This window comes from Mesorhizobium sp. LSJC285A00 (assembly GCF_000503155.1).
Classification (GTDB): domain Bacteria; phylum Pseudomonadota; class Alphaproteobacteria; order Rhizobiales; family Rhizobiaceae; genus Mesorhizobium.
In genome coordinates this window covers 54,588-169,033 of record NZ_AYVK01000005.1, presented here as the reverse complement: position 1 = coordinate 169,033, position 114,446 = coordinate 54,588, and the positions used below count along the sequence as shown (strand labels likewise).

At 63.5% G+C, this 114,446-nt stretch carries 107 protein-coding genes and 2 pseudogenes (2 of these 109 cut by a window edge); 44 read left to right on the top strand and 65 right to left on the bottom strand.

Annotation, left to right across the window (positions count from 1 at the left end; genetic code table 11):
• Positions 1-1,096, top strand: the 3' portion of a protein-coding gene (locus X726_RS161260; RefSeq protein ID WP_023668561.1) for an LLM class flavin-dependent oxidoreductase. It extends 260 nt beyond the left edge of the window; only the last 1,096 of its 1,356 coding nucleotides appear in the window; its start codon lies beyond the left edge, outside the window; it ends in the stop codon at positions 1,094-1,096.
• Positions 1,097-1,157: 61 nt separating this feature from the next.
• Here X726_RS161260 and X726_RS161265 read toward each other — a convergent pair whose 3' ends face one another.
• From X726_RS161265 to X726_RS161340, 16 genes are all read right to left on the bottom strand, one after another.
• The gene (locus X726_RS161265; RefSeq protein WP_023668560.1) at positions 1,158-2,867 is read right to left on the bottom strand and encodes an APC family permease; all 1,710 of its coding nucleotides are present in this window, start codon (positions 2,865-2,867) and stop codon (positions 1,158-1,160) included.
• A 305-nt stretch (positions 2,868-3,172) separates the two neighbouring features.
• Positions 3,173-5,542, bottom strand: a complete 2,370-nt coding sequence (locus X726_RS161270; RefSeq protein ID WP_023668559.1) for an aminomethyltransferase family protein — start codon at positions 5,540-5,542, stop codon at positions 3,173-3,175.
• 349 nt (positions 5,543-5,891) lie between these two features.
• Complete coding sequence (locus X726_RS161275; RefSeq protein ID WP_023668558.1) at positions 5,892-6,524, bottom strand: sarcosine oxidase subunit gamma; 633 nt, start codon at positions 6,522-6,524, stop codon at positions 5,892-5,894.
• A complete protein-coding gene (locus X726_RS161280) occupies positions 6,502-9,495 on the bottom strand; it encodes a sarcosine oxidase subunit alpha (RefSeq protein ID WP_023668557.1) in 2,994 nt (997 codons plus the stop codon). The genes X726_RS161275 and X726_RS161280 overlap by 23 nt, the downstream gene beginning before the upstream one ends.
• Positions 9,496-9,911: 416 nt before the next feature.
• Positions 9,912-10,187, bottom strand: a complete 276-nt coding sequence (locus tag X726_RS161285) for a sarcosine oxidase subunit delta (protein ID WP_023668555.1) — start codon at positions 10,185-10,187, stop codon at positions 9,912-9,914.
• Positions 10,188-10,202: 15 nt separating this feature from the next.
• A complete protein-coding gene (locus tag X726_RS161290) occupies positions 10,203-11,456 on the bottom strand; it encodes a sarcosine oxidase subunit beta family protein (RefSeq protein ID WP_023668554.1) in 1,254 nt (417 codons plus the stop codon).
• 36 nt (positions 11,457-11,492) lie between these two features.
• Positions 11,493-12,800, bottom strand: a complete 1,308-nt coding sequence (glnT, locus tag X726_RS161295) for a type III glutamate--ammonia ligase (protein ID WP_023668553.1) — start codon at positions 12,798-12,800, stop codon at positions 11,493-11,495.
• Positions 12,801-12,830: 30 nt separating this feature from the next.
• Positions 12,831-14,159 (bottom strand): FMN-binding glutamate synthase family protein, encoded by a 1,329-nt coding sequence (locus X726_RS161300; RefSeq protein ID WP_023668552.1) that lies wholly within the window; start codon positions 14,157-14,159, stop codon positions 12,831-12,833.
• 6 nt (positions 14,160-14,165) lie between these two features.
• On the bottom strand, positions 14,166-14,894 hold the full coding sequence (locus X726_RS161305) for a GXGXG domain-containing protein (protein ID WP_023668551.1): 729 nt from the start codon (positions 14,892-14,894) through the stop codon (positions 14,166-14,168).
• Between the two features lie 4 nt (positions 14,895-14,898).
• Positions 14,899-15,795 (bottom strand): glutamine amidotransferase family protein, encoded by an 897-nt coding sequence (locus X726_RS161310; RefSeq protein ID WP_023668550.1) that lies wholly within the window; start codon positions 15,793-15,795, stop codon positions 14,899-14,901.
• Between the two features lie 84 nt (positions 15,796-15,879).
• Complete coding sequence (locus X726_RS161315; RefSeq protein WP_023668549.1) at positions 15,880-16,197, bottom strand: hypothetical protein; 318 nt, start codon at positions 16,195-16,197, stop codon at positions 15,880-15,882.
• The gene (locus X726_RS161320; protein WP_023704841.1) at positions 16,194-16,883 is read right to left on the bottom strand and encodes a hypothetical protein; all 690 of its coding nucleotides are present in this window, start codon (positions 16,881-16,883) and stop codon (positions 16,194-16,196) included. The genes X726_RS161315 and X726_RS161320 overlap by 4 nt, the downstream gene beginning before the upstream one ends.
• Before the next feature lie 42 nt (positions 16,884-16,925).
• Positions 16,926-18,320 carry an APC family permease gene (locus tag X726_RS161325; protein ID WP_023668547.1) on the bottom strand — a complete coding sequence of 465 codons (1,395 nt, stop codon included), beginning with the start codon at positions 18,318-18,320 and terminating at the stop codon, positions 16,926-16,928.
• 14 nt (positions 18,321-18,334) lie between these two features.
• Positions 18,335-18,496 (bottom strand): hypothetical protein, encoded by a 162-nt coding sequence (locus tag X726_RS1000000168570; RefSeq protein WP_023668546.1) that lies wholly within the window; start codon positions 18,494-18,496, stop codon positions 18,335-18,337.
• A 27-nt stretch (positions 18,497-18,523) separates the two neighbouring features.
• Positions 18,524-18,901: a hypothetical protein gene (locus X726_RS161335; RefSeq protein ID WP_023668545.1), complete on the bottom strand. Its 378-nt coding sequence runs from the start codon at positions 18,899-18,901 to the stop codon at positions 18,524-18,526.
• Positions 18,902-18,929: 28 nt separating this feature from the next.
• Positions 18,930-19,316: a hypothetical protein gene (locus X726_RS161340; protein ID WP_245261080.1), complete on the bottom strand. Its 387-nt coding sequence runs from the start codon at positions 19,314-19,316 to the stop codon at positions 18,930-18,932.
• Between the two features lie 184 nt (positions 19,317-19,500).
• Between X726_RS161340 and X726_RS161345 the strand changes: the two genes are divergently transcribed.
• The 4 genes from X726_RS161345 to X726_RS161360 are packed head-to-tail and all read left to right on the top strand — an operon-like array spanning position 19,501 to position 23,285.
• Positions 19,501-20,634, top strand: coding sequence for an aminomethyltransferase family protein (locus X726_RS161345; RefSeq protein WP_023668543.1), 1,134 nt, complete (start codon positions 19,501-19,503; stop codon positions 20,632-20,634).
• Positions 20,635-20,676: 42 nt separating this feature from the next.
• Positions 20,677-21,273, top strand: a complete 597-nt coding sequence (locus tag X726_RS161350) for a dimethylamine monooxygenase subunit DmmA family protein (RefSeq protein WP_023668542.1) — start codon at positions 20,677-20,679, stop codon at positions 21,271-21,273.
• Positions 21,270-22,235, top strand: a complete 966-nt coding sequence (locus X726_RS161355; RefSeq protein ID WP_023668541.1) for a PDR/VanB family oxidoreductase — start codon at positions 21,270-21,272, stop codon at positions 22,233-22,235. The genes X726_RS161350 and X726_RS161355 overlap by 4 nt, the downstream gene beginning before the upstream one ends.
• 9 nt (positions 22,236-22,244) lie before the next feature.
• Positions 22,245-23,285: a DUF3445 domain-containing protein gene (locus X726_RS161360; protein WP_023668540.1), complete on the top strand. Its 1,041-nt coding sequence runs from the start codon at positions 22,245-22,247 to the stop codon at positions 23,283-23,285.
• A 164-nt stretch (positions 23,286-23,449) separates the two neighbouring features.
• Here the strand turns inward: X726_RS161360 and X726_RS161365 are convergent, their stop codons facing one another.
• Positions 23,450-24,163: an XRE family transcriptional regulator gene (locus tag X726_RS161365; RefSeq protein ID WP_023668539.1), complete on the bottom strand. Its 714-nt coding sequence runs from the start codon at positions 24,161-24,163 to the stop codon at positions 23,450-23,452.
• A gap of 267 nt (positions 24,164-24,430) precedes the next feature.
• Here X726_RS161365 and X726_RS161370 point away from each other — a divergent pair, with 267 nt between their 5' ends.
• On the top strand, positions 24,431-25,789 hold the full coding sequence (locus X726_RS161370) for an NAD(P)/FAD-dependent oxidoreductase (protein WP_023668538.1): 1,359 nt from the start codon (positions 24,431-24,433) through the stop codon (positions 25,787-25,789).
• A 76-nt stretch (positions 25,790-25,865) separates the two neighbouring features.
• On the opposite strand, the gene X726_RS161375 is transcribed toward X726_RS161370, so the two are convergent.
• From X726_RS161375 to X726_RS161415, 10 genes are all read right to left on the bottom strand, one after another.
• Entirely contained in the window at positions 25,866-26,399 is a 534-nt protein-coding gene (locus X726_RS161375) for a hypothetical protein (RefSeq protein ID WP_023668537.1), read from the bottom strand.
• Between the two features lie 387 nt (positions 26,400-26,786).
• Entirely contained in the window at positions 26,787-27,590 is an 804-nt protein-coding gene (locus X726_RS1000000167945) for a hypothetical protein (RefSeq protein ID WP_023668536.1), read from the bottom strand.
• A 7-nt stretch (positions 27,591-27,597) separates the two neighbouring features.
• Entirely contained in the window at positions 27,598-29,577 is a 1,980-nt protein-coding gene (locus tag X726_RS161380) for an ABC transporter permease subunit (RefSeq protein ID WP_023668535.1), read from the bottom strand.
• A complete protein-coding gene (locus X726_RS161385; protein ID WP_023668534.1) occupies positions 29,574-30,653 on the bottom strand; it encodes a glycine betaine/L-proline ABC transporter ATP-binding protein in 1,080 nt (359 codons plus the stop codon). Before X726_RS161385 ends, X726_RS161380 begins: the two co-directional genes overlap by 4 nt.
• A gap of 70 nt (positions 30,654-30,723) precedes the next feature.
• On the bottom strand, positions 30,724-31,698 hold the full coding sequence (locus tag X726_RS161390; RefSeq protein ID WP_023709181.1) for an ABC transporter substrate-binding protein: 975 nt from the start codon (positions 31,696-31,698) through the stop codon (positions 30,724-30,726).
• Between the two features lie 423 nt (positions 31,699-32,121).
• Entirely contained in the window at positions 32,122-32,907 is a 786-nt protein-coding gene (locus X726_RS161395; RefSeq protein WP_023668532.1) for an SDR family oxidoreductase, read from the bottom strand.
• A 9-nt stretch (positions 32,908-32,916) separates the two neighbouring features.
• Positions 32,917-33,681: an SDR family oxidoreductase gene (locus X726_RS161400; protein ID WP_023668531.1), complete on the bottom strand. Its 765-nt coding sequence runs from the start codon at positions 33,679-33,681 to the stop codon at positions 32,917-32,919.
• Positions 33,682-33,787: 106 nt separating this feature from the next.
• On the bottom strand, positions 33,788-35,296 hold the full coding sequence (locus X726_RS161405) for a sugar ABC transporter ATP-binding protein (RefSeq protein ID WP_023668530.1): 1,509 nt from the start codon (positions 35,294-35,296) through the stop codon (positions 33,788-33,790).
• Between the two features lie 30 nt (positions 35,297-35,326).
• Positions 35,327-36,265 (bottom strand): sugar ABC transporter substrate-binding protein, encoded by a 939-nt coding sequence (locus X726_RS161410; RefSeq protein ID WP_023668529.1) that lies wholly within the window; start codon positions 36,263-36,265, stop codon positions 35,327-35,329.
• Between the two features lie 129 nt (positions 36,266-36,394).
• The gene (locus X726_RS161415; RefSeq protein WP_245272072.1) at positions 36,395-37,327 is read right to left on the bottom strand and encodes an ABC transporter permease; all 933 of its coding nucleotides are present in this window, start codon (positions 37,325-37,327) and stop codon (positions 36,395-36,397) included.
• A gap of 335 nt (positions 37,328-37,662) precedes the next feature.
• Here X726_RS161415 and X726_RS161420 point away from each other — a divergent pair, with 335 nt between their 5' ends.
• Positions 37,663-38,625 carry a sugar-binding transcriptional regulator gene (locus X726_RS161420; RefSeq protein ID WP_023668527.1) on the top strand — a complete coding sequence of 321 codons (963 nt, stop codon included), beginning with the start codon at positions 37,663-37,665 and terminating at the stop codon, positions 38,623-38,625.
• A 17-nt stretch (positions 38,626-38,642) separates the two neighbouring features.
• Here the strand turns inward: X726_RS161420 and X726_RS161425 are convergent, their stop codons facing one another.
• The 8 genes and pseudogenes from X726_RS161425 to X726_RS161455 form a co-directional block, all read right to left on the bottom strand.
• Positions 38,643-39,236: a hypothetical protein gene (locus tag X726_RS161425; protein WP_023668526.1), complete on the bottom strand. Its 594-nt coding sequence runs from the start codon at positions 39,234-39,236 to the stop codon at positions 38,643-38,645.
• A 97-nt stretch (positions 39,237-39,333) separates the two neighbouring features.
• On the bottom strand, positions 39,334-40,821 hold the full coding sequence (locus X726_RS161430) for an FGGY family carbohydrate kinase (RefSeq protein WP_023668525.1): 1,488 nt from the start codon (positions 40,819-40,821) through the stop codon (positions 39,334-39,336).
• Between the two features lie 20 nt (positions 40,822-40,841).
• A complete protein-coding gene (locus tag X726_RS161435; protein WP_023668524.1) occupies positions 40,842-42,164 on the bottom strand; it encodes a homoserine dehydrogenase in 1,323 nt (440 codons plus the stop codon).
• A gap of 161 nt (positions 42,165-42,325) precedes the next feature.
• The gene (locus tag X726_RS161440) at positions 42,326-43,429 is read right to left on the bottom strand and encodes a mandelate racemase/muconate lactonizing enzyme family protein (protein ID WP_023668523.1); all 1,104 of its coding nucleotides are present in this window, start codon (positions 43,427-43,429) and stop codon (positions 42,326-42,328) included.
• Positions 43,430-43,446: 17 nt separating this feature from the next.
• Positions 43,447-44,154, bottom strand: coding sequence for a GntR family transcriptional regulator (locus tag X726_RS161445; protein ID WP_023668522.1), 708 nt, complete (start codon positions 44,152-44,154; stop codon positions 43,447-43,449).
• 286 nt (positions 44,155-44,440) lie between these two features.
• A pseudogene (locus X726_RS0134640) lies at positions 44,441-45,562 on the bottom strand (efflux RND transporter periplasmic adaptor subunit); the annotation flags it as partial.
• 14 nt (positions 45,563-45,576) lie between these two features.
• Positions 45,577-48,765, bottom strand: coding sequence for a multidrug efflux RND transporter permease subunit (locus X726_RS161450; RefSeq protein WP_023668520.1), 3,189 nt, complete (start codon positions 48,763-48,765; stop codon positions 45,577-45,579).
• Positions 48,759-49,019, bottom strand: a complete 261-nt coding sequence (locus X726_RS161455) for a hypothetical protein (RefSeq protein ID WP_023668519.1) — start codon at positions 49,017-49,019, stop codon at positions 48,759-48,761. The genes X726_RS161450 and X726_RS161455 overlap by 7 nt, the downstream gene beginning before the upstream one ends.
• 242 nt (positions 49,020-49,261) lie before the next feature.
• On the opposite strand from X726_RS161455, the gene X726_RS161460 reads away from it, so the two are divergent.
• Entirely contained in the window at positions 49,262-49,843 is a 582-nt protein-coding gene (locus tag X726_RS161460) for a TetR/AcrR family transcriptional regulator (protein WP_023668517.1), read from the top strand.
• A gap of 336 nt (positions 49,844-50,179) precedes the next feature.
• Here the strand turns inward: X726_RS161460 and X726_RS161465 are convergent, their stop codons facing one another.
• The 7 genes from X726_RS161465 to X726_RS161495 all read right to left on the bottom strand — a co-directional run bounded on the left by X726_RS161465 (position 50,180) and on the right by X726_RS161495 (position 58,336).
• Positions 50,180-51,202, bottom strand: coding sequence for a LacI family DNA-binding transcriptional regulator (locus tag X726_RS161465; protein WP_023668516.1), 1,023 nt, complete (start codon positions 51,200-51,202; stop codon positions 50,180-50,182).
• 136 nt (positions 51,203-51,338) lie between these two features.
• Positions 51,339-52,133: an ATP-binding cassette domain-containing protein gene (locus X726_RS161470; RefSeq protein WP_023668515.1), complete on the bottom strand. Its 795-nt coding sequence runs from the start codon at positions 52,131-52,133 to the stop codon at positions 51,339-51,341.
• A 4-nt stretch (positions 52,134-52,137) separates the two neighbouring features.
• Positions 52,138-53,124 carry an ABC transporter permease gene (locus X726_RS161475; RefSeq protein ID WP_023668514.1) on the bottom strand — a complete coding sequence of 329 codons (987 nt, stop codon included), beginning with the start codon at positions 53,122-53,124 and terminating at the stop codon, positions 52,138-52,140.
• 117 nt (positions 53,125-53,241) lie between these two features.
• Positions 53,242-54,174: a substrate-binding domain-containing protein gene (locus X726_RS161480; protein ID WP_031214693.1), complete on the bottom strand. Its 933-nt coding sequence runs from the start codon at positions 54,172-54,174 to the stop codon at positions 53,242-53,244.
• A gap of 297 nt (positions 54,175-54,471) precedes the next feature.
• Positions 54,472-55,500: an ABC transporter permease gene (locus tag X726_RS161485; RefSeq protein ID WP_198037285.1), complete on the bottom strand. Its 1,029-nt coding sequence runs from the start codon at positions 55,498-55,500 to the stop codon at positions 54,472-54,474.
• Positions 55,497-57,041 (bottom strand): sugar ABC transporter ATP-binding protein, encoded by a 1,545-nt coding sequence (locus tag X726_RS161490; RefSeq protein WP_023668511.1) that lies wholly within the window; start codon positions 57,039-57,041, stop codon positions 55,497-55,499. The genes X726_RS161485 and X726_RS161490 overlap by 4 nt, the downstream gene beginning before the upstream one ends.
• A 137-nt stretch (positions 57,042-57,178) precedes the next feature.
• Entirely contained in the window at positions 57,179-58,336 is a 1,158-nt protein-coding gene (locus tag X726_RS161495; RefSeq protein WP_023668510.1) for a fumarylacetoacetate hydrolase family protein, read from the bottom strand.
• Between the two features lie 176 nt (positions 58,337-58,512).
• Here X726_RS161495 and X726_RS161500 point away from each other — a divergent pair, with 176 nt between their 5' ends.
• The 6 genes from X726_RS161500 to X726_RS161525 all read left to right on the top strand — a co-directional run bounded on the left by X726_RS161500 (position 58,513) and on the right by X726_RS161525 (position 64,675).
• Entirely contained in the window at positions 58,513-59,790 is a 1,278-nt protein-coding gene (locus X726_RS161500) for an FAD-binding oxidoreductase (protein ID WP_023668509.1), read from the top strand.
• Between the two features lie 96 nt (positions 59,791-59,886).
• Positions 59,887-60,768, top strand: a complete 882-nt coding sequence (locus X726_RS161505) for an ABC transporter permease (protein ID WP_023668508.1) — start codon at positions 59,887-59,889, stop codon at positions 60,766-60,768.
• Positions 60,765-61,589 (top strand): ABC transporter permease, encoded by an 825-nt coding sequence (locus X726_RS161510; RefSeq protein WP_023668507.1) that lies wholly within the window; start codon positions 60,765-60,767, stop codon positions 61,587-61,589. The genes X726_RS161505 and X726_RS161510 overlap by 4 nt, the downstream gene beginning before the upstream one ends.
• A 25-nt stretch (positions 61,590-61,614) precedes the next feature.
• Positions 61,615-62,721, top strand: a complete 1,107-nt coding sequence (locus X726_RS161515) for an ABC transporter substrate-binding protein (RefSeq protein WP_023668506.1) — start codon at positions 61,615-61,617, stop codon at positions 62,719-62,721.
• A 279-nt stretch (positions 62,722-63,000) separates the two neighbouring features.
• On the top strand, positions 63,001-63,600 hold the full coding sequence (locus X726_RS161520) for a cupin domain-containing protein (RefSeq protein ID WP_023668505.1): 600 nt from the start codon (positions 63,001-63,003) through the stop codon (positions 63,598-63,600).
• Positions 63,590-64,675 (top strand): ABC transporter ATP-binding protein, encoded by a 1,086-nt coding sequence (locus X726_RS161525; protein WP_023668504.1) that lies wholly within the window; start codon positions 63,590-63,592, stop codon positions 64,673-64,675. The genes X726_RS161520 and X726_RS161525 overlap by 11 nt, the downstream gene beginning before the upstream one ends.
• Positions 64,676-65,115: 440 nt before the next feature.
• Here X726_RS161525 and X726_RS161530 read toward each other — a convergent pair whose 3' ends face one another.
• Complete coding sequence (locus tag X726_RS161530; protein WP_023668503.1) at positions 65,116-65,820, bottom strand: SOS response-associated peptidase; 705 nt, start codon at positions 65,818-65,820, stop codon at positions 65,116-65,118.
• A 187-nt stretch (positions 65,821-66,007) separates the two neighbouring features.
• On the opposite strand from X726_RS161530, the gene X726_RS161535 reads away from it, so the two are divergent.
• Positions 66,008-66,361 carry a nuclear transport factor 2 family protein gene (locus tag X726_RS161535; RefSeq protein ID WP_023668502.1) on the top strand — a complete coding sequence of 118 codons (354 nt, stop codon included), beginning with the start codon at positions 66,008-66,010 and terminating at the stop codon, positions 66,359-66,361.
• 91 nt (positions 66,362-66,452) lie between these two features.
• Here the strand turns inward: X726_RS161535 and X726_RS161540 are convergent, their stop codons facing one another.
• Both X726_RS161540 and X726_RS161545 read right to left on the bottom strand, forming a co-directional pair.
• Complete coding sequence (locus X726_RS161540; protein WP_023668501.1) at positions 66,453-66,932, bottom strand: SRPBCC family protein; 480 nt, start codon at positions 66,930-66,932, stop codon at positions 66,453-66,455.
• Positions 66,929-67,285, bottom strand: a complete 357-nt coding sequence (locus tag X726_RS161545) for a metalloregulator ArsR/SmtB family transcription factor (RefSeq protein ID WP_023668500.1) — start codon at positions 67,283-67,285, stop codon at positions 66,929-66,931. Before X726_RS161545 ends, X726_RS161540 begins: the two co-directional genes overlap by 4 nt.
• A gap of 165 nt (positions 67,286-67,450) precedes the next feature.
• On the opposite strand from X726_RS161545, the gene X726_RS161550 reads away from it, so the two are divergent.
• Positions 67,451-67,798 (top strand): ArsC family reductase, encoded by a 348-nt coding sequence (locus X726_RS161550; RefSeq protein ID WP_023709906.1) that lies wholly within the window; start codon positions 67,451-67,453, stop codon positions 67,796-67,798.
• Between the two features lie 138 nt (positions 67,799-67,936).
• On the opposite strand, the gene X726_RS161555 is transcribed toward X726_RS161550, so the two are convergent.
• From X726_RS161555 to X726_RS161565, 3 genes are all read right to left on the bottom strand, one after another.
• A complete protein-coding gene (locus X726_RS161555) occupies positions 67,937-68,293 on the bottom strand; it encodes a DUF488 domain-containing protein (RefSeq protein ID WP_023668498.1) in 357 nt (118 codons plus the stop codon).
• Between the two features lie 9 nt (positions 68,294-68,302).
• Entirely contained in the window at positions 68,303-69,559 is a 1,257-nt protein-coding gene (locus X726_RS161560) for an aminopeptidase (protein WP_023668497.1), read from the bottom strand.
• 85 nt (positions 69,560-69,644) lie between these two features.
• On the bottom strand, positions 69,645-70,559 hold the full coding sequence (locus tag X726_RS161565; protein WP_023738453.1) for a LysR substrate-binding domain-containing protein: 915 nt from the start codon (positions 70,557-70,559) through the stop codon (positions 69,645-69,647).
• Positions 70,560-70,653: 94 nt separating this feature from the next.
• Between X726_RS161565 and X726_RS161570 the strand changes: the two genes are divergently transcribed.
• The 3 genes from X726_RS161570 to sbmA all read left to right on the top strand — a co-directional run bounded on the left by X726_RS161570 (position 70,654) and on the right by sbmA (position 73,480).
• The gene (locus X726_RS161570; RefSeq protein ID WP_023668495.1) at positions 70,654-70,869 is read left to right on the top strand and encodes a hypothetical protein; all 216 of its coding nucleotides are present in this window, start codon (positions 70,654-70,656) and stop codon (positions 70,867-70,869) included.
• 81 nt (positions 70,870-70,950) lie between these two features.
• Entirely contained in the window at positions 70,951-72,108 is a 1,158-nt protein-coding gene (locus tag X726_RS161575) for a YbfB/YjiJ family MFS transporter (protein WP_023738455.1), read from the top strand.
• A gap of 115 nt (positions 72,109-72,223) precedes the next feature.
• The gene (gene sbmA, locus X726_RS161580) at positions 72,224-73,480 is read left to right on the top strand and encodes a peptide antibiotic transporter SbmA (protein ID WP_023668493.1); all 1,257 of its coding nucleotides are present in this window, start codon (positions 72,224-72,226) and stop codon (positions 73,478-73,480) included.
• Between the two features lie 26 nt (positions 73,481-73,506).
• Here sbmA and X726_RS161585 read toward each other — a convergent pair whose 3' ends face one another.
• Positions 73,507-74,511 carry a polysaccharide deacetylase family protein gene (locus tag X726_RS161585; RefSeq protein WP_031214688.1) on the bottom strand — a complete coding sequence of 335 codons (1,005 nt, stop codon included), beginning with the start codon at positions 74,509-74,511 and terminating at the stop codon, positions 73,507-73,509.
• A 193-nt stretch (positions 74,512-74,704) separates the two neighbouring features.
• On the opposite strand from X726_RS161585, the gene X726_RS161590 reads away from it, so the two are divergent.
• A complete protein-coding gene (locus X726_RS161590) occupies positions 74,705-75,367 on the top strand; it encodes a tetratricopeptide repeat protein (protein WP_023668491.1) in 663 nt (220 codons plus the stop codon).
• A gap of 76 nt (positions 75,368-75,443) precedes the next feature.
• Positions 75,444-76,874 carry a ribosome biogenesis GTPase Der gene (der, locus tag X726_RS161595; RefSeq protein ID WP_023668490.1) on the top strand — a complete coding sequence of 477 codons (1,431 nt, stop codon included), beginning with the start codon at positions 75,444-75,446 and terminating at the stop codon, positions 76,872-76,874.
• Positions 76,875-77,107: 233 nt separating this feature from the next.
• Here der and X726_RS161600 read toward each other — a convergent pair whose 3' ends face one another.
• Positions 77,108-78,016: a LysR substrate-binding domain-containing protein gene (locus X726_RS161600; protein ID WP_023668489.1), complete on the bottom strand. Its 909-nt coding sequence runs from the start codon at positions 78,014-78,016 to the stop codon at positions 77,108-77,110.
• A 117-nt stretch (positions 78,017-78,133) separates the two neighbouring features.
• On the opposite strand from X726_RS161600, the gene X726_RS161605 reads away from it, so the two are divergent.
• The 7 genes from X726_RS161605 (at position 78,134) to X726_RS161635 (ending at position 83,716) form a co-directional block, all read left to right on the top strand.
• Positions 78,134-79,429, top strand: a complete 1,296-nt coding sequence (locus X726_RS161605) for an MFS transporter (RefSeq protein WP_033001748.1) — start codon at positions 78,134-78,136, stop codon at positions 79,427-79,429.
• Positions 79,430-79,565: 136 nt separating this feature from the next.
• The gene (locus tag X726_RS161610) at positions 79,566-80,750 is read left to right on the top strand and encodes a cell wall hydrolase (RefSeq protein ID WP_023668487.1); all 1,185 of its coding nucleotides are present in this window, start codon (positions 79,566-79,568) and stop codon (positions 80,748-80,750) included.
• A 265-nt stretch (positions 80,751-81,015) separates the two neighbouring features.
• Entirely contained in the window at positions 81,016-81,408 is a 393-nt protein-coding gene (locus X726_RS161615; protein ID WP_023668486.1) for an AtpZ/AtpI family protein, read from the top strand.
• 65 nt (positions 81,409-81,473) lie between these two features.
• On the top strand, positions 81,474-82,232 hold the full coding sequence (locus X726_RS161620; protein WP_023668485.1) for a F0F1 ATP synthase subunit A: 759 nt from the start codon (positions 81,474-81,476) through the stop codon (positions 82,230-82,232).
• Between the two features lie 66 nt (positions 82,233-82,298).
• A complete protein-coding gene (locus tag X726_RS161625; RefSeq protein ID WP_006206606.1) occupies positions 82,299-82,523 on the top strand; it encodes a F0F1 ATP synthase subunit C in 225 nt (74 codons plus the stop codon).
• Positions 82,524-82,614: 91 nt separating this feature from the next.
• Entirely contained in the window at positions 82,615-83,214 is a 600-nt protein-coding gene (locus X726_RS161630; protein ID WP_023668484.1) for a F0F1 ATP synthase subunit B, read from the top strand.
• Between the two features lie 10 nt (positions 83,215-83,224).
• Positions 83,225-83,716, top strand: a complete 492-nt coding sequence (locus X726_RS161635; RefSeq protein ID WP_023668483.1) for a F0F1 ATP synthase subunit B — start codon at positions 83,225-83,227, stop codon at positions 83,714-83,716.
• Positions 83,717-83,931: 215 nt separating this feature from the next.
• Here the strand turns inward: X726_RS161635 and X726_RS161640 are convergent, their stop codons facing one another.
• On the bottom strand, positions 83,932-84,630 hold the full coding sequence (locus X726_RS161640) for a ribonuclease HII (RefSeq protein ID WP_023668482.1): 699 nt from the start codon (positions 84,628-84,630) through the stop codon (positions 83,932-83,934).
• A 147-nt stretch (positions 84,631-84,777) separates the two neighbouring features.
• Positions 84,778-85,932 (bottom strand): PA0069 family radical SAM protein, encoded by a 1,155-nt coding sequence (locus tag X726_RS161645; protein ID WP_023684378.1) that lies wholly within the window; start codon positions 85,930-85,932, stop codon positions 84,778-84,780.
• 150 nt (positions 85,933-86,082) lie between these two features.
• On the opposite strand from X726_RS161645, the gene X726_RS161650 reads away from it, so the two are divergent.
• Both X726_RS161650 and X726_RS161655 read left to right on the top strand, forming a co-directional pair.
• Positions 86,083-86,586, top strand: coding sequence for a glycosyltransferase (locus X726_RS161650; RefSeq protein ID WP_023668480.1), 504 nt, complete (start codon positions 86,083-86,085; stop codon positions 86,584-86,586).
• Between the two features lie 252 nt (positions 86,587-86,838).
• Positions 86,839-87,813, top strand: a complete 975-nt coding sequence (locus X726_RS161655; protein WP_023668479.1) for a hypothetical protein — start codon at positions 86,839-86,841, stop codon at positions 87,811-87,813.
• Here X726_RS161655 and X726_RS161660 read toward each other — a convergent pair.
• The 7 genes from X726_RS161660 to X726_RS161690 form a co-directional block, all read right to left on the bottom strand.
• Complete coding sequence (locus X726_RS161660; protein WP_023668478.1) at positions 87,803-88,234, bottom strand: hypothetical protein; 432 nt, start codon at positions 88,232-88,234, stop codon at positions 87,803-87,805. The two genes, X726_RS161655 and X726_RS161660, sit on opposite strands and share 11 nt — an antisense overlap.
• A 124-nt stretch (positions 88,235-88,358) precedes the next feature.
• Positions 88,359-88,913 (bottom strand): molybdenum cofactor biosynthesis protein B, encoded by a 555-nt coding sequence (gene moaB, locus X726_RS161665; RefSeq protein WP_023668477.1) that lies wholly within the window; start codon positions 88,911-88,913, stop codon positions 88,359-88,361.
• The gene (locus X726_RS161670; protein ID WP_023668476.1) at positions 88,900-89,793 is read right to left on the bottom strand and encodes a 4-(cytidine 5'-diphospho)-2-C-methyl-D-erythritol kinase; all 894 of its coding nucleotides are present in this window, start codon (positions 89,791-89,793) and stop codon (positions 88,900-88,902) included. Before X726_RS161670 ends, moaB begins: the two co-directional genes overlap by 14 nt.
• Before the next feature lie 26 nt (positions 89,794-89,819).
• Complete coding sequence (locus X726_RS161675) at positions 89,820-90,005, bottom strand: membrane protein (RefSeq protein WP_023668475.1); 186 nt, start codon at positions 90,003-90,005, stop codon at positions 89,820-89,822.
• Positions 90,006-90,077: 72 nt separating this feature from the next.
• Positions 90,078-90,935 (bottom strand): S49 family peptidase, encoded by an 858-nt coding sequence (locus X726_RS161680; RefSeq protein WP_023668474.1) that lies wholly within the window; start codon positions 90,933-90,935, stop codon positions 90,078-90,080.
• A gap of 120 nt (positions 90,936-91,055) precedes the next feature.
• Positions 91,056-91,850, bottom strand: a complete 795-nt coding sequence (locus X726_RS161685) for a methyltransferase (RefSeq protein WP_023668473.1) — start codon at positions 91,848-91,850, stop codon at positions 91,056-91,058.
• Positions 91,850-92,074, bottom strand: a complete 225-nt coding sequence (locus tag X726_RS161690) for a DUF2007 domain-containing protein (RefSeq protein ID WP_023668472.1) — start codon at positions 92,072-92,074, stop codon at positions 91,850-91,852. The genes X726_RS161685 and X726_RS161690 overlap by 1 nt, the downstream gene beginning before the upstream one ends.
• 221 nt (positions 92,075-92,295) lie before the next feature.
• Between X726_RS161690 and X726_RS161695 the strand changes: the two genes are divergently transcribed.
• The 5 genes from X726_RS161695 (at position 92,296) to X726_RS161715 (ending at position 97,483) form a co-directional block, all read left to right on the top strand.
• Positions 92,296-93,312, top strand: a complete 1,017-nt coding sequence (locus tag X726_RS161695) for a polyprenyl synthetase family protein (protein WP_023668471.1) — start codon at positions 92,296-92,298, stop codon at positions 93,310-93,312.
• Positions 93,313-93,399: 87 nt separating this feature from the next.
• Complete coding sequence (locus X726_RS161700) at positions 93,400-94,068, top strand: GntR family transcriptional regulator (protein ID WP_023668470.1); 669 nt, start codon at positions 93,400-93,402, stop codon at positions 94,066-94,068.
• Between the two features lie 352 nt (positions 94,069-94,420).
• Positions 94,421-95,011 (top strand): biotin transporter BioY, encoded by a 591-nt coding sequence (locus tag X726_RS161705; protein ID WP_023668469.1) that lies wholly within the window; start codon positions 94,421-94,423, stop codon positions 95,009-95,011.
• Between the two features lie 112 nt (positions 95,012-95,123).
• Positions 95,124-95,585, top strand: a complete 462-nt coding sequence (locus X726_RS161710; RefSeq protein ID WP_023668468.1) for a DUF1284 domain-containing protein — start codon at positions 95,124-95,126, stop codon at positions 95,583-95,585.
• Positions 95,586-95,707: 122 nt separating this feature from the next.
• Positions 95,708-97,483 carry a tetratricopeptide repeat protein gene (locus tag X726_RS161715; RefSeq protein ID WP_023709651.1) on the top strand — a complete coding sequence of 592 codons (1,776 nt, stop codon included), beginning with the start codon at positions 95,708-95,710 and terminating at the stop codon, positions 97,481-97,483.
• Positions 97,484-97,692: 209 nt separating this feature from the next.
• Here the strand turns inward: X726_RS161715 and X726_RS161720 are convergent, their stop codons facing one another.
• Positions 97,693-98,154, bottom strand: a complete 462-nt coding sequence (locus X726_RS161720) for a GNAT family N-acetyltransferase (RefSeq protein ID WP_023687114.1) — start codon at positions 98,152-98,154, stop codon at positions 97,693-97,695.
• A gap of 176 nt (positions 98,155-98,330) precedes the next feature.
• On the opposite strand from X726_RS161720, the gene X726_RS161725 reads away from it, so the two are divergent.
• The 3 genes from X726_RS161725 to glyS all read left to right on the top strand — a co-directional run bounded on the left by X726_RS161725 (position 98,331) and on the right by glyS (position 102,914).
• Complete coding sequence (locus X726_RS161725; protein WP_031214684.1) at positions 98,331-99,275, top strand: glycine--tRNA ligase subunit alpha; 945 nt, start codon at positions 98,331-98,333, stop codon at positions 99,273-99,275.
• A 108-nt stretch (positions 99,276-99,383) separates the two neighbouring features.
• On the top strand, positions 99,384-100,139 hold the full coding sequence (locus tag X726_RS1000000171500) for a DUF559 domain-containing protein (protein WP_245272065.1): 756 nt from the start codon (positions 99,384-99,386) through the stop codon (positions 100,137-100,139).
• A gap of 306 nt (positions 100,140-100,445) precedes the next feature.
• A complete protein-coding gene (glyS, locus tag X726_RS161735) occupies positions 100,446-102,914 on the top strand; it encodes a glycine--tRNA ligase subunit beta (RefSeq protein WP_023668462.1) in 2,469 nt (822 codons plus the stop codon).
• 76 nt (positions 102,915-102,990) lie between these two features.
• Here the strand turns inward: glyS and X726_RS161740 are convergent, their stop codons facing one another.
• Both X726_RS161740 and X726_RS161745 read right to left on the bottom strand, forming a co-directional pair.
• Complete coding sequence (locus tag X726_RS161740) at positions 102,991-103,374, bottom strand: hypothetical protein (protein ID WP_081732299.1); 384 nt, start codon at positions 103,372-103,374, stop codon at positions 102,991-102,993.
• Positions 103,375-103,539: 165 nt separating this feature from the next.
• The gene (locus X726_RS161745) at positions 103,540-103,992 is read right to left on the bottom strand and encodes a hypothetical protein (protein ID WP_023668460.1); all 453 of its coding nucleotides are present in this window, start codon (positions 103,990-103,992) and stop codon (positions 103,540-103,542) included.
• A gap of 372 nt (positions 103,993-104,364) precedes the next feature.
• Here X726_RS161745 and X726_RS161750 point away from each other — a divergent pair, with 372 nt between their 5' ends.
• The 3 genes from X726_RS161750 (at position 104,365) to X726_RS161760 (ending at position 107,532) form a co-directional block, all read left to right on the top strand.
• A complete protein-coding gene (locus X726_RS161750) occupies positions 104,365-105,333 on the top strand; it encodes an L-threonylcarbamoyladenylate synthase (protein WP_023668459.1) in 969 nt (322 codons plus the stop codon).
• An 18-nt stretch (positions 105,334-105,351) separates the two neighbouring features.
• The gene (locus tag X726_RS161755) at positions 105,352-106,782 is read left to right on the top strand and encodes an FAD-binding oxidoreductase (RefSeq protein WP_023668458.1); all 1,431 of its coding nucleotides are present in this window, start codon (positions 105,352-105,354) and stop codon (positions 106,780-106,782) included.
• 183 nt (positions 106,783-106,965) lie between these two features.
• Positions 106,966-107,532 (top strand): DUF6101 family protein, encoded by a 567-nt coding sequence (locus X726_RS161760; protein ID WP_023668457.1) that lies wholly within the window; start codon positions 106,966-106,968, stop codon positions 107,530-107,532.
• A gap of 142 nt (positions 107,533-107,674) precedes the next feature.
• Here X726_RS161760 and ubiA read toward each other — a convergent pair whose 3' ends face one another.
• Positions 107,675-108,658, bottom strand: a complete 984-nt coding sequence (ubiA, locus tag X726_RS161765; RefSeq protein ID WP_023668456.1) for a 4-hydroxybenzoate octaprenyltransferase — start codon at positions 108,656-108,658, stop codon at positions 107,675-107,677.
• A 51-nt stretch (positions 108,659-108,709) separates the two neighbouring features.
• On the bottom strand, positions 108,710-109,621 hold the full coding sequence (locus X726_RS161770) for a LysR family transcriptional regulator (RefSeq protein ID WP_023668455.1): 912 nt from the start codon (positions 109,619-109,621) through the stop codon (positions 108,710-108,712).
• Positions 109,622-109,712: 91 nt separating this feature from the next.
• On the opposite strand from X726_RS161770, the gene X726_RS161775 reads away from it, so the two are divergent.
• Complete coding sequence (locus tag X726_RS161775) at positions 109,713-110,507, top strand: phytanoyl-CoA dioxygenase family protein (protein WP_023668454.1); 795 nt, start codon at positions 109,713-109,715, stop codon at positions 110,505-110,507.
• A gap of 133 nt (positions 110,508-110,640) precedes the next feature.
• Positions 110,641-111,924 (top strand): phosphoribosylamine--glycine ligase, encoded by a 1,284-nt coding sequence (gene purD / locus X726_RS161780; RefSeq protein ID WP_031214680.1) that lies wholly within the window; start codon positions 110,641-110,643, stop codon positions 111,922-111,924.
• 3 nt (positions 111,925-111,927) lie between these two features.
• Here purD and X726_RS161785 read toward each other — a convergent pair whose 3' ends face one another.
• Positions 111,928-113,037: a glycoside hydrolase family 25 protein gene (locus X726_RS161785; protein ID WP_245272070.1), complete on the bottom strand. Its 1,110-nt coding sequence runs from the start codon at positions 113,035-113,037 to the stop codon at positions 111,928-111,930.
• Positions 113,038-113,475: 438 nt separating this feature from the next.
• Between X726_RS161785 and X726_RS01000000166690 the strand changes: the two are divergent.
• A pseudogene (locus X726_RS01000000166690) lies at positions 113,476-114,446 on the top strand (acyl-CoA dehydrogenase family protein); it runs 872 nt beyond the window's last position.

Genomic DNA, 114,446 nt, shown 5'->3' with positions numbered 1-114,446 from the left:
GCTCGCCGCCGTCACCGACCATATCGGCCTTGTCGCCACCGCATCGACGACCTTCGACGCGCCCTACCACATTGCCCGCCGCTTCGCCTCGCTCGACCATATCAGCGGCGGCCGCGCCGGCTGGAACATCGTTACCACATCCAATCCCGACGCCGCGCTGAACTTCGGCCTCGACGAGCATGTCGAGCATGACGAGCGCTATCACAATGCGCGGGAGTTCTATGATGTGGTGACTGGCCTCTGGGACAGCTTTGCCGACGACGCCTTCATACGCGACGCCGAGAGCGGGCTCTATTTCGATCCCGCGAGGCTGCATGTGCTCGACCATAAGGGTGAGCATCTCTCGGTGCGCGGCCCGCTCAACATTGCGCGGCCGGTGCAGGGCTGGCCGGTCATCGTCCAGGCCGGCGCATCTGAGGCCGGGCGGCAGCTGGCAGCCGAAACGGCGGAGGTGATCTTCGCCGCCCATTCCGATCTGGCGGCTGGGCAGCGCTTCTTTGCCGATGTCAAAAGCCGGGCCGAGAAGCTCGGCCGTTCGCGCGACGACATCAAGATCCTGCCCGGCGCTTTCGTCATAGTCGGCGACAGTGTCGAGGAAGCGCAGGCCAAACGCGCCAAGCTCGACAGCCTGGTCTATTACGAGAGCGGCATTGCCTCACTGTCGATCGCGCTGGGGCACGACGCATCCGGCTTCGATCCCGACGCGCCCTTGCCCGAAATCCCAGAAACCAATGCCTCGAAGAGCGGCCGCGAGCGCGTCATCGAACTGGCGCGCCGGGAGAATTTGACCGTCCGCCAGCTGGCGCAGCGGCTCGGCGGCTATTCCGGCCTTGCCTTCGTAGGCACGCCGAAAACCATTGCCGATTCGATGGAGGAATGGCTGTTTGCCGAAGGGTCAGACGGCTTCAACGTCATGTTCCCCTATCTGCCTGCCGGGCTCGACGACTTCGCCGAGAAGGTGGTGCCCGAGCTGCAGCGGCGAAAGCTCTTCCGGCGCGAGTATGAGGGCACCACCTTGCGCGAGAATCTCGGCCTGAAGCGTCCGCCGAACCGGTTCTTCGAAGGCTCCGAAGCGGTCATCCGCAAGGCCGGCTGACGTCTGCCACAAAAAGAAACGGGCGCGCCGAAGCGCGCCCATTCTTTTCAAGCCATCACTTTCAGATGACGAAGTACCAGTTGGCGAGCAGCATCACCACCAGGCCGGCGACCAGCGTCAGGTAGGGCAGCATGCCTGCCTTTTTGACCGAGAGGTCTGCGCCCGCCATGCCGAGGTCGGCCAGCATGTGGTCGGGGAACTTGCCCTTGTCTTGGACGTAGTGCCGGTAGCAGAACACCGGGATGATCAAGGCGGCTGTGATCAGGCCGGCCCACAGCGCCATCGGGTTCCACACCTTGGCGCCGGCGCCCATGAAGATGGCGTTTACATAGGCGAAGATGGCGCCGAGGCCGAGCAGCCAGCTCGGCGCCTTCCACGGCCGGTTGATGTGGCCGTTGTCGATGCGGTGGATCCAGCCGGCATTGAGGTTGAGGAAGTTGAAGATGATGTAGCCGCAGTTCGACACGGCAAGGATGAAGAAGAAGCTCGTCGCGTCGGCCGAGGCGATGGCCAGCACGATCAGGTTGAAGACGAGATCGGTCCACATGGCGCGCGTCGGCGCGCCATGCTCGTTGACGTGGCTGAGATAGCGCGGCAGCCAGCCGTCGACAGAGCCCTGGTAGAGCGTGCGCGACGAGCCGGCCATTGCCGTCATGATGCACAGCACCAGCGCCAGGATCATCAGCATCACCAAGAGGCTGTGGATCAATGCGCCACCCCCGACCATGCCGGCCAGTGCATCGGCGACACCCGAGCCGTCGACGATCGGCGTCGCCAGCATGCCGTTGAGGCCCAGCACGCCCTGGAAGGTGAAGGGCACCAGGATGAACAGAAGCATGCAGAGCAGGCCGGAATAGAAAATCGCCTTGAACGTGTCGGTGCCCGGGTTCTTGAACTCCGATGTGTAGCAGACGGCGGTCTCAAAACCATAGGTCGACCATGCGGCGATGAACATGCCGCCCAGCACCAGCGTCCAGCCGGCAATGTTCCACGAGCCGGGCTCCGGCGCGTAAGCCGCCGCCAGCGGCACCAGCGGCGAAAAGTTCGCCCAGTTGATCTGGCCGGTGACGATCGGCACGACACCGACGATCAGCATCGGGATGATGACCAGGAGGCCGATATACTTCTGCACATTGGCGGTGCCGAGAATGCCGCGATGCTGGATCGAGAAGATGATCAGCATCAGCACCGCGCCGATGAAGAAAGTGGCATTGAGGGTGAAGGAGACAGGACCCAGCGTGTGGCTGAACAGCGTCCAGTTGCGGATCGCCGGCGTGGCCGCCGCGGTCACCGCGGCGATGGCGTCGGCAGGCACCGTTCCGGCATGCGCCGCGATATAGGCGACGACGTCCGGCGACGCCTCGGTGAACAGCGGCACCGGCGCCAGCGCGTTGAGAATATAGGCGGCGGCGATCGAGCAGCCCAGCGACAGCACCGGCGACCAGGCGAACCAGTTGCACCACACCGACAGCGGCGCGATGAACTTGGAATAACGCAGCCAGGCGGTGGCGCCGTAGATCGAGGCGCCGCCCGACTTGTTCGGGAACAGGCCGGCGATCTCGGCATAGGTGAAGGATTGCAGGAAGCCCATGATCATGGAAGCGATCCAGATCCCGAAGGCCAGCGTTCCCGTCGTTCCGGCAATGCCGCCGATCGAAAACAGGACAAGGGCAGGAACGCCGCTCGCCACCCAGAAGGCGCCGCGCCAGTCGATGTTGCGGAGCAGCTTGCCTTCAGCGGGCTGCTCCAGGGCAGTGGTAATCGTGCTCATCTGTCTGAATTCCCCATTTTGTGTTCCCGGCCGGTGATGCCTCGGCTTCGCGAAGCTTGTTCCCCGGTACATGACCGCACAACTCCAGTGTTTCCACTCAGTCGTATTTTTTTCTTAACAGTGAAGATTGATCCGGCGCGCTTTCACGTCAAGTGATTTGTGGCGTCGTGCACATCACGGTTGCGAAAAGCTCGCTTTGTCCTTCTCCCTTGTGGGGTGAGAAGCGGTCCGCGGTAGCGGACGGAAAGCCAATTGCTTTCGAGCTTCGAACGCCCTGAGCCTGCGAAGGGCCGGGGGTGCAACCCTCAGGATCGCGGCCTGGTCTTTTGCGGATCGTAGTGAGCGAAGGCCACCACCCGCGCCGGCAGCCGCTTGGCATGACCGTCGAGCTTGCCGATCTCCACCTCTGTGCCGATTGCCGCGTGGGTGACGTCAAGCCTCGCCAGAGCGATGTTTTTGTTCAGCACCGGCGAGCGCATGCCCGAGGTGACGACACCGATCTGGGCGCGGCCGATATGGACGCAATCCCCATGGCCGACCGCGACATTGCTGTCGATGTCGAGGCCGACGAGCTTGTGCTGCGGATGTTCCTTGCGCCTTATCAGAGCCTCGCGGCCGATGAAATCGTCGGTCTTGGCCTTCAACGGTACGGTGAAGCCAATGCCCGCCTCGAACGGGTCGGTCTGGTCGGAGAATTCGTAACCGGCGAAGATCAGCCCGGCTTCGATGCGCACCATGTCGAGTGCCTGCAGGCCCATCGGCTTCAGCCCGTGCGGCTGGCCGGCCTCCCAGATGGCATCGAACACTTTTTCGGCGTCGCGTGGGTGGCACCAGATTTCGTAGCCGAGCTCGCCGGTATAACCGGTGCGCGACACCACGACCGGAATGCCATTGCCGCCGCCGATGCGCGCGACAGCGAAGCGGAACCATTCGAGTTCGTCGATCGACGGTTGCAGCGGCGAGGTCCAGACCACCTCTCGCAAAATGTCACGGCTCTTCGGCCCTTGGACAGCGACATTGTGCATCTGGTCGGTGGACGAGCGCACCAGCACGTTGAGGCCAAGCTTCTTTGCCGTCTCGCGCAGCCATTCGCCGGACAGGTCATCGCCGCCGACCCAGCGGAAATTGTCCTTGCCGAGCCGCAGCAGCGTGCCGTCGTCGATCATGCCGCCATGCTCGTAGCACATGGCGGAATAGACGACCTGGCCGACGCCGAGCTTCTTGACGTCGCGGGTCAGCGTGTATTGCAGCAGCGCTTCGGAATCGGGACCGGTGACCTCGAACTTGCGCAGCGGCGACAGGTCCATGATCACCGCGTCCTGCCGGCAGGCCCAGTACTCGGCGATCGGCCCCTCTTTGGCGAAAGAATTGGCCAGCCAATAACCCCGGTATTCCACGAAGTTGCGGGTGTGCTTGGCGAAGCTTGAATGGAAGGCGGTCTCGCGGGTCATTTTCGGTTCCGAATCGGGCGTCATGCGTCTGGCGATCGCTCGCGAGAATTTGTGCTGGCCGGAATAGGTTCGCACATGGATGTCGGTCGGGTTCCAGCCATTGGCCGGTGTCGTGTCGTCGGGACAGGCGGAGGAGACGCAGACAATGTCGGTGAGCGCCCTGAGCAGCACATAGTCACCTGCCCGCGACCACGGCTCGTCCGACACCATCACGCCATGGGCGTCGATCTCCGTGTTGAAGAAGAAGTTGATCGCCATCCAGCCGGCGCGGGGCGTCACGCCCTTGTCGGCCAGCGCGCGATTGAAGTTCTCCGAGCAGTTGGTGTGGCCGGGATAGCCGATGTCATCGTAATATTTGGCGGCACACGCCAGCGCGAATGCGTCGTGTCGCCCGCATGTGTCCTGGATAACCTCGACCAGCGGCTCCATGTCCTGGTCGTAATATTTCGAATGCAGGCCCGGCATCGGGTAGCTCGACCCCATCAGCGTGCGCGTGGTCGTTACGTCGAGCGGATGGTCCAGCCCCTTGTCCAGCTTGCGCGCCGAGAAGCACTGGAAATCGGTGCACTGGCGGCCGTCAACATCGATGATCTGCAGGTAGTCGCCCGCCTTGACGAAATAGGATTCGGCTGTCGCCGAATGGACGCGCAGATCGAGCACCGGATCGGCAAGCGGATCGGCCAGCTGCGACTTTGTCTTCAGGCGCACGGTGGCGCAGCGCACCATGACGGTGAGCGGCGTTGCCGTATCATGGCCGTCGACGAGCATCGGCCCGCCGGGTGCGGCAATCAGCATCGCGCCGTCGCGCCTGACCGTGAATGCCTGCTCGGTGCCAGCAGGGGTTGCGCCGCCGAACACACGCACCGCCTTGGGCTCGTCGAGCTGCACCTGGCGGCGCTCAAGGCCACGACGGACGGAAGCCAGGCTGTCATCGCCCTCGGCCAGAAGCGCCTTGATCCCGGCGGCATTGCTGTTGGACTTTTCGCCGAGGATGGAAGGATCGGTGGCGCCGGTCCTGTCCCAGGCCAGCAACTCGCAAGCCTGCCCGCCCTCGACATTGCGCACGGTGAACGTATCGCCGGCCTCGACCTCGATCAGCACCGCGCCATTCCCCAGGATAGTATGGCGCTCCATGCCCGGCGGCAGCGCGATCTGGCCGGGCCTCAGGATGAGGCTCGGCCGCGGCGGCCCGGCTGTCACTGAAGGGTAGGGCGACTGGCTCATCTCAGCCTTGCGGTTACAGAAACAAGTTTGCCTGTGTGTAAAATTATTTTAGCAGCAAGAATAGCAGCGCGGTTGGGTTTAGCAAGGTGGAGGTGGCGTTCTCGACGCGGTCGCTGCAGGTTAGACCCTTCCAATCAAACCCATCTTCCGAACGCCAGCGCCGCCCCTCATCTGGCTGCCGCCATCTTCTCCCCGTAAACGGGCGAAGCTGTCGTCGCCGGCTTCGCCAATCGCCAACGTTGCAGGATGAGCGCCGAGGCTGCGGCCAGCTTCTTTCTCCCCGTCACAATACGGGGAGAAATGCCCGGCAGGGCGATGAGGGGCGGCGCCAACACCTGAAACTATCGAGCTAAAGCTCCTCGGAATGCCCGATAGCCACACCATACTCCGCAGCCGAATCCAACATCGTGTGCCACAGACTTTCGGCAAACGTCGCAAACACCAGGAGGTTGAACACCGCCTGCCCATCCGCCTTGTCACCAACACGCCAGAGCGTGACGCTGGTGTGATCCATCGAGGTCGCGGCAGCAGCGCCAACCGGAAACGCATCGGGATGCAAATCAATCGACGACAGTTTCGCCAGCATGGCGCGCGCCTTGGGGCCGCAGATGCTGATCAGCACGCGTGCATGCGATTGGTCGGATAGCGAAGCGGAAGATGCAAAGGTCTGAGCGAGCACCTCAGTCCTGCCACCCTTCGACAGGACAAAAAACTGATCCGGTCCCGACCAGATCAGCGTCGCATCCGCGGTGCCAACCGCCTTCGGCGTTTCCGGAGCCGCGACGCCGAAACGAGCGTTCGCGGCCTCGGCCAAATCACCCGCCTTGCCGCGCCGTGCCATCACCTGGACGAGGTCGAAATTGCGGATCTCGGTCAGCGACACACCGGCATCGCCTTGCACGCCGTAAGCGCCAGGAGCGAGCGCGCGCTCGAGCGGGCTACGAACATCCCAGGAAAAATCAGCCACGCTGGCGCCCTCCATCGGGATCGTAGAAGACGGGATTGCAGAGTTCGACATCATAGTCTTCACCGCGCAGCGGATCATGCGCGTGGACGATCTCGCCGATGCGTTCGCGGCCGCGCTCGACAAGACCGAGACCGATCCACTGGTCGAGCGTCGGCGAGAAGCAGACCGAGGTGACGTAGCCCTGGTCGTTATCAGGCCCGGGCGTCTGGCCCTTCGGGATGATGTGCGCGCCGGAGCGCAGGCGGCGCGCCTTGTCGACCGGCTTGATGCCGACCACGACCTGCCGGTCCGGCGCCACCAGCGCCTCGCGGCCGGCCATGACGCGGCCGATGAAATCCTTCTTGGTCGACATCATCTTGCCGAGACCGAGATCGGCGGCGGTCGTCGTGCCGCTCAGTTCCGGTCCGGCGACATGGCCCTTTTCAACGCGCATGACGCCGAGGGCTTCTGTGCCATACGGCGTCACGCCGAACGGTTTTCCCGCCAGTATCAAATTGCGTGCCATCGCTTCACCGTAACGCGCCGGCACCGAAATCTCGAACGCCATCTCGCCGGAGAAGGAGATGCGGAACAGCCGCGCCTTGATGCCGCCGCGCAAAGCGACTTCGCGCACGCCCATGAATGGAAAACCTTCGTTCGAAAGGTCCTCGGCAGGGTCGACGATTTCCTTCAACAGGTCTCGCGTCCTTGGCCCGGCAATCGAGAATTGCGCCCACTGGTCGGAGACTGAGGTCAGTTGCACGTCGAGTTCGGGGAATAGCACCTGCCGGCAGAATTCGAGATGCTGCATCACCAGCCCGGCCTTCGCCGTGGTCGTGGTGAGGAAATAATGGTCATCGGCGAGCCGGGACGTCGTGCCGTCATCATAGACGAGGCCATCCTCGCGCAGCATCAGCCCGTAGCGGGCTTTTCCCACGGCAAGGTTTGAGAAGGTGTTGATGTAGACGCGGTCGAGGAAGGCGCCGGCATCGGGGCCGTGTACATCGATCTTGCCCAGCGTCGAGACATCGCAGAAGCCGACGCCCAAGCGCACCGCCTTGACCTCGCGGGTCACGGATTCCAGCCAGTCCTTCTCGCCCGCGCGGGGGTACCACTGCGCCCGCTTCCACAGGCCGGTGTCGACAAAGATCGCGCCTTGTTCGGCCGCCCAGTGATGCGACGGCGTCAGCCGCGTCGCATGGAAATTTTCGTCGCGATGGTGGCCGGCAAAAGCGCCGATGGCGACCGGCACGTAGGGCGGGCGATAGATGGTCGTGCCCGTCTCGGGAATGGATTTGCCCGTCACCGCCGCCATGATGGCGAGGCCGGCGACGTTGGATGTCTTGCCCTGGTCGGTCGCCATGCCGAGCGTGGTGTAGCGCTTCAGATGCTCGACCGATTCAAAACCCTCGCGCTGCGCCAGCTCGATGTCGGATGCCGTGACATCGTGCTGCTGGTCGACAAAGGCTTTGCCCTTGCCGGCGACGTGCCAGAGAGGCGTCAGCGAGAAGGACTCGTCGCCGGCAACAGCTGCAGAGCCCGGATTGCCATTGCGTCCCGCGTCCCGCGCCGCTGCGGCGCCGGCCTCGAAACCTGCGCGCAGGCAGGCGCCTAGCCCGAAGTCGCCGTTAGCCGCACCTGCGGCGACCATACCGGGCGGCGCGCCGTCCGGCACGAAGGCGGCGATGTCGTCTCGCCATTTCGGCCGGCCGCGATGGTAAGAGGTGAGCCCGACCGCCGGATTCCAGCCGCCGGAAACGGCAAGCCCGTCGGCCTCGACCTCGGCGCGCGCGCCGCCGGTCAGCGACACCGCTATTTTTCTTACGCCGTCCTTGCCGCCGTCGACGCCGCTGACCGAACCATGCAGCACGGTGAAGCCGTTCCTGGAAGCGAGAGAACGATGGGCAGGCGAGACGTCAGGCCGCGCGTCGATCACCGCCGCGATCTGCAGCCCGGCGCCGAGTGCCGTCTCGACCGTGCGCCAGCCATCCTCATTGTTGGTGAACAGCGCGATCCGCTTTGCCGGCGTCGCCGCATAACGTGTGACGTAGGTGCGGATGGCGGACGCCATCATCACGCCGGGCGTGTCATTGCCGGCAAAGACGATGGGACGCTCAATCGCGCCGGCGGCGACGACGCAGCGCTTGGCCACGATGCGCCACAGGCGCTGGCGCACCTGATGCTCGGGCGGCACCGGCAGATGATCGTTGACCCGCTCGATCGCGCCATAGGTACCGCCGTCATAGACGCCGAACAGGGTCGTGCGGGTCATGATGCGGACATCCGGCATCGAGCTGAGCTCGGCCAGTGTGCGCGACAGCCACTCCGCGGCCGGCAGACCGTCGATCGTGCCGCCATCCGACAACAGACGGCCGCCGGGCGCAAAATCTTCTTCGCACAGGATGACGCGCGCACCGCTGCGGCCTGCAGCGAGTGCGGCGGCGAGACCGGCCGGACCGGAGCCGGCGATCACCACATCGCAATGCGCCCAGGCCTTATCGTAGTGATCCGGATCGGGGGTGACCGCCGCGCGACCCAGACCCGCGGCGCGTCGGATCGCCGGCTCGTAGACCATTTCCCAGAATTTTGCCGGCCACATGAAGGTTTTGTAGTAGAAGCCGGCGACGAAGATCGGTGCGAACAGCTGGTTCACCGACATCACATCGTGGCGCAGCGACGGCCAGCGGTTCTGGCTGACCGCTTCGAGGCCTTCATAGAGTTCGGCCGTCGTAGCCTTGGTGTTGGCCTCGCGCCGTGCGCCGGTGCGCAGTTCGACCAGCGCGTTGGGTTCTTCCGAGCCCGCAGTCAGAATGCCGCGCGGACGATGGTATTTGAACGAGCGGCCGACCAGCTTGACGCCATTGGCGACCAGGGCCGACGCCAGCGTGTCGCCCTGGAAGCCGGAAAATGTCGTGCCGTCGAAGCGGAAGGTGAGGGGGGTGGAACGGTCGACGAGACCGCCGGATGAGAGACGATGAGAGGTCACGATGTCCAGCCTCTGATCCATATGGTGTCATGGCGAAGGATGGCGCCGCCCCTTACCCTCCCCCTTGTGGGGAGGGTCGCTGCGCAGCAGCGGGGTGGGGGTCGGTGCCGCACCNCATGCCGGGACGGCGGATCCTGTGGCGGCCTGGCTGGAAGCCGGCGGCGAGCGCGTGGCGCGCATTCGCGAGCGGCTGCAGGCGCTGACCGAAGGCGGGGATATCACCGTGTCCAGGCTGTCGGTGGCTTCGGGGCTGATGAGCGATCTGACGGGGATGTGAGGCTCGGGACTTACCCTCCCCCTTGTGGGGAGGGTCGCTGCGAAGCAGCGGGGTGGGGGTGCGGCACCGACCCCCACCCGGACCTGCGGTCCGACCTCCCCACAAGGGGGAGGTAGGGGGCTGGCGCTTTTCGCGACGGCTGTGGTCTCGACAGAATAGCTCATGTCTCCACCTGGCTCGCACCAGCCCCCGCCGCCGGTTCCACCGCCGAGATCTCGTGCGTCAGCGTGTTGCGGGTGACCTTCAGCCAGGCCCGGCAGCCACCGCCGTGATACCAGTTCTCTGCCATCACGCCGGCGATGTTGTCGCGCAGATAGACATAGTCGTAGACGGCATCTTCGCCGGCATCCGCCGCCGGCCGTACAGGCTTGGCATCGCCGAGATAGCTGAACTCGCCGAGTTCGCGTTGGCCGCAGAAAGGACAGGTGATACGCATCTTGTTCCGGCCGCCTCAATGCAGGTTCGGTTGGGCGCCTTGGCCCTTTTCGTCGATCATGGCGCCGCGCTGGAAGCGGTCGAGCCGAAACAGCGCCGCCTCCTTGTGCGTTTCGTCACGCGCCAGAAGATGGGCAAAGACGAAGCCGGAACCGGGCGTCGCCTTGAAGCCGCCATAACACCAGCCGGCGTTGAGGTAGAGCCCGTCGACCGGTGTCTTGTCGATGATCGGCGAGCCATCCATCGACATGTCCATGATGCCGCCCCACTGGCGCAGAAGCCGCACGCGGCCGATCATCGGGATCAGCGCCATGCCGCCTTCGCAGACATCTTCCATGACAGGCAAATTGCCGCGCTGGGCGTAGGAATTGTAGCCATCGATGTCGCCGCCGAAGACCAGCCCGCCCTTGTCCGACTGGCTGACATAGAAATGCCCGGCGCCGAAGGTCATGACGCCGGGGATGAGCGGCTTGATCGCCTCCGAGACGAAAGCTTGCAGCACATGGCTTTCGATCGGCAGGCGCATGCCCGCCATCGCTGCGACACGCGACGATGACCCGGCGACTGCCATGCCGACCTTGCCGGCGCCGATCTTGCCGCGCGACGTCTCGACGCCAGTCACCTTGCCGTTGCCGTCCCGGACAAAGCCGGTGACCTCGCAGTTCTGGATGATGTCGACGCCGAGTTCGCTCGCCGCATGGGCATAGCCCCAGACCACCGCGTCATGCCGCGCGGTGCCGCCGCGGCGCTGCAGGAGGCCGCCCTGCACGGGAAAGCGCGCATGGTCGAAATTCAGGAACGGCAGCATCTTCTTCAGCGCCGCCTGGTCGAGCAGTTCGGCATCGATGCCATTGATGCGCATGGTGTTGCCGCGCCGCGCATAAGCGTCGCGCTGCGCATCGGAATGATAGAGGTTGAGGACGCCGCGCTGGCTGACCATGGCGTTATAGTTGAGGTCCTGCTCCATCCGCTCCCAAAGCTTCATCGAAAGCTCGTAGAAGCCGGTATTGCCGGGCAGGCCGTAATTGGAACGGATGATGGTGGTGTTGCGGCCGGCATTGCCGGAGCCGATCCAGCCCTTTTCCAGCACGGCGACGTTTCTGATGCCGAACTCGCTGGCGAGGAACCAGGCGGTGGCGAGCCCATGGCCGCCGCCGCCGATGATCACAACATCGTAGTGGTCCTTGGGCGCCGCATCGCGCCAGGTGCGCTGCCAGTTCTTGTGGCCGGAAAGGGCAGCACGGGCGAGCGAGAAGATCGAATATTTCATCAGGTCATTCCGAGGTCGCTCGCACCGCTAGGACGATTATATGTCCAGCGTGTGGTCGCGCTCCCATTGCGTGAAGTGCGAAGCATAGGAATTCCATTCCTGGTGCTTCAGCTTTAGATAAGCCGACGAGAATTCCTCACCCAGCGCCGCCTTGAGCGATTTGTCCTTGTCGTATTCGCGAAGCGCGTCGAGCAGGTTGAGCGGCAGCTTCGGCGCGCCCTTCACAGTGTGACCGTTCTGGTACATGTCGATGTCGTAGCGCTTGCCGGGATCGGCCTTGGAGCGGATGCCGTCGAGACCGGCGGCAATGATGACGGCCTGCAGCAGATAAGGGTTTGCGGCGCCGTCCGGCAACCGCAGCTCGAAGCGGCCGGGGCCGGGCACGCGCACCATGTGAGTGCGGTTGTTTCCGGTCCAGGTCACCGTGTTCGGCGCCCAGGTGGCGCCCGAAATGGTGCGCGGCGCGTTGATGCGTTTGTAGGAGTTCACCGTCGGGTTGGTGATGGCGGCCAGCGCCGAGGCATGTTTCATGATGCCGCCGAGGAAATTCTTGCCCTTGGCCGACAGGCCGAGTTCCATCGCGTTATCGGCAAAGACGTTGACCTTGCCGGCCTTGTCCCAGACCGAAATATGGGCGTGGCAGCCATTGCCGGTCAGGCCTTGGAAAGGCTTTGGCATGAAGGTCGCGCGCAGGCCGTGTTTCTCGGCCACCGACTTGACCATGAACTTGAAGAAGGAGTGCTTGTCGGCGGTGGCGAGCACATCGTCGAAGGCCCAGTTCATCTCGAACTGGCCGTTGGCGTCCTCATGGTCGTTCTGGTAGGGGCTCCAGCCCAGCGCCAACATGTGGTCGCAAATCTCGGCGATGACATCGTAGCGGCGCATCACCGCTTGCTGGTCGTAGCAGGGTTTTGAAGCCGTGTCGTATTTGTCGGAGATGACGCTGCCGTCCGGCGAGATCAGGAAGAACTCTGCCTCGACGCCAGTCTTGACATGCATGCCGTCAGTGGCGGCTTCCGCGATCAGCCGGCGCAGCGTGTTGCGCGGCGCCTGCTCGACTTCCTTGTCGTCCATGATGCAGTTGGCGGCGACCCAAGCGACATCGGGCTTCCACGGCAGCTGGATCACCGAATCCGGATCCGGCACCGCCAGCATATCAGGATGCGCCGGCGTCAGGTCGAGCCAAGTGGCGAAACCGGCGAAGCCGGCGCCGTCCTTCTGCATGTCGGCGATCGCCTGCGCCGGCACCAGCTTGGCGCGCTGGCCGCCGAACAGGTCGGTGTAGGAAATCATGAAATATTTGACGCCGTTCTCTTTGGCGAATGCGGCGAGATCGTTCCCCATTATAGTTCCTCGCTTATTTTGATGTGTTTTTTAGAAGCCGTTTTTCCCCGGTATCCAGTTGGTGCCGGCCAGCGGCACGCCGGCCATGGCGGCGGCTTCGATGGTGAGGGCTACGAGATCCTCGGGCTCGAGATTGTGCAGGCTGTTCTTGCCGCAGGCACGCGCAATGGTCTGCGCCTCCAGCGTCATCACCTTGAGGTAGTTCGCGAGACGCCGTCCCGCGGCGACCGGATCGACCCGCTTCATCAGTTCGGGGTCCTGCGTGGTGATGCCCGCGGGGTCGCGGCCCTCGTGCCAGTCGTCATAGGCCCCGGCGGTGGTGCCGAGCGCATTGTACTCCGCTTCCCAGCGCGGATCATTGTCGCCGAGTGCGACCAGCGCTGCCGTGCCGATCGACACCGCGTCCACGCCGAGCGCCAGCGCCTTGGCGACGTCGGCGCCATTGCGGATGCCGCCGGACACGATCAGCTGCACCTTGCGGTGCATGCCGAGATCCTGCAGCGCCTGCACCGCCGGCCTGATACAGGCAAGCGTCGGCTGGCCGACATTTTCGATGAACACTTCCTGCGTCGCCGCCGTGCCGCCCTGCATGCCGTCGACGACGACGACATCGGCGCCGGCCTTCACCGCAAGTGCAGTGTCGTAATAGGGGCGGGCGCCACCGACCTTGACGTAGATCGGCTTTTCCCAGTCGGTGATCTCGCGTAGTTCGAGGATCTTGATCTCGAGATCGTCCGGCCCGGTCCAGTCGGGATGGCGCGAGGCCGAACGCTGGTCGATGCCTTTCGGCAGCGTGCGCATTTCGGCAACGCGATCGGAGATTTTCTGGCCAAGCAGCATGCCGCCACCGCCCGGCTTGGCGCCCTGGCCGACGACCACTTCGATGGCGTCGGCGCGGCGCAAATCCCTGGGGTTCATGCCGTAGCGCGACGGCAGGTACTGGTAGACCAGTTGCTTGGAATGGCCGCGCTCTTCCTCGGTCATGCCGCCGTCGCCGGTGGTGGTCGACGTGCCTGAGAGTGTGGCGCCACGGCCGAGCGCTTCCTTGGCCGGGCCGGACAGCGACCCGAAGCTCATGCCGGCAACGGTGATCGGGATTTTCAGCTCGATCGGCTTCTTGGCATAGCGCGAGCCCAGCACGACCGACGTGTCGCACCGCTCGCGATAGCCTTCCAGCGGATAGCGCGAGATCGAGGCGCCGAGGAACAAAAGGTCGTCGAAATGCGGCAGCTTGCGCTTGGCCCCGGCGCCCCTGATGTCATAGATGCCGGTCGCCGCGGCGCGGCGGATTTCGGAAAGCGTGTAGTCGTCGAAGGTCGCGGATTTGCGCGGCGTCGTCGGCGGGTTCTTGTAGGTCATGCTGCCTCAATACGCGTCGGCGTTGTCGATATTGAAATTGTAGAGCGTGCGCGCCGAGCCGTAGCGCTTGAATTCCGACGGCTTGACGCCGGTGACGCCGGCGCGGTCGAGCAGTCCCTGCAGCAGTTCGATATGCTCGGGCCGCATCTCCTTGGCGATGCAGTCGGCGCCCAGGCTTTCGACCTTGCCGCGCACGAACAGCCGCGCTTCGTAGATGGAATCGCCAAGTGCGTCGCCGGCATCGCCCAGCACCACCAGATTGCCGGACTGCGCCATGAAGGCCGACATGTGGCCGATATTGCCGTGCACGACGATGTCGATGCCCTTCATCGAGATGCCGCAGCGCGACGAGGCGTTGCCCTCGATGACGAGCAGCCCGCCCTTGCCGGTGGCGCCGGCATACTGGCTGGCGTCGCCCTTGATGACGATCGAGCCCGACATCATGTTTTCGCCGACGCCAGGTCCGGCCGAGCCGTGCACGGTGATGGCAGCGCCGTCATTCATCCCGGCGCAGTAGTAGCCGACGCTGCCGCGCACATCGATGCTGACAGGCTGGTCGACGCCGACCGCAACCGAATGGCTGCCCTTCGGGTGCAGCACTTCCCACGCCGTTTCGTTGGAGCCGGGCGTCAGATTGTGAAGCGCCTGGTTGAGCTCGCGCAGCGACGACACATCAAGATCGAAGACCCGGGACGCCTGGTCTTGCGCCGCCTTCGAAAGTTTGGTTGCCGGCATGGGCTCAATGCTCCCAGAAATAGACGGTTGCGGGTTCCGGCTCCCAGACCCTCGCATTGTCTATGCCGGGCAGCTTGGTCAGCGCCCGATATTCCGAGCCAAAGGCGACATACTGGTCGGTCTCGGCCATGACGGCGGGCTTGCAGGCGATCGGATCGCGCACCACGCCGAAACCGTTCTTGGTGCCGACGACGAAGGTGAAGAAGCCGTCGAGGTCGGACAGCGTGCCTTCCAGCGCCTCGCCGAGGTTCTTGCCATGCGCCATCTGCGAGGAGAGATAGGCGGCGGCGACCTCGGTGTCGTTCTCGGTCTCGAATTTCATGCCCTCCCGCACCAGCTCACGCCGCACATTGTTGTGGTTGGACAGCGAGCCATTGTGCACCAGGCACTGGTCGGCGCCGGTCGAGAACGGATGCGCGCCCATAGTGGTGACGGCCGATTCCGTCGCCATGCGGGTATGGCCGATGCCATGCGTGCCGGTCATCGAGCGGACGTCGAAGCGGTCGACGACCGCTTCCGGCAGACCGACTTCCTTGTAGATTTCCACCGCTTCGCCGGCGCCCATGATGCGCACGTCGGGGCGGATTGACTGCAGCGCTTCGCGCGCGGCATCGACCTTGTCGGGCGCGGTTCTCAACACTGCATGGGTGGACTTCACCGCTATGCTCACCGGCGCGCCGATGGCCTTCGCGAGTTCGGCGTCGAGGCCGCGGAAATCGCGCTCGGGCTTCGCGGACTGGATGGTGATCTTGGCTTCATTCCTGGAAGGCGCGCCATAGATGGCAATGCCGGCGCTGTCGGGGCCGCGATCGCTGAGCGATATCAGCATCTGCGACAGCATCGAGCCGAGCTGCGGCTCAAGCGACTTGTCTTTCAGAAAAAGTCCGACGATTCCACACATGTCAGCCTCCCGACGTTACCACTAGACGATGATGTATCGAATGCGTCGTGCGAATTCAATCGTATGAAAAAAATATTCCTGTAGTTACGTATCCGGCTCGATGCGGCCTTGTGAACTATCGCCGCCGTCGCGGGCGCTGTGAATCCATGTGGCGGTGCGGATGCGGGCTATTCTGTAGGCATCGAGGATCGACAGCGCATAGATCAGGAAGCCGCCGGCGTGGCGGCCGACGAAGCTGGCATCGGCCGGCGCGATCTTGGCCGTCACCCAGGCGAGGATCACCATGAAGAACAGGAACTGCAGGCCGCGCACGGGCACGCCCAGAATGACGTGGCCGCTGGCCGGTAAGACGATGGCAGCGCCGAGCACCAGATACGGGTTTGTCGGTGCGGGTGCGCTCATGCGACCTGCCTTTCCTGTCGGTTGATGGCATCGCGCAGCACTGAGGCCGAGGTCAGCAGTCTCTCGACCAGCGTTGGATCCAGCCTTGCGCCGCCGAATGCGGCCTGCCGGAACACGCCGTAGCGCGCCCGCTCGGCCTCGGCCAGCAGCCAGACGATGCGCACGCCGTTCGGGGTGATCAAGAGTTCCTTGGCGCGGCCTTCGGCAAAGATGTCGAGATGGCTGGCGATCAGGTTCTGCGGAAAGCGCGCCGCCCTGAGGTCGGTTCGCAGCACGGCTTCAGCCGGAAATCCCGGAGCCTTCGGCAGCGTATGCTGAAGATGATCGAAATTGGAGAAGGTCGTCGGCGAGCCCGGCCGCATCATCATGTCGAAGGTCGCCGGCACCGCAACCGGCTCTGTGATCGTGACACTCAACCATCGCGCCGGCAGCTTTCGCGTTGCCAGCGTGTCGACGATGGTGCGCAGCTGCACGCGCTGTCCGTTCCATGTGCCGGCCCAGGTGACAACGCCGGCTGTGCCATCGGAGACATCAACGGCATCTGTGATGACGGTCCGGATGCTGGCTGCCTCGGCTGCAAGATCAGCCTTGGCCTTTTTGCGGCTGGCGCGCGTATGCCAGGCGAGGTGCAGGACGAGAGCCACGGCGACCGCCCCGGCCAGCAATGCTGTCGTCACGTCAGACACCTCGTCACGCCATGCCCGCCCAGACCGGCAGGCCCTCTCCTGTCAATAGCCCTGCGGCTTCGGCCAGGGCATGGTGAACTGGTCGCCGCGGCGCACATAGCGGTAACGGTAGAAGTGGAACCACAGCGAGATCAGGAAGTAGAAGGCGACCATGGCGATCAGCTGCGTGCCGTAGCCGAGGAAGATCGCAAAGAAGGTCACCACGCAGAGGCAAAACAGCACGATCGCCGGGATCGGGTGGAACGGGTGCGTATAGCCGCGGCGGATCGTGCCCAGCGGCCACTTTTTGCGGAACATCATGATGTTTATGCTCATGAAGGTGTATTGCAGCACGCCCGACAGGATTGAGAAGGTGATCGCCTGGTTGAGGTCGGCGATGAAGGCGAAGGCGAGCGCGATCGGCAACAGGAACAGGATCGAGCGATAGGGCGTGCGGTATTTCGGGTGCACGGCCGAGAACCATGTCGGCAGATAGCGGTCGCGTCCAAGCGAGAACCACGCGCGGGCCGCATCGTTGATACAGCCATTGGCCGACGCCAGTGCCGCGAGCAGCGTGGCGACGAACAACAGGTTTTCCAGCAGCGGGCTGCCGGTCAGCTTGCCGGCGTCCCACAAGGGATAATAGGTGATACCGAGGTACTCCCAGGGCATCAGCGAGGCGCAGACATACCAGGTCATGGCGGCGGCGATCAAAAGCGTGATCATGCCGGCCATGGTGCCGTAAGGCAGCGAACGCGCCGGCGAGCGCACTTCCTCGGCGGCCTGCGTGGTGCCTTCGATGCCGAGATAGTACCAGATGCCGAACTGGAAGGCCGCGATGACGCCGATCCAGCCATAGGGCAGCGCATTGCCGGGGGTGACCAGTTCGTTGAGCTTCAGCACAGCACCCTGCGTCCAGGGGCTGACCGAGAAGAACAGGATAACGATCGAGACATAGGCTATCGCCGTGATGACGAAGTTGACGTTGAGCGTCATCAGCACGCCGCGATAGTTCAGCCATGCCAGCACGACGATGGTGGCGGCAATGAAGGAGTTGTGGGTGAGCCCTTCGACGCCGGCCTTGGCGACGATGGTGTCGCCGAGCAGGATGGCGTCCGAAACCTCCAGCATGGTGTAGGCAAAGACCAGGAACAGCGCGACGTTGAAGGCCATCAGCGGCCCGACAATGTGCTTGGCCTGCGCGTATTGGCCGCCGGCGGCGGCAACCGTCGATGTCACCTCGGAGTCGATCATGGCGACCGAAGTGTACAAGAGCCCGACCACCCAGCAGACGATCAGCGCCGCCAGTGCGCCGCCCTTGTCGGCCGAGAAATTCCAGCCGGTGAATTCGCCGACCAGCACGATGCCGACGCCAAGCGCCCAGACATGGGCCGGGCCGAGCACGCGTAGCAGTGAAACCCTGTCGCCGTGTATTGCCGGTTCAAGCGTGATCGTCATTGTTCAATCCCCACTCAGATCCGGTGTTTTTCGGAAGCGGCTTCAAGCTCGCCTTCGCGCGAGGAAGTCAGCACCTCCTCGGAATAGGTCGTGTCGATCTTGAACCAGTCGTAGAGCATCCACAGCGCAAGCACGACCGAGATGCCCCACGATGCGTAAGAGAGTGCGACCCACATGAGCGTGCTTCCCCAAAATCTCTGGCGTTACTTGTCGTCGAACTTTTCGTTGATGACGTCGCGATATTCGCGGTCGGAGGCGCGGAACAGGAAGACGAAATAGCCGATCAGCACCGCCGCCATGATGATCAGCGTCGGCCAGTCGATGATGTAGTGGAAGCGGTTCTGGATGATGTCGTGCGCGGTCTCCGGCGTATAGCCGAGCTTTTCCCAGATCGAGGCCATGGTCGGGTTCTGTCCCAACGCTTCCCAGGTTTTGGCATCGAGCGCGTCGATGGATTTCGCCGCACCCGCCAGGCCGAGTTTCAATGGCAGCCACAGCGCCACGAAAATGGCGACCACGACGACCACGATATCGAAAATCTGCCCGGCCTTGCCTTGTTCCGGCGGCGTGTAGCGCGACATGACTTCTACCCCTCAGGACGTTCTGTTTTCAGGACTTGCGGTTGCGGGCCGCGTCGGCGTTCTTGATGTCGAGACCGTAGATGAAGTCCTTGTCTTCCTTGTAGTGATTGACCATCGCCAGGATGGCGGCCGTATTGAAGATCAGCACGGCGGCGGCAGCGATAGCGACGACGATCTTGATCCCGGTGTCCGGGATGTAGGGCCATGTCATGACAAGCACGAAGAGGATCGTCGCCCAAAGGCAGATGATCAGGAGCGCGGATCCGCGCAGGTCGGAACGGTACAGCGCTTCGATGCGCTGCTGCAGGTCTGACATCGGTTTCCCCTTTTCCAGCGCCCGACCCCGAATTGGCCGCCCGCTGCCCTCTTTCAACAGAGTGAAATTTTTTTCATAAATTCGGGCCGAATCCAGCAATTGTCAAGCCGATTTTACGTTGGGTTAACCGTTTGTCCCCAGCCGCGAATTTTGCCTGACAATGAAATTATTTGCTTCCGGGTATTGCGGCATCAGGACGTTTGCGATCAATATTCGACCAAATGCTCCCGCCTCGCGCAGGGAGCCGGGAACACAATAGAATTTTCGAACGGAGGATTTGCGGATGACGGCATCCTGGAGATTTTCGACCCTGGCGGATCGCCATCGCGCGTTAGGCTCGAAGCTCGAAGACTGGAGCGGCATGGGCACCGCCTGGACCTACGACAAGGACGCCGACGAGGAATACACCGCCATCCGCACCAGGGCCGGGCTGATGGATGTGTCGGGCCTGAAGAAGGTTCACATCACCGGGCCGCACGCCTCACACCTCATCGACCTGGCAACGACGCGCGACGTGGAGAAGATCTATCCCGGCAAGTCGGCCTATGCCTGCATGCTGAACGAGGCCGGAAAATTCACCGACGACTGCATCCTCTACCGCACCGGGCCGAACGCCTGGATGGTGGTGCACGGCTCCGGCACCGGCCATGAGGAATTGCAGCGCGCTTCCGTCGGCCGCGACGTATCGCTGCGCTTCGACGACAATCTGCACGACCTGTCGCTGCAGGGACCGACCGCGGTCGACTATCTCTCAAAGCATGTGCCGGGCATTCGCGACCTCAACTATTTCCATCATATGCAGACGCAGCTGTTCGGCTTTCCCGTCATGATCTCGCGCACCGGCTATACCGGCGAGCGCGGCTACGAGATATTCTGCCGCGGCCAGGACGCCGGCACGATCTGGGACAGGATCCTCGACGAGGGCAAGAGCGCCGGCATCATTCCGTGCCGCTTCACCACGCTCGATATGCTGCGCGTCGAAAGTTATTTGCTGTTTTATCCCTATGACAACTCGCAGAAATATCCGTTCGAGAACGAAGGCCCCGGCGACACGCTGTGGGAGCTCGGCCTCGACTTCACCGTCAGCCCCGGCAAGACCGGCTTTCGCGGCGCCGAAGAGCATTACCGCCTCAAGGGCAAGGAGCGCTTCAAGATCTACGGCGTGCTGCTCGACGGCAAGCAACCCGCGGATGAGGGCGCGCCGGTCTATCGCGACGGCAAAAAGGTGGGCGTGGTCACCTGCGCCATGTATTCGCCGCTGGTCGAGAAATCGATGGGCATCGCCCGCCTCGACGTCGACTGCGCGGTCAAGGACACCAAGCTCGAGATCCGCAACAAGAGCGGTTCGATCAGGGCGACGGCGCAGCCTCTGCCCTTCGACGATCCCAAAAAGACCAAGCGCACGGCGAAAGGCTGAGGCACAATCGACAGCGAGGGGTTTCGAGGTACGAAGTAGAGAATGGCAGCCAAAACGATCATCAGCCGGCCCATTTACGGAACCCTGTCCCCGCAGCCCGGCAAGCATCATCTTTTCGTGGCGGATGCGGAAGGCGCGCTGGCGATCGTCGATATGGCAAGGACGGCGCCCCCCGGCTTCTTCGACGGCGCCGAAATCGTCTTCATTCCCGGGGCCGACGGCAAGCACGTTGCCGCTCTTGAGGCACTGAAGTCCGCGCAATTTCATGTCGCGCCAACCTTCGCCAGCCTGCTGCCCCGGCTGAAGCAGACGCTTGCCAACGCGCATATGGGCCTGCGCCTCTATCTCGCCGGCACCGAAGGGCTGATCGGCCAGGCCATGCAGGTGGCGCTCGAAGCCGGCATCGATCATACCTCCATGCAGACCGAGCATCGCGGCTCATTGGCGCGGCGCATGCAGTGCGTGCATTGCAAAGGCATCACCGAAAATGTGACGACGCAGCCGGCCACCTGCGCGCATTGCGGCCTGCTGCTTCTGGTGCGCGATCATTATTCGCGACGGCTGGCAGCATTCCAGGGCGTCTGCATAAATGCCGAGGATCGCTCGGAGATTCCTCCCATCGAGGAGGTCTTCCCATGAGCGCCGGCACCACCAAGCTCGATGTCGTCGTCAGCGACGTCGTCCCGGTCAACGAACTGGTGACGCGCTTCCATTTCCGCCGCCGTGACGGTGAGCTTTTGCCGACCTTTTCCGGCGGCGCCCATGTCGTGGTCGAGATGCGCGATGGCGACCGCACAAGGCTGAATCCCTATTCGCTGATGGGATCGCCGCTCGACACCCGCGAATACACCATCTCGGTGCGCCGCGACGATGTCGGCCGCGGCGGCTCGTTGTTCATGCACCGGAGCGTCAAGCCCGGCCTGGAGATGGTGGTCAGCTACCCCGTCAATCTGTTCTCGCTCGACCTCAGGGCAAAGAAACATCTGATGCTTGCCGGCGGCATCGGTATCACGCCGTTCATGGCGCAGACCGCGCAGCTCGCCGGGTCCGGCGGCAATTTCGAGCTGCACTACACCTGCCGCACCGCCTCGCTCGGCACCTATGCCGATGTGCTGCAGGAGCGCTATGGCCGTCGCGTCCAGCTCTATCACGACGACCGCGACGAGCGCATCGAACTCGACCGTCTCTTGTCCTCGCAGCCGCTCGGCACCCATCTCTATGTCTGCGGCCCGGCCGGCATGATCAACTGGGTGCGCGAGCGCGCCACGGCTCTCGGCTGGCCGGCGGAGACCGTGCATTACGAGCATTTCGCGGCACCCCAGCCCGGCCTGCCGTTCGACGTCACACTTGCCGTCAGCGCCAAGTCCATCCGCGTCGGCGAGCAGCAGAGCCTGCTCGAAGCCATCGAGGCCGCCGGCGTCGATCCGCCCTATCTCTGCCGCGGCGGTGTCTGCGGCCAGTGCGAGACCAACGTCATCTCGTATGACGGCAAGTTCATCCACAACGACCACTGGCTGAGCGAGGAAGACCACCGTTCCGGCTGCAAGATCATGCCGTGCGTGTCGCGCTTCGAAGGCAAGTCGCTGGTCCTGGAAAGATAGGAGGCGAGCTTGGGCATCACCTTTCGCAAGGAAACGTTTCGGGACGATTTCACCTTCAGGAACAGCCCGGAACACATCAGGCGGTTTCCGTTCCCGTTCCACGAAGACGCCTACATGTATGCGGTCAACATCGAGCCGCATGTGGTTGGCCCCAAGGGCAGCGTTCTGGAAAACCTGATCGACGTCGACGAGCACTATGTCGCCGAGATGCAGGACCGTGCACTGGTGCTGGCCGAGGATCCGCTGCGCTGCCAGTCGCTGCCGCATATGACGCTGGCCGGCTGGGACCTGCTCGAACTTTTGATGGAGCAACAGGCACTTGGCTATCCCGAGCATTTCACCCTGACCCGCGACGGCGATCGCTGGCGCTGGATCAACCGGCCGCTCGGCATCGACGACACCTTCACCTTCGGCGACACCTCGACACTGCCTTACGGGCCGATGGAGTACATCACCCGCCAGAGCCAGGGTGATTTCTGCATTCTCGATCAGCGCGACGGCAATCTTTGGATGGACGCCGGCATGGTCACCACTCAGGCCGACTGGTCGCTCGATTTCGACATCGGCATGAATTTCTTCGAATGGCACGCGCCGGTGCCGCTGGCGCATGAGAAGGGGATTTTCGTCAGGGCGCTGAAGTTCCTCACCAACATCCAGCAGGGCAAGCCGGCGCGGCGTCTCAACTGGACGATGACCATCAACCCGCGCCTCGACACCAGCCCGGAGAATTACCACAAATGGGGCCCGGACCGCGCGACGGTGACGCCCGAAAATGTCGGCGACAAGGTGCATCTGCGCGTCGAACTGCAAAGCTTCTGGCGCCTGCCGCGCTCGAACGGCATCGTCTTCCCGATCCGCTGCTATCTCATCAAGATGGACGAACTGGTGACACAGCCGAAATGGGCAAGACGACTGCACCGGGTGATCCGGGATTTGCCGGAAGAGCTGGCCACCTACAAGGGCCTGACGCGGTATCGGCCGACATTGGTGGAATGGCTGTCGAAGCTGGATGATGGCAGTGCGACGTCACCGGGGTTCGGGCCGGACTAAAGGCCCCCTCATCCGGCCGCTGCGCGGCCACCTTCTCCCCGAGCGGAGAAGAGATCGCCAGCGCTGACGCCAGACTCCTCTCCCCTCGGGGAGAGGTCGGATTGCCCCGAATTGCTCTTGCAATTCGGCCTTGGCAATCCGGGTAAGGGGCTGCGGCGGTCCGATTACCCAGCGCTATTCTGCGGATAGCAAATGATCGACAAATACCGCATCGGCAGTTTTGTCAGTTGCTCCGGCCCGTGCGGCGCGTCGGCGTCGAAGAACAGGCTGTCGCCCGGCTTCATCGGATAGAGGTTGCTGCCGTGCCGGTACACCACCTCGCCCTCCAGCATATAGAGGAATTCCATGCCCTCATGCTGGAAGGTCGGGAACACATCCGAATCCTCGGTCAGCGTAATCAGATAGGGCTCGACGACGACGCCGCTGGTGTTGGAGCCGATATGGCCGAGCAGATTGTATTGATGGCCGGCGCGGGTGCCGCGGCGTTCGACATCTAGCCCTTCGCCGGCCTTGACGAAGACGGCGCTGCGCTCTTCCTCGAATCGGCGGAAGAAGGCGGTGACGGGAACGCCGAGCGCCCTCGACAGCGCCTGCAGTGTGGTCAGCGACGGCGAGGTGATGCCGTTCTCGATCTTCGACAGCATGCCCAGCGAAATATCGGTGGCGACGGCGAGATCGGCAACGGTGATGCCGAGCTTCTTGCGGAAGGCGCGCACCTCGCGCCCGATCGCCACCTCCAGCACTTTTTCGCGCGTGTCGCGAATGGCGTGCGGATTCTGCGTCAGCGGCGCGCGGATGGTTTTTCCGTCCACGGAGGCCTTTGCCGGTGGCTTTGCCCTTGTCGAAGCAGTCTTGGAGTCGGAACCTGTCTTCGCCATCTCGCCCCCGAATCCCCATGATTATTTCACTCCAGGTGAACATATTCGGTGCCGATACAGAAACGCAACCGCGCAGCAAGCCCGTTAAGTCGAATGGTGTCCGAACAGGATTTACGCCGTCATCCGTTTTTCCGGAAATCCGCTGGGGCGAAACGCGGTTTCTCCACAAGGCCTGTTGACAGCATCCAAGAGGCAATTACTGTCCTGTGAGTGAAATTTGTTTCGTAAGAGCAATTCCAAAAATCGAATGACACCGGGAGGCCTGCCATGAAAACGCGCGTTGCCGTCATTGGAGCGGGGCCATCCGGTCTGGCCCAGCTCAGGGCCTTCAAGTCGGCTGCCGACAAGGGCGCCGAGATCCCCGAAATCGTCTGCTTCGAAAAGCAGTCGGACTGGGGCGGGCTGTGGAACTACACCTGGCGCACCGGCCTCGACGAGCACGGCGATCCCGTCCACGGCTCGATGTACCGCTACCTCTGGTCGAACGGGCCAAAGGAATGCCTTGAATTCGCCGACTACACATTCGAGGAGCATTTCGGCCGTCCGATCGGCTCCTACCCGCCGCGCGCCGTTTTGTGGGACTACATCAAGGGCCGCGTCGAGAAATCAGGCCTGCGCAAATGGGTGCGCTTCAACAGTCCGGTGCGCATGGTGACCTTCTCGGACGAGACGAGAAAATTCACCGTCACCGCGCATGACCGCACGAACGACGTCACCTACTCCGAGGAGTTCGACAATGTCGTCGTTGCCTCAGGGCATTTCTCGGTTCCCAACGTTCCCTATTTCGAAGGCTTTTCGACGTTCAACGGCCGTATCCTGCACAGCCATGATTTCCGCGATGCCATGGAGTTCAAGGGCAAGGACATACTGATCATCGGCCGCTCCTATTCTGCCGAGGACATCGGCTCGCAGTGCTACAAATACGGCGCCAGATCGATCACTTCCAGCTACCGCTCTAAACCGATGGGGTTCAAATGGCCGGAGAACTGGAAGGAAGTACCGCTGCTGCAGAAGGTCGTCGGCAAGACGGCGCACTTCAAGGATGGCACCACCAAGGACGTCGACGCCATCATCCTGTGCACCGGCTACCTGCATTCCTTCCCGTTCCTCACGGAAGAGCTGAAGCTGAAGACCGCCAACCGCATGTGGCCGGACGGGCTCTATGAGGGCGTCGTGTGGGAGAAGAACCCGAAACTGTCCTATATCGGCATGCAGGACCAGTTCTACACTTTCAACATGTTCGACGCCCAGGCCTGGTTCGCCCGTGACGTCATCATGGGCCGCATCAAGCTGCCGTCGGTACAGGCGATGGCCGAGCACGGCGCCAAGTGGCGGGCACGCGAAGAGACGCTGGAAGACGCCGAGCAGATGATCTGGTTCCAGGGCGACTACACCAAGGAATTGATGGACCAGACCGACTATCCCGGCTTCGACGTCGAGGCGGTCAACCAGACCTTCATGGAATGGGAGCACCACAAGGCGGAAGACATTATGAGCTTTCGCGACCACGCCTATCGCTCGCTGATGACCGGCACCATGGCGCCATTGCACCATACGCCCTGGCTGCAGGCGCTGGACGACTCGATGGAAAGCTATCTCCAGGTGAAGGGCGTGGCGGCGGAATAGGCCGTATCAACCGCAAGGCTGGCTGGGACTGCACCGTGAGACTGCGCGCCACTTAGAATGGATTGCGTCGCTCAGTTCAAGCTATGGTTTTTGGCGCCTTCGGATCTTGATCGACGTCGGGCGCACCAACTTCGCCTGCCCTCTCAAGCAGAGCATTATATTTGGACATCAGTAAGCCCGGATGCTTTTGGTCTTTGAGACGCTTCAGCGCCACGTGAGGATTAATTACTACAGCATGAGAGAATTCGCCTGCCATGCCCTCGGCGGTGCGAATAAATCCGAGTTCGCTTAGAAGCCGAATGCGTTCCTGCCAGGTGCGGCGCGCACGCTGGCCGGTAAATCCGGAGCCATAGGCAAGCTTGGTCTGTTCCGAAAGACTGACATACATTTCAGGATACGTTCGGCACCACAGATCGAGATACGTCGACGAAGCCGGGGTGCCTTTTGTCAGATCGTCGATAATCGACATGATCAGGGGCATGGTTCGAGGGATAGTTACGAAACCGTCGTACTTCTTATGAAACCAAAGCTCATCTTCGATCAGGTCGCTCCAAAGGCGAGCGCGAAGCGCGAGTGCCTTGTCTATGTATTTTTTTGGTCGTTTAGACATGATAGTCTCCGTTAGAAGGTGGGCCGGGTATGGACCCCGGCCCGAGAGCTGTTGCTTGGACTCTAGAGTGGTGGAAATCCCTAGAGGGTGCGCCTGTGCAACAGATCAAATGAAATATAGGAGGAATATATAACAAAATCAAATACTTAGATATGCAGACCTGAATGCGAGAAATCTGAAGTTCGAAACACTCAAGTTTCGAGTTGTAAGCTATTTTTCCATATCTAGCTAGATATGGCATAAGCGATTTTTTTTTCCCTTTAAAAACAATGACATTTTGCCAATGATCCCGTGCTCTACGTGCTCGTTGTGCCCTACTTGCTCATCGTGCTCGCTGTGCTCGATGTGTGCCGCAACTGGAAGCTCCAGCACAGTGTCGAGCCAGACCTAAGTCTCCAGCGGATAGTCGGCAGGTGCATCGGTCTCGGTGACCTTGACGGAGAGAACGTCGCAGTCGTTGGCCCAGTCGGGGCCATCGCCGCGCATGGCCATCATGTCGGCCATCAGCAGGAACTGCATGGTTCTGAGCGCCCAGTCGGTGGGCTCTTGCGGCCAGGCGAAGATGCCGGCGGCGCCGCCGCCGAACTTCACGTCATGGCAGACGAAACCGACCTCGACCTTCCAGGATCGCAGCGTCACGCCTGGCGGCGGGTAGGGCGGGTCGGGCAGCTCGAAGTAATTGGCGACCATGAGCTTCGTCGGCTCCGCCGGCTCGATCCCCTTGGCCTTGAAGGCGGCAATGGCGTCGTCGCCAAAGCGCTCGAGGAGGCCGTCTCGCGTCAGCCTGTAGGTCGAGCGAAAGAAGCCGCCCGCCCAGACGGATTCGTTGTTGCCGTTGGAGATCAGCAGCGAGGCGCGGAAGCGGCGCAGCCTTGGCGCGAGAACTTGCCAGTTGCATTCGGCCGGCATCGACGGCGTCGCAATGAAATCGTCGAGTAGATCGCTGCCGCGTACTCCGGCGTTCAGAACCGAACAGTCTTCGCCATAGAGGTGCCAGAGCTGGCGAAGCTCAGCAGTGGCGATGCCGGGCTTGCGCAACTCCTCCACCGAGGCGCGAACCCGCGCAATGGCGTAGGACGTCGCCGCCTCCAGCGTCTCAAACCCCGAAACTACGTGCTCCCCGTCCGGCTCGCCGGTCTTGGCCATGTCGAAGACGAGTACGGCAAAAGGCGGTTCGCCGGGATTGGACATTCAACAATTATCCTAGTCTTGCCCGCGCCTTCGCCGTCCAGGCATTGAACAGCCGGTCTGCGACGATGCCGATGAAAGCGATGGCGAGACCCGCGACAATGCCGCGTCCGGAATCGGCCTTGGACAGCGCGATGAAGACTTCCTGGCCGAGGTCGCGTGTGCCGACCATGGCGCAGATGATGATCATCGCCAGCGCCATCAGGATCGTCTGGTTGACGCCGAGCATGATTTCGGGAAGCGCCAAAGGAAGTTGCACGCGAAAGAAAGTCTGGCGCGGTGTGCAGCCCGACACCTTCGCCACCTCGATCAGCGCTGGCGGCACTTGCCGGATGCCGTGATTGGTGTAGCGGATCGCCGGCACCACGGCGAAGGCGACCGTTGCGATCATGGCGGTGACGTCGCCGACCCGGAACAGCATCACCACGGGAATGATGAAGCAGAAGGACGGCAGCACCTGCAGCGTGTCGATGATGGGCGTGACGATCTTTTCGAAGCGGTCGCTGCGGGCGGCCGCGAGACCGATCGGAATGCCGATCAGGCAGGCGATGAAGGCCGAGATGCCGCAGAGATAGACCGTGCCCATGGTCTTTTCCCAAAGGCCGGTGACGGCGCAGAATGCGGTCAGCGCCGCGACGAGGGCGGCGAGACGCAGGCCACCGAGCTGGTAGCCGGCGAGGCCGAGCAGGGCCACCGCGCCGAGCCACGGAAAGCCTTCGCAGAAGGCGCGCAGCGGGTTCAGTACATTGAGGATGAGCGCCACGCGAAACGCTTCGATCACGTCGAAGAAGTTGATCGTCACCCAGCTCACCGCCGCCTTCCACAATGGCGCAGTGGTGAAGGTGATCGCCTTCGGCACCGCCGCGAAGGCCGGTACGAACAGGCCGAGCAGCGTCGTCACGACCAGGATGGCGATGGCCAGCGACAGATTGGGATAGCGCCGCCAAACGCTCTGGTTCACCTGCCGTTGAACGTGGCCTTTTGCCTGCTTATGCGCGATCGCCTGGCTCAGCCGGTCGAGCGCGATTGCGAGCGCCACAATGGCGAGCCCGGCTTCCATCGCTTCGCCGACCTTCAGCGCACGCAGCGCCAGCAGCACATCGTAGCCGAGGCCGCCGGCGCCGATCATCGAGGCGATGATCACCATGTTCAGCGTCAGCATGATCACCTGGTTGACGCCGATCATCAGTGTCGGCCGCGCCGACGGCAGCAGCACGCGCCACAATTTCTGCCGCGCCGTGCAGCCGGCCATCTCTGAGAAATCGTCGATCTCGGAGGGCACCCGCGACAGACCCAGCATCGTTGCTCGCACCATGGGCGGCGTGGCGAAGATGGCGGTGGCGATCATCGCCGAGACCGGGCTGTTGCCGAACAGGAGCAGCATCGGGATGAGATAGGCGAAGGTCGGGATGGTCTGCATCAAATCGAGGGCAGGTGAGATGATCAGCCGCTCGGCCCATGGCTTGCGCCACGCCCAGATGCCGGCGAACAGGCCGGTGACGATGCAGAACGGCACCGCGATGGAAATCAGCGCCAGCGTCAGCATGGCGCTGGTCCATTGGCCGAACAGCGCGGTGTAGAGGAAGCAGCCGCCGACCAGCATGCCAAGCCTTCTACCGCCCGCGGCGTGCCCGGCGATGAAGGCGGCGGCGCAGACGCCGACCCAGGACAGGCGCGGCAGGACATAGGCATCGGCGCCGTGGCCGATCTTGAGATTCTTGGCCAGCAGGTCGAGCGCGAAATCGAGCGGGACGCCGAGCACCGCGGTGATCGAGCGGGTCAGCCAGGACAAGTTCGACTTGATCCAGCGCATCAGCGCGCTGACCCAGTCGGCGACCGGGATAACCGCCTCGGCCGGATAGTCGACGGCCCAGGGCAGTCTGTCCTGCAGCAGAAACACCACCAGCACGGCGGCCAGCGCGAGAGCCCAGACCAGCAGCCAGCGCTGAACCGGCGGCGTCGTTTGGCTGGCGCTTGCCGTGACCGTCATGCGCCAGCTCTTTGCTTGTCGATGCCGGCCAGCAGTCCGATCACGGCTTGCGGCGTCACCTCGCCGATCGACTTGCCGCTGCCGTTGACCACCGCGAACGGCTTGCCCGAAGCGACGATGCTGGCCGAGAAGCTGGCGATCCTGGCGTCGGGCGAAACCGTGCCGCCATGCTCGGAGCCATCCAGGGCACGCATCAGGCTGCGCGCCGAAATCACCTTGGCGCGGTCGACATCCCGGGTGAATTCGGCGACATAGTCGGTCGCCGGATTGACCACCAGTTGCTCCGGTGTGCCGATCTGGATGACCTCGCCGTCCTTCATGATGGCGATGCGGTCGGCCAGCCTGATCGCCTCGTCGAAATCATGGGTGATGAAAACGATGGTCTTGTGCAGCATGGTCTGCAGCCGCATCAGCTCGTCCTGCATCTCGCGGCGGATCAATGGGTCAAGCGCCGAGAACGGCTCGTCGAGGAACCAGATCTCCGGCTTGGTCGCGAGGCTGCGGGCAATGCCGACGCGCTGCTGCTGGCCGCCGGAGAGTTCGCGCGGATAGAAATGCTCGCGGCCGCGTAAGCCCACGAGATCGATCACCTCCCGCGCTCTCGCTTCGCGCGTCGGCCGGTCTTGGCCCTGGATACTCAGCGGGAAGGCAATGTTCTCCAGCACGTTCAGATGCGGCAGCAGCGCGAAATTCTGGAACACCATGCCCATGCGATGGCGCCGCAGTTCGATCAGCGCCGAATCGGAAATCTTGAGCAGATCGTTGCCTTCGAATTCGACCTTGCCGTGGGTCGGCTCGACCAGCCGCGACATGCAGCGCACCAGCGTCGACTTGCCGGAGCCGGACAGCCCCATAATGATGAAAATCTCGCCCTGGCGGATTTCGAGATCGACGGCGCGCACCGCGCCGACCAGTCCGGCCGCGGCGATGTCGGCCATGCTGGCCTTGCCGTCACGCTCGCGGATGAAGCTGGCCGCGTTCGATCCGAACAGTTTCCAGACATTACGGCAGGCAAGCTTTATCGGCCGCACATCCTCCGGCGTGCCAGTTGCCTGCGGTTCAGTCGCTTCCGTCATCCAATGGTCCTTCTGGAAAATGGAGATAAGACCCGGCCGCTAGGGCCGGGTCTGGCTTCCAGTCAGGCGATCACTGCGCCCAGGCTTTCCAGTCTGCTTCGTGGGCGGCGATCCAGGCGGCGGCGACATCTTCGGGCGTCTTGCCGCCGAGGTCGATCTCGCCGCTCATCTTGTTGAGCTCATCGGTGTCGATCGTGTACGCCTTGGCCACCTTGTAGGCGACCGGCCATTTGTCCTTCATGCCGGACCAGGAGTATTTCCAGATTTCGCCATGCGGTTTGCCGCAATCATATTTGGCATCCGGGTTGGTGCCCCATTTCGGGTCGGTGTAGCACTCGGGCGTATACTCCGGGAATTCGACCCACTCGCCCTTGTACTTGGCCGGCGCCCAATGCGGCGAATAGATCCACAGCATGATCGGCGCCTTGCGCTGATAGGCCGAGTCCAACTCGGCGAACATCGCCGCGTCGGTGCCGGCATGGATGACGGTGAAGGGCAGCTTCAGCGCCTCGACGCGCTCGTCGTCAAAGCCTTCCCAGGTTACCGGGCCGCCGAGATAGCGGCCCTTCGGCGCCGTCTCCGCTGTCGAGAACGCCTCGGCGCATTTCGGGTCCTTCAGCGCTTCCCAATTGGGCAGGCCGGGGCATTTCTCCTTCATATATTCGGGAAACCACCATTCCTCCTTGGCCTTCGGCCCGAGCTTGCCGAGCCGCTCGGTCTGGCCGGTGGCGTCTGAAGCCTTCATCGCTTCGCCGGCCGTCGTGTCCCAGAACTCCAGGCCGACATCGAGGTCGCCATTGGTGAGGCCGGTGGTCAGGCTGGAGAGGTAGTCGGCTGTCGGATATTCGACGGTATAGCCGAGCTTTTCGAGGATACCGCCAAGGATCTTGGCGTTGAGGTTGACGCTGGTCCAGTCGAACAGCGCGATCTTGATCGGGTCGTTGGATTCAGGTGCTGCTGCGTGGACCGGTGATGTAAGCGCACTTGCGGCGGCAAGCGCCAAGGCTCCCATTGATAGGTTCGAAATCACACTGCGAAATGACATGCTTGTTCTCCTGTCAAACCATGTGGAAATTTCTTGATCGTTCCCTTCTTGCGTCTTTTCTTGATTGTGTTGGAAAGGCGGGTCGTTACGCAAGCTCGTTCGCACCAAGCCAGTGCCGCGGCCGCAACTTGCGCAGGCGAAATGGTTGCTCGACTTGGTGTTTATGTGATGCCGGGCGGGCCCGCGTCATGGCATCGGATGGATTGCTGCGTGAGCAATCGTCAACGGATCGATCGCCGCTCCAGCGGCGCTCTCAGACGTGCGAGCCATCAAGGTCCCATGGTCTCGGCCGGCAAGCCCCATCCCCGCCAGGCCGTTTCATGGGATGAAATTATATATACCAACGTTCATGCGGCGCAACGGCTGATGCCCTGTGCACTGCGGAATTTCAGACTGGCGATTGCCAACCGCCAGAGCTGACGTTCACGACATGATCAGGCCGCCATCGACATTGATGGTTTGGCCGGTGATGTAGGTGGCGTCGTCGCTGGCGAGAAAGCTGACCAGGCCGGACACGTCCTCGCCGCTGCCGGCGCGTCCCATCGGGATGTTCTTCACCCATTCGGCCATCAGCTCGCCGGGCTTGTAGTCACCCATCAGCTTGCCCCACGCTGCGTCATTATAGGCCCACATGTCGGTGTCGATGATGCCGGGGCAGATGGCGTTGACGGTGATCTTTTCCTTGGCCACTTCCTTGGCCAGGCTCTGGGTAATGCCGACGACGCCGAACTTCGACGCCGCATAGTGCGGCGTGTAGATGAAACCCTGCCGCGCCTGGCCCGATGCCGTGTTGATCAGCCGGCCGCCGTCGCCATGCTTGCGAATGCGCGCGATCGCTTCCTGGCAGCACAGGAACACGCCCTTGGTGTTGACGGCCATCACCTTGTCCCACTCGGCCTCGGTCATCGCCTCGATCCGGGCGATGGTGATGACGCCGGCATTCTGCACCGAAATGTCGACACGGCCGAATTCCTTCTCGGCGAGGTCGTAAAGCGCGGTGACCTCATACTTCCTGGTAACGTCCATGCGCATCGACGCGACCTTGGCGCCTGCCGCTTTCAGGCCGGCGGCGACGTCCTCGACGCGGGTATCGATGGCGCTGACCACGACCGCGGCACCTTCCTCGGCGAAGCGCTTCGCCATCGCCGCGCCGATGCCACCGCTCGCGCCGGTGATGACCGCAGTCTTGCCTTCAAAACGCTTCTGCATCTTTTCTCCTTACCAGCAGACAAAACCGCCATCGACGATCAGGTCGATGCCGGTGACGTAACTCGCGGCGCGGCTGGCCAGGAACACGGTCGGGCCGACCATCTCTTCCGGCGTCGCCATGCGCCCCATGGGCGTGTCGCGTTCGAAGATCTTGATCTGTTCGGCGACCTCCGGCCGCTTGTTCATCGGCGTCAGCGTGTAGCCTGGGCTCACCACATTGACGCGCAGGCCGCGATCGGCCCATTCCATGGCGAGGCTTTTCGACATGTGGATGACCGCCGCCTTCGACGAATTGTAATGCGCCTGGGTCAGGCCGCGATTGACGATCGAACCCGACATGGAGGCGATGTTGATGATCGAGCCCTTGCGCCGCGTCAGCATGGCGCGCGCTTCGGCCTGGCAGGACAGGAACACGCCGCTGACATTCACGTCGTAGATTTTCTGCCATTTCTCCAGCGACAGCGTCTCGGCGGCCTCGGCTCCTGCAATGCCGGCATTGTTGACGGCGATGGTCAGCGCGCCGAGCTCCTTTTCCGTGCGCTCGACTGCGGTCGCCAGGTCGGCCTCCGACGTCACCGTCCCGGTCAGCACCACCGCCTTGCGGCCAAGCACGGCGATCCTGTGCGCGGTCTCATCCAGCCCGCCTTTCGAGGCATGGCCGAAACAGGCTATGTCGGCGCCGGCTTCGGCGAGCCCGATGGCAATGGCCTGGCCAATGCCGCTGCCGGCGCCTGTTACCACCGCTACGTCGCCGCTGAGATCGAATAGTTTCATGTTGTTCCCCCTCCTGAAATGAAGGGGCGCTAGTCTTTGCTGGCGCCCCGCGCGGTCCGGTCCTTGGGAGGATACCACCTGCTGCGCTTTGTTCCGACTCCTGTCCTCAGCTCGTGGCGAGTTCCATCACCGCGACATTGCTGGCCTCGCTGCGGCCGAGAATGCCGCGCTGGCGGCCGCGGCTCAGCACCAGCACGCGGTGCGACAGCCCCAGCACCTCCTCGAGGTCGGAGCTCACCACCACCACCGCCATGCCGGAACGGGCGAGGTCGGCGATGACGTCGTAGATCGCAGCGCGCGCACCGACATCGATACCGCGCGTCGGCTCATCGAGGATGAACACCTTCGGCGGGCGTGACACCCATTTGGCGATGATCACCTTCTGCTGGTTGCCGCCGGAAAGCTTGCTGACCGCCTGGCCAGGTTTGCCCTTGACCCCGAGCCTTGCGATGCCGGCTTCGGCGAATTTCTGCACCGCTTTCGGAAACACCCAGCCCTTCGGCGCGACATGGTCGAAATTGCCGAACGCCAAATTCTCGCCGATGGTCTGGTCGAGCACGACGCCTTGCGCCTTGCGGTCTTCCGGCACCAGCACGACGCCGGCCTTGATCGCTGCCGCCGGCCCGCTGAGATGCACCGATTTGCCGGCAACGCGCACCGAGCCCGACGAGATCGGATCGGCGCCGGCGATCGCCCGCACCAGTTCGGTGCGGCCGGCGCCGATCAACCCGGCAATGCCGAGGATCTCGCCTGCTTTGACCGAGAAGGAAACGTTGTTGAAGCTCTTCTCCGGCGAGGACAGGTTGTCGACCTCGAGCAGCGTCTCCTCGCGCGGCGGCGTCAAGTGTGGGAACATCCGCTCGACCGAGCGGCCGACCATCTGCTCCACTACTGTGCGCACGGGAATATCGGCGCGTTCGTGGCGGGCGACGATGCGTCCGTCGCGCATCACAACCACGCGGTCGGCAATCTGCGCGATCTCGTCGAGACGATGGCTGATGTAGATGAAGGACATGCCCTCCGCCTTGAGCTTGCGGATCTGCTGGAACAAAAGCTCCGTTTCCTCGCCGCCAAGCGCTGCGGTCGGTTCGTCGAAGATCAGCAATTCGGCATTGAGCGTCAACGCCTTGGCGATCTCGACCTGTTGCTGGGCGGCGATGCGCAGCGTGCCCACCTTGCGCTCGGGCGAGACGTCGAGGCCAAGCCGCTTCAACTGCGCCGAGGCCTTGGCGTTCATCGCTGCGCGGTCGATGCGGCCGCCGCGCATCGGCAGGCGCCCGACATAGACGTTCTCCGCCACCGACAGATCCGGCAGCAGCTTCAGTTCCTGATGGATCATGCCCACACCGGCATCGATGGCGGCGGCGGGCGAGGCGGGGGAATAGGGCTTCCCCCGCCAGATGATGGTGCCCGCGTCGGGCCGGGTCGAGCCGGCGATGATATTGGACACCGTCGACTTGCCGGCGCCGTTTTCGCCGAGCAGCGCCACAACCTCGCCCGGCCGCACCTCGAAGCTCGCATCGGCCAGGACCTGGACCGGTCCGTAGCTCTTGCAGAGGCCGTTGACGAAAAGCCCGTTGTGCGGGCTTTCGCTGTGGCGAGGATCAGGAGACATCGTGGCGCTCTCTCTAAGCGGTGCCGCAGGTTACGGGTGCTTGGCGATGAACTGCTCGACATTGTCCTTGGTGGTCAGCGTCGCATCCTGCAGCTGCTCGGCCGGAACGCTTTCGCCGGCCACCAGCTTGATCGCCGCATCAACGGCGAGCCGGCCCATGCCTTGCGTCTGCTGCGTCGCGGTGACGTCGAACACGCCGTCCTTCAGCGCCTTGAGTGCGGCCACGTCGCCATCGAAGCCGGCAACCCAGACCTTGTGGCCGGGATTGGCGACCTTGACCGCCTGTGCCGCGCCCAGCGCCAGCGCATCGGCCTGGCCGATGACGATGGAGACATCGGGATGCGACTGCAGCAGGTCCTGCGTCAGCTTGAAGCCTTCGTCCTGGTGCCAGCCTTCGCTCCACAATTCGCCGACCACCTTGATATCGGGATAGGCCTTGAGCGCTTCGCCGCAGCCCTTCGAGCGATCGACTTCCGGCGTGGTGCCCTTCTGGCCGTGGATGATGATCAGTTCGCCTTTGCCGCCGGCCTGCTTGGCGATGTAGTCGCACACCGCCTGCGCCGAGGCGACACTGTTGGTGGCGATGAAGGTGTCGCCGGGCGCGCCGTCGGCGTTGCGGTCGACATTGACGACCGGGATGCCGGCAGCCTTGGCGGTCTTGGTCGGCACGGTGGCGGCTGTGGCGCCGGCCGGAATGTAGATCAGCGCGTCGATGTTCTGCGTGATCAGATCCTGGACCTGGCTGACCTGGGTCGCTGAATCGCCCTTGGCGTCGACGGTGACGATCTCGATGCCCTTCTCCTTGCCGTAGGCTTCGACCGACTGCTTGATCTGGTTGAAGAAGTCGGCCTGCAAATTGGCCACGGCGAGGCCGAGTTTCTTGGCCTCCTTGGCCGAGGCCATGTCGGTCAGCCCGAGCATAGGAATGATGGCGGCAGCGGCGAGCAGCAGTGAACGTTTGGTCAGCATGTTTTTCCTCCGTTGATAGTCAAACTGTCCCGCCAGCGCATCGCGCCCCTTGGAACATCCCAGTTTCGGATCGACCGATCCGTCTATCGCCCGGACGCTCCGGGCGAATTCTCAATTGTGCCCCGTTCTCTATCGCGCCCTGCGCCGCCAGGTATCGCTGGCGACCGCCAGCGCGATCACCGCGCCGATCACCACCTGCTGGATGAAGGGCGAGACGCCGAGCAGATTGAGCCCGTTGCGCAGCACGCCGATGATGAGCACGCCGACCGCGGTGCCGCCGATCGAGCCGACGCCGCCCGACAGGCTGGCGCCGCCGATCACCACCGCCGCGATGGTGTCGAGCTCATAGCCGAGGCCGGAACTCGGCTGCACCGAATCCAGCCGCGCGGCAAGCACAATGCCGGCAAGACCCGCAAGCACGCCGCAGATGGCGTAGACCCAGTTGGTCAGCGACTTCACCGGAATGCCGGAGAGCCGCGCCACCTCGGCGCTGCCGCCGATGGCGTAAAGGCTGCGGCCGGTGGCGCGGTAGTTGAGGAAGATGGCGAAGACGATCGCCAGCACCATCATCACCCCGACTGTGACCGACAGGAAGCCGAAATGGCGGATGATCGACAGGCTGGTGAACCAGTCGGGAAAGCCGACGATCTGCGAACCGTCGGTGATCATGTTGGCAAGGCCGCGCGCCACCGACATCATCGCCAGCGTCGCGATGAACGGCGGCAGCCGGGTGACGGTCACCAGCAGGCCGGACACCAGTCCGCAAAGGCCGGCGACGACCAGTGCTGCAACGACGCCGGCGGCAAGGCCGAGATTGAGATAGTCGGGGTGGGCGACGAAGCCCATCACCATGGCGGCCAGCGCCAGCACCGAGCCGACCGAGAGATCGATGCCGCCGATCAGGATCACCAGCGTCATGCCGATTGCCATGATGCCGAGCACGGTGATCTGGTCGAGTACGTTGAGGATGTTGCGCATGGTGAGGAACGTGTCGGTGGTCAACGTCAACGCCAGGCAAAGCAGCAGCAGCCCGATCAGCGGCCCCATGGTTCCGGCAAACAGCGCCGAAAGCTTCGCGGCCGTCGCACCTTGAGTGCCGGGCGCGGCTTTCAACTCGCCAGCCTTCGACTCGCTTGCATCATTACTCACGGCCACTTCGTCTCCTCCGTCAGCGAAACGGCGATGGCCTGCCGTCCGCTCTTGTTCACCAGGCACCTCCCTGTGAACAATTTATCTTTGATATGCAATTTTGTTCAGCTAAACTGTTCATTAGAAAATTGTCAAGAGCCGTTGCGCCATTCGGCGGTGGTTTGCGCCACCGGGCGGTTTGTCCTAGGGAAGGCCAGGGGGTGGCGCTTGCGGAAAGATTTCCGAAATTTGCCGCGGGAGGGCAAAAGATGGCGACCGTCGAAAACGAGAAGGCCTCGCGCTTCCCCGATGCCGAGCTCAAGGCCCGGGCCGCCTGGCATTACTATGTCGAAGGTCTGACGCAAGAGCGCATTTCCGAGATCCTCGGCGTCGGCCGCATCAAGGTGCACCGCATTCTCTCCGCTGCGCGAGAGGAGGGCATCGTGCAGTTCCGCATTCGCGACAGTGTCGTCGAATGCGTGCAGCTCGAGGAGAGCCTGAAGCAGCGTTTCGGGCTCAGCCAGGCGGTCGTGGTGCCATCAGCCGCTGATCGCAGCAACGCGCCGCTGATGATCGGCCACGCGGCTGCCGCCTATCTCGCCGACAATGTGAATGCCGGCGACGTCATTGCGCTGGGCTGGGGCCGCACGCTGAAATTCGCCATCAACGAATTGCCGAGGCGGCCGATCGCCAGGACGACGGTCGTCTCGATGCTCGGCGGCCTCACCCACGCGCAGCCGCTCAACCCGACCGAAAGCGCCTGGGAGTTCGCCGAAAAGATCGGCGCTGAATGTTTCCTGCTGCCGGTGCCGGTCTATGCCGACAAGCCGGAACAGCGCGATGCCTTCATGAGCCAGCGCAGCGTCCAGGATGTCGTCTTCCGCGCGCGCCGCGCCAACATCGCCGTGCTCAGCGTCGGCTCGTTTTCCAAGGACAGCCCGATCGCCAATTACGGCTTCATCAAGCCGAGCGAACTTGAGGAACTGCAGGCCGCCGGCGCGGTCGGAGACCTCTTGTGCCATTTCATCGACGCCGAGGGCCACCCGGTCGACCATGAGGTCAACCGCCGCGTCTGCGCCTATCCGCTGCAGGATTTGTCCGATATTCCGAGCATCATACTGGTTTCAGGTGGTCAGGAGAAGGTCGCTGTGATGCGCGCGGCGCTGGCCAACACCAGGATTTCGGTGCTGATCACCGATGAGGATGCGGCCAAAGGCCTGCTCAATCGTTGAGCGCTGTCCGGCGTCGGTCAGAATTCGCAGGGCTCCGGACGACTGTCGTCCGACCAGTCGGCCAGTGCGATCGGCACGAATTTTCCCGCGACCGGTTTGCCGTCGTCCAGGTCCTTTGAGGCAACGCCTCTGCCGGTGAGAAAATTGATGTCGCAACCGCCCAGCGTCGTCTCGACCGAGCCGTCGGCTTTCTGAACATTCCAGTCCCAGTCGCGACTGTAGCCGGCGACAAGGAATTTACCGCCGCGCCAGACGATGGTCAGCGTTGTATCCCATGATTTGTTGGCGCCGCAGCCGAAGCACGAGGTGACGACAAGCGATCCCTTGCCCTTGCTTTCGAGCCCGAGAATACGGTCCTGCGTCAGCGCCTTTTTGACAAAGTCAGGCTTGCGCGAAGGATCGAGCTTTCCTTCGCCGGCAGCCAGATAGATCGAGAGATCCGCCAGCCCGGTGTCGGAATCCGCCGCGATCGCGGCCCGATCCATCCTGCCGTCATTGTCCATGTCGAGCGTGACCTCGAAGGGCGGCTCGTCCTGCGCACGCGCCGTCATCGGAGCTGCCGCAAGCGCGACAATCCAGGGCAGGGCGGCAAGGTGAAATACTGCTTTCATGAGCCCGATGAGTCTAGCATTGGCCGGGCAGGACGCAAAATCGGCAAGCTGGGCAGGTTGGGCATGGGAGCCTCACGCAGGCAAGCTGCGCTTGAACTCAGATCGCACCGAGCCGCGCGTGGATGTCGCGTGTCGCGTGATAGAGGTCGCGGTAGATCGCCTTGCGCGCCCGGTAAGCCGGCACCAGCGTCATATCCGGATCGACACGCCTGGCCGGCGCCGCCGCCATTGCCTTGGCGGCGTCTTCCGCCGAGGCGAACCAGCCGATCGCCGAAGCAGCCAGCATGGCCGCGCCAAGGGCCGCCGCCTCGTTGACCGGCGACACGAACAGCGGCCGCTCCAGCACGCTGGCCATGATCTTCATCAGCAGCGCCGAATTGGTGCCGCCGCCGGCGGAAATCATCTCTCCCGACTTGCCGCCGCTTTCGGCCTCCATCGCCTCGCTGGCGATGGCCTGCTCCAAAGCGATGCCTTCCAGCGTGGCGCGGAAGAGATGCCTGGGCTCATGGTCGAGCGACAGGCCAACAACGGCGCCGCGCGCCGCGCCATCCCAATAGGGGCTCATGACGCCGGCCCAATAGGGCATGACCAAAAGACCGTCGCCGCCGGCCGCAACATCGACCGCACCCTTCTCCAGTTCTGCCGCGGAAGACGCGCCGGTGGTGCGCACGATCCAGTCGACCAGTTGCATGCCCGAGCGCAGCACGGTTTCCAGCATGAAGCCGGAGCCGGTCGGCGAGACCAGCGTGCGAAACGCATCCGAAGTGGTGACCGTGCCGGAATAGCAGCCGCTGACGACGCCGGAGCCGAGCGAGAGATAGCTCCTGCCGGCACCATAGACGCCCATGCCGAGACCCATGGCCTGGCCATCGCCGGCGCCGGCGACAATTGGCGTGCCCGCTTTGAGGCCAGTCAGCTGGGCAATGCTTTCGGCAAGGCCGCCGCAGATTTCGCCTGGGCCGATCAGCGCCGGCAACTGCCGTGGCTGCAACCCTGCAGCCGAGACAAGCTCAGGGTGCCATTCGCCTGTCGTGACATCGAGCAAGCCGAGCGGGTCGGCACTTGCCGTGCTGGTTACCAGCCGTGCGGTCAGCCGGTGAACGAAGAAGCCATGAACATCGACCAGGGCGGCGGCGTTGGCCAGCACCTGCGGCTGGTGTTCCGCCAGCCAGGCGATGGCATAGAGCGCCGGCGTCGGATCCGGCGGCTTGCCGCTCCAGTCGCGGATCGTCTCGCGGCCAAGCTCGGCCGACAGCTTGGCGACTTGAGGCCGGGCGCGCTCGTCAAGCCACAGGATCGCCGGGATGAGCGGCGTGCCGGCCTGATCGATCAGGGTGAAGGTCTCGCGCTGATGGGCTATGGCAATTGCCGCCACGCGCGCGGCGCCGACCTTGTCGGCAACCTGCTTCAGCGCACTGATAAGGGCTGCCCACCAATGTTCGGCATCCTGCTCGAAATGGCCGGGCTTAGGATTGGCCAGCGGATAGGCCTCGCGCGCCTGGAACAGCTCCGCGCCGTCGCCGGTGAAGGCGATCGCCTTCACCGCCGTCGTCGAGGCATCGATCCCGATAACGACATCGTCCATCACAGGGAGATCCCGAAGGTTCAGGCGGCGTTGGTCACAAACTGTCCATCCGACTGGTCTAGACGGCGGCGGATCTGCGTTATCACCATCGAATCGTCGGGTACACAATTTTCATAGGTAAGGAAGTCGCCGGTCTTGACCGGCTTGACCACCTTGGCGCGTTCGGCAATCCCGAGCGGCAGCGCGCCCTTGGCGCGGGCGTCCTCCCAGGTCATGGCGAAGCCGCGATAGTCGTTCTCGCCGATCATGCCGAGCGATTGGCCCGCGCCGAGATCGCTCTTGGCCACCGCCACCGCTTCGGCGACCGGATGGTCGAGGGGCTCCATGTCGGCGCGTTTGTAGACAACGGCGCGCGCCGCCGACAGTGGCACTTCAAGGCTTGTCAGGTGATAGGGACGGTAGATCGTGAAATAGGGGCCCTTGCCGACCTTGAGGTCGACCATGCGCTCCAGCACGCGCGGATGCCTCGTTTCGATGATGCAGAACACGCCGGGCGCCACGCCCTTGCCGATAGAATAGTCCACCACGCCCTTGCGGTGCAGCACGCCGCCATCCTCGCGCGGGCAAAGCACGCTGGCCAGTTCCTCCAGCGTCGCCGTCGGGCCGTGCATGCCCGGCACGTCGGGCACCAGCCCGGTGGCGTTGGCGATAGCCACCATCTCGATCGCCGTCTTGGAACCGTCGACGAACTCGACCAGCATGCGCGCATTCATGTTGCGCTCGGCCGCTTCCTTCTCGTAGTCGGCGGGCATGGCGTCGATCTTGAGCGGGTTGTTTTTGCCCTTGCCGGCGGCGATGATGTTGAAGCCGAGGCTCTTGGCGAAGCCGATGATCTCCAGCGTGCAGGCGGGTTCGTCGCCGGCCGCACCGGTGTAGACCACGCCGGCCTTGCGCGCTTCCTCCTTGAGGAAGCGGCCGATCGTAATGTCCGCCTCGACATTGAGCATAACGATGTGCTTGCCGTTCTTCATCACTTCGAGCGCAAACAGCGTGCCGATGTTGGGATTGCCTGTCGCGTCGATGATGACATCAATGCGGCCGGCCGCGGCCAGCGCATGCAGATCTTCGGTGACAGCGATCTTGCCGGCCTCGATGGCGCGGTCGATGGCAGAGGCGTTCGCAGCCTGGACGATGTCGGAGCGGTCATGGCCGGCGAGCAGTGCGGCATCGATCGCCGCTTGCGGCCGCACCTCGGAAATGGCACCGATCCGCATGCCCGGCATCAGCGCCACCTGGACGACGATGTCGGTGCCCATCTGCCCGGCGCCGGCGAGTCCGATGGTGATGGGCCCTTGGGCTTCAGCGCGCTGCAGAAGTTCCGCTGCAAATTGCGGATGGGCCATATCGCTTCCTCCAGTCACGACGCGCCGCAGCGTCAAATCATCATTTTGAACATTCCTATTTCCATCTGAAAAATATTTCAACCCACAAATCGGAGAATGGCTGCAGGACCAAATCTCCCACGGAGGATTCGTGGGGTGACAGCTTCATGCTGCGCTTGATCTCAGCCGATCTCTAGGAAAGGCTTGCCGAGCAGGTCGGGCACGACATCGATGCCGAGGCCGGGCCCGTCGGGAATGCCCATGTGGCTGCCGGTGACCGGTGGGGCGTTGGAGGCCGTGCGCACCGTCACCCACTCATGGAAGGCGATGGCGTGCAGCCGGCGTTCTTCCGGCGTCGACAGCGACAGATGCGCCATCGCCGCCGTGTCGATCTCGGCGCCGCCCGTATCCTCGACGGTGATCATGAAACCGAGATCGACGGCGACGTCGCGGATTTGCCTTGTCCTGGTTACGCCGCCAAGCCGCGAGATCTTCAGCGTCAGCCCGTCGGCGGCGCCCAGGCGATGGATTTCCAGCATCGCCTCGAGCGAGATGACGCTCTCGTCCAGCACCATCGGCTTGTCGAGCATGCGGCGCACCGACATGTTCTCCTCGATCGTCGTGCAGGGCTGCTCGAACGTGTAGTCGATCCCGCGCGTTGCATCGGCGAACTGCCGCGCCTGGTAGGGTGTCCAGCCGGCATTGGCGTCGCAGAAAATCACCGTGCCTTTCGGCACGGCCGAAGCGACTGCGCTCACCCGCTCGATGTCTTCATGCACATTGCCGCCGACCTTGACCTGCAGCCGGCGGCAGCCCTGGGCGATGATCTTTTTGGCCAGTGCCGCCATCTGGTCGAGCGTGCCGTGGGTGACGACGCGGTAGGTCTCCGCCATGTCGCTCTCGCGGCCGCCAAGCATGGTCACCAGCGGCACGTCGGCGGCGCGGGCGGCCAGATCCCAGCAGGCCATGTCGAGCGCCGACTTGATGTAGGGATGGCCTTTGAACACCGTATCCATCAGCCGGCCGATGCCGGCGAGGCCACGCGGGTCCTGGCCGATCAGGTGCGGCGCGATCTCGACCACGCCCGCGCGCGTTCCCGCCGGAAACGCGGCCGAATAGAAATTGCCGAGCGGCGCCATCTCGCCCCAGCCGGTTACGCCGCTGTCGGAGGTGATGGCGACGATCACCGCATCGAAGCAGTCTGCAACCCGCCCCTTGGACATGCGGTAGGGCCCGTCCACGAAGGGCTGCACGACGCGATAGGCCTTGATGGTTTTGATCTGCACTTGTCTGTCCGTTGTCTCTAGGCGTTGAGGAGGGTCAGCCCTTCGATGTTCCGCTGATCGAGGCCACGCGCATAGGCAAGCAGCTCTTCGAAATCGAGGTCGATATGCTCGCGCGCATGGCGCTGGGCAGCGCGCATGTCGGCGCCCTTCAAGAGCCGCACATAGGGTTCGTGGAGATCTTCGGCCGGCACCGGCTCGTTGCGGGCCCGCTGGTGCAGGGCAAAGTACATCTGCAGCCGGCTGGTCAGCCGCTGCCATGTTTCCAGCAGCACCGAATTGTCGGCCCATTCATAGATCAGCCCGTGCAATTGCAGTGCGGTCTCGATCTGGCGGGTGGTGTCGCGCGCGCGCGTTGCCTGCTTCACCGCTTCGTGGCGGCGGTCGAGTTCATCGAAGAAGCGCTGGTCGCGCAGCTTCCATGTCCGCTCGATGGCGAATTCATCGAGCACCTTGTTCAGCGAGTAGGCGTCGTCAATGTCCTTGGCGGTGACATCGATGACGAAGGTGCCGGCATAGGGAATGCTGGTCAGGATGCCTTCCTGCACCAACTCGCGCATAGCTTCGCGCAAAGGCGCGCGGCTGACCCGCATCTGCTCAGCGATCCTCAGCTCGCTCAGCTTTTGGCCGGGTTCCAGCTGGCCGATCAGGATCGCCCGCCGCAACAGCGCAACGATCTCGGCTCGGCGTGTCGTATCCGCGATCGGATTGAAGTCCAGCTTGGCCATTCCGTCACTCCAGTGAGAGCCGGAAACAGACAAGCAGATTGTCGACAATCCTACAATATGTCTATTCCGGATTCTTGTGCCTTGCGGTTACTCCAAAAACGGCGTGCGGCGCTCCATAAAAAAACGGCGCCCTCGGCGTGGAAGCCGAAGGCGCCGCAGGACCGGGGCTGATGGGGGTTATCAGCTGGCCGGTTTCTCCTGGGGCAACGGCGAGATCGGCATTCCTGGTCCGATCTTCTGCAGATTGCCCGTTATCACCTGGTCGCCTTCGGCAACGCCGCTGAGNGATCGGCATTCCTGGTCCGATCTTCTGCAGATTGCCCGTTATCACCTGGTCGCCTTCGGCAACGCCGCTGAGGACCGCCACAAGGTCGCCGCTGGTCGCGCCAAGCGAGACGATGCGCTGGTCGACCGTGTTGCCCTTGCCGACGACATAGACATATTTGCCGAGCTGGCTCGAACCCAGCGCCACCTGCGGCACCATCAGCGCGTCGGGCAGCTGCTTGATGTGCAGCCGCACGCGGACATACTGGCCCGGCAGCAGCGAGAACTTCGCATTGCCGATGGTGGCGCGCGCCGTAATCGTGCCGGTCGAGTGGTCGACCGTGTTGTCGATGAAGGTGAGTTCGCCCTTCTGGCTGGCTTCGGTCTCGCCGGGGAGCAGCACCTCGACCTCGATCGGGCCGGCGGCGCGGGCCTGTTCGATTTCGGCCAGGTCCGTCTCGCTCGGATTGAAGGTGACGTAGATCGGGTCGAGCTGCACCAGCGTGTTCAGCACCGTGCCGGCGACGCTGACCAGCGTGCCGACCGAAGCCTGGTTGCGGCCGACGCGGCCGGCAAACGGAGCGTGGATTTCGGCGTAGCTCAAATTGAGCTCGGCCGTGCGCACCGCCGCCTGGTTGACGGCAAGCGACGCTTCGGCCTGGCGCAAGGTGCTCGTACGCTGGTCGAACCCATCCTTGGCCAGATAGCCGCTCTTGGCGAGTTCGGAGCCGCGGCCGAGATTGGAGCGCGCATAGTCGAGGCTCGCCTGGTCGCGCTGCACTTCGGCCTTGGCCTGGTCGAGAGCCGCCTTGAAGTCGTCAGGCGAGATCTTGTAGAGCAGATCACCCTGGCGCACATCCGCGCCGTCCTTAGCCGTCTGCTCCTGCAGATAGCCGGGCACGCGGGCCTGCAAGGTGACGCTGCGGATCGCCTCGATGCGGGCGGCGTAGTCAAGGTAGATCGGGATCGTCTTCTTGACCACGCTCGTCACCGGCACCGGCATGACGAATGCCGCAGGTGCTGCCGTCGCTGCCGCCGTGCCGGCATTGAGGCTGAGATTGCCCATGTCGAGGAAGTGGACGCTTGCCACCGAGATCGCTCCCAGGGCGACGGCCGTTCCCAAAGCTATTTTCCATTTACGCATTTTGGTCTCCAATTCTATTCGGCTGCTTCGGCCAGGCGCATCGGCGCTGGTTCGGCAGTCGGTTCATTATTGTCCTGGTCATGAGCAGCGTTGGGTTCGCTGCGCACGCGGCGTTCGCGCAGCTGTTCGATGACCGCGTAGAAGACTGGCACGAACACCAGCGACAGGATGGTCGCCGCGACCATGCCGCCAAACACGGTGGTGCCGATCGACTGCCGGCTTGCCGCACCCGCACCCGTCGCAAACATCAGCGGCAGCACGCCGAGGATGAAGGCGAAGGCCGTCATCAGGATCGGCCGCAGCCTCAGCCGCGCAGCTTCCATTGCCGCGTCGACAATGCTCAGTCCCTCCTCGCGCCGCCGCCTTGCAAACTCGACGATCAGGATCGCGTTCTTGGCGGCGAGGCCGATCAGCATGACGAAGCCGATCTGCGAGTAGACGTCGATCTGCATGCCGCGCAAGAACAGGGCTGCGAAGGCGCCGAACAGGGCCAGTGGCACCGCCAGCAGCACCATGAACGGCATCGCCCAGCTCTCATACTGCATCGCCAGGATCAGGAAGACGAAGACGATGGCGAGGCCGAAGACGACCGACGCGATCGATCCTGCCTTGAGCTCCTGGAAGGTGATGCCGGTCCATTCGAAACCGAAATCCCTGGGCAAAGCGGTGGCGGCGGCCCGTTCCATCGCGGCAACCGCCTGGCCCGACGAGAAGCCGGGGGCTGCGCCGCCATTGATCGTGGCCGAGGCGTTGTTGTTGTAGTGCGGCACGGTTTCCGGGCCGACGAACGGCACCAGTTTGCCCAGTGTGCTCAGCGGCACCATGCCGCCGGAGGCGTTGCGCACATAGAGCCGCGAAAGGTCGCCTGCGTCGGCACGTGCATCCTTGTCGGCCTGGATGGTCACCCGGAAGGTGCGGCCGAACAGGTTGAAGTCGTTGACGTAGAGCGAGCCGAGATAGATCTGCAGCGTGTTGAAGACGTCGGGCAGGTTGAGGCCGAGCAGTTTGGCCTTGCTGCGGTCGAGGTCGTAGTTGAACTGCGGCGTCGAGGTCGAGAACGGCGAGAACAGCTGCTGCGGGTTGATTTCCGGCTGCTTGCGCGCCTCGGCGATCACGGCTTGCGTCGCGTCGTTGAGGGCTGAACTGCCGCGCCCGGTGAGATCCTCGACGACGAATTCGAAGCCGCCCGTGGTGCCGATACCCGGGATCGAAGGCGGATCGAAGGACAGCGCGAAGGCTTCCGGAATCTGCATCAGCTTGCCGCGCACATCGGAGACGAGCTTGGACGCGCTCTGGTCGGGGCCGCGCTCCTCCCACGGCTTCAGGATGGCGAACTCGACAGCCGAGTTCGACTGCGCCGCACTGGTCAGGAAGTTCAGGCCGCTGATCGAGCCGACAATCTCGACGCCGGGTGTTGCCTGCAATATGTCGCGCGCTTTCTGCGCCACCGCATCGGTGCGTTCCAGCGAGGCGCCGTCAGGCAGCTGGATGACGACGAAGAAGTAACCCTGGTCCTCGACCGGAAGGAAGGTCGAGGGCAACTTCTGCCAGACGAAGTAGGTGGCCACCAGGCCGGCCGCGAACAGACCGAGCATGATCCAGCGCAGCCGGATGAGGATACGCACGCCGTGCGCATACGCATGCGACAGTCTGTCGAAGCCCGTGTTGAACCAGCGGAACGGGGCGAACTGCGTCTCGCCGCGATGGCGCAGGAAGGCGGCGCTCAGCGCCGGGCTGAGCGTCAGCGAGTTGAAGGCGGATATGCCGACCGAAATCGCCACCGTCAGCGCGAACTGATTGTAGAGCTTGCCGGAGACGCCGGGAATGAAGGCAACGGGCACGAAGACGGCCATCAGCACCGCGGTGGTGGCGATGATCGGTCCGGTGACCTCGGCCATCGCGGCCTTGGTCGCCGCCAGCGGTTTGAGGCCCGCCTCCAATTGTCGCTCGACATTTTCGACCACCACGATGGCGTCGTCGACGACGAGGCCGATGGCCAGCACCATGCCGAGCAGGGAGAGCATGTTGAGTGAGAAGCCCATCATTTCCATGACGACCATCGTCGCCACCAGCGACACCGGAATGGCGATGGTCGGGATGATCGTCGTGCGCCAGCTCTGCAGGAAGATGAACACCACGGCCACGACCAGCACCAGCGCTTCGCCAAGCGTGATCAGCACGTCATGCATCGATGCCGACACGAAGCGCGTGGTGTCGTAGTGCATGGCGTAGCTGACGCCCTTGGGGAAACGGGCCGACAGTTCCTGCATCTTGTCCTTGACGTGCTGCTGCAGATCGAGCGCGTTGGAACCCGGCATCTGGTAGACGGCCAGCACCACCGTCGGGTCCTTGCCGAAGAAGGCCGACGACGAATATTGCAGTGCGCCGAGCTCGATGCGGGCGACGTCGCGCAGTCGCACCAGCGACCCGGTGCCGGTGTTGGCGCGCACGACGATGTCGCCGAACTCCTTGGGGTCGCTCAGGCGGCCGACGGCGTTGACCTGCATCTCGAAGGCGGTGCCGGCGGGCGCCGGTGACTGGCCGATCTTGCCGGCCGCCACCTGGACGTTCTGCTCCGAGATGGCGTTCTGGACGTCGACAGCGGTGATGCCGAGATTGGCCAGCTTGTCCGGATCGAGCCAGACGCGCATCGAGTAGCGGCGCTCGCCGAATATCTGGACGTCGCCGACGCCAGGCAGCCGCTTCAGCGGATCGACGACCTGCAGATAGGCGAGGTTGCTCAGCGCCACCGGATCGACCGAACTGTCGGGCGAGGTCAGGTTGACGATGAGGACGAAATTCGGGTTCTGCTTCTTGATCGTCACGCCGCCCTGGTTGACGATCGCCGGCAGCGAGGAGGCCGCTTGCGAGACGCGGTTCTGAACGTCGACGGCAGCGGTGCTCAAGGAATAGCCGACATCGAAGGTGATGGTGATGGTCGAGGAGCCGTCATTGGAGCTCGACGACGACATGTAAGTCATGCCTTCGACGCCGTTGATCTGCTGTTCCAGCGGCGTCGTCACCGTATCGGCGACCACTTGCGCGCTGGCGCCCGGATAATGCGCGCTGACCACGACCTGCGGCGGCGTGATGTCGGGAAACTGCGAAACCGGCAAAAGGAAATAACAAATCGTCCCGGCGAGCACCATGATGATGGCGATGGCCGAGGCGAAGATCGGACGATGGATGAAATAATTTACCACGACACGCAAACCTCTTTAGAAGAACCGGCCTCTTTAAAAGAATGGGCAGACCGGGACAGCCGCCTGCTGCGCACCGAACCCGGGTCCTGCAAAAAATACGAAGACGGCGCCGCGCCGCTGAGGCCCTGCTCATCGGCAACGGTCCTCAGCATCGCTTCGAAGGCGCGCGGGTTGACGCGGTCCGCTTTCATCACCAGCCGGATCATCGGATCCCGGATGGCTTCATCGATGGTCAAATCCTTGCGCTGCGACATTGGAGCGTCTCCATTCCAGCGGCCCGCATCGGATGATCGCGAACCGGTTTTCATCTCTTCACCGGCCGGAGCCGCATGACCTGCAATTTTCACCCTTTGTGATCTGGCAGGACCAGTTCACGGCCTTGTTATTGACGGAAGGCTACATAGGTGTTACCAGTAAGTAACATTCGGATAGTTACAGACCGGTAACACCCTAGTCAAGAGGTGAACCGAATTTTTAGGGAGACAAGGAGACTGCGATGGCAGACGGCATTACGGATCGCGTGCGTCCCCGGGATCGAATCCTGGAGACGGCGCAGGACATGTTTCACAAACATGGCATCAAGGGCGTCGGCGTAGACGCCATCACGGAAGCCGCCGGCACCAACAAGATGACGCTCTACCGTCATTTTGAGTCGAAGGACGAACTGATCGTCCAGTGCCTGCGCGCGTCGGCGGCTAAAGGCGCCGCGATGTGGGACCAATTCGAGGCTGAACATCCCGGCGACAAGCTCGCCCAGTTGCATGCCTGGATTCGCATGGCCGCTGCTTGCCTGGCGGCTGACGGTCGCGGCTGCGACATGGCCAATGCCGCCGCCGAATTGACCGAGCCGGACCATCCCGCCAGGAGCGTGATCAAGGAGCTCAAGAGCGCTCAGCGCGATCGCCTCGTTGCGCTGTGCCGGGATGCGGGCATCGGTCAGGCCGAGCTTCTGGCCGATACGCTGTCGCTGCTGTTCGAAGGGGCGCGCGTCAGCGTGCAGACCATGGGCTGCCAGGGCCCCAGCACGCAGTTCGTGCGCATGGCTGAAGGCCTGATCAGCTCTTTCAGGGCGCGCTGAATTCCAGCTTTCGGAGTTGAGGAGTCCCCATCATCCGGCGGGGCTTTTGGCTATTCTCCGAACTTGCCCGTCAACTCTAATTTAGATTCATTTGAGAACGAAAAAAGCCCGCTGCCGGGAGGAGGTGGCAGCGGGCTCGATTTCGAACGAGATGCGGGAGGAGGTGCACCGCGCTCAGCGTCGGCATCGCATCTGGGAGGAGTAGATGGCCGACACCCAGATGAGTACGGGTTGCCCAATGATTCGGCAACAATGAAAGTTGCATGGCTGCTGTGCAGATTTGCGGCATCTACCCCGACTTGTCGTACAAATCGGAGAAATCGCCACGGCGCGACTTCACTGCACCGGCACGTTTTCCTTGAAGATCAGCCGTGGCTCGATGAACTTCTTCGTCAGGTATGGCGCGGCGGATGCGATCGAGCCAAGCAGGCGGATCACAGATTGCTCCGCGATCAGCCGCGCATTCTGGTCGATGACGACATCGGCGAGGTCGTCGACGAGATAGCCGCGCGTTTCCTTGGTCAGGTCGTGGCAGATGAAGACCGGCTTCTTCTTTGGCTTGGCCTCGAGCAGCGCTCTCGCCACACCTGAGCGCCCGGCGCCGACGCAATAGATGCCGAGCAGTTCCGGCTCGTTGTGCAGCGCCTGCATCGTTGCGGTGTAGCTGCCCTCCGGTTCGTCATTGATCTCGACCGCACTCGAAACCGTGAGATTGGGGAATTCCTCTGTCAGCACCGACCGAAAGCCCATTTCTCGCTCCTCGTGCCCGCGATAGGAACGCGAGCCGACGACCATCGCCAGATGACCCTGGCGGCCATTGAGGAAGCGCCCCATCAACAGCGCCGCCGTGCGTCCGGCAACCCGGTTGTCGATGCCGACATAGGCCGAACGCGGGGCGGCTGGAACGTCGGAGACCAGCGTGACAAGGCGGATGCCTGCCTCGACCACATCGCGCAATATGTTGCGCGTTCGCGGATGATCGACGGCAATGACGCCGACACCATTGGCCTTCAGCGACAGATTTTCAACCGCCGCCTGCAGCGCTGCCGGCGAGATGCCGCCGAGATTGTGGATCCGGCACGAGGCGACCAGCGGCAGGCGCCCCGCATAGTCCTCGATGTGCCCGGCGAGGTCGATCATGAAACCGTTGGCGCCGATCGGCAGGAAGAATTCAAGATGCGCCGGCCGCGACGGCAGCGTCACCTGATCGACCACCGGCAAATAGCCGAGCTGCTTGGCCGCCTCCATCACCCGTTGGCGGTTGGCGGCGCTCGCGCCGGCCCGGTTGTTCAGAACCCGGTCGACGGTCGCGGTCGACAGGCCGCAGCTCCTGGCTATGTCGGCAACGGTGGCTTTCATGGCTGTAGTCATAGAGCATGATCCCGAAAAGTGGGAACCGGTTTTCTCGGACAAACGGGAACCGTTTTGTCAAAGGGTCATGCTCTACAACGAGTTAGAGCGGATGCGTTTCCGTGCCAGACGGCGCGAAGACGGTTCAGCCGTGCGATGGCCCGCCTTCGATGATGGCGTCGCGGATCTCCTTGTCGGACATCCCGGTGATGATGCGTTCGACCTCGGCCACGCTGGTCTTCTTCGGGTCGATGTCGTCGGCCACCACCTTGCCCCGGCGCATGACGACGATGCGGTCAACCACCTGGAAGACATGGTGGATGTTGTGGGCGATGAAGATGCAGGAATGCCCGGAATCGCGCGCGTTGCGCACGAAGCTCAGCACGCCTTGCGTCTCGGCGACGCCCAGATTGTTGGTCGGCTCGTCGAGGATGATCAGGTCGCTGTCGAAGTGCATGGCGCGCGCGATGGCGACGGCCTGCCGCTCGCCGCCGGACAGGGAGCCGATCGGCGTCGTCGGCGGGATGTTCTTGGAGATGCCGACCTGTTTCAACAGGTCGCGGGCGACATTGTTCATCGCCTCCTGGTCCATGCGGTTCAAAAAGCGCGGCGGTTTGATCGGCTCGCGGCCGAGGAACAGGTTGCGCGCGATCGACAGCTGCGTCACCAGTGCCGAATCCTGGTAGATCGTCTCGATGCCGTGCGCGATGGCGTCGCTGGTGCTGCGCAGATTGACCTTCTTGCCGCGGATGAAAATGTCGCCGCTGGTCAGCGGCACCGCCCCCGACAACACCTTGATCAGCGTCGATTTGCCGGCGCCATTGTCGCCGAGCAGGCCGACGATCTCCCTTTCGTTGACATGAAAATTGGCGTCTTCGAGCGCCTGCACGCGCCCGTAGGACTTTTTGATGTTGGACATGCGGATGAGCGGTTCAGCCATGGTTCTAGGTCCCTGCCTGATGCCGGCGTTCCAGCCATGAGTGCAGCGCCATCATGCCGAGGATGATGGCGCCGATGAAGATGTTGTAGGCCAGCCCGGGCACCCCGATCAGCACGATGCCGTTGCGCATGACGCGCAGGATGAGGATGCCGAGCACCGTGCCGATGATGGTGCCGCGCCCACCGGTCAGCGCCGTGCCGCCGATCACCACCATGGCGATGACTTCGAGCTCGTAGCCGGTGCCGCTGTTGGGGTTGGCGGCCGACGTGCGCAGCGACGAGATGACGCCGGCAAGCGAAGCCATCACCGACGACAGCACGAACAGGCCGATCTTGACGCCGCTGACGTTGACGCCGCGCGCCCTTGCGGCGCCTGGATTGCCGCCGGCTGCCTGGATCCAGTTGCCGGTCCGGCTTTGCGTCAGCACGTAGCCCAGTGCGATGGCCGCCGCGATGAACCAGAAGAGCGACATGTAGATGCGGAACGGGCCGATGAAGAAATCACCGACCAGCGCTTCGGCCAGCCAGCTGCCCTCGGCGCTCCACGTCCGCTGCGGAAAGCCGTCGGTGACGAACAGCGCGGTGCCGCGCACCACCAGCAGCATGCCGAGCGTCACCAGGAAGGATGGGATTTTCAGCTGCGTGACGAACCAGCCATTGACCAGGCCGATGAAGGCCGCGATCAGCAGCGCGGCGAGGAAGCCGACCTCCAGCGAGGTCAGGCCGCTGTTGAACAGCGTCCACATCAGCACCGGCGAAAAGCCGAACAGCGAGCCGACCGACAGATCGAATTCACCCGACGTCATCAACAGCGTCATCGCCAGCGCGATCAGCCCGAGCTCGACGGTGAAGGCCAGCGTGTTGGAGATGTTCTGCGGCGACAGGAAATCGTGGTTGATGCTCCAGAACACCGCGATTTCGACGATGAGCAGAACGAAGGGCCCGAATTCCGGCCTCGCGATCAGGCGTTGGATGAGCGAACGGTTTTCCACTGATAACCCGCGACAGGAAGGGAAAGGCTGAACCTCGCACGTCGTGCGAAGGGTTCGGCGAAAAAGGAAAAAGACAGTCGCGACCGCGGCTGCGGCCGCGACTGTTGAAGGTCTGGGTTATTTACCGGACAGGATGTCGTCGTAGACCTGCGCGGTGTCCTTTTCATAGAGCGCGCCGGTGATGACGTTGAAGCCCGGGGGAATGCCTGACGCCGCCATGTTGGCCAGCGACAGAGCGACATAGCTGGTCGCCTGCGGGTCCTGCCACTGGCCGGCATTGACGTAGCCGGTCAGCACTTCCTGGGTGGTGTCGAGCGAGTTGCCCCAGCCGACGACCGGGATTTCGCCCGGCTTGATGCCGGCCTGGTCGAACACCCGCTTGATCGAGCCGGTGACCAGATCGCCGAGGCCAATGATTGCCTTGACCTTGGCCTTGTTGGCGGTGAGATAGTCGACCATGCGGTTGATGGCTTCGGCCTGGTCGAGGGTCGCTTCGGTGATCTCATAGGTGATCCCCAGCGGTTCGAAGACGCTCTTGATGCCTTCCTCTTCCTGGACGCCGTAGGTGGCGCCGGGGATTTCGACCGGCATCCAGACGAAGTCGCCCTTCTTCACCAGGCCCTTGTCGACCAGATATTGCGCCCAGTGCTTGCCGAAGGTGACGTTGTCGCCGCCGACATAGGCGTCGAACCTTGCCTTGGGATCGGGCGTGTTGAAGTTGATGATCGGGATCTTGGCCGTGTTGGCTTCCTTGGCGATTTCGATCAGGCTGCCCGGATCGGGGCTGGTGGTGACGATGCCGTCGGCCTTGGCCGAGATCGCGGCGCGCACGGCCTCCTGCTGCGAGGCAACGTCGCCATTGTGGAACGAGGTGTTGACGGTGTTGCCGGTGTCCTTCGCCCATTGCTTGGCGCCGGCCAGGAAGTAGGTCCAGACCGGGTCGGCCGGGCCGCCATGCGAAATCCAGTAGAACGTCTTGGCCTGTGCCGCCGCCGGAACGGCCAGCGCCACAATCAAGCCAAGCACGAGTAATCGTAGCCTCGTCAGCATTTGCTTTCCTCCCATGTTGAAAAACGACCTCCACGTCCGGCGATGATCCGGGCCATGCCCTTGATCCTCTCCTCCTGCCAGCGCCGACCCGGATGCGCAGAGCATCTTCTTTTGCGGCCGATGGCAAGCCTCTATCCGCCCAATGGATGGTGGCGCGATGCAACGCGCCATCAGCGATCCCATCAGATCGCATCAGTTAGAGGGCAATTCCAGGAAAAGTGTGAAACGGTTTTCCGCCCGGAATTGCGTCAAACCAAGAGATAGAGATATTCCCCGGCAAGCAGGCGGGGCTTAAACTCAGGCGCGCGGAATTTCCTGAAAGCGCTCGGCCTGGCGGTTGCGCAGCACCTTGGCCAGCCGGTCGAGCGCGAGCGCCAGCACCATCACCGCGCCGATCACGAACGGGCTCCATGCGGCGTCGACGCCGAACAGGGTCACGCCGCTCAAGATGACCTGGACGATCAGCATGCCGATCACCGCACCGAAGACGGTGCCGCGCCCGCCGGAAAGCGAGGTGCCGCCGATGATCGCCGCGGCAATCGCCATCAGCACGAAACCGCCGCCTTGGTCGACGTCGGTAACGGGAGAGCCAAGCCACAGCGCGCCCGCCAGCCCCGAGACGATGCCCATCAGCACCAGCGTCTGCAGCCGCACAGCACCTGTCGGGATGCCGGCATAGAGCGCCGCCTGCGGATTGCTGCCGACGGCCTGGATCCGGTAGCCGAAGCGGCTGCGGTGAAGCACGAGGTGCATCACCACCGCCATTGCGACGAAGACAAAGACAGCCGTCGGCACAAGGCCGAACAGCTTGCCGTGAACGATCTCAAAGAAGTCGCCGCCTGGGCTGGCCGGAGCTGTCGCTTGCATCTTGACGGCCACCGCCGCCAGGCCCCGGAACATTGCAAAGGTGCCCAGCGTAACGACGATGGCCGGCAGTCGCAGCGCCACCACCAGCAGGCCGTTGATGAGGCCGAGCCCGGCGCCGAGCAGCACGCCGGCAAGGGCGGCAAGCCACGGGTCGATGCCGGCGGCCAGAAGGAATGCGGTGAGAAGGGCCGCGAGATGGAATATCCAGCCGACGGAAAGGTCGATCTCGCGGAGTGCGAGCACGAACACCATGCCGATCGCCAGCATGCCGGGATACGCAGCGGTTTCCAGCAACGACAGCACATTGGCCTCATCGAGGAAATCCGGCCGGGCAAAGCCTGTAATCGCCACAAGGACAACGAGCCCGATGAGCGGCCTGAGTTCGACGGGCAGGCGAAGGCTGCGCCTCGGGTGGGCAGCCGAACCGGCAAGCTGTAGCATGGGATCCAATCGTGTCATGCCATGGCTCCCACGAGTTTCTTTTTCGGCCGCTCCGCCTCCGGCATCTCGCCGGTGGTGGTCAGTTGCAGCACTGTCCTTCGCTTCATCTCGGCGCCGGACAGCTCGCCGGCGACCCGGCCGCGGTGGAAGACAAGGACGCGGTTGCTGAGGTTGGTCAGTTCGGACGGCTCGACCGAACGCAGCAAAACGATACAGCCATTGACCGCCATCTGCCGGATCAGCGCATAGATCTTGCGCTTGGCAGCCGCCTCGATACCGCCAGCCGGATTGTCTAGGAGCAGCACTTGCGGCGCCGTCTCCAGCCATTTGGCGATTACAATCTTCTGCTGATCGCCGGCCAGCAGCGAATTCACCGGCGCGTCCGGCAGGCCCTTGATGCGCAGCGCATCGATCTGCCTTGCGGCGGCGGCGATCGCGGCCTTGGGCGAGTAGCGGCGAGACCCCCAGTTGCGGGCGCCGGTAGCGATGTTGCCTATGTTGAAGGCCAGCGACCGGTCGGCCATCAGGCCGTTGCACAGGCGGTTGGCCGGCACCAGGCCGATGCCGCGCCGCGCCGCTTCGGTCGGATTTCCAGGCAAGCCGTAGCCGTCGGGGAGCCGCACCCTGCCGCTTTGCGCCTTGCGCAGGCCAAACAGCATCTCGAACAGGTGTTCAACGCCTGACCCCTCAAGCCCGGCCAAGCCGAGGATCTCGCCGGAGCGGGCGGTGAAGCTGACGCCGGAAATCCGGCCGCCGCTCAGACCCTCCACCGTGATCCGCGGCCTTATCGTGCTGGCATTGGCCGGCAGTGCAGGCGGGAACAGGCTGCCGCGCTGCTGGCCGATCATGGCGTCGATCACATCGGCTTCGCTCAACGCCGAGCGCCCACTTGTCAGCACGTCACGGCCGTTGCGCATCACGGTGACCTGGTCTGCGATCGCAAACACATCCTCCAGCCGGTGCGAGACATAGAGCACGCTCGTGCCCTTGGCCTTGAGGTCACTTAGTACGGTGAACAGGTGCTCGGTCTGGCGCCGGTCGAGCGCAGAATTCGGTTCATCGAGGATCAGCAGCCTCGGGCCTTCCAGAATTGCGCGGCCGAGTTCGACATATTGCCGTTCGCCCATGCCGAGTTGTCCCACAGGAGCGTGGACATCGACGTCGAGCTTGAGTTGCCGAAGCAAGGTGCGGCTGCGTGCCTCCATCTCGCGCCTGGAGACGAAGCCATTGCGCAACGGCTCGCGATTGACGAACAGATTGGCCAGCACCGAGCGGTCGGCAAACAGGCCGAGCCCCTGGTGGACGACGCCGAAGCTGTGCTTGCGTGCAGCGATCGGGCTGTCGACGGTGACGATCTGGTCGCCGACGCGGATGGTGCCGCTGTTGGGCCGGAGCACGCCGGCAAGCACCTTCACCAGCGTCGACTTTCCGGCGCCGCTTTCACCGACGACAGCATGGATGGTCCCCTGTCCGACAGACAGGTTCATATCCCTGAGCGCGACAACGCCGCCATAACGCATGGCGAGATTGCGCACCGATATCATCGGCAAACCGAGCATGCGATTCGGCCCCCACAGACCGCGCCCCGATCCTGGAGCGAATTTCCGATACAGTCACCCGGATTCCGCTAACAAACGGCTTACAGGGACCGGATACGAACGTTTATCGGCTATCCGTTCGTCCCGCTGCTCCGAAATCAGATCAGGTCGGCCTTGGCGAGGTCCCGCATGAGATGGCTGGCGCCGTAGGTCCAGTGCGGGCAATCGGGCGACAGAAGCACGCGGTTCACCAGCGCCCCGAATTTCTCCGACGAGATGGTGACGATGTCGCCGATCTTGTGGGTGAATCCCTTGCCCTTCTCGCCGCGATCCTTCGACGGCACGAACATGGTGCCGAGATAAAGCGCCAAGCCGTCGGGATACTGGTGGTGCGGCCCCATGGCGGCCGCGACCAGCTCTTCGGGCGAACGGCTGATCTCGGCCATCGAGCTCGCGCCCTCCAGCGAAAACCCGTCCTCGCCCTCGACCTTCAGCCGCACAGTGGCGCGCTTGACATCGTCGATGGAAAAGCTTGCGTCGAACAACCGGATGAAGGGCCCAAGCGAGGCCGAGGCATTGTTGTCCTTGGCCTTGCCGAGCAGCAGCGCCGAGCGTCCCTCGACGTCGCGCAGATTGACGTCGTTGCCGATGGTCGCGCCGACGATCTTGCCGGTGCTGGCGGCGATCATGGCGATCTCCGGCTCGGGGTTGTTCCAGGTGGAGACAGGATGCAGCCCGACATCGGCGCCGAAGCCGACGGACGCCATCGGCTGGCATTTGGTGAAGATCTCGGCGTCGGGGCCGATGCCGACTTCCAGATATTGCGACCAGGCGCCGCGCTGGATGAGCTTGGCCTTGATCTCCATCGCCTCAGGCGAGCCGGGCTTCAGCTTCGACAGATCGTGGCCGATCAGCCCGGCAATGTCGGCGCGGATGGCGTCGGCCTTTTCCGCCGAGCCGCGCGCCTGCTCCTCGATGACGCGTTCGAGCAGGCTGACCACGAAGGTCACGCCCGACGCCTTCACCGCCTGCAGGTCGACAGGCGAGAGCAGATAGGGTTTTGCCGGATCGCGGGTGGCCTGAAAACTGTTGGCGGCGATCGCGTCGAGCGAGCCGATCGGTTCGCCCTTGGCAGAGCGCACGTGTCCGGCCGGATCGGCCATCTCGCAGATGTCGCGCACTGTGGGTGCGGTGGTCGAGGTGACGTCGAAAACGATGCCGTCGCGCACGGTGACCACCAGCGGATGCGAGGCATCGCTTGCCCTGGCTCGGCCGATGAAGAGCCCGTCGGCGGGAAGCTGCGTTGGGTTCGTCATGGCTTACGGTCCTTTGATGATCGAGATGGCAGCTGGGCCGCTGCACTTTCACCGGATTCACGCCAAAGGTCTATCCCGTGGCGCAGGCAATTGTCGGTTCTGACATGAGGCCCGCCCTTTCAAAAAAATGAAACTGGCACTAGAATTTTCATTTTCCGCATACTCCAGGTGAAGCCTTGCCCGCACCGTTTTCCGTTCCGATCTGGCAGAAGCCGCAGACCGCATCCGCCTTCCAGTTGCTCGTCACTGCGCCGGTCGACGTTGCCATCGTCGGCGGCGGCTTCATGGGCCTGTCGACCGCCTTGCACGCAGCCCGGCTCGGTCTCGGTGTACAGGTGCTGGAGGCTGGCGAGATCGGCCAGGGCGCCTCGGGCCTCAATGGCGGCCAGGTCATTCCCGGCCTGAAATATGATCCCGAATGGCTGCTCGAGCATTTCGGCCCCGAGCGTGGCCAAGCGCTGGTCGATTTCGCCGCCTCGGCGGCGGATACGGTGTTCGATCTCATCCGCGACGAAAAGCTGGCGGTGCCGCTCACCCGCAAGGGCTGGATCCAGGCCGCGCATACCGAAACCGCATTGAAAGCGGCGGCGAACAGGGATGGTCAATGGCGGGCGCGTGGCGCCGATGTCCGGCTTCTGAATGAAAGCGAGATCGCCGATATGACCGGCGCGCAAGGCTATCTCGGCGGCTGGCTCGACCGCCGCGCCGGCATCATCGATCCGCTCGCCTATACAGTGGAACTGGCGCGCATCGCCGCCGCCGCCGGCGCCAGCATTGCCGAGCGGCAGAAGGTGGTGAAACTCCGCAAGGAGGCCGGCCTTTGGCGTGTCTCAACCGAAAGCGGCGCCGAGGTGCGGGCGAAAGCGGTTGTCCTGGCGACGAACGCCTATACCGATGGACTGCTTCCGGGCCTCGCGGAAACGATCGTGCCGCTGCATTCCTTCCAGGTCGCGACCGCGCCGCTGTCATCCAACCTTGCGGCGACGATCCTGCCGGAAGGGCAGGCGGTGTCCGACTCCAGGCGCATTCTCGTCTACTACCGCAAAACAGCCGACGGCCATCTGGTGCTTGGCGGCCGCGGCCGCATGGCGCGGCCGAGGAGCGCGGCCGACTGGGCGCATCTGCAGCACGCGCTGGTGCGGCTCTATCCGGCGCTCTCCGATGTCGTCATCGAGAAGCGCTGGTTCGGCCGCGTGGCGATGACACCGGATCACCTGCCGCACATCCATGAGCCGGAAAAGGGCCTGCTCGCCGTGGTTGGTTGCCAGGGCAGGGGCGTCGGCCTGATGACCGCGCTGGGAAAACGCATGGCGGGCTACCTCGCGGGCGGCGATGTCAATCAATTGCCGTTCCCGCTGTCGCCGGTCCGGCCGATCCCGTTCCACGCCTTCCGCCAGGTCGGCGTCGCCGCGACCATCGCCTGGTACCGGATGCTCGACGCCTTCGAGCGCTGATTGGGTGCCGGTCGCCTAGGCCTCGTGGATTCAGCTTGACAGTTTCACAAATATGAAAAAAGCTAAGCCGATTTCATATTTCCGTTGAGCAGTCCGATGTCGAGCATCGTTGCAACAGAAGCGCCGGCAGGGTCGTCCCGAGGCTTCCGCTTCGCCATGTTGCTGCCGGGCGGGCTGGTCACCTTGTTCCTGATCCTGTTTGCCCTTGGCCTTGTGCTCTTCCTCTCACTTCGCGGCAATGACGGTTCGCTGCTCGGCGCCGGCTTCACGGCAGGCAACTTCATCACCGTGGTCTCCGATCCGCTCTACTGGACGGTGACGCTGCGCTCGCTGGTGATCGCCGGCCTGGTGACGCTGGCGACCGTCGTCACCGCCTATCCCGTCGCCTACTATCTCGCCTTCCATGCCGGCCGCCGCCGCAGCCTGCTTTTGTTTCTGGTGACCCTGCCGTTCTGGACCAGCTATCTCCTGCGCGTCTTCGCCTGGAAGATCGTGCTCGCCTACAACGGCGTCTTGAACTCGGCGCTGATCGAAAGCGGCATCTGGTCGGAGCCGACGCTGGCCTTCCTCAACACGCCGGCGGCGGTGGTCGTCACGCTGGCGCATGCCTATGCGCCCTTCGCCATCCTGCCGATCTATGTGGCGCTGGACACCATCCCGAAATCACTGCTCGAAGCCGCCTCCGATCTCGGCGCCAGACCGTTCACGGCGTTTCGCCGCGTCGTCTTGCCCAATTCGATGCCGGGCGTTCTGGCGGCCGCCCTCGTCGTCTTTGTGCCGACGGTCGGCGACTATGTCACCCCGGCCATGGTCGGCGGTCCCGCCAGCACCATGATCGGCACATTGATCCAGTCGCAGTTCGGCAAGGCCAATGACTGGCCGTTCGGGGCGGCACTTTCAGTCTGCGTGATGCTGGTCATCCTCTGCGTGGTGCTGGTCGCACGCGGCGCCGACCGCAGATTCGGCAGCCGCACATGAGCGCCGCGCGGAGAGATGATGGCCGCGGCTGGCTCGGCGTCTATGTGCTTGCCTATCTCGTCTTCCTCTATCTGCCGGTGCTGTTGATCCCGCTGTTTTCCTTCAACAACTCCATCCAGGCCGCGTTTCCGCTGCAGGGCTTCACGCTCGAATGGTATGCCACGCTCTATGGCAATCCGGCGCTGTCCGGCGCGCTTTTGAACAGTCTCGTCATTGGCGTCGTGGCCGCCGCCGGCGCCACGCTCTGCGGCATCACCGTCTCCTATATGGACCTCTACGGTCGTTCGCCGCTCGCCGCCACCATCAGCGCCATCTCCAGGCTGCCGATCCTGATCCCCGGCGTCATCGTCGGCATATCGTTGCTGATCCTCGTCAATCTCATCGGCCTCGGCCCGTCGCGCATCGCCATCGTTCTCGGCCACATACTGGTGGCGCTGCCGACCACCGTGGTGATCATGCGCAGCCGGTTTGCCGCAATTCCGAAAACCATTCGCGAGGCCGCACTCGATCTCGGCGCTTCCGACTGGACGACCTTCCGGCGGGTGATGTTGCCGCTCTCGCTGCCGGCCATCGTCTCGGCCTTCATGCTGGCCTTTCTGATTTCCTTCGACGAGTTCATCGTCGTCTTCTTCCTCGCCGGCACCGAGCCGACGCTGCCGCTCTACATCTGGAGCCAACTGCGTTTTCCTCGCTCGCTGCCGACCGTGATGGCGCTGGGGACAGCTATCCTTGCTGTGTCAGTCATCATCGCCGGCATCGCCGAAATCCTGCGCCATCGCGGGCTGAGCACAGCCCGTNCGGCGCCCACCAGTCCAGCCTGAACCATAACAAAAGAGGAGAACCGAAATGGCATTCGACCCGAAATCAATTACTGGGCTGAAATCGATCACTGGCCCGAAATCGATCACTGCAAAGACAGCCCGCACCGGGCTTGCCGCGCTTGCAATCGTCCTGTCGTCGACTGTCGCCTTCGCCGCCGACAAGCTGCAATATTTCACTTGGTCCGGCTATGAACTGCCAGACTTCAACAAGAGCTTCCTGACGGCCCATCCCGATGGCGTCGAGGCCTCGATCTTCGGCGACGACGACGATGCCTTCACCAAGGTCAAGGCCGGCTTCCGCCCCGATATCGCCCATCCCTGCTACGACAAGGTGGCGCGCTGGAACAAGGAAGGCCTGCTGCAGCCGATCGATACCAAGCGCATCAAGAACTGGGATTCGATCTTCCCGGTGTTCAAGAACCTGCCCGACATCCAGGCCGGCGACGGCAAGGTCTGGATGGTGCCGTGGGATTGGGGCAACACCTCGATCCTCTACCGCACCGATCTGGTGAAGAACCCGGAAGCGAGCTGGAACCTTCTGTGGGACAAGCAATATGCCGGCCGCATGGCGACCATCGATGCCGTGCATGACACGCCGATCGTTGCAGCACTTCTGGCCGGCGTAAACCCCTTCGATATGACGCCGGAGCAGATGGACAAGGTGGCGGAAAAATTGCGCGAGCAGCGTCCGCTGCTCTCCAACTACACCACCGACATGACCTCGGTCGAACAGGCGCTGGCCAGCGGCCAGCTGGTCGCCGCCATGACCTGGAACGCGTCGGCAACCTCGCTGAAGAAGCAGGGCGTGCCGGTCGAGTTCATGAAGCCGAAGGAGGGCATGCTGACCTGGGCCTGCGGCTTCGTCATGCTCAAGGACGCCAAAAACGTCGACCTCGCCTATGACTTCATCAACAGCCGGCTCGACGCCGACTCGGGTAAGTACCTGATCCAGGCCTACGGCTATGGCAGCTCGCTGAGCACCGCCTTCGCCGGCGTGGCGAAGGACGAACTGGACAAGCTGCAATTGCCGGCGGACCCGGAGGTGATGCTGAAGACCACCATCTTCACCGGCCCGATGAAGCAGAACGACGATGTGGCGAAGATGTTCGAGAAAGTGAAGGCGGGCGGGTGAGGGATCCATCGCCGACGGTTGCGCTGCCCCTCACCTGCCTGCCGGCATCCTCTCCCCGTATAGTGACGGGGAGAGGGGCGCTGTCACCAGCGATTTCGCAAATCGCAAACGTTGCAGAAATGGCGCCGAGTTTGCGACCAGCCGCTTTCTCCCCGTCACTATACGGGGAGAAATGTCCGGCAGGACAATGAGGGCAGCGCCGACGGCAGGTAATTGTGACTAATCTCCTGAAGCCGCGGGTCTTGCCGCCGCGCCAAAGACTGCAACAAGGACCAACTGATGGACATGCTTGAAGCGAAACCAAAGGCCGACGCCGACATTCGCGTCGGCCGGCGCGTGCGGGCGCTGCGGCTGGAGCGCAATTTGTCGTTGGCCGAGCTGGCAGCAAAAGCCGGCGTCTCCATTGGTGCGCTGAGCCAGATCGAGCGCGGCCTGTCTTCGCTGCGCGTCAAGGTGATCTGGCCGCTTGCGGCCGCGCTCGACATCGAGCCTTTGGCGCTGATCACCGACGGCAACGAAGCCGCCAACGATCTCTATTGCGTGCGCGCCGACAAAAGGCGGCAGCTCCCGGTCAAGTCGGAAGGCATCGCCAAGGCGCTGCTGTCGCCGCCGGGCGCGGCGCTGACCGGCCTCTTGGTGACCGTGGAAGCCGATGGCGGCACGGCGGAAGCCTATGCGCATATCGGTCACGAGTTCGGCTATGTCCTGTCGGGCGAGGTCGAACTGGTGGTGGACTCGACAAAATACGTGCTGAAGAGCGGCGACTCCTTTGCCTTCAAGAGCACGCTTCTGCACGCCTTCCGCAATCCCGGCACCGAGCCTTGCCAGATCCTCTGGGTCAACACCACCAAGCCGTCCGAGGTTCGCGATGGCGCCTGATGCGCTGGTACGCCTGGACACGGTCTCGAAGGTTTTCCCCGGCGGCATTGTCGGGCTCGACGCCGTCGATCTCGACATTATCAGCGGCGAGTTCATCACCCTGCTCGGGCCCTCGGGCTGCGGCAAGACCACCAGCCTGCGCGTCATTGCCGGTTTCGAGAGCCCGTCGAGCGGCAAGGTGCTGCTCGATGGTCGCGACATCACCGCGCTCAGGCCGTTCGACCGTCCCGTCAACACCGTGTTCCAGGATTATGCGCTGTTCCCGCATATGAAGGTCGCCGAGAATGTCGGCTTCGGCCTGTCGCTGCGCAAACTGTCCGGCGCCGAGCAGGCAAAGCGCGTCCGCGAAGCCCTCGACATGGTCGGCCTCGCCGACAAGCTCGGCGCCCGCGTTTCCGAACTGTCGGGTGGCCAGCGCCAGCGCGTCGCGCTCGCCCGCGCCATAGTCTGCGAGCCGCGCGTTCTGTTGCTCGATGAACCGCTGTCGGCGCTCGATGCGCATCTGCGCGAACAGATGCAGGTCGAACTGAAGCGGCTGCAGTCGCGGCTCGGCACCACCTTCGTCATGGTCACCCACGACCAGACCGAAGCGCTGTCGATCTCCGACCGCATCGTCGTCATGAACAAGGGCCGCATCGAGCAGATCGCGCCGCCGGCTACGCTTTACGACCGGCCGGCGACGAAATTCGTCGCAAGCTTCATCGGCACCATGAACCTCTTGCAATCGCGCTTCATCGGCCGCGACGGCGACCGCCTGCGCTTCGCCGCTGGCGGGCTTTCGCTGGAAGCAACATCTGAAACCGGCGACACACCCGGCGAAGGCACTGAGCGCACCATCGGCGTTCGCCCCGAGGACTTGCTGGCCACCACCGATGCCGCCGCCGGCACCGCGCCGGCGCGCGTCAACTCCATCGTCTTCCACGGCCGCACGCTGCGGCTGCATGCTGAGCTGGGGCAGGGATTGCCGGTGGTGATCGATGCGCCGCGCCAGGCCGAGGGCTTTCAATTCAGCGTCGGCGACGTGGCGCATATCAGCCTGCGCCGTGGTGCCAACTGCCCTATGCTGCCAAGCTGATCCAACCCAATCCCTTCATCGACGGTTGGATTTAACCTGCTGTGAAGATCGCCAAGGTGGAATTAAGTGTGAATTGACTCGCAAAGGAACATATTCCTACTTTGCGGGATGCCCGAACTAAGCACCCGACCGCGCCGAAATGTGCAAACCCTCTGCTTGGCGCATGAAGTCGGGCAGCTAATTCGTGTTCGATGTCGGAACTGCAACATCACTCGACACTATCTGCCTGGCGATCTCGCAAAGCTGGTTGGTGATATCCCCTTTTGGGATGTGGAGCGGCACATGCGGTGCGAGCGCTGCAAAGGTCGTGAGCTCGATGCAGGCATCATTCTGCCAAGCGCTGCTGAACGCCTTAAAATTCGCGTCAGACGTCTTGTCGAAATCCGCATGGTTCGCCGGGTAATCTGGCGAGACGACGATTGAGGAGAGCCGATTTCGGGCTAAAACAGAGACCCTTGGGCCGGGGCCTGTGGTGGGAACTTGATCTGTGTGGCTGGCTTCTCAACGATCACCAACGCGTCGTTGGGCGCCGTCCGCTGCAAATGCCGTGCTTTCGACCATGGCGCCGTCAGCCAAGCCTCGGTTTCCTCCGGCGTGGTGAGGATCACGGGCATAGCCTTCTCATGGATCGGCGCAATGAGAGCATTAGGCTTGGTGGTCATGAAGGCGTATAGCTCGAAGTCGCCGGGACCGTCCTTGACCTTTCGCACGCCCTGCCAAGACGTCCAGAAACCAGCGAAGAAGAACAACGGCCGGCTCTCGCCACGGGCAAACCAGTAATTTCGCTGGATTCCTGTTTCCGGGTCTTTATCGTTCGCCGCAGGGCTGGGCTCGGCAAAGCTGGTCACCGGCACGACACATCTGTGCTCGACCCCCACATATTGCTGCCAGTGCGAATATTGCGGATTGCGAACGTTGGTGGTGCCGTAGTCGGCCTTACCTTTCATGCGCTCGGGCGGCGTTGGCAAACCCCAAAGCAGTTTCGCCAGTTCACGCTCCCCATCCGCCCTGTTGCGAACGACAAGCCCAGGTTGATTGGGATAGACATCAAGCGAAGGTTCGAGGTTGCCGCTGATATCGTGCAATGTGCGGGTCCATTGGCGGACCGCCTCTTGCGTCGTCGTGATGTTGTAGAGGTTGCACATGCACCCAGCATTGCGGAATTGGCTTTTGTCTGCAACCGAAGTCGCTGTCCGACGCCGCCGCAATCGTCGTCACACAGCCGCGCTATATCCATCGTCCTGACACACCGTGTCAGCTGTCGTGCGGGTAAAGGTGGCGGGCCGGCAAGCGCTTCCCTACTTCAAACCAGTCTGAACAGGAGGAACACACATGACCATCGCGGATGTTGCCAAGGATTTCACCGAAATGCTCCAGCAGGGGGATCACCTGGGTGCTGGTGAAAAGTACAATGCCGATGATATCGTCAGCCTCGAAGCCATGGAGGGGCCGATGGCCATCGCCCGTGGCAAGGAGGCTCTCAGGCAAAAGGGCGAATGGTGGCAAGCGAACCACGAAGTCCATGGCGGCTCTGTCGAAGGCCCCTATGTCAACGGCGACCAGTTCGCGGTGCGCTTCAAGTTCGACATAACGCCCAAGGCCACCGGCGAACGGGTCACCATGGACGAGGTTGGCCTGTACACGGTCAAGAACGGCAAGATCACCGAAGAGCGCTTCTACTACTGAGCCCGGGTGCCGTCGGGTTCCGGCGCGCGCTTCGCTGCACGACCCAAAAACCAGGCGGCCGGGACAAAGTCCTGGCCGCAGTGGGAAAAGCTCAAATGGTCTTCACATACTGCGCCAGCTGATCGGCCACCGTGCCCCAGCCGTCGAAGAACCCCATCTCTTCATGATTGTTGCGGGTAGCCTCGTCGCGATGGATGGCCGTTGCCGTGTAGCGCGTGCCCTTGTCATCCGACTGAAGCGAAATGACTGCGGTGATGAAGGGCTCGCCCGAGGGCCGATAGCCCGGCAGCAGCGCATCGGTCCACACCAGCCGCTCGTTCGGCACGATCTCGAGATAGCAGCAATGGCGGTCGTTGACCTCCTTGCCGTCGGGCGATTGCATGCGCGTCCGGAACAGTCCGCCCGGACGAAGGTCGATCTCGCAATCGGTGATCAGCCAGGGCTTGGGCGTGAACCATTGCTTGACATGCTCCGGCACCGTCATCGCGCTCCACAAGAGTTCGCGCGGCGCGTCGAGCTTGCGCTCCAGCACAAGGTCCAGTCTGGGGTCGGGCTTGAAGGGATAGCTCACTTTTCTTGCTCCTTGAGGCTCATCACATAGGCGTCGAATTGATCGAGTCGGCGCTCCCACAGCGTGCGCTGTTCGGCCAGCCAGTTTTCGGCGAGCTGCAGCGGTTCGGGCGCCAGCTGATAGGTCCTGGTGCGGCCGATTTTTTCCGATCGCACCAGACCGCAGCCTTCCAGCACTTTCAGATGCTCGATGAAGGAAGGCAGCGCCATCTCGAAAGGCTGCGCCAACTCGCTGACCGAGGCCGGACTGCGGTTCAACCGCTCGACCACGCGCCGCCGCGTCGGGTCAGCCAGCGCGCGGAAGATGCCGTCGATCGGCGGGAGACTTGTAGTTGGGGCGAGGAGGCTTGGCATGGGCGATCCTGAGGTCTGTCGACGCGGTGCAGGCAGATACTTAGGAAATTTCCTTAGTATTGGCAACCTCTAAAAAAGCGCCGCTAGCGATTGGGAAGCTGGCAAAGCGGGGAGGGCGGTTTTAGGCTGTCTGAGGATTCGACTGTCAGTCAAGGGAAGCGCGTTTTGACGATCACCATGTACGGCATCACCACCTGCGACACGATCCGCAAGGCGCGCACCTGGCTGGAGGGCCATGCTGTGCCCTACCGCTTTCACGACTACCGGGCCGAGGGGATAGAGGCGGGCAGACTGGACGGGTGGGTCGGCAAGGTTGGCTGGGAAAAGCTGCTCAACAAGGGCAGCACCACATTTCGCGAACTGCCGGACAAGGACAAGCAAGGGCTCGACGAGAAGAAGGCCAGGAAGCTGATGCTGGCCAACCCGACGATGATCAAGCGCCCGGTGCTCGAGGTCGGGGATGAGATTTTGGTGGGGTTCAAGCCGGAGGCTTATGAAGGGGTGGTGAAGTAGCGTAGCCTTGCCTCGTCAGCCTATGGCGTAGCAAGGAGCGAAGCGACGCAGCGCAGACCCGAGGATGACGAACGCGTGGAGGGCGATCGCTAATTGTGAAGGCTTTCGCTTGCGGCGTATGCAGCGGTTCGCTGTCTCTCAACCCGTCCCGCGCAAATATCCCGCCAACGCCACCGCATTGTTATGCGCCTCGTCATGCGCGCCATAAAGCAGCGTCACCTTGGCCTTGCCGAGCAAGCCACGCAGTTTCGCCACCGCTTCTCTATTCCCATCCAGTTCGACCGAATACCGCACCTGAAACTCCGCCCATCGCGCCGGCTCATGTCCGAACCACCTCCGCAATTCATCGCTCGGCGCGATCTCCTTCAGCCACAGCGTCAGCGCGGCATCCTCCTTGCTGACGCCGCGCGGCCAGATGCGATCGACCAGCACCCGCTGCCCGTCATCGGGCGCGGGTGCTTCGTAAATTCGCTTGACCGTCAGGTCGAAGGCCATCCGCCCCCTTTACGCCCACTCGCCCTTGCGCATCACCGGCACGCGGCGGCCATCCTTATGCACGCCGTCTATGTCGATCTTGTCCGAGCCGATCATCCAGTCGATGTGGATAAAACTCTTGTTGCCGCCGCGCTGGGCGATTTCGTCCTGGCTGAGCGAGGCGCCGTCGACGAAGCATTTTGAATAGCACTGCCCGAGCGCGATGTGGCAGGCGGCGTTCTCGTCGAACAGCGTGTTGAAGAACAGCAGGCCGCTGGCCGAGATCGGCGAGGAATGCGGCACCAGCGCCACCTCGCCGAGCCGGCGCGAACCCTCGTCGGTGTCGAGCACTCTCTTCAGCACGTCCTCGCCCTTCGAAGCCTTGGCTTCGACGATCCTGCCCTCTTCGAAACGCACCGAGATATCGTCGATCAGCGTGCCTTGGTAGGACAGCGGCTTGGTCGAGGATACATGGCCGGAGACGCGCCGTGCATGCGGCGTGGTGAAGACCTCCTCGGTCGGGATGTTCGGATTGCAGGTGACGCCGTTCTTGGCAGTCGAGGCGCCGCCCATCCATTCATGGCCATCGGCCAGCCCGACGGTCAGGTCGGTGCCCGGGCCGCTGAAATGCAGATCATGGAAATTGTGCTCGTTCAGCCACTTTGTGCGGCCGCGCAGCGCTGCATTGTGCGCCGTCCAGTTTGCGATCGGGTCTTCCACATCGACCCGTGATGCCGAAAAGATCGCATCGGCGAGCTTCACCACCGCGACATCGTCGGCATCGCCGGGGAAGACCTGTTTTGCCCAGGCGAGATCCGGGTAGGCGACGATGTTCCAGTTGATGTCGAAGCCGGTGATCTTTTCCAGCGCCGGCTGGTAGGCCATCGAGTTCGCCTTGTTGGCGCGCGCCACTTTCGCCGGGTCCTGCGCCGACAACAGCGACGGGTCCTCGCCGCGCACGGCAAGCCGCGCCGCATTGTTGGAAAAGGCCTTCGCCATGCCTTCATACATCCAGCCGGCGGCGCGGTCGAAGCCGGCATCCGCGCCGTAGCGGAAGCGCGCCAGCATGATCTCGTCATCGTTGAAGATAGGGGTCACCAGGCCGGCGCCCGCTTTATAAGCGTGCTCAACGATGCGCCTGGTCAGCGGCAGTGCGGCGATCGACGAGGTCAGCACCAGATCCTGCCCCGGCTGCAATTGCAGCCCCACCTTGATGGCGACTTCCGCCAGCCTGTCGAGCTTCACCGGGTCGATGGTTGCGGAAACGCCGCGCGAATGTGTGGTCATGATCCTGCCTGCCTTGGTCCGGGAGTGAGAGTTCCAACATAGGCCGGCGCGGCTGTCCTTTCCAGCACCGTCGCGACGGACAGCCCTAGGCAGCGCTTTCCAGCGCGCTGAACTGCGCCACGGTCGCCGCGATCTCTTCGCGGATCCAGATCTTGAAATCGCGCACCTTGCGGCTTTCGGTCTTGGTGGCCGAGGTCACCAGCCAGTAGCCGAGGCCGCTCTGCGCCCGCACGCCGAAAGGCGCGACGAGGCGGCCGTCGGCCAGCGCATCGGCGGCCAGCAATTGCCAGCCGAGCATGACGCCGTGGCCGGCGATTGCCGATTCCAGGCACAGCATCGGGTCGGTGAAGCGCGCGCCCTTGCGGAAGCTGACCGGCTCGGCCCCGGCAGCCTTGAACCAGCTCTCCCAGTTGATCATCGCCCGCTCGTCGGTGATGGCGCAGGTCTGCGCCAGGTCTTCGATCGACTTCAGTTTCCTGGCGATCACCGGCGCGCAGACCGGAAAGACTTCCTGCGCCAACAAAAGTTCCGCCCGGCCGCCCGGCCATTTGCCGTCGCCAAGCCGGATGGCGATGTCGATGTCGGAACGTTCGAGATCGGCGAGGCGCACCGAGGCGTCGATGCGCAGCAGCACGTTGGGATGGCGGTCGAAATGCCGCGACAATCGCGGCAGCAGCCATTTCGAGGCGAAGGCCGGCGCCACCGAAACCACCAGCGTGCATTGGCTTGCCTCATCGGCCAGCGCCACCGCCTGCGCCAGCTCGCGAAAACCGGCGCCCAGCCGGGCGGAAAAAACCGTTCCGAATTCGGTCAGCACCAGCCCGCTTGCGGTGCGTTCGAACAGCGCCTGTCCGAGCTGCTTTTCAGTGCGGTTGATCTGCTGGCTGACGGCGCTGACCGAGACGTTGAGTTCGCCGGCCGCCGCCGCGAGCGAGCCGAGGCGGGCGACGGTTTCGACGGCGCGCAGGCCGTTGAGATGGACGCGGTTCAGCATAGCCATTTCAGTTTTTCTAAACCGGCGCGGCTGAAATCTCAATTGAAAGACAGCCCGACAAGGCAGATTTTAGTGGGACAGTCAGACCGAGGAGGCGAGGATGACGATCGTATCATTGTTCAAGATCTTAGCCGCTGCCGGCCTCCGGCCGGACCGCTATGATGGGATGCACGGCGGCGATGTCATCGACTGGGTTACCGACCCATTGTCGCATCCGGTGCTGGACACCATGTCGGAACGCGAACTCGGAGATATCCCGTTCCGGCTGACGGCGCGCCGCACCGCCTACGAGACCGGGGCGGTCGGCTGCGGCTGAGATGCGGGGGCGTTAGTCGCGCCCGCTGGCCCAACACAAAGCGGATTGTTTCATCGGTCGCCAATTCTATGGTGCGCTGCAATGAACGCCGCTCCATCACCCTTGCGCCAAGCTCTCGCTGGCATGATCGCCATGGCCGTTGCCATGGGCATTGGCCGTTTCGTCTACACGCCGATCCTGCCCGGAATGATGGAAGAACTGCATCTGTCGCCGGCCGATGCCGGCTGGATCGCGTCGGCCAATTATCTCGGCTACCTCGTCGGCGCGCTTGCGGCGGCAGGCGGCTGGGCGCATGGGCGCGAGCGCCTGCTGATGTTTGGCGGCCTTGCCGCCAGTGCTGCGCTCGCCGCCCTGATGGGGCTGAGCGAGACGATGACCGCCTTTGTCGTCCTCCGCTTCCTTGCCGGTCTCGCCAGCGCCTTCGTCATGGTGTTCATGGCCTCGATCGTCTTCGGTCACCTGGCAGCCGCCAACAGAAGCGACCTGCAGGCGCTGCATTTCGGCGGCGTCGGCCTCGGCATCGCGGCATCCTCAGCGCTGATGGCGGTTCTGGTCACCGAACATGCCGGCTGGGCTTCGGGCTGGCTGTGGTCGGCAGCGATTTCCGCCGGCGGCCTTGCGATGGTCGCCTTGCTCGCCGGCAGCACCGCACCTGGCCGCGGCGTGGCCGACCGCGAACCGGCACTGCCGAGGGACCGGTCGTTGGCAAAAGTCATCGTTGCCTACGGCCTGTTCGGCTTCGGCTATGTGGTGACGGCGACCTTCCTGGTCGCCATCGTGCGCCAGGGCGGCGGCGGCCGCGTCTTCGAGGCAAGCGTCTGGATGGTCACCGGCCTTGCCGGCTTTCCCTCGGTCTGGCTGTGGCAGAAGGTAGCGGCACGGATCGGGCTTTATACCGCCTATGCCGTGGGCTGCCTGGTCGAGGTGGTCGGCGTCACCGCCAGCGTCGCCATCGGCGGCACCGCCGGGCCGCTGCTGGCGGGCGTCCTGCTCGGCGGCACCTTCATCGCCATCACCGCGCTCGGCCTGCAGACGGCAAGGCAGCTCGTGCCGGAGGCGCCGCGCCGGATTTTTGCGCTGATGACCGCTTCCTTCGGCATCGGCCAGATCGTCGGCCCGATCGTCGCCGGACTGCTGGCGCAAGCCTCGGGCAACTTCTTCCTGGCCTCGATCGTCGCTGCTGGCGTATTGCTGGTATCTGCTGGGATCACCTGGTCGGCCGCGCCAAAATCGCCATGATTGTGGTCTTGCTCGATGCCGGGCATCGGGTACGGGCATTTGCTTTCCACCTAATGTGTGACTTTATGCCCGCTGAACCCCGCTGATTTGCGCACCGACCGAGGATTTCACCACAGTGTTCGTATCCTTCTTCCCGCAGCCGAAGCTGTTTTTCACCTCGGCCGCCGTCTGGAGCCTTTTGCTCATCATAATTTGGTTTTTCGGCGGCCAAGAGCTGGGTACCCTGATTGGGCTTGCTCCGGTGGCAGCCGACACGCCCGTTGGCGTTGAAGTCTTTTGGTCTGACCCGTTCGTCTGGTTCTACCTATACTACGGCACGGGCGTAGCGCTTTTCGCTGGCTTTTGGAGGTGGTATTCACCCCATCCTTGGCAGAACTGGTCGATCCTTGGGTCCGCGCTCATTCTCTTCGTGATCTATTTCCAGGTTCAAGTGGATGTAGCCTTTAACGCTTGGTACGGACCGTTCTACGATCTCATACAGCGGGCGCTCGGCAAGGCGTATTCGACAACGCCGTGGGATTTCTACAGCCAACTGCTGACCATCTCCTGGGTCGCTGGATTGGCCGTTGCCGTGGGTGTCCTTAACCTATTTTTTGTGAGCCATTGGATCTTCCGCTGGCGCACGGCGATGAATGAATACTACATGTTCTATTGGGACAGGCTTCGCACTATCGAAGGAGCGTCGCAGCGTGTCCAGGACGACACCATGCGCTTTTCCACGACGATGGAAGCACTCGGTGTGAATTTGGTCCGCTCGGTAATGACGCTGATCGCATTCTTGCCCGTTCTCCTCGTTCTGTCGAAAAATGTAACTGAATTGCCAATCGTCGGAGAGGTCCCTTACTCCCTAGTGGTGGTAGCGATTGTTTGGTCGATTTTTGGGACTACTTTCTTGGCGCTCGTCGGCATCAAGTTGCCAGGCCTCGAATTCCGTAACCAGCGCGTCGAGGCTGCCTATCGAAAAGAACTTGTTTATGGTGAAGATGATCCGAATCGTGCTCGGCCGCCCACTGTCGCCGAACTATTTAACAACGTGCGGCGAAATTACTTTAGGCTTTACTTCCACTACATGTATTTCAATGTGGCTCGCATATTCTATCTTCAGATAGATAATATATTCCCTTATATAGTATTGGTCCCAACGATGGTGGCCGCCAAAATCAGTTTGGGTCTATTGAACCGAATTCTCGATGCCTTCGGGCAAGTGCGCTCCTCGTTCCAATATCTCGTCAATGCGTGGACAACGATTGTCGAGCTTCTGTCCATTTACAAGCGCCTGCGTGCCTTCGAGGCAATTATCCACGGCGAGCCGCTTCCCGATATCGATCGTCGTTTCCTCGCGCGCCAGGCAAAGGAACCCGACCCGGCTTGATCCTATCTGCATAGACGGTTGGCGGCTCAGCCGCCCACCGCCGCCTGCCTCTCGCTACCACGTTGCCGCTGCACATAATCGCGAAAACTGATGCATTCGACGTCGGCTTTCACGCAGGTCTCGTCGGCAAAGCGCTCCAGCGCGTTCCAGTAGGCGCCGTTGTTCATCAAGGTGAAGTGGAAGCTCAGCACCAGTGGGATGCGCTTGCCCTGATATTGCTTGTCGAAGGCAGCACGGAAGGCCTGGTAGGTCCGATCGCTGAACTCGGCTGCCTGGCTCGGCCGCTCGAAACCGCCGGAATGCCTGACATAGAGATTGTAGTCCATGGCGATCACCGGCCTTGAACTCGGGCCTTCCGGGATCTGTGGCAGCGAAAAGCGGGTCAAGCCGCCGCCGGTCGGCGGCTCGACCGGGCCGTTCGAGACGCCGCTGGCGTCATAGTGGTAGCCGGCTTCAGGCAGGGCCTCGTAGAGCCCTTTGCTGGTCGACAGATAGGGCGCGCGAAAGCCGACCACGGCATGGGCAATAGCGCGCCAGCCTGCGGGCTCGGGCGCAATGCCGTTGATCGTATAGGCGTTCTCCAGAATGCGCCCGAACGAGGCGAATTCCTTCAGCCAGTCGGCCTTGCTCCAGTCCTTGCCGTCGAAATGGCCGCAGCCATGGCTGGCAATGTCATGGCCCTCCGCAGCGGCAAGCCCGATCTGGTCGAGTCGGTCCGCGACTTCCTGCTTCGAGACGGCAAAGCCGATGTTGGATTTGCCCGCGGACCTGGCCGGCGCGGTGTATTCGGCGCGTGTCTGCTGCGACAGCAGGAACACGCAGGAAAGGAAGTAGGTAAAATGCGCGCCGGTGCGCTTGGCTAGCGCCCGGCTGCGCTGCCATTGCGATATCTCACGGGCGCTGTCGAACGAGATGATGACGATCTGCTTCGGCTTTGCCGGGGATGGCGCCGCCGGCGGGTCGGCGAAAGCCGCACCAGCCATGGCAAACACGGCTGAGGAAAACGCAACAACGCGGGACAAACGTGGCATCGGCAATCTGGGCTTGATCTGGAGGCAGTCCAAGCCGGCTATCGGCAAAATGTGGCGTGGGTGCGATCAACGTCGGCAGCTATGCGCCTGGCGATTAGCCGATTTTCCTGCCGAGCCCCTTCCATGCCCGCGAAATTTCGCTAAAACGCGGGCTCAAGAAGCGCCCCTGTTGGGGCAGCAATGGTTTTGATTGATGTCCGACGACAGTTTTATCCGCGAAGTCAACGACGAGATCCGTCGCGAAAAGGCGCAGGTGCTTTGGGATCGTTTCGGCCCGGCGATCCTTGTCCTCGCCGTCCTGGTGGTGCTCGGCACCGCTGCCTTCGTCGGCTACCGCTATTGGGACGAGACCCGCGCCAACCGCTCGGGCGATGCGTTTTCGCAGGCGCTGAAGCTTGCCAATGACGGCAAGAGCGACGAGTCGCTGACAGCGCTCGAACAGCTGGAAAAGGATGGCTACGGCGCCTATCCACTGCTCGCCCGTATGCGCGCCGCAACCGTCAAGGCCGACAAGGGCGACTTTGCCGCCGCCGTCGCCGATTTCGATGGCGTCGCCGCCGACACCGCCATTCCGCAGGGCATTCGCGACATGGCGCGCCTGCGGGCCGCCCTGCTGCTCGTCGATCACGGCTCCTTCGCCGACGTCTCCAGCCGCGTCGAGGCGCTGACCGCCGACAACAACACGCTGCGCCACACAGCGCGCGAAGCGCTCGGCCTTGCCGCCTGGAAGGAAGGCAAGACCCAGGATGCGCTGAAACTGTTCGACCAGATCGCCGCCGATGACGGCGCCCCGCGCAACGCGCGCCAGCGGGCGACGCTGATGTCGGAATTGATCCGCGGCTCGGGCGCGTCATGATACGCATCGCCCAAAGCCTGCCCTCGGGCCTGACCCAAGGGCGCGCTGCGGTTTGGGCGATGATATGGATAGCCGGATGAGCTTCAAAGTCGCCATTATCGGCCGGCCCAATGTCGGCAAATCGACGCTTTTCAACCGATTGGTGGGACGGAAGCTGGCGCTTGTCGACGACACGCCGGGCGTCACCCGCGACCGTCGCGTCCACGCGGCCAAACTCTACGATCTGCATTTCGATGTCATCGACACCGCCGGTTTCGAAGACGCCGCCGCCTCGACGTTGCCCGGCCGCATGCGCGCGCAGACCGAGATCGCGATCCGCGAAGCCGACCTGATCTTCTTCACCATCGACGCCAAGTCCGGGCTTTTGCCCGACGACCGCACCTTTGCCGAGATCGTGCGCAAGTCCGGCAAGCCGGTCGTGCTGGTCGCCAACAAGGCCGAGGCCAAGGGCGCCCAGGGCGGCATGCTGGAAGCCTGGGAACTGGGCTTGGGCGAGCCGATCCCGGTCTCGGCCGAGCACGGCCAGGGCATGCCCGATCTGCGCGACGCGGTGATCGAGGCGCTGGGCAAAGACCGCGCCTTCGGCGAGGAAGAAGACGAGGCCGAGGACGTCGCCGCCAGCGAGGTGCTGATCGGCGAGGACATCACCGATCCCGACGCCGAACCCGCCTATGACGACACCAAGCCGATGCGCATCGCCGTCGTCGGCCGGCCCAATGCCGGCAAGTCGACGCTGATCAACGCGTTGATCGGCGAGGAGCGGCTGCTGACCGGCCCGGAAGCCGGCATCACCCGCGATTCCATCTCCGTCGACTGGGACTGGCATGGCCGCCGGCTAAAACTGTTCGACACTGCCGGCATGCGCCGCAAGGCCAGGATCCACGAGAAGCTGGAAGTGATGTCGGTGCAGGACGGCTTGCGCGCCATCCGCTTTGCCGAGATCGTCATCATCGTGCTCGACGCCACCATCCCGTTCGAGAAGCAGGATCTGCAGATCGCCGACCTGATCATCCGCGAAGGCAGGGCGCCGGTCATCGCCTTCAACAAATGGGACCTGATCGACAATCCGCAGGAACTGCTGACGGAACTGCGCGAAAAGACCACACGGCTTTTGCCGCAGGTGCGCGGCATCCAGGCGGTGACGGTTTCGGCCGAGACCGGCCGCAGCCTCGACAAGCTGATGGATGCCGTCATCAAGACGCACAAGGTGTGGAACAGCCGCGTTTCCACCGGCAAGCTCAACCGTTGGCTGGAAAGCATTCTGGCGCATCACCCGCCACCCGCCGTCGCCGGCCGCCGGCTCAAGGTCAAATATGTCACCCAGGCCAAGACCCGGCCGCCGGGTTTCGTCGTCCAGTGCTCGCGGCCCGACGCGATGCCGCAATCCTACGTGCGCTACCTCTCCAACAGCCTGCGCGAAGCCTTCGACATGCCCGGCGTGCCGATCCGGATAGCGCTGCGGACTTCGGACAACCCGTTCGCGGGGAGAGCGAACAAGCGCAAGTGAGCGATGACGGTTGCGGAATTCTCCGCAAGATTGGCGGGACAGCACCCCCCTCTGCCCTGCCGGGCATCTCCCCCGCAAGGGGGGAGATCAGTCGTTTCGTCTTTGGAGCCTCTCTTGCAACGTTGAAAATTGGCGAAAGCATTCGCGAGATCCAATCTCCCCCCTTGCGGGGGAGATGTCCGGCAGGACAGAGGGGGGTGTGACGGAACGCTACGCTGGACAGCCGCTTCCGTCTAAGCGACCTCTCTCAACCGCTCGTCCTGCGGCAGCGCCGCCACCGCCGCGTGCCACAATATATCCGCCAGCCGCGCCGCCACCGGGTCCAGTTCGGCGTCTTTCTGGTGCAGCACCAGCGCCATGGTCGGCAGCGCGGGTAAGCCCAGCGTTTGCGGCGCCATCGCCCTGACATTGGCCGGCAGGCCGATATCGGTGCGGATCGTCAGGCCGAGGCCGGCGGCGACCGCCGCCCAGATGCCGCCAAGGCTGGGGCTGGAGAAGGCCATCCGCCATGGCAGGCCGGCGCGGTCGAGCGTTTCCGTCGTCACTGTGCGCAGCAGGCATGGCGCTTCCAGCGCCACCAGCGGCAGTGCCTCGCCCTCGCGCAGCCTGGTCTCGATCAGCTTTGCCGGCCCGATCCAGCGCAATTGCGCGTCGCCGACATGCCGGCTGTAAGGCAGCGCCTGGCCGCTGTCCCAGGCCAGCGCAATGTCGAGATTGCCTGATGTGATCCGCTCGGCGAGTTCATAGCTGCGCCCGATCCGCGCCTCGATCTTGACCTTGGGGTGCGCGCGGGCGAAGCGTCCGAGCACCTCCGGCAGCACCGCCTCGCCGAAATCCTCCTGCAGGCCGAGCCTGACCCAGCCTTCCAGTTCCACGTCGTGGATGGCCGAGGCCGCCTCGTCGTTCAACTCGAGCAGCCGCCTGGCATAGCCGAGCATGGTTTCGCCGGCTTCGGTCAACGCCAGTCCGCGGCCCGACTTGCGGAAGATCGGCGTCGCCGCCTGGTCCTCCAGCTTCTTCAATTGCGCGCTCACCGCCGAAGTCGAGCGTCCAAGCCGGTCGGCGGCCTTGGCGAAGCTGCCGAGTTCCATGCCGGTGACGAAGCTTCGGAGGACATCGAGGTCGAAGGTTACGCGGCGCATCAAAACGGTCCTGTTTTTCGGGAACAATTGTCAAAAAATTCCCGATATTCGGGATGAAGTTATGGCGGTAAAGACGAGGCGTCAAGGTCCCGAAAGGGCATCAACAGGAGTCCCGCCATGTCGATTGCCGACGCAAATCGTGAGCCAGGCCGGGTTGGCCGAGCCGCCGCCGTCAGGTCGAAGGCTGAACGATTTCGCGCCAATCATCGCTGGAAGGTGCTTGGCATCGGCGTTGCCGCCAATGCCAGTTTCTCCGCCACCTTCGCCGGCATACCGGCGGCGGCGGTGTTTCTGCGGTCGGGCTATCACTTGAGCAATGGCAATCTCGGCCTGGTCCTCGGCCTTCTCGGACTGGGCGTTGCCTTGAGCGAACTGCCCTGGGGTCTGCTCACCGACCGCTGGGGCGATCGCGGCGTGCTGTTGACCGGCCTTGGCGCGACCGCGGCGTGGCTCGCCTTGATGGCGTTGTTCATCGTGCCCTCAGTGACCTATGTGCCTGGCGTCGCAATGCTGGCCGCATGCCTTCTGGTCGCCGGCCTGCTCGGCGGCAGCGTCAACGGTTCCAGCGGCCGCGCCATCATGGCCTGGTTCCACGAAGGCGAACGTGGCTTTGCCATGAGCATTAGGCAGACCGCCGTGCCGCTCGGCGGCGGGCTCGGCGCGCTGGTCCTGCCGTCGCTGGCATCGGTGCACGGTTTCGCGGCGGTCTTCGGGCTGCTGGCCGCCATGAACGCCGTCTCTGCGCTGTTTGCCTGGCGATGGCTGCACCAGCCGCCGGAACTGGACAATGCCGGCAGCATGGCCATGGCAAAGTCGGGCGGTCCGGCGCCGCTGCGCAATGTCGAGGTCTGGCGCATCGCCACCGCCATCGGCCTGCTCTGCTTTCCGCAAGTGGCGGTGCTGACCTTTGCCTCGGTCTTCCTGCACGATTTCGCCGGCATGGCCACGCTCACGATCAGCGCCAGCCTTGCCGCGGTGCAGACCGGCGCCATGGTGATGCGCGTCTGGAGCGGCCGCTTCACCGACCGCCATGGCAACCGCCGCTGGTTCCTGCGCCTCTGCAGCATGACAAGCGCGCTTGGCTTCGCGGCCGTCGGCCTGCTGGTCCTGGCGGCAGGAGCCACGCCAGACGCCCATGCCGCGTTGATCCTGGCGATCGCCGTGCTGCTGGTCGTTGCCGGCATTTCGGTCTCCGCCTGGCATGGCGTCGCCTACACCGAACTCGCCACGCTTGCCGGCGCCAGCCGCGCCGGAACCGCGCTCGGTCTTGCCAACAGCTTCGTCTTCATCGCCTTCTTCGTGGTGCCGACCGCCATTCCGGCATTGCTGCTCATCTGGTCGTGGCCTGGCGTCTGGCTGGTGGGCGCGCTCTGCGCCTTGATTGCATGGCCAATTTTCCTGCGGCCGGACTGACGGGTTGCCGGTCGGCAAACGGCGTCCCATTTCGGGCCGCTTCGGAAAAACACGATCAACCGCGTTAACCCCGCATCAAGGTTAATGCTTCACTTTGGCTCTCCAGTGGCTCAGTGGCGTTTCTGGAGAGTTCCCCGTGCATCGACGTGTCCTGAAGCGGCTGGCCGCCGCCGCCGGTGAGAAAAAACGTTCCTTCGTATCGCCATTGGTCATCGGGCTCGGCATCTGGATCGGCTTTCCGACCGTCGTCGCCTACCAGGACATGGGCAGCTTGATTTCCGGCCTCGAAGCTTCGGGCACCCGCTGGAACTCTTATGTCGAGCGCTCCGTCGCCGGCTCGGTTCATGCCGCCGAAATGCCTTTCATCGATTCCGTCACCACCGGTTCGCTCTCGGGCTCGGGCGTGCGCCTGCCCGGCGTCGGCAAGGTCTCGTTTCGCGGCAAGGGCAATGTCGCCGGCATCACGCCCGACGAGGACCGCATCATGCGCGCCGACAAGAAGGGCCGCATCATCCAGGTCTCGCCGGTGGCGCCGCCGAAGAACTTCAATGCCGGCTCGATCTTTCAGCGCACGTCCTCGCTGCTGCGGCCGAGCATGGACAGCGGCCTGAAGCTCGCCTTCGCCAAGCCCGGCATCAAGGGCAAGGAAATCCAGATCGCCCAGGCCTTCCACACCAATGTGGACAAGAAGCCCGATCCCGGCGTGCCGGCCATGCTTGCCGCCCTCGTCAACAATGACAGACCGGACGTGCTGGCCACCGCCTATGCCCAGGCCGAACCAGATTACGCCAAGGCCTCGCCCTTCGAAGCGCTGCTGCAGGACGAGGAGCCGAGCAGCGGGCGCTTCATTCCGCCGATGGCCAAGGGCGATCATTCGTGGATCCAGAACCCGCTGCCGGCCAGCGTCTTCTCCACGAAGGAGCAGGCCTGCCTTGCCAACGGCATCTATTTCGAGGCGCGCGGCGAATCCGTGCGCGGCCAGGCCGCCGTCGCGCAGGTCATTCTGAACCGAGTCCGCAATCCGGCCTATCCGAACTCGATTTGCGGCGTCGTCTACCAGAACGACAACTGGCTGAACCGCTGCCAGTTCTCCTTCGCCTGCGACGGCCGCAAGAAGCGCATCGAGAGCCCCGCCCACTACAAGACCGCGCAGGACGTCGCGATGGCGGTCACCGCCGGCAAGATCTTCATTCCCGAAGTCGGCTCATCGACCCATTACTACGCCAACTATGTCCATCCGGGCTGGGCGCGCACGATGCAGAAGATGACCAAGATCGGCCTGCATATCTTCTACCGCACGTATGGCGGCGGCTGGAGCTGAGCCCTTCGGCTTGCCTGTCGCAAACGAACCGCAAAGGCCCTGGAAGCCGAAATCGGACAGCGGTCGCCGGACGGATTCGGGGCATGTGCCGACCCGATAGTGCCGGGCACGATGTCGCACCTCGCCAAGTGGTTGATTCCAATAGAAAAAATACATGGCTTTGAAGTCCCGCCCGTGGCTTGACGGGCGCAAACCCTCTAACTATGTTGCCGGCGACTTTAGAAGCGGACGGACGGTGACGGTCTGACCGGGCAGGGGGGTTACGATGGCCGACAAGAACGGGCCAGACGGAACCGGAGAAACCGGCCGCGGCAGCAAGCACGAGGCCGACATCCGCGACGAAGATCTCGAACGCCGCCGGCGTGAGCTTGGAGCATCGCTTGCGACAAGACGGCCGGATCAGCTCGAGGGGAATGACGGCGCGAAAGCGACGGCCGGATATGGCCAGGCGCTCAAGCTGTCCAGCGAGTTCATCGCCGGGATAGTGGTGGGTGTGGGCCTTGGCTGGTTTCTGGATCGCGTGGCGGGAACCTCGCCATGGGGTCTGGTCGTCGGCTTGTTGCTGGGCTTTGGCGCCGGCGTGCTCAATGTCCTGCGTTCGTCAGGTGTTGTGGCGGAATTCGGAAAAAGCGAGAAGTCGCACGATCCGAAAGAATGAAATGGCGCGCCGCCAATGGCGCACAAGGACACTTAAGGCCGCTCGCGGTTTTGACGGGGATGTAAATGGCTGCTGACAAGGTCGATCCGATCCACCAGTTCCATATCGTCAAGCTGATTCCGATCAATATCGGAGGCTATGACCTGTCCTTCACCAATTCGTCCCTGTTCATGGTCGCGACCGTGCTCGTCGCATCGGCGTTTCTGTACCTCTCGACCTCCAGCCGCAGCCTTGTTCCCGGGCGCCTGCAGTCGGTTTCGGAAATGGGCTACGAGTTCGTCTCCAACATGCTGCGCGACGCCGCCGGAACGCAGGGCATGAAGTTCTTCCCCTTCGTGTTCTCGTTGTTCATGTTCGTACTGGTCGCCAACCTGCTTGGCCTTTTCCCGTACTTCTTCACCGTCACCAGCCACATCATCGTCACCTTCGGCCTCGCAGCCCTGGTGATCGGAACCGTCGTTGTCTACGGCTTCACGAAGCACGGTCTGGGTTTCCTCAAGCTCTTCGTGCCGCATGGCGTTCCGGTGTTCCTGCTGCCACTGGTGGTGCTGATCGAAGTGATCTCCTTCGTGTCGCGCCCGGTCAGCCTCTCGGTTCGTCTGTTCGCCAACATGCTGGCCGGCCACATCACACTGAAGGTGTTTTCGGGCTTCGTCGTCAGCCTGAGCGCGCTCGGCGCCGTCGGCGTTGCCGGTTCGGTGTTGCCGCTGGCCATGGCAGTCGCGCTGACCGCGCTGGAATTGCTGGTCGCTTTCCTGCAGGCCTACGTCTTTGCGGTGCTGACCTGCATGTATCTGAACGACGCCCTGCATCCCGGGCACTGACCTAGAATTTCCGGCATCTTTCGCCGGATGGAATTGCAACGAATTACAGATCCAAAGGAGTTTAAAATGGACGCAGAAGCAGCAAAGTACATCGGCGCCGGTATCGCTTGCCTGGGCATGGGCGGCGCGGGCATTGGCCTCGGCAACATCTTCGGCAGCTACCTGGCGGGCGCCCTGCGCAATCCGTCGGCCGCCGATGGCCAGTTCGGCCGCCTGATTTTCGGCTTCGCCGTGACCGAAGCTCTGGGCATTTTCTCGCTTCTCATCGCGCTTCTCGCCCTGTTCGGCTGAGCCCCTGTTCGGCCAATATCGGTCGGACGAGCATTGGGAAGAATTGGCTGGCCGCATTCCTGCGGCCATGCCTGATATCAGGGGATAGTCCATGTTCGTGACATCTGCGTTTGCGCAAGAGTCCGCACCCGCCGCTGAAGGCGCCCATACCGGTACGGAAGGCGGCACGCATTCCGGCGCCGGCGTGCCTGCCGAGGCGCACGGCACGTTCCCGCCATTCGATCCGGCGACGTTTCCGTCCCAGCTTCTGTGGCTGGCGATCACGTTCGGGCTGTTCTATCTGTTCCTGAAGAAGGTGGTGATGCCGCGCCTTGGCGGCATCATCGACGTCCGCAGCGATCGCATCACGCAGGACCTCGACCAGGCCGCCAGGCTGAAGGGCGAGGCCGACGCCGCCGTTGCCGCTTACGAGCAGGAACTTGCGGAAGCCAAGGCCAAGGCCAACGCGATAGGCCAGCAGGCCAACGACGCTGCCAAGGCTGAAGCCGAGGCTGCCCGCAAGAAGGTCGAGGCCGCCCTCGACAAGAAGCTCGGCGAGGCCGAGGCCAGCATTGCTTCCATCAAGGCCAACGCCATGAAGGAAGTCGGCACGATTGCCGAGGACACCGCTTCAGCCATCGTCGATGCGCTTGTCGGCGGCAAGACGAGCAAGGCCGAGATCTCGGCTGCGGTCAAATCCGTGGCCCGGTGAGGAGCACATCATGGACGCCACATCTCTCGCAACGCTTTGGGCAACAGTTGCCCTCGTCATTTTCCTCGGCGTTGCCGTTTACATCAAGGTGCCAGGCCTGATCGCCAAGTCGCTCGACGCCCGTGCGACCAAGATCAGCGACGAGCTTGCGGAAGCCCGCCGGTTGCGCGAAGAGGCCCAGCAACTGCTCGGCCAATACCAGAAGAAGCGCAAGGAAGCAGAGCAGGAGGCCGCAGCCATCGTCGCTGCCGCCAAGCGCGAGGCCGACATGCTTGCCGCCGAGGCGCACAAGAAGACCGAAGACTATGTCACCCGCCGCACCGCGCTTGCCGAGCAGAAGATCGGCCAGGCCGAGCGCGAAGCCGTCGCCGAAGTGCGCGCCAGCGCCGTCGACATCGCCGTCGAGGCGGCCCGCACGCTGCTTGCCGGCAAGATCGACGCCAAGGCCGGCGCCGACCTGTTCAAGTCCGCGCTGCAGGACGTGAAGGCCAGGCTGAACTGAGCGGGGTAACTCGCTGACATCAAGCCGCCCGGGCAACCTGGCGGCTTTTTTGTTGAGCGCGGACAATCTCCCCCCTTGAGGGGGAGATGTCGCCAAAGGCGACAGAGGGGGTCGGTGCGACCGGGCGCGACGCATTCTGCTGCGAAGAAGGGCTGGCGCTTCACGCGCGGCGACCCCCCTCTGGCCTGCCGGCCATCTCCCCCTCAAGGGGGAGATTAGCTGTCCAACCCGACAAACCCTTCTTCCTCAACCACCTCAACTCCACCCAGCCTGAACGGCGCGAATGACGCCCGGTGCAGCCTTGCCACCGGACCATGCGCTTCGATCGCGGTGCGGTGCCGCACGGTGGCGTAGCCCATGTGGACTTCGAACCCGTAGCGCTCGTGATGGCTGCCGCAGCCGCACATCATGCGGTCGCGCATCACCTTGGCGACGATCGAGGCGGCGGCGATCGATTGCGAGCGCTGGTCGCCCTTGATCAGCGCGCGGCCTTCGCAGAGGAGGCCCGGCGGCACATCGCGGCCATCGGCCAGCGCCAGCTTCGCCTGGATCGGCAGGCCGGCAAGGGCGCGGCGCATGGCTTCCAGGCTGGCCTTGAGGATGTTGCTGCCGTCAATGCCTTCGGCGCTGACCGAGGCCATCGACACGCCCAGCGCTGACCCCAGGATTTTCAGAAACAGCGCCTCGCGCTGCAAAGGGTTGAGCCGTTTGGAATCGTCTAGCCCGTCAGGAATGTTGGCGGGATCGAGGATCACCGCCGCCGCCACCACCGGCCCGGCCAGCGGACCGCGGCCGGCCTCGTCCATGCCTGCCACCGGCCAAAGGCCTTCGGCCATCGCCTTCGTCTCGAAGGAGAAGTCGGGCTTTTCGACGATTTCGAAAAGAAGCGGAGAATCGGAACGCGCGCGAGCCATGTTGCGGCGAGGTTCGCATCGGCTCCGATTCTCCGCAAGTCCCTCCAGTGGGGCAAGACCGGGAGGGCACCGTCTGCAGGCCGGGGGACAGGCCGGACGGGATTCTTGGGTCGCCTGCCAACCACGAGGGCAGGGCAGGCGCTACTTTCAGAGCAGCATCAGCTGCTCGGTCGCCTTGGCGGCGGCTACAAACTGGTCGGTTCGGAGCGTGCGCCGCTCGGCGTTGAGGCCGAGCCGCTTGGCCGTGATCTCGAAGCGCCGGCCGATCTGCCAGGCATAGGGGCCGGCGCCTTTCATCCGCTTGCCCCATTCCGAATCATAGTCCTTGCCGTCGCGCATCGAACGGATCAGCGACATCACGTGCCGGTAGCGGTCGGGATAGTGGCGCAGCAGCCAGTCCTTGAAGATCGGCGCCACCTCGAGCGGCAGGCGCAGGATCACATAGCCGGCCTCGCGGGCGCCTGCGGCGCGTGCCGAATCGAGGATGCGCTCCATCTCCTGGTCGGTCAGGCCGGGAATGATCGGCGCCACCATGACAGAGGCCGGGATGCCGGCATCGGAAAGCTGCCGGATCGCCTCGAGCCGCTTGGTCGGCGTCGACGCGCGTGGCTCCATGGTGCGCGCCAGCATGCGGTCCATCGTCGTCACCGACAGCGCCACCTTGGCCAAGCCCCGTTCGGCCATGCGCGACAAGATGTCGATGTCGCGCGTCACCAGATGGGATTTGGTGACGATGCCGACCGGATGGCCGCGCGCCTCCAGCACTTCGAGGATCTCGCGCATAATCCGGTATTGTTTCTCGATCGGCTGGTAGGGATCGGTGTTGGTGCCGATCGCGATGGTGCGCGGCTGATAGCCATCCTTCGACAGTTCCTTGTCGAGCAGCCGCGCCGCATCCGGCTTGGCAAACAGCTTCGCTTCGAAATCCAGCCCCGGCGACAGGCCCATGAAGGAATGCGTCGGCCGGGCGAAACAATAGACGCAGCCATGCTCGCAGCCGCGATAGGGGTTGATCGAGCGGTCGAAGGAAATGTCGGGCGATTCGTTGCGGGTGATGATGGTGCGCGGCTTCTCGACCTGCACTTCGGTCTTGAACGGCGGCAATTCCTCCAGCGAATTCCAGCCGTCGTCGAACACATGCCGGCTGACCGGCTCGAACCGGCCGGACGGGTTGATGCCCGCGGAACGGCCGCGGTTGCGATCCGGACGGACGCGCATGCCGCTCTGTTCGATCATCGCATTGGCCATCTCGGCTCGCCCTGCTCCGAAAGCAGCAATGTCCGCACGCACGATATGTTCCATTTTGGCCCTTTCCCAAGGACTGTCGGCTGGCTGTCGAATCGCTCTGTTCATGAAAATAATCCTATTTCGCTGATGAGAACAAAGCAAGAACTTTTTCGTTGGGCCATGCAAAACTGGCGCTGCGCCGGGCTTTCCGCTATTCGGCTAAAAATGCTCAGCGTTCTCATCGAAACCCGGGATGACGAAGAAGGCCTTGCCCGCACGCTCGCCTCGTTGATCGGCGGCGCGGTCGAGGGCGTGGTACGCGATGTCATCGTCTGCGACACCGGCTCGACCGACCAGACGCATCGGGTTGCCGATCATGCCGGCTGCCACTTCGTCGCCGGCGGCATTGCCGCGGGAATCAGGCAGGCGAAGGGTGACTGGCTGCTGTTTCTGGAACCCGGCGCAAGGCTGGCGGAGGGCTGGATCGACGACGTTGTCGCTCACACGGCGCGGCAAACCATGCCGGCGCGCTTTTCCCGTGCGCGCGGCAGCCGCACGCCGTTCCTGTCACGGGTGTTTTCGGGCAACCGGGCGCTGGCCGAAGGGCTGGTCATCAGCAAGCGCCAGGCCGCTGGCCTGTCGAAGAACGCGCACAGCGCCGAAGCCCTTGCGCGCGGTCTCGCCACCAGGCGGCTCGACGCCGAAATCTGGCTGGCGCCGAAGAAGTGATGTTTCTCCCTTTTCCCGTTCCCAGGGAGAAGGGTGCCCGAAGGGCGGATGAGGGGCAGCGTCGGCGTCTCATCCGCATTGGCACGGTCGCAGCACCATCCCTCTTTTTCGCCGCAAAAAGCTATTGTGCATTGCACAAAAGCTGACGCGGGATTAGCATTCCGTTGATGCGGGATATCGGGGTTTGGGTAGTGCCGGAGCGGTAAGCAAGCGCCGCGTCGTCGTTGCTGCCGTTCATATCTGAGGACCCCGATGAACCTTTCGTCCCCTGACAAATCCGGCGCCCCCAGTCTGGAAGCCATTGCCCGCAACGGCAGCCTGCTCCGCCGCATTGCGGTGCGTATCCCGACCTATCTGTCCGACCTGCGCGAAAATCCCGCATGGCTGCCGATGTTCGTGCTTGCCCGCACCATGCCGGCGCGCAAACTGCACTGGCTTGGCGCCAAAGCCGCGCGCCCCGCGCAGAGTGCCGGAGCGACGATGTTCAGGGGCGTCGACCTCAAGTCGATCGTCGCGGCGCTGCGCGCCGATGGCCTGTTCTCCGGACTGGTCCTTCCGCAGGCAATCCACGAAGAGATCGCCAGCTTTGCTCAGAGCACGCCGTGCTTCGGCAATTTCGACCGCCGGCTCGAATTCATGCCCGGAGAACACGCAGAAGCCGAGAAGCGGTTCGGCCGCTCTTTGCTCAGCGGACACTATTTCGAGCGCATCCTCGGCTGCAAGGCGGCACTCGCCATCCAGAACGACCCGCTGCTGCTCGACATCGCCCAGCACTATCTGGGCGGGCAGGCAAAGCTGATCACCACGCGTGTCTGGTGGAGCTTTCCGACCGGCGAGGCTTCCGACGCCGACAAGAACCTTGCCTCGCTCGGCAAATATCATTTCGATCTCGACGACTGGCGGATGCTGAAATTCTTCTTCTATCTCAAGCCCTGCGATGCCGGCACCGGCCCGCATGTCTATGTCAAAGGCAGCCACAACAGGCGCAGCCTCAAGCACCAGTTGACGCTGCTGGTCGGCCATCCGGCGCAAGACGTGCTCAAGGTCTATGGCGACGACAGCCCGGTCACGCTGACCGGCCAGGCCGGCCTCGGCTTCGTCGAGGACCCGTTCGGCTTCCACATGGGCACCGTGCCGTCCACCACGCCACGGCTGATGATGGAGGTCGGCTTCGGCGTCTCGCCGCCCTCGCGCCGCCGCTTCCACGGCGAACCGGTCATCCGCTGAGGCCGGAGCGGATCTCGACCGGCATCCAGCGCGCTTGCCGCCGGGCAATGCGACCCTCTTTGTTCTCGGCATCATAGTCCATTGGGACCGGCTCGCGGTTGAACCGCGGCCGGTCATCCAGCGCATTGACGATGACGATCGCTCTCGGTTCGCCGTCGGTGGTCACAGCAGCGACATAGACGCCGCAGTCCCGGCAGATGAGATAATCGGCGGTGCGCAATCCGAACCGGTATCGGTGCAGCCGCGCCTCGTCCTCGACCGAGACGATCAATCGGCCCTGCGGATCGGCGGCGGCGCGCGAACCATGCCGGACACAGAACGCGCACTGGCAGGCGCGGATCTCCACCTCGGCCGGCTCGATTCCCGTTTCGAACGTCAGGTGGATGTTGCCGCAATGGCAGCCGCCGCGGTGCGCGCTCATTGGATCTCTTCCGTCTTGACTTGGCGACAGACTATCCGCCCGACGACCCGGAGGAAATGACCTCTCGAAGGCGCAGCCGCCATTCTGCCTGACAAAGGCAGCACTTGGCCGGCTTTGCCTTGGTTTACGAGGCGGCCTTGCCGCGCCGCAAATGCTCGTCCAGGCGCGGCATGATCTCGACGAAGTTGCAGGGCATGTGGCGGTAGTCGAGCTGCGGTTTCAGGATGCCGTCCCAGGCCTCCCTGCAGGCGCCGGGCGAGCCCGGCAGCACGAAGACGAAGGTGGCGTTGACGACGCCGCCCGTCGCCCGACTCTGCACTGTCGAGGTGCCGATCTTGTCGTAGGAAATGCGGTGGAACACTTCGGAAAAGCCATCCATGCGCTTCTCGAAGATCGGCTCCAGCGCCTCCGGCGTCACGTCGCGGCCGGTAAAACCGGTGCCGCCGGTGGTGATGACGACATCGATGTCTTCGTCGCGCGACCAGCCCAGCACCTTATCGCGGATTTTCTCCAGGTCGTCGGTGACGATGTCGCGCGCGGCCAGGACATGGCCGGCCTCGACGATGCGATCGGCCAGCGTCCGCCCTGATTTGTCGTCGGCAAGGCTGCGCGTATCGGACACCGTCAGCACAGCGATGCGCACCGGGATGAACGGGCGGCTTTCGTCAATTTTGGTCATCGGCCCCCTCTGAAGCGATGCTTCGTGTCGCGGCGACAAACCACTCCGGTTCGCGGCTGCGGATCTCGGCGGCGGCGCGCTTCGCGACATTGCCGGTCTCGAACAGCCCGAAGCATGTCGCGCCGGAGCCCGACATGCGCGAGAATCCAGATCCGGCCCTGTTCAGCAGGGAAAGCGCTCGGCCGATGGGCGGCTGGATCGCCTGCGCCGCCGGTTCGAGATCGTTGCGGGTGATCTCCAGCCAGTTGCGGACGCTGTGGAAGTCAAATGCACGCGGCAGCGGCGGCAGTCCTTCATTGTCGCGTTTTTCAAGTGCATTGAACACATCGGGCGTCGAGACGGCGACGCCGGGATTGACCAGCACCAAAGCGAGCGCCGGAAAATCCGGCACCAGCGACAGCTCGTCGCCGACGCCACGCGCAACCAGCGGTTTTGCCGCAAGACACATCGGCACGTCGGCGCCGAGCGTGAGACCGATCCGGCTCAGTTCGGCCTCGCCGATGTCGAGCCCCCAGGTCCGGACAAGACCCTGCAATACCGCCGCCGCGTCGCTCGAGCCGCCGCCGACCCCGGATGCGACCGGCAGGTTCTTTTCCAGCCGGATGGCAACCGGCGGCGTGCTCTGCTGGCCGGCCTGCCTGCGCAGCGCCTCGCGCGCCTTCACCACCAGATTGCTGTCGTCGATCGGCACGGAAGTCGCGTAACGGCCCGATACGGAGAACCGGTCGGCGTCGGCAGGCTCGATCTCGACCCTGTCGCCGAAGCGGGTGAAAACGACCAGGCTCTCGAGCAGATGATACCCGTCGGCGCGCCTGCCGCTGACGTGCAGCGCCAGATTTATCTTGGCGGGCGCAAGCCACGTCCGGGCTGCGGCATCCAAACTGTCGGCTGCTGACGGGATGATGCTCAGTCCTTGGCCAGGCGGTATTCGCCGGTCTTGGGATCCTGGACCAGCGTGCCGTTGGTGCCGTTGGCTGCCTGCTTTTCGGTGCGCCGCACCTTGGCGGTCACACGTTCGGCCTCGCGGACGAAGGTGCGGTAGCCGAAATAAGCGGCTGCGCCGACAACTGCGAAGAAAATGATCTGTGGCATTTCAAAGCTCCTCCCTCGCAAGGCGGCAAGGCAGACTGTCAAGCCCTCATGCTAGACGCTTTCCCTGCTTTTTCAAAGCCCGAAGCGAGCCCACAATGCGCGCTCTTCCGCCGCATCGATCACGCCGCTTGCGGCGGCGGCGGCAATATCGGGCGCTGAAAAGTTCGAGCCGAACAGGCCGATGCGGCCAAACAGGCCACGCGGCGCGGTGACCAGCCTGAGCTGGGTTTTCGCGCCGAAGCGGGTTTTCAGTACCGTGCGCATGTCGCTCAACGCATCGACGAGGCCAAGCTCCAGCCCTTTCTTGCCGGTCCAGAACAGGCCGGTGAACAGGTCCGGATCGTCCTTCAGCTTGGTGCCACGGCGTTCCCTGACCAGGTCGATGAAGGTCTCGTGCACTTCCAGCTGCAGCGCCTTCAGGCGCTCGACGTCTTCCCTCTTCTCCGGCTTGAACGGGTCGAGCACCGCCTTGTTCTGGCCGGCGGTGTGGACACGGCGCTCGACACCGATCTTCTTCATCAACTCGGGAAAGCCGAACGAGGCCGAGACGACACCAATCGAACCGACGATGGAGGACGGATCGGCAAAGATCTCGTCGCCGGCGACCGCGATCATGTAGCCGCCCGAGGCCGCCACATCCTCGACGAAGACCAGCACCTTCTTGTTCTTCTCGACCGCGAGGTCACGGATGCGCTTGAAGATCAGCCGCGACTGCACCGGCGAGCCGCCAGGCGAATTGATCGAAATGGCGACGGCGGGCGCATCGAACAGGAACGCCTTTTCGATGAGGGCGGCGGTGGACGCCAAGGACAGGCTCGGCCGGAACGGGCCGCCGCCGGCCATGATGGTGCCATGCAGCCTGATGACGGGAATGGTGACGACGCTGGATCGCCAGGATTTCGGCAGCAGGCGGTTGAAAAGGCGTTTCACGAGGTGGCTGTCTCCAAATGGCTTCAACGCATGTAGGGATTTGCCGGTCAACGGCAATGCTGCAATCCATCTCAGCCAACTGTGTGCCGGTTTTGCGGCAACGACACTGACGGGCCTAAATCAATCGCCAAACAGCGACGCCAGTCCGTTGTTGATCATCTCGGTTCGTTCCGACGGGCCGTCGCCCGTTTGCCCATGCAGCATCAAAGGCTGGCGGATCGACAGCTTGCCGCGCGCGCCGAGCGCTGCCCTGACGACAATGCGGATTGCGGCTGCTTCCGGGCGCGGATGCACGGCCAGCATCTCGGCGTCGCCGAAGCGGCCCGACAGCGCATGGAGGAGGTCGCCAAGCTGTTCCGGCCGCGCAATGACGGCCAGGCCCCCGCGCGGCTTGGCGACGGCAGCCGCACTCCGGATCCAGCTTTCGAACAGCCCGTCGTCCATGACATGCGCCTGCCGCCGCAGCGGATCGGGCGTGGCGCGGTCTTGCGCCGCGTTGAAGGGCGGGTTCATGATGACGAAATCGAAGGAATTGTCGGCAAGGCCGGCTTGCGTCCGCGCCCGGCCCGACAGCGTGACGTCGGCGGTCAGCACCGAGGCGCGATTGCCGAGATGCGCATTGCCGGGATGGGCGAGCGTGGTTGTGGCGAAGCCTGCCATCTCGGTCGACCGTTCGACGAGCACGACCTGCGCCTCTGGGCAGCGCGACAGCACGGCAAGACCCGCCGCACCGGCGCCGGCGCCGAAATCGGCGAGGCGTCCAGCAAAGCCGGATGGAACTGCTGCCGCCAGCATCATGGCATCCATCCCGGCGCGATGCCCTGTCCTGGGCTGGACCAGCCAGAAGCGGCCGCGATGGAAGGCATCGACCGTATGGGCCGGCGTATCGCTGGTAAGCGCGCTCGCTTCAGCCATTATGTCTGGCGGATTTCGTTCTCGATGCCGGCGTCTTTCAAGATGCGCCGCGCCTGATCGGCCTGGACGGCATCGACCATCACGCGCTTCTGCAAAAGACCGATCGACCCTTCGAGAATGCTCATGTTCTGGTCGGCGACGAAGCAGGCGATCCCGGCATCGCGCATCAGCGATTCGACGAAGGAGATGATCACGGCATCGTTGGTGCGCACGAGTTCTATCATCGGACGAAGTTCGCAGGTTGCAGCGTTGATGTAAACGCCGGAGCATGGCGCCGAAAAGTGTGGAGCGGTTTCCGGGCAACGGCATGCGGTCGCTAAGGTTGACACGCCGTCACCGCAGCCGCGCCAATTCGCCTCTTGCCGTGCCCGTATGTGCCGCCTTAGAGTCCCAGGTGGGACCAGGGTGCCGTCGCACGCGTGATCAAAGACGGGAGTGTTTGTTGGTGGGTGTCGTTCTCAACATCGAAAACGGGAAGCGGGAACCCGCGTCCATCAAGGATCTCATCGACCTGACAGCAGCCGATATGGGGCGCGTCAACAAACTGATCCTGTCCAAGGCCGGCTCCGACGTCGAGATGATCCCGGAGGTCGCCAATCATCTGATCTCGTCGGGCGGCAAAAGGCTGCGTCCCATGCTGACGCTCGCGGCGGCCCAGATGTTCGGCTATTCTGGCGAGGGCCACGTCAAGCTCGCCACCGCGGTCGAGTTCATGCACACCGCCACGCTGCTCCATGACGACGTCGTCGACGAGAGCGGCATGCGGCGCGGCAAAAAGACTGCCCGCATGATCTGGGGCAACCAGGCGAGCGTGCTGGTCGGCGATTTCCTGCTCGGCCAGGCTTTTCGCATGATGGTCGATGTCGGTTCGCTGGAAGCGCTCGACATCCTGTCCAGCGCCGCCTCGATCATCGCCGAGGGCGAGGTGATGCAGCTGGCGGCAGCCAAGAACCTGGATACCACCGAGGACGAGCATTTCGCCGTCATCAAGGCCAAGACCGCGGCGCTGTTCTCGGCTGCCGCCGAGGTCGGCCCGGTCATCGCATCGGCGACGCGCAACGATCGCGCCGCCTTGCGCTCCTACGGCATGAATCTCGGCCTTGCCTTCCAGCTCATCGACGATGCGCTGGATTATGGCGGCTCCAGCCAGGAGCTGGGCAAGAATGTCGGCGACGATTTCCGCGAAGGCAAGGTTACGCTGCCGGTCATCCTCGCCTACCGGCGCGGCACCAAGGCCGAGCGCACCTTCTGGAAGCGCGCCATCGAGGACAATGTCACCGACGATGCCGGCCTGGAAAAGGCGATCGGCCTGATGACCCGCCATGGCGCCATTGCCGACACCATCGGCCGCGCCCGCCATTTCGGCGAGATCGCCCGCGACGCGCTGGCGCCGCTGGAGGCGACGCCGCAGAAATCGGCGCTGATCGACGTCATCGACTTCTGCATCAGCCGGGTGAACTGACCCGCGCCTGGCGCCAAAGCAAGATTGCACGCAAAATCGGGCAATCACCGCTCGACAATCGGCAGCAGTGCAAATTATCTATAAAACATGGCAAAGACCGCAGACGACACCATCGCCGTGCGCATCAGCAAGGTGCTGGCGGATCGCATCATATCGGGTGGGATCGAACCCGGCGCCCGGCTGCGGCAGGATCACATCGCCGAGGAATTCCAGACCAGCCATGTCCCGGTGCGCGAGGCCTTTCGGCGCCTGGAGGCGCAAGGGCTGGCGGCCAGTGAGCCCAGGCGGGGCGTACGCGTCGCCGCCTTCGACCTCGGCGAAGTCAGGGAAGTCGCCGAAATGCGCGCAGCCCTCGAAGTGCTGGCGCTGCGCCATGCCGCGCCGCATCTGACGGCTTCCATTCTCAATCTTGCCGAAGAAGCCACAAAGGCCGGCGACAAATCCCGCGATGTCAGATCTTGGGAGGAGGCCAACCGCACCTTCCACCGGCTGATCCTGGCGCCCTGCGGCATGCCGCGGCTCATCGCCACCATCGACGATTTGCACGCCGCAAGCGCCCGCTTCCTGTTCGCCGCATGGCGCTCGGAATGGGAAATCCGCACCGACCAGGATCATCGCGCGATCCTGAGCGCGCTGCGGCAGGGCAATACCGAATCGGCCGCCGCCACGCTTGGCCGGCACGTTCAGTGGATCGGCCAGAAACCGGTCAAGACCGCGTCGGGCAAGATGCGCGAAGCGTTTGCCATCGTCGGGTAGGGACGAAGGGACAAGTCGTCGGATTCCGCGCGTAGCGATCCTTCACACCCCCCTCTGTCCTGCCGGACATCTCCCCCGCAAGGGGGGAGATCAACAGCTTTGCCGTTGCGTTAGTCCTGCAACGTCGGCCATTGGCGAAAGCAAAGGCGACATCCGATCTCCCCACTTGCGGGGGAGATGGCCGGCAGGCCAGAGGGGGGTGCTGTCCCGCCAGCCTTTCCAAATGTCCTTTATTCGACACGCAAGCCCAAGCCTTTTTAGGGGTGAGGGTTGCCATTCCCGCGCAAATATGGATTCGATAATAGATCGAACAACAAAATTATCTATAATTTCAAACCAGCTAGGAAGCACCATGACCTACATCGCCTTTTCGCCGTCCAAGCCGTCCTTCAGCCCGTTGCGCCTGCAAACCCGCTCGCATAGCTGGCAGGCCGCGGCCGTCGCCCTCGGTACGCTGTTTCTGGCGCTGTTGTCCCAGATCGAGGTGCCGATGGTGCCGGTGCCGGTCACCATGCAGACCTTCGCCGTGACGCTGGTCGGCGCACTTTATGGCTGGCGGCTTGGCGCCATGACCATCATCGCCTGGCTCGCCGAGGGCGCCGTGGGCTTTCCTGTCCTGTCCGGAGGGGCAGCGGGCGCGTCGTATTTCGTCGGGGCAACGGGCGGTTATCTCTTCGCCTTCCCGGTCGTCGGCGCGCTGGTCGGCTGGCTGGCCGAACGCGGCTGGAACGGCAACCGCGTGCTGCTCGCCTTCGCCGGCATGGTCCTCGGCAACCTCGCCTGCCTGGTTCTCGGCACGGCCTGGCTCGCCGTCATGATCGGCCTCGAACAGGCCATCACCTTCGGCTTCTTGCCCTTCCTCGTCGGCGGCCTGCTGAAATCGGCGCTCGGCGCCGCGACGCTCAAGCTGTTTTCCGGTAAGGCGGACCCGGCAGGAGCATGATCCCGAAAAGTGGAGTCCGGCTTTCGGAAGAGATCATGCTCAAACAAAAAGATGGAGCCCCATCCCGATATCTTCGGGATGGAACAGGCTCCGCAACCGCGTCCTAAGACCGATGACCGTCAGGCTGCGCTCCCACCATCTGCTTTGCCTGCTGACCTATGTCGGCAAGGGCTACAGCGCAGCCTTCGTCGCCAACTATGACGTGATCGCGAAACGCCTGGGCCGGGGCGAGGATATTCTGATCGTCTCCGGCCCCGACGACATCTGCCGGCCGCTGCTCGGCGAGGCCGAGCCCCACTGCTTGCGCGAAAGCGCCGCAGGCCGGGACGAGCTGGCAGCACGCGATGTCGGCAAGCTGCTGGCCCGGCCGATCGAGGCGGGCGTCCGTCTCAGCCTCGACGCGGCAACGCTTGCCGCCTTGCGCGCGGCCTTTTCAGCCGGCGTGACGCGTGAGGCCTGCCAGGGTTGCGAGTGGGCCAGCCTGTGCAGCACGATAGCGGCAGGNCTCCCAACCCCGATCTGCTATTGTCGGAACCGACAGTGTCTGCGTCGCCATGGTTTGTTAATCGGGTGACCCGATTGTGAATTCGGCCCGGATTGCAGCCTGACCCCAAAAAGGCCATGCTTTGTCAGGAAACATCGAGTCTATGGCTTCTCCGCGCCGACGCGGGATGGCGCTTGGCTGAAAGGGATACGATGCGGCAAGGACGTGCGCGCTGGCTCGCGGGGCTGGCAATTGTGGCAGGGATGGCGATTTCTCCGCTGCCTGCCTACGCCAAGGAATCGACCGACCCGGTCAAGATCACCTCCTTCTCGGGCGCCTATCTCGCCGCCCGCATCGCCGAAGGCGACAACGACCTCGACAATGCCATCGCTTATTACAAGCAGGCGCTCGCCTTCAATCCCGGCGACACCTCGCTGCAGCAAAGCCTGATGCTGTCGCTGATCGCGCAAGGCCGCTTCGAGGAATCGCTGGTCTATGCCGACAAGCTCAAGGCAGTTCCCGACGTCGAGCGCTTCTCGCGTCTGGCTCTGGCGGTCGATTCCTTCCACAAGAAGGATTTCACCAAGGCGCAGTACTGGCTCAAGCTGTCGCTCGAATCCGATCTCGACCGGCTGATTTCCGGCGTCATGTCCGGCTGGGCACAAGAGGGCGCCGGCGACCCCACCGGGGCGATGGCCTCGATCGACAAACTGCAGGGGCCTGACTGGTTCGGCCTGTTCAAGTCCTTCCACCGCGCGCTGATCGCCGATGCCGCAGGTCTGTCGGACAAGGCCGACGCGCTTTATGACGCGACCCTGACCGACGTCACGGCCGGCGGTGCCGCGCCCGAGACATGGATGCGCAACGCCCAGGCCTACGCGTCTTTCCTGGCGCGCAAGGGCAACAAGAACAAGGCGCTCTACGTGCTCGACAAGGCCGAGGCGTTCGCGCCCGGCAAGCTCGACATCCAGGCGCTTCGCGACAGGATCAGCAAGGGCGACAAGATCGAGCCCTTCGTCGCCAGTCCCTCCGAAGGCGCCGCTGAAATCCTGCTCGACCTCGCCATCGCGCTCAATCGCGGCGGCGGCGAGCCGTTCGTGCGCCTCTATCTGCAATATGCGCTCGCGCTCAAGCCCGACAGCGACGCCGCTTTGGTGCAGCTTGCCGCCGTTGCGGAGCAGTTGAAGGACGGCGAAGGCGCCATTGCCCTCTATAGCCGCATTCCAGCCTCTTCGCCTCTGAAAGAGCTTTCCGACCTGCAGCTCGGCCTCAACCTTGCCGATCTCAACCGTCACGACGAGGCGATCGCCCATCTGAAGGCATTCGTCGAAGCTCACCCCGATGACATGCGCGCCTATCTGGCGCTCGGCGGGGTCTATGCCTCGAAGGAGGATTTCCGCTCCGCCGCCACTCTCTATGACAAGGCGGTCGCGGTGCTGAAGACGCCGACCAATGCCAACTGGAACATCTACTATCAGCGCGGCATCGCCTATGAGCGGCTGAAGGAATGGCCCAAGGCCGAACCGAACTTCCTCAAGGCGCTGGAACTGTTCCCCGACCAGCCGCAGGTGCTGAACTATCTCGGCTATTCCTGGGTCGACATGAACATGAACCTCAAGGAAGGCCTGGCGATGATCCAAAAGGCCGTCGACCTCAGGCCGAGCGACGGCTACATCGTCGATTCGCTGGGCTGGGCCTATTTCCGCATGGGCCGGTTCGACGACGCCGTGCGCGAAATGGAGCGCGCCGTGTCGCTCAAGCCGGAAGATCCGGTGCTCAACGACCATCTCGGCGATGCCTATTGGCGCGTCGGCCGCAAGCTCGAAGCCACTTTCCAGTGGAACCAGGCGCGCGACCTGAAGCCGGATCCCGATGTGCTTGCCATTTTGCAGCAGAAGCTGATGAAGGGCCTGCCGCCGATCGAATCCAACACGGCGCAGGAAACCCCGAAAGTCAAGCCGGCCACCCCGCCAGCGCCGAAGGGGTGATCGGGCCATACTTCTGATGAAACGGGGCTCGCTGAGCCCCGTTTTTGTTTCGGCTTGGCGTCTTAGAATAATTCCAGGAAAAGTGTGCGCGGTTTTCCGCTCGGAATTGCGACAGAAACAAAGAGATAGAGACGCCCTATCGCGATCGTCATTCTATGGCGGAGCAAGGAGCGAAGCGACGCGGCGCAGACCCAGCGTTGGCGCTCATTCTAGAACAGCTTTCGGTAGACGACGAACCCCGAGAGATCGCCGATCTTGTCGTAGAGCTTCATCGCCGTGTGGTTGGTTTCGTGTGTCAGCCAGTAGACGCGGCTGGAGCCTGCGGTTTGCGCCCTGGTATAGACGTCTTCGATCAGTGCCCGGCCGACGCCCTTGCCGCGCGACGCCTCATTGGTGAAGAGATCCTGCAGATAGCAGTTCGGCGAAATCGCCGTCGTGGTGCGGTGGTAGAGATAGTGGACAAGGCCGAGAAGCTTGCCTTCGCTCTCCGCGACCAGCGCATGCATCGGCTCATAGGCATCGAAGAAGCGCGACCATGTCATTGCAGTGATGTCACCGGGCAGGGCGGTCTCGCCCGAGCGGCCGTAAAACGCATTGTAGCCGTCCCACAGCGGCAGCCATTGCTCGTAATCCTCTCGGGTGACGGGGCGTACGGTGAACTGGCCTTGCATGGCTGAACCTTTGTCGTTGAAGCTGGGCGAGCAAACGGCCACCGGCACCGTCCGGCAATGGGCCAGTCCGAAGCAAAGCGTTCAACCTCTCATCAAGGCGGCGATAGGCGCTGCCTTGACGCCTACCGGCCCGGCAACTAGGGAATGGCATCATTTCAGCGCTTTCCGAGGCCGCCGTGACGTCAGACAGTCCAGCCCATATGCATCCCAGCCGCTCGTTCCAGGGGCTGATCCTGACCCTGCACAATTACTGGGCCGCCTATGGCTGCGTCATCCTGCAGCCTTACGACATGGAAGTCGGCGCCGGCACCTTCCATCCGGCCACCACGCTGCGCGCGCTCGGGCCCAAGGGCTGGAACGCCGCCTACGTCCAGCCCTCGCGCCGGCCCAAGGACGGCCGCTACGGCGAAAACCCCAACCGGCTGCAGCATTATTACCAGTACCAGGTGATCCTGAAGCCCAACCCGCCGAACCTGCAGGAACTCTATCTCGGCTCGCTCAAGGCGATCGGCGTCGATCCGTTGCTGCACGACATTCGCTTCGTCGAGGACGACTGGGCAAGCCCGACGCTTGGCGCCTGGGGGCTCGGCTGGGAGTGCTGGTGCGACGGCATGGAAGTGTCGCAGTTCACCTATTTCCAGCAGGTCTGCGGCATCGAATGCGCGCCGGTGGCGGGAGAACTGACCTACGGCCTGGAGCGGCTGGCCATGTATGTGCAGGGCGTCGACAATGTCTACGACCTCAACTTCAACGGCCGAGAAGGCGCCGAAAAAGTCACCTATGGCGATGTCTTCCTGCAGGCCGAGCAGGAATATTCCAGGCACAATTTCGAATATGCCAACACCGCCATGCTGCTCAGGCATTTCGAGGACGCCGAAGCCGAATGCAAGGCGCTGCTCGCGGCCGGCGCCCCGGCTTCGAACGACAATCTGCCGATGCACCGCATGGTCCTCCCGGCCTATGACCAGTGCATCAAGGCCAGCCACGTCTTCAACCTGCTCGACGCGCGCGGCGTGATTTCGGTGACCGAGCGGCAGAGCTACATCCTGCGGGTGCGCAATCTGGCGAAAGCCTGCGGCGAGGCATTTTTGCAGACCCAGGCCGGCGGGCTCGCCGCCTGAGGCTCACTTCATCATTTCGAGGGAAATGTTGATTGGGGCCAACATCGGGCCAGTCGACCCCGCCATGGTCCGCATAGCCTGCCGTACGCCCGGCATCGAGAAGGCGCCATGCACCTGCGCGGCGAAACAGGCGCTGAGCGCGATGATGTGGAGAAGTCTCGATGCCGTTTTCATGGTCGTTCAGCCAATAGGTCCCTGCCTGAGCGTTGGTCGCTTCAGCGCTGCGTTTGGTTCATGGAAATCTTTGATCAAAGGACGGGCGGGCTGGTTGCGGCCCGACAGGGGCGGTCAAAATTCCTGGAAACAGCGGTCAGCCGAGTTGCTATGCCCTCTTACCTCCCCCTAGATGGGGGAGGTCGCCGCGAAGCGGCGGGGGGGGGTGACAGCGCGACGTTCCATGCCAAAACTCGATCGATTCAAGCTGCAGTCTGCGCAAAGGNGGGGGTGACAGCGCGACGTTCCATGCCAAAACTCGATCGATTCAAGCTGCAGTCTGCGCAAAGGCTTCGCGCGGCGATGACCGACGAGGAACGCATCCTGTGGCGGCATCTGTGGCGCATTCCAGTAGAAGGCACTCATTTTCGCAGGCAGGCGTCGGTAGGCGTTTACTTCCCTGATTTCATCTCCCACCGGCTGAAGCTGATCATTGAGGTGGACGGTGCCCATCACAGCTTCGATGACCAACAGCACCATGACGAACGTCGAACGAAATGGTTTGAGAGCCAGGGTTATCGAGTCATCCGCTTCTGGAACCATGAAATCAAAAACGAACTGGATTCCGTGCTCGATACGATCTATGCGGCGGTGGAAGAACGAAAATCACACCTGCGTTTGCGCGATGGTGCCGAAGGTATCGGCGGCTGAGAGGTCGCCACCCCACCCCGGCGCTGCGCGCCGACCCTCCCCATCGAGGGGAGGGTGGGAGCCTAACTATGCCTGATCTGCTTCTAGAACTCCGCTCGGAAGAGATTCCCGCCCAGCCGCGCAACCGCAGCGCCGGAGGCGCGAGGACCCGCAATCAGGAAGAAGGCATGCGGGTGGAGAAACTCTGATGCCTGATCTTTTGCTAGGACTTCGCTCCGAGGAAATCCCCGCCCGGCCGCGCAACCGCAGCGCCGGAGGCGCGAGGACGCGCAATCAGGGAGAAGGCATGCGGGTGGAGAAACTCTGATGCCGGATTTGTTGCTGGAACTCCGCTCCGAGGAAATCCCCGCCCGCATGCAGCGCAAGGCGGCGGGCGATCTCAGGAAGATGCTGACCGACGGTCTGGTCGAGGCGGGTCTGACCTATGACGCCGCGCGCGAATACTGGACGCCGCGGCGCCTGGCGCTCGATGTCAGGGGCCTGACCGCGCGCTCGAAGGATATCCACGAGGAGATCAGGGGGCCGTCGACGACGGCGCCGGAACAGGCGGTGCAGGGCTTTCTGCGCAAGGCAGGTCTTGCCTCGGCTGCCGAGGCGCATGTCCATTCCGATCCGAAGAAGGGCGATTTCTACGTCGCCCATATTTCGAAGCCGGGCAGGGCGGCGGAAGAAATCATCGCCGAGCTGGTGCCGGCCATCATTCGCAGCTTCCCGTGGCCGACATCGATGCGCTGGGGGCCGGCTTCGGCCAAGCCCGGTTCGCTACGCTGGGTGCGGCCGCTGCAGACGATTCTGTGCACCTTCGGCCCGGAGACCGAGGAGCCGGTGGTGGTCGATTTCGAGATCGATGGCATCCGCTCGGGCAATATCACCTACGGCCATCGTTTCATGGCGCCGGGAGAAATCACCGTGCGCCGCTTCGACGATTACGTGACCAAGCTGGAAGCGGCCAAGGTCGTGCTCGATGGCGACCGCCGCAAGGAGATCATCCTTGCCGACGCCCGCAACCTCGCCTTCGCCAACGGGCTCGATCTGGTCGAGGACGAAGGGTTGTTGGAAGAAGTGTCGGGCCTGGTCGAATGGCCGGTGGTGCTGATGGGCGAATTCGAGCAGGCCTTTCTTGCTATACCGCCAGAAGTGGTCCGGCTGACCATCCGCGCCAATCAGAAATGCTTTGTCACCCGGCCGCAGGGCGACGGCGAAAACCTCTCCAACCGCTTCATCCTCACCGCCAACATCGAGGCCAAGGACGGCGGCAAGGAGGTCGCGCACGGCAACGGCAAGGTGGTGCGTGCCCGCCTGTCGGACGCGCTGTATTTCTGGAAGACCGACCAGGGCGATCTGCCGGATCTGGAGCAGCTCGAGGCGTCGGCGAAGAAATTCGGGCTCGATCTGAAAAAGCCGCTCGACCAGCGCATGGCCCGCCTCGACCATCTCAATGTCACCTTTCACGCCAAGCTCGGTACGCAAGGCGATCGGGTGGAGCGGATCAAGCGGCTGGCGCAGGAGCTGGCGCCAACAGTGGCGCAGTCGATCTCCCCCCTTGAGGGGGAGATGGCCGGCAGGCCAGAGGGGGTCGCTTCGGCTGCCGCGACGCCGTCCGGTCTCTCGAAGAAAGAGGGAGTTGGCGCTCCACGCGAGACGACCCCCTCTGTCGCCTTCGGCGACATCTCCCCCTCAAGGGAGGAGATTACCGCGCTCGCGGCCCGCGCCGCGGTGCTGGCCAAGGCCGATCTTACGACCGAAGCAGTGGGCGAGTTTCCGGAACTGCAAGGCGCCATGGGGCGCAAATACGCGCTGCTGCAGGGCGAGCATCCGTCCGTGGCTGCGGCGATCGAGGAGCACTACAAACCGCAAGGTCCGTCGGATAGCGTGCCGACCAATCCGGTGTCGATTGCCGTCGCGCTGGCCGACAAAATCGATACGCTGGTCGGCTTCTGGGCCATTGATGAAAAGCCGACGGGCTCGAAGGATCCTTACGCGCTGAGAAGGGCAGCACTGGGTGTGGTGAGGATCCTGATCGAGAATGGGATCTCACTGCCGCTGACATCGCTCTTCGATAGTGCCTATCAAACGGCGAGTTATCTCGCGTCTAAGGCTGGACGGGCCTTTGGCTCCGACCTCCTCGCCTTCTTCCACGACCGCCTGAAAGTCTATCTCCGCGACCAGGGCGCTCGGCATGATCTCATTGACGCCGTGCTGGCAGGTGGTGGAAGCGCGCCAATCTCCCCCATTGTGGGGGCGGCGAAGCCGACAAAGGGGGGCGCTGTCCCGCCGACCTCTCATTCTGGCGCGCCCCCCTCTGCCCTGCCGGGCATCTCCCTCACAAGGGGGGAGATCGGCCAATCGCACTCGGATGACCTCCTGCAGATCGTGCGCCGCGTCGAGGCGCTAGGGTCCTTCCTCGACACCGAGGACGGCAAGAACCTGCTCGCCGGCGCCAAGCGCGCGGCCAACATTCTGGCTGCCGAGGAGAAGAAGAAAACGCGCGTCGCCGCGACTGTTGAGCCGGCGCTGTTTCGCGAGGAGGCCGAGAAATCGCTGTTTGCGGCGGTGAATCAGGCGGAGAGAGAAGCCGGCGAAGCGATTCAAAACGAAGACTTTTCCGCCGCCATGCTGGCGCTTAGCGTGCTGCGCGAACCGGTTGATTCATTCTTTGAACGCGTTCTCGTGAATGATGAGGACCAGGCCGTGCGCGCCAACCGCCTGGCGCTGCTGGCTCGCATCCGCACGGCCACCGATCAGGTCGCGGATTTTTCCAGAATAGCTGGCTAAGGGACGGACAAGCCCGAACACGGGCGGCGTTCACACGCCGCCCGTCTTGTTTTCAGTCCTCCCGAGGCTGACTCCGTCAGTCCTCCAAAATGCTGACATGCACGCTGTCTGAATAGACGTCGACCTGGATCAGCGGCTCGCCATTGACGATGGCGTTCCGTGTCGAGGAGCTCATCGCGCCACCGCGCTTCAGCATGCGTTCCAGATACGCGCGATCATCGTTGCTGCGGAACCAGTCATCGCCCTGGTCGTCGGCATCGCGCCGGTGGAACTTGTGCCAGTTGGCACGGTCCTGCCGCACCATCTGTGCTGCGCTGCTCAGCTCATAGCCGTCGCTGGCATGGTGGTCGCGATCGGAAATGCGCGCGACGTAGGACCCTAGCTCGTCACCGGCCTGCGCGCCGCCGACACCTATAGGTGACGCCAGCAACAGGCCGGCAATAGTCAAAGATTTCGTCATGTTCATGATAACCCCTCGCTCTCCTAGAACCCGGCGCGCTCATGCCAAACCCGATTGGCGAAATTGGGGCCGCCGCCGCCAAGCCGATCCTGCGCCGGGGCGTCGATCGGCGTCAAGCGGCATGGATCGGCCGACTGTCTTGGCCGACTGTTTTGGCTGAATGGCCTACTCGGCTTTGCCGACGCCCTCGATCGGCTGCTGCGGTGTTGCTGCCGGCTGCGGCGCTGCCGGTTGCGACTCGGGCTTGCCGTTCGATGCCGTTGCAGTTCCGGCTGGTGCGGTCTCTGCCGTCGGCTCAGTCGCCGGCGCCGCGGCGCTCGCCCTGGCCGGAGCCGGCGCGGCGAAGGCGCCGCCGACGATGCCGCCGCGAATGATCATCGGATCCTGCCTAGGCTTTTCGGGGATCGCCGCGACCTTTTCATAAGTCACATCGGGCTGGGCATCGCCGAGTGCGACGATCGATGGCGACGAGGCGATCCTGACCGGTTCGGATCCGCCAACCTTGATGACCGATGGCGTCGAGGTCGAGACGCCGAGAAAGACGATCGACGAGGCGTGCGCCCCACCGGTCATCGCCGCCAGGGTGAAACCAAGCGCTCCAAGCACACGCATCGACATCGAAACCGTCCCCTTGCCCGACAAGCCGCCAGCCCTAACCGCAAATAGCCTTAACCCCAGTGGATTGATGCCGGCTTGCAGGGAAACGTAGCATTTTAGGCATTGATAATTCGCCAACGCCGGCTTGCCCGAAAACCACTGCCGTATTAGAGCAATTCCAGGAAAAGTGAGTAGCGGTTTTCCGTCCGGAATTGCGCAAAAACAAATACTTAGAGCGTTTCAGCGAACCGCTGAACCGCTCTAATGCATGTCGCTCAAAAGTGGCCCCGGTTTTGAGAGAACGACATGCATCAAAACAAAGACCTAAAGCGCGTCGCATGAATCCGGTTCAGCGCGACGCGCTTTAGGTCCGGTGCCTGTGAGGTGAAGCGAGTGGCTGAGATACTATCCGTCGGCGAAGCGATGGAGCAGGCGTTGGCGCTGCTTGAGGGCGGCGACGTCGTCGCCATCCCGACGGAGACCGTCTATGGACTGGCCAGCGACGCGACCAATGGCGTCGGCGTCGCCCGCATTTTCGAAGCCAAGGGCCGGCCGCGCTTCAACCCGCTGATCGCCCATGTCGCCGATCTGGCGATGGCCGAGCGCATTGCGATCTTCGACCCGCTTTCGAAGCGGCTGGCCGAGGCGTTCTGGCCGGGGCCGCTGACGCTGGTGCTGCCGCTCCGACCCGGCAACGGCATCCATCCGCTGGTCACCGCCGGGCTCGATACGATCGCGCTGCGCATGCCGAGGGGGTTCGGCGGCGAGCTGATCGCCAGACTCGGCCGGCCGTTGGCCGCGCCCAGCGCGAACTCTTCGGGCAAGATCAGCGCCACGACGGCGCAAGCCGTCGCGGCCGATCTCGGCGCCAAAATCCAGCTGGTGGTCGATGGCGGCGCCACCNCCCCGGTCGGGCTGGAATCGACCATCGTCAAGGTCGAAGGCAACAGCGTGCGGCTGCTGAGGCCAGGCGGCATCGCTGCCGCCGATATCGAGGCCGTCACCGGCATCAAGCTGCAGCGCGGCGCGACAGCCGGCATCGAGGCGCCAGGCATGCTGGCGTCGCATTACGCGCCGGGCGCCGCGGTGCGGCTCAATGCGCAAAGCGTGGGCGCGGGCGAGGCTTTGCTGGCCTTTGGCGAGCAGCGCGCGGAAGGCTGGCAAGCGGCGGCCGCCTTGCGCAACCTGTCCGCGTCAGGCGATTTGCGCGAAGCCGCAAGCAATCTGTTCGCGTATTTGCAGGAACTCGACCGCAGCGGTGCGGCGACGATCGCCGTCGAGCCGATCCCGTTAGATGGGCTCGGCGAGGCGATCAACGATCGGCTGTTTCGTGCCGCTGCCCCCCGTGACAAGCTCGATTGAGCGCCATAGTTTGCGCCCATGAACGACGCACCCTTCGACCTCGATCCCGCTCTCATCGCCCGCTTCGCGGCAATCGTCGGCGACAAATATGCGCTGCGCGACCAGGCCGATATTGCGCCGTATCTGACCGAGCGGCGCGGCCTATGGCACGGCAGGACCGCCTTGGTGCTGCGTCCCGGCAGCGTCGACGAGATCAGCCGGATCATGCGCCTGGCGAGCGAGACGGGAACGCCGGTCGTGCCGCAAAGCGGCAACACCGGGCTGGTCGGCGCCCAGGTGCCGGATGCCTCCGGCCGCGAGATCGTGCTTTCTTTGTCGCGGCTGAACCGCATTCGCGAGATCGACGTCTTCTCGAACACGGTGACCGTCGAAGCCGGCGTCATCCTGCAGACGCTGCAGGAAGCCGCCGACGCCGCCGACCGGCTGTTTCCGCTGTCGCTTGCCGCGCAGGGCTCCTGCCAAATCGGCGGCAACCTCTCGTCCAATGCCGGCGGCACCGGCGTGCTCGCCTATGGCAATGCGCGCGAACTCTGCCTCGGCGTCGAAGTGGTGCTGCCGACCGGCGAAGTCTTCGACGATCTGCGCAAACTGAAGAAGGACAACACCGGTTACGATCTGAAGAACCTGTTCGTCGGCGCCGAAGGCACGCTCGGCATCATCACCGCGGCGGTGCTGAAACTGTTTCCCAAGCCCAAGGGGCGCGAAGTGGCCTTTGCCGGCCTGTCGTCGCCGGAAGCAGCGCTTTCGCTGTTCAGCCTGGCGATGGACCGGGCAGGGGCGGCACTCACCGCCTTCGAGCTGATCGGCCAGCGTCCTTATGATTTCACGCTGCGCCATGCGCAGGGCGTCACGCGGCCGCTGGCGCAGGATTGGCCATGGTATGTGTTGATGCAGGTGTCGTCGGGCCGTTCGGCCGAGGACGCCAGGGGGCTGATCGAAGAAGTGCTGTCGGCAGGCCTCCAGCAAGGCATCGTCGGCGACGCGGTGATCGCGGCCAGCCTGGCGCAGGGCGACGCGTTCTGGAACTTCCGCGAGGTGCTGCCGGATTCGCAAAAGCCCGAAGGCGCTTCGATCAAGCATGATATTTCGGTACCGGTGGCATCCATCCCGGCGTTTATCGAAAAGGCGGCCGGTGCAGTGGCTTCGGTCAGTCCGCAGGCGCGCGTGGTCTGCTTCGGCCATATGGGCGACGGCAATCTCCACTACAACATCTCCCGGCCGGAGGGCGGTGACGACGAAGCGTTTCTCGGCCTCTACCACGCCATGAACCATGCCGTGCACGATGTCGTGCGCTCCTTCCACGGCTCGATCTCGGCCGAGCACGGCATCGGCCAGTTGAAGCGCGACGAGCTGATCGCCACCGCGCCGCCAATGGCGATCGAGCTGATGCGCCGGGTGAAGGCCGTCTTCGATCCGGCCGGCATCATGAATCCCGGTAAGGTTATCTGATCCTTTCAACATTTTGTGGCTGGTCTCATTCCGATAACCATCGCCTGAGATCAGCAAAATTTAACTGACTTTCTTAAGCCGCGCGGCAGAAGCTCGCGCTAATGTTTCACACAACGAGGCCGGGAAAACCGGCCCGGAGAGACCCGCAAAACGGCTCTCAGGAGAAACACAGGAAGGCAGCAGATGAACAGTGTATTGAAGCCCGTCTGGGCCGGGCGCAACATGCGCCTCGACCCATTCCGCCTGCCGCAAGTGGTGAGCTATGCCACGCGCGACGACTATGGCGACGTTACCTTCACCATCGACCAGCGCGGCGCCGTCATCCGCCGCACGCTCGAGATGAGCGGCGTGCCGGCGATCATCGCGCTGCCCGCCAACGCGTTTCGCGGCGTCGCCGCCCGCGCGATGGAGGATGCGCAAGGCAATGTCACGGTAACCCTCGAACTCCTGCACAACGACCCGATGCTGTCGGTGCCGCTGCTGGTGGCCGACGATCTCGACGACGTCGCCGCCGACTGGCGCGCCTGGGCCGATGCTTACCGGCTGCAGATGCTGCTGATCGAATCCGACGGCATTGCCCGCACGCTTGAGGAATCGCTCGGCGCCGCCATCAAGGCGCTGCCGGCCAAGGATCGCCGCAAGGGCCGGGTCTCGACCACGCGCCGCCCGCGCTTCCTCGCCCGCCGCAGGGCCGGCAATCTCGGGCTGAGACTGGTGATCGACGGCCAGGAGATTATTTCGAGAGAATAGAGCGCTCTTCTCCTTCCCCCCTTGTGGGGGAAGGTGGATTGCCGCGAAGCGGCAAGACGGATGAGGGGTGTTCCAGGGAACGCCAACGCCTCACTCCGCTGGNGATCCACCTTCTCCCACAAGGGGAGAAGGAAGAGGGAGCCTACACCAGCGGCTTTAGCGCCACCCACAGCGCACCGCCGATCATGCCGATGAAGATCAACCAGCCGACCTGGTTGTTGGATTTGAACAGCCGCAGGCATTGATCGGGATCGTCGATATCCAGAACCGCTATCTGCCGCGCCATATGGGCGCCGGCGGCGATCAGCCCGGCCAGCGCCACCACCGGCACCTGCGCCGAGGCGAAGGCGATGGCGAAGCAGACCAGCGTGCCGCCATAAAGCCCGACCAGCCAGGTCTTGGTGTTGTCGCCGAACAGCCGCGCCGTCGAGCGCACGCCGACGATTGCGTCGTCTTCCTTGTCCTGATGTGCATAGATGGTGTCGTAGCCGATCACCCACAGGATCGAGCCGATATAGAGCATGATGGCCGGGCCATCGAGATCGCCGAACTCGACCGCCCAGCCCATCAGCGCACCCCAGGAGAAGGCGAGCCCGAGCACCAATTGCGGCCAGTTGGTGAAGCGCTTCATGAAGGGATAGACGGCAACGATGACCAGCGAGACGATGCCGAGCGGAATGGCGAAGTCGTTGAACTGCAGCAGCACGACCAGGCCCAGCAAGGCCTGGATGACCAGGAACGCCCAGGCTTGGCGGCGCGTCACCTTGCCGGCCGGCAATGGCCGCGAGCGCGTGCGCTCGACCTTGTTGTCGATGTCCTGGTCGACAATGTCGTTATAGGTGCAGCCGGCGCCACGCATGGCGACGGCGCCGACAAAGAACAGGAACAGGAACCACGGCGACGGCAGCAATGTGAGCAACGGGTCTGCCGGGCGGGGATAGGCGCTGGCCGCAAGCGCTGCCGACCACCAGCAGGGCCACAGCAGCAATTGCCAGCCGATCGGCCGGTCCCAGCGCGCAAGCTGCGCGTAAGGCCACAGCCAGCGCGGCAATATCTTGTAGACCCAATGGCCGCTCGGCGCGTCGGCGACGCGGCCCTGTGCGGCTTTCGACTGGATGGTTTCCATCGTGCTGGAGTGGCAGCAGCGGCGTGCCCCGTCAAGCGGCCGCATTGTCGCTCAGGCGGTGAAAATATCGTGGCTGGCAAACCATTCCTTCGCCACCTCCGTGAAGGCCAGCGCCGCCTTCGACAGCCTTTGCCTTGTGTCATGGGTGAGGATGATGCGCTGCATCGGCAGCGGATCGGACAGCGGCTTGCAGACCAGCGGCAGCCCGTCATAACTCCTGTCGCCATAAGGCCTGGTGTAGCTCACCGCGACGCCGAAGCCGTTGGCGACCATGCTGCGCTGCAGTTCGAACGAACTCGCCGTCGATTGCGAGACCGGCGACAGGCCGCGGCTGAGGAACAGGTCCAGCATATGCTGCCAGCTATGCGGCTGGTCGGTGGTGATCAAGGGATGGGTCGCCAGCTCCGCCAGGCTGACGCTCGCCTGGCTGGCCAGTGCGTGGCCTTGCGGCAGAAGCGCGTGTGGCCGCAGTTCATGCAGCAGGATGCGGGCGAAGTGCGAGGGCAGGCCGAGATCGTAGGTCAGGCCGAGATCGATTGCTGCATCGCCGAGCCGCCGGCCCAGCGTCTCGAAGGTCTCGTCGCGGACCACCACGGTGACCGCCGGGCAGCGTTGCGAAAAAGCGCGGATCAGCGCCGGCGCGAAATAGGGCGCCAGATCCTCGAAACAGCCGAGCACAAGTTCGCCCCCGACATCGGCGTCGCGCGTCCCGAGCCCAACCAGTTCGTCCGCTTCGGCCAGCACCTGCTTTGCCTTCGCCACCGCGCTGCGGCCGAACGAGGTCAGCGCGATGCCGCTGCCGCGCTGGCGCACGAACAGTTTCTGGCCGAGCGTCGCTTCGACATTGTCGATCGCCACCGAGATCGACGGCTGTGAGACGTTCAGCATCCGCGCGGCCGCGGTGACGCTGCCATGCCGTGCGACGGCGACGAGGTAACGCAGCTGGGTGAGGGTCAGATTCATAGTCTAAAACTATAAGAGAGATGAGAAGTTATTATTTTACGCGATGTGCGGCGGCTGCGATAGTCGGTCATCGAAACAGGGAAGACATGAGATGGCCGCCAGACATATTGATGCCGCAGCGATTGCCGACTACCAGCGCGACGGCGCGGTCTGCATACGCGGCGCCTTCAAGGACTGGGTCGGCACCATCGCCGCCGGCATCGAGCGCAACATGCAAAACCGCAGCGCCACGGCTTCGGACATCGCCAACGGCAAGGGCAGCTTCTTCGACGATTACTGCAATTGGGAGCGCATTCCCGAATTCGTCGACGTGGTGCGCAATTCCCCGGCCGCGGAACTCGCGGCAGCGGCGATGCAGTCGCGCAGCGCCCAGTTCTTCCACGACCATGTGCTGGTCAAGGAACCGGGCACGCAAAAGCCGACGCCTTGGCACCAGGACATCCCGTATTACTTCGTCGATGGCACCCAGACCGTCAGCTTCTGGATTCCGATCGATCCGGTCAAGGAAGCGACGCTGCGGCTGATCGCCGGCTCGCACAAATGGGACAAGATGATCCTGCCGGTGCGCTGGCTAGATGACAGCAATTTCTATGCCGGCGAGGGCGACTACCTCCCCGTGCCGGATCCAGACAAGGACCCGTCGCTGAAGGTGCTCGAATGGGAGATGGAACCGGGGGACGCCATCCTGTTCGACTTCCGCACCGCGCATGGTGCGCGCGGCAATCCGACCGCGGCGCGGCGCCGGGCGCTGTCGCTGCGCTGGGTCGGCGACGATGCGCACTATGTCGAGCGCCCCGGCCGTACCTCGCCGCCCTATGCCGGCCATGACATGAAGCCCGGCCAGAAACTGCGCGAGGACTGGTTCCCGGTCGTCTTCCAGAGCTGATACCGGCCGGGGACGCCGTGCTCTCGGCGCGACGTTCCCGTGCGCAACCGGTATGGCGCAAGGTAAAACTCTTGACCCGCGCCGCCCGGGGCAATAGCGCAGTCCCTGTCGTGAAATGACAAGGGACATCGGCATGCGCGTTTTGTTGATCGGCTCCGGCGGCCGCGAACATGCCCTGGCCTGGAAGATCGCGGCCTCGCCGCTTTTGACCAGGCTCTATGCCGCGCCCGGCAATCCGGGCATCGCCCACGAGGCCGAACTGGTCAAGCTCGACATCGCCGACCATGCCGCTGTTGCCAGCTTCTGCAAGGACAATGCGATCGATCTCGTCGTCGTCGGGCCGGAAGGGCCGCTGGTCGCCGGCATTGCCGACGATCTGCGTGAGCAGGGCATCCGCGTCTTCGGTCCATCGAAGCGGGCAGCGCGGCTCGAAGGCTCGAAAGGTTTTACCAAGGACCTTTGCGCCAAATACGGCATCCCGACCGCCGCCTATGGCCGCTTCACCGAACTGGCTGCGGCCAAGGCTTACGTCGAAAAGGTGGGAGCGCCGATCGTCATCAAGGCCGACGGGCTCGCTGCCGGCAAGGGCGTCACCATCGCCATGACGCTGGACGAGGCGCGCGCCGCCCTCGATGCTTGTTTCGACGGCGCATTCGGTGACGCCGGCGCTGAGGTAGTAGTCGAGGAATTCATGACCGGCGAGGAGGCGAGTTTCTTCTGCCTGTGCGACGGCACGACCGCACTTCCCTTTGGCACCGCGCAGGACCACAAGCGCGTCGGCGATGGCGATACCGGCCCCAACACCGGCGGCATGGGCGCCTATTCGCCGGCGCCGGTGATGAGCCCCGAAATGGTAGGGCGCACCATGCGCGAGATCGTCGAGCCGACCATGCGCGGCATGGCCGAGCTTGGCGCGCCGTTCGCTGGTATTCTGTTTGCCGGGCTGATGATCACCGACAAGGGGCCGAAGCTGATCGAATACAACACCCGCTTCGGCGATCCCGAGTGTCAGGTGCTGATGATGCGGCTGAAGGACGATCTGCTGGTGCTGCTCAACGCCGCCGTCGACGGCCAGTTGGCGCACAGTTCGATCCGCTGGCGCGACGATGCCGCGCTGACCGTGGTGATGGCGGCACAGGGCTATCCCGGGACGCCGGAAAAAGGCTCGGTCATCCGCGGGCTGGAAGAGGCGGCCGGTGATGGTGTTGAGATTTTCCACGCCGGCACCGCCATCAATGGCGGCGCGCTGGTCGCCAATGGCGGCCGCGTGCTCAACATCACCGCGTCAGGCAAGACGGTCGGCGAAGCGCAGAGCCGCGCCTACGCCGCGCTCGACCGCATCGACTGGCCGCAAGGCTTCTGCCGCCGCGACATAGGCTGGCAGGCGGTGGCGCGGGAGAAAGCCAGCGCCACCTGAGCCTCAGCGCTCGCGAACGAGTTCCGTCGAAGCGGTGCTGACCGAGTCGGCGGCCTGCGAGAAGGCGGCCTCGAGCAGAGCCTCCGAACGATACGCAGTCCGCTTCCAGGCGACATACTCGGCAATGCCGAAGCGCGCGCGGCGCGGCACCGTCTTGACCACCGGCATGCGGAAGGCAGCGCGGAATGTCTGCCAGCGCGCGCCCAGCACCGCCACCATCTCCTCGACCGTCGGTGGCGTCGCCACATCGGCATAGGTGATGGTGACTTTTCCGGCGAGCCCGGCCGCGCGCGACACTGGCACCGGTATCGAGGCGAGGTAGTCGGGCGGCACGTCGATCAGGCCGCCGAAGGGCCATTGCTGGCGCAGTGCCGCCGCGTCCATCGGCGCGACGTTGACGTCGATGTCGTTGGGCGTGCCGGCGACCCGGTACGGGCAGCGCAGGCGTCCGCAATTGGCCTGCGCCGAAAACTGCCACAGCGCATAGCCCTGCCAGTTGCCCATCGGAAAATGCACGTCGATGTCGGGCTTGTAGCGCGCATACCAGAGCGGCAGCCGCGACAAGAGCCGGTATCGATAGCGGTTGTCGGCGATGAACTGGGCGGTCTTGCCGTTGGTGTAGAGGATCGGGAAATGGCCGAGCCGCCGGTGCACCTGGCGCACGAATTCCTCGGCATCATCGAGTGACATCCATTGCGAGGGGTCGTTGCCTTCGAGATCGAGGGCGAGCAGATCGTCAGGGGCTGGCTCGGCGAAATCGATGAAACTGTTGGCCTGCTCGAGCGGATTGCCGGGGCGGGCAAGATGATAGGCGCCCCATTTCAGGCCGAGCGCCTTGGCCACCACCTTGCGCGTCTGGAACAGTTCGCGCGTCACCGCAAAGCGTTTCCACAGCGTCTTGCAGAGTTTGACCGCAATCTCGTCGCCGAAGCAGAAATAGGGCGGCGGCAGCCCGTCGGAGGCCTTGTTGATGAAGCCGACAATGCGCTTGTCGGTGGCAAGCTGCGCCCAGTCGATGGAATTGTATTCATAGGCGTCGACCACCAGCGCGCGATCGCCATCCCGCCAAGGCTCGGAAAAGTCCGAGGCTGTAGCCGCTGACATCAGCGCCATCATCGCCGCGAGAGCGATAGCTGAGCGGCGAAGAAGATGCGCCGGCGTTTTCAAACAGGGGATCCCCGCTGACCAAATACCGATGGTGGACCGGTATGGTTAAGGAAGTGCTTTCGGGCAGGAGTCCTGTCGCTCTCGCGATTTCGTCATTCTATGGCGAAGCGACGCGGCGGAGACCATAGAATCCATTCCACGACTTCGAAGCGTTGCCACGGCGCAGAATTCTGCACCGTTGCACCCCTGGCGCGAGGTCGCGACATGGTACTCGGCGTCCGCTACGCTCCCGCTCCACCCTGGACGACGGAGTTCGCTACAAAATTCGCGTGACAAAGTTTGACGTTTACGTAAAAAGAAGGTCGGAGGCCGCCCAGAGGCGGATGGTTTTGCATCGGCCCGGGTCCTAGGATCGAGCGATCGGAGCAGCGGAGGAGAAGCGGCATGTACAAGGCCCCGGTCGACGACATTTCGTTCACGCTCAAGCATGTCGCCGGGCTCAAGCCGGCACTCGACAGCGGCGCGTTCGGGGACCTCGGCGAAGACCTTGTCGACGCCATCCTGGCCGAGGCCGGCCGCTTCGCCAGCGAGGAGGTGGCGCCGCTCTACAAGATCGGCGACCAGCACGGTGCGGTGCTGAAGGATGCAGCCGTGACCATGCCGCCCGGTTGGAAGGCGCTTTACCGCAACTGGATCGACGGCGGCTGGAACGCGCTGTCGGGGCCGGAAGAATTTGGTGGCCAGGGCCTGCCGACCATGCTCGGCGTTGCCGCGCTCGAGATGTGGAACTCCGCCGCCATGGCCTTCGGCATCGGCCCGACGCTGACCATGGGCGCCGTCGAGGCGCTCGACAAGCATGCTTCCGAAGCGCTGAAGGCAAAGTATCTGGCAAAGCTCGTCTCCGGCGAGTGGATGGGGACGATGAACCTGACCGAGTCGCAGGCCGGTTCCGATCTCGCCGCCTTGCGCAGTCGCGCCGAGCCTGCCGGCGACGGCACCTACCGCATCTTCGGCCAGAAAATCTTCATCACCTATGGCGAGCATGATTTCACCGACAACATCATCCATCTGGTGTTGGCGCGGCTGCCCGACGCACCGGCCGGCACGCGCGGCATCTCGCTGTTTTTGGTGCCGAAATTCCTGGTCAATGATGACGGCTCGCTCGGCGCCCGCAACGACGTCTTCTGTTCCGGCCTCGAGCACAAGCTCGGCATCCATGCCTCGCCGACTTGCACCATGATCTATGGCGACGGGTTCCAGGGTGCTGCGCCCGGCGCCATCGGTTGGCTGATAGGCGAGGAGAACAAGGGGCTCGCCTGCATGTTCACCATGATGAACAACGCGAGGCTTTGCGTCGGCATGCAGNGGCGAGGAGAACAAGGGGCTCGCCTGCATGTTCACCATGATGAACAACG

Excerpts from the sequence above, each read along its gene's own strand:
- X726_RS161265 (WP_023668560.1), bottom strand. The coding sequence starts at position 2,867 with ATGAGCACGATTACCACTGCCCTGGAGCAGCCCGCTGAAGGCAAGCTG.
- X726_RS161270 (WP_023668559.1), bottom strand. The coding sequence starts at position 5,542 with ATGAGCCAGTCGCCCTACCCTTCAGTGACAGCCGGGCCGCCGCGGCCG.
- X726_RS161275 (WP_023668558.1), bottom strand. The coding sequence starts at position 6,524 with ATGGAGGGCGCCAGCGTGGCTGATTTTTCCTGGGATGTTCGTAGCCCG.
- X726_RS161280 (WP_023668557.1), bottom strand. The coding sequence starts at position 9,495 with ATGGATCAGAGGCTGGACATCGTGACCTCTCATCGTCTCTCATCCGGC.
- X726_RS161285 (WP_023668555.1), bottom strand. The coding sequence starts at position 10,187 with ATGCGTATCACCTGTCCTTTCTGCGGCCAACGCGAACTCGGCGAGTTC.
- X726_RS161290 (WP_023668554.1), bottom strand. The coding sequence starts at position 11,456 with ATGAAATATTCGATCTTCTCGCTCGCCCGTGCTGCCCTTTCCGGCCAC.
- glnT (WP_023668553.1), bottom strand. The coding sequence starts at position 12,800 with ATGGGGAACGATCTCGCCGCATTCGCCAAAGAGAACGGCGTCAAATAT.
- X726_RS161300 (WP_023668552.1), bottom strand. The coding sequence starts at position 14,159 with ATGACCTACAAGAACCCGCCGACGACGCCGCGCAAATCCGCGACCTTC.
- X726_RS161305 (WP_023668551.1), bottom strand. The coding sequence starts at position 14,894 with ATGCCGGCAACCAAACTTTCGAAGGCGGCGCAAGACCAGGCGTCCCGG.
- X726_RS161310 (WP_023668550.1), bottom strand. The coding sequence starts at position 15,795 with ATGTGTGGAATCGTCGGACTTTTTCTGAAAGACAAGTCGCTTGAGCCG.
- X726_RS161315 (WP_023668549.1), bottom strand. The coding sequence starts at position 16,197 with ATGAGCGCACCCGCACCGACAAACCCGTATCTGGTGCTCGGCGCTGCC.
- X726_RS161325 (WP_023668547.1), bottom strand. The coding sequence starts at position 18,320 with ATGACGATCACGCTTGAACCGGCAATACACGGCGACAGGGTTTCACTG.
- X726_RS1000000168570 (WP_023668546.1), bottom strand. The coding sequence starts at position 18,496 with ATGTGGGTCGCACTCTCTTACGCATCGTGGGGCATCTCGGTCGTGCTT.
- X726_RS161335 (WP_023668545.1), bottom strand. The coding sequence starts at position 18,901 with ATGTCGCGCTACACGCCGCCGGAACAAGGCAAGGCCGGGCAGATTTTC.
- X726_RS161345 (WP_023668543.1), top strand. The coding sequence starts at position 19,501 with ATGACGGCATCCTGGAGATTTTCGACCCTGGCGGATCGCCATCGCGCG.
- X726_RS161350 (WP_023668542.1), top strand. The coding sequence starts at position 20,677 with ATGGCAGCCAAAACGATCATCAGCCGGCCCATTTACGGAACCCTGTCC.
- X726_RS161355 (WP_023668541.1), top strand. The coding sequence starts at position 21,270 with ATGAGCGCCGGCACCACCAAGCTCGATGTCGTCGTCAGCGACGTCGTC.
- X726_RS161365 (WP_023668539.1), bottom strand. The coding sequence starts at position 24,163 with ATGGCGAAGACAGGTTCCGACTCCAAGACTGCTTCGACAAGGGCAAAG.
- X726_RS161370 (WP_023668538.1), top strand. The coding sequence starts at position 24,431 with ATGAAAACGCGCGTTGCCGTCATTGGAGCGGGGCCATCCGGTCTGGCC.
- X726_RS161375 (WP_023668537.1), bottom strand. The coding sequence starts at position 26,399 with ATGTCTAAACGACCAAAAAAATACATAGACAAGGCACTCGCGCTTCGC.
- X726_RS1000000167945 (WP_023668536.1), bottom strand. The coding sequence starts at position 27,590 with ATGTCCAATCCCGGCGAACCGCCTTTTGCCGTACTCGTCTTCGACATG.
- X726_RS161380 (WP_023668535.1), bottom strand. The coding sequence starts at position 29,577 with ATGACGGTCACGGCAAGCGCCAGCCAAACGACGCCGCCGGTTCAGCGC.
- X726_RS161385 (WP_023668534.1), bottom strand. The coding sequence starts at position 30,653 with ATGACGGAAGCGACTGAACCGCAGGCAACTGGCACGCCGGAGGATGTG.
- X726_RS161390 (WP_023709181.1), bottom strand. The coding sequence starts at position 31,698 with ATGTCATTTCGCAGTGTGATTTCGAACCTATCAATGGGAGCCTTGGCG.
- X726_RS161395 (WP_023668532.1), bottom strand. The coding sequence starts at position 32,907 with ATGCAGAAGCGTTTTGAAGGCAAGACTGCGGTCATCACCGGCGCGAGC.
- X726_RS161400 (WP_023668531.1), bottom strand. The coding sequence starts at position 33,681 with ATGAAACTATTCGATCTCAGCGGCGACGTAGCGGTGGTAACAGGCGCC.
- X726_RS161405 (WP_023668530.1), bottom strand. The coding sequence starts at position 35,296 with ATGTCTCCTGATCCTCGCCACAGCGAAAGCCCGCACAACGGGCTTTTC.
- X726_RS161410 (WP_023668529.1), bottom strand. The coding sequence starts at position 36,265 with ATGCTGACCAAACGTTCACTGCTGCTCGCCGCTGCCGCCATCATTCCT.
- X726_RS161420 (WP_023668527.1), top strand. The coding sequence starts at position 37,663 with ATGGCGACCGTCGAAAACGAGAAGGCCTCGCGCTTCCCCGATGCCGAG.
- X726_RS161425 (WP_023668526.1), bottom strand. The coding sequence starts at position 39,236 with ATGAAAGCAGTATTTCACCTTGCCGCCCTGCCCTGGATTGTCGCGCTT.
- X726_RS161430 (WP_023668525.1), bottom strand. The coding sequence starts at position 40,821 with ATGGACGATGTCGTTATCGGGATCGATGCCTCGACGACGGCGGTGAAG.
- X726_RS161435 (WP_023668524.1), bottom strand. The coding sequence starts at position 42,164 with ATGGCCCATCCGCAATTTGCAGCGGAACTTCTGCAGCGCGCTGAAGCC.
- X726_RS161445 (WP_023668522.1), bottom strand. The coding sequence starts at position 44,154 with ATGGCCAAGCTGGACTTCAATCCGATCGCGGATACGACACGCCGAGCC.
- X726_RS161455 (WP_023668519.1), bottom strand. The coding sequence starts at position 49,019 with ATGTCGCAGCGCAAGGATTTGACCATCGATGAAGCCATCCGGGATCCG.
- X726_RS161460 (WP_023668517.1), top strand. The coding sequence starts at position 49,262 with ATGGCAGACGGCATTACGGATCGCGTGCGTCCCCGGGATCGAATCCTG.
- X726_RS161465 (WP_023668516.1), bottom strand. The coding sequence starts at position 51,202 with ATGAAAGCCACCGTTGCCGACATAGCCAGGAGCTGCGGCCTGTCGACC.
- X726_RS161470 (WP_023668515.1), bottom strand. The coding sequence starts at position 52,133 with ATGGCTGAACCGCTCATCCGCATGTCCAACATCAAAAAGTCCTACGGG.
- X726_RS161480 (WP_031214693.1), bottom strand. The coding sequence starts at position 54,174 with ATGCTGACGAGGCTACGATTACTCGTGCTTGGCTTGATTGTGGCGCTG.
- X726_RS161485 (WP_198037285.1), bottom strand. The coding sequence starts at position 55,500 with ATGACACGATTGGATCCCATGCTACAGCTTGCCGGTTCGGCTGCCCAC.
- X726_RS161490 (WP_023668511.1), bottom strand. The coding sequence starts at position 57,041 with ATGCTCGGTTTGCCGATGATATCGGTGCGCAATCTCGCCATGCGTTAT.
- X726_RS161495 (WP_023668510.1), bottom strand. The coding sequence starts at position 58,336 with ATGACGAACCCAACGCAGCTTCCCGCCGACGGGCTCTTCATCGGCCGA.
- X726_RS161505 (WP_023668508.1), top strand. The coding sequence starts at position 59,887 with ATGTCGAGCATCGTTGCAACAGAAGCGCCGGCAGGGTCGTCCCGAGGC.
- X726_RS161515 (WP_023668506.1), top strand. The coding sequence starts at position 61,615 with ATGGCATTCGACCCGAAATCAATTACTGGGCTGAAATCGATCACTGGC.
- X726_RS161520 (WP_023668505.1), top strand. The coding sequence starts at position 63,001 with ATGGACATGCTTGAAGCGAAACCAAAGGCCGACGCCGACATTCGCGTC.
- X726_RS161525 (WP_023668504.1), top strand. The coding sequence starts at position 63,590 with ATGGCGCCTGATGCGCTGGTACGCCTGGACACGGTCTCGAAGGTTTTC.
- X726_RS161530 (WP_023668503.1), bottom strand. The coding sequence starts at position 65,820 with ATGTGCAACCTCTACAACATCACGACGACGCAAGAGGCGGTCCGCCAA.
- X726_RS161535 (WP_023668502.1), top strand. The coding sequence starts at position 66,008 with ATGACCATCGCGGATGTTGCCAAGGATTTCACCGAAATGCTCCAGCAG.
- X726_RS161545 (WP_023668500.1), bottom strand. The coding sequence starts at position 67,285 with ATGCCAAGCCTCCTCGCCCCAACTACAAGTCTCCCGCCGATCGACGGC.
- X726_RS161555 (WP_023668498.1), bottom strand. The coding sequence starts at position 68,293 with ATGGCCTTCGACCTGACGGTCAAGCGAATTTACGAAGCACCCGCGCCC.
- X726_RS161560 (WP_023668497.1), bottom strand. The coding sequence starts at position 69,559 with ATGACCACACATTCGCGCGGCGTTTCCGCAACCATCGACCCGGTGAAG.
- X726_RS161565 (WP_023738453.1), bottom strand. The coding sequence starts at position 70,559 with ATGGCTATGCTGAACCGCGTCCATCTCAACGGCCTGCGCGCCGTCGAA.
- X726_RS161570 (WP_023668495.1), top strand. The coding sequence starts at position 70,654 with ATGACGATCGTATCATTGTTCAAGATCTTAGCCGCTGCCGGCCTCCGG.
- X726_RS161575 (WP_023738455.1), top strand. The coding sequence starts at position 70,951 with ATGAACGCCGCTCCATCACCCTTGCGCCAAGCTCTCGCTGGCATGATC.
- X726_RS161585 (WP_031214688.1), bottom strand. The coding sequence starts at position 74,511 with ATGCCACGTTTGTCCCGCGTTGTTGCGTTTTCCTCAGCCGTGTTTGCC.
- X726_RS161590 (WP_023668491.1), top strand. The coding sequence starts at position 74,705 with ATGTCCGACGACAGTTTTATCCGCGAAGTCAACGACGAGATCCGTCGC.
- der (WP_023668490.1), top strand. The coding sequence starts at position 75,444 with ATGAGCTTCAAAGTCGCCATTATCGGCCGGCCCAATGTCGGCAAATCG.
- X726_RS161600 (WP_023668489.1), bottom strand. The coding sequence starts at position 78,016 with ATGCGCCGCGTAACCTTCGACCTCGATGTCCTCCGAAGCTTCGTCACC.
- X726_RS161605 (WP_033001748.1), top strand. The coding sequence starts at position 78,134 with ATGTCGATTGCCGACGCAAATCGTGAGCCAGGCCGGGTTGGCCGAGCC.
- X726_RS161615 (WP_023668486.1), top strand. The coding sequence starts at position 81,016 with ATGGCCGACAAGAACGGGCCAGACGGAACCGGAGAAACCGGCCGCGGC.
- X726_RS161620 (WP_023668485.1), top strand. The coding sequence starts at position 81,474 with ATGGCTGCTGACAAGGTCGATCCGATCCACCAGTTCCATATCGTCAAG.
- X726_RS161625 (WP_006206606.1), top strand. The coding sequence starts at position 82,299 with ATGGACGCAGAAGCAGCAAAGTACATCGGCGCCGGTATCGCTTGCCTG.
- X726_RS161630 (WP_023668484.1), top strand. The coding sequence starts at position 82,615 with ATGTTCGTGACATCTGCGTTTGCGCAAGAGTCCGCACCCGCCGCTGAA.
- X726_RS161635 (WP_023668483.1), top strand. The coding sequence starts at position 83,225 with ATGGACGCCACATCTCTCGCAACGCTTTGGGCAACAGTTGCCCTCGTC.
- X726_RS161640 (WP_023668482.1), bottom strand. The coding sequence starts at position 84,630 with ATGGCTCGCGCGCGTTCCGATTCTCCGCTTCTTTTCGAAATCGTCGAA.
- X726_RS161645 (WP_023684378.1), bottom strand. The coding sequence starts at position 85,932 with ATGGAACATATCGTGCGTGCGGACATTGCTGCTTTCGGAGCAGGGCGA.
- X726_RS161650 (WP_023668480.1), top strand. The coding sequence starts at position 86,083 with ATGCTCAGCGTTCTCATCGAAACCCGGGATGACGAAGAAGGCCTTGCC.
- X726_RS161655 (WP_023668479.1), top strand. The coding sequence starts at position 86,839 with ATGAACCTTTCGTCCCCTGACAAATCCGGCGCCCCCAGTCTGGAAGCC.
- X726_RS161660 (WP_023668478.1), bottom strand. The coding sequence starts at position 88,234 with ATGAGCGCGCACCGCGGCGGCTGCCATTGCGGCAACATCCACCTGACG.
- moaB (WP_023668477.1), bottom strand. The coding sequence starts at position 88,913 with ATGACCAAAATTGACGAAAGCCGCCCGTTCATCCCGGTGCGCATCGCT.
- X726_RS161675 (WP_023668475.1), bottom strand. The coding sequence starts at position 90,005 with ATGCCACAGATCATTTTCTTCGCAGTTGTCGGCGCAGCCGCTTATTTC.
- X726_RS161685 (WP_023668473.1), bottom strand. The coding sequence starts at position 91,850 with ATGGCTGAAGCGAGCGCGCTTACCAGCGATACGCCGGCCCATACGGTC.
- X726_RS161690 (WP_023668472.1), bottom strand. The coding sequence starts at position 92,074 with ATGATAGAACTCGTGCGCACCAACGATGCCGTGATCATCTCCTTCGTC.
- X726_RS161700 (WP_023668470.1), top strand. The coding sequence starts at position 93,400 with ATGGCAAAGACCGCAGACGACACCATCGCCGTGCGCATCAGCAAGGTG.
- X726_RS161705 (WP_023668469.1), top strand. The coding sequence starts at position 94,421 with ATGACCTACATCGCCTTTTCGCCGTCCAAGCCGTCCTTCAGCCCGTTG.
- X726_RS161715 (WP_023709651.1), top strand. The coding sequence starts at position 95,708 with ATGCGGCAAGGACGTGCGCGCTGGCTCGCGGGGCTGGCAATTGTGGCA.
- X726_RS161720 (WP_023687114.1), bottom strand. The coding sequence starts at position 98,154 with ATGCAAGGCCAGTTCACCGTACGCCCCGTCACCCGAGAGGATTACGAG.
- glyS (WP_023668462.1), top strand. The coding sequence starts at position 100,446 with ATGCCGGATTTGTTGCTGGAACTCCGCTCCGAGGAAATCCCCGCCCGC.
- X726_RS161740 (WP_081732299.1), bottom strand. The coding sequence starts at position 103,374 with ATGACGAAATCTTTGACTATTGCCGGCCTGTTGCTGGCGTCACCTATA.
- X726_RS161745 (WP_023668460.1), bottom strand. The coding sequence starts at position 103,992 with ATGTCGATGCGTGTGCTTGGAGCGCTTGGTTTCACCCTGGCGGCGATG.
- X726_RS161755 (WP_023668458.1), top strand. The coding sequence starts at position 105,352 with ATGAACGACGCACCCTTCGACCTCGATCCCGCTCTCATCGCCCGCTTC.
- X726_RS161760 (WP_023668457.1), top strand. The coding sequence starts at position 106,966 with ATGAACAGTGTATTGAAGCCCGTCTGGGCCGGGCGCAACATGCGCCTC.
- ubiA (WP_023668456.1), bottom strand. The coding sequence starts at position 108,658 with ATGGAAACCATCCAGTCGAAAGCCGCACAGGGCCGCGTCGCCGACGCG.
- X726_RS161770 (WP_023668455.1), bottom strand. The coding sequence starts at position 109,621 with ATGAATCTGACCCTCACCCAGCTGCGTTACCTCGTCGCCGTCGCACGG.
- X726_RS161775 (WP_023668454.1), top strand. The coding sequence starts at position 109,713 with ATGGCCGCCAGACATATTGATGCCGCAGCGATTGCCGACTACCAGCGC.
- purD (WP_031214680.1), top strand. The coding sequence starts at position 110,641 with ATGCGCGTTTTGTTGATCGGCTCCGGCGGCCGCGAACATGCCCTGGCC.
- X726_RS161785 (WP_245272070.1), bottom strand. The coding sequence starts at position 113,037 with ATGGCGCTGATGTCAGCGGCTACAGCCTCGGACTTTTCCGAGCCTTGG.